The organism is Acinetobacter sp. Tol 5 (assembly GCF_019702905.1).
Lineage (GTDB): Bacteria > Pseudomonadota > Gammaproteobacteria > Pseudomonadales > Moraxellaceae > Acinetobacter > Acinetobacter bereziniae.
On the sequence record NZ_AP024708.1, the window covers coordinates 3400001 to 3515343 of the forward strand.

At 37.9% G+C, this 115343-nt stretch carries 99 protein-coding genes, 16 tRNA genes, 1 other RNA gene, 2 pseudogenes and 1 riboswitch (1 of these 119 cut by a window edge); of the genes and pseudogenes, 66 read left to right on the forward strand and 52 right to left on the reverse strand.

The window, feature by feature from the left end; genetic code table 11:
- Positions 1 to 57: 57 nt before the first annotated feature.
- The 5 genes from TOL5_RS15845 to dsdC form a co-directional block, all read right to left on the reverse strand.
- The gene (locus tag TOL5_RS15845) at positions 58 to 1029 is read right to left on the reverse strand and encodes a FecR domain-containing protein (RefSeq protein WP_058971983.1); all 972 of its coding nucleotides are present in this window, start codon (positions 1027 to 1029) and stop codon (positions 58 to 60) included.
- Position 1030: 1 nt separating this feature from the next.
- Positions 1031 to 1522 (reverse strand): sigma-70 family RNA polymerase sigma factor, encoded by a 492-nt coding sequence (locus tag TOL5_RS15850; protein WP_058971975.1) that lies wholly within the window; start codon positions 1520 to 1522, stop codon positions 1031 to 1033.
- A 436-nt stretch (positions 1523 to 1958) separates the two neighbouring features.
- Positions 1959 to 2765, reverse strand: a complete 807-nt coding sequence (locus tag TOL5_RS15855; protein ID WP_198261619.1) for a hypothetical protein — start codon at positions 2763 to 2765, stop codon at positions 1959 to 1961.
- A 67-nt stretch (positions 2766 to 2832) separates the two neighbouring features.
- Positions 2833 to 5103: a TonB-dependent receptor domain-containing protein gene (locus tag TOL5_RS15860; RefSeq protein WP_151781583.1), complete on the reverse strand. Its 2271-nt coding sequence runs from the start codon at positions 5101 to 5103 to the stop codon at positions 2833 to 2835.
- Between the two features lie 404 nt (positions 5104 to 5507).
- Positions 5508 to 6464 (reverse strand): DNA-binding transcriptional regulator DsdC, encoded by a 957-nt coding sequence (gene dsdC / locus TOL5_RS15865; protein WP_151781558.1) that lies wholly within the window; start codon positions 6462 to 6464, stop codon positions 5508 to 5510.
- A gap of 255 nt (positions 6465 to 6719) precedes the next feature.
- On the opposite strand from dsdC, the gene TOL5_RS22620 reads away from it, so the two are divergent.
- Together TOL5_RS22620 and dsdA are read left to right on the forward strand one after the other, a co-directional pair.
- On the forward strand, positions 6720 to 6845 hold the full coding sequence (locus TOL5_RS22620) for a hypothetical protein (protein WP_260525588.1): 126 nt from the start codon (positions 6720 to 6722) through the stop codon (positions 6843 to 6845).
- A gap of 342 nt (positions 6846 to 7187) precedes the next feature.
- Complete coding sequence (gene dsdA, locus TOL5_RS15870; protein WP_151781559.1) at positions 7188 to 8534, forward strand: D-serine ammonia-lyase; 1347 nt, start codon at positions 7188 to 7190, stop codon at positions 8532 to 8534.
- Positions 8535 to 8860: 326 nt separating this feature from the next.
- Here dsdA and TOL5_RS15875 read toward each other — a convergent pair whose 3' ends face one another.
- From TOL5_RS15875 to TOL5_RS15890, 4 genes are all read right to left on the reverse strand, one after another.
- A complete protein-coding gene (locus tag TOL5_RS15875) occupies positions 8861 to 9727 on the reverse strand; it encodes a metal-dependent hydrolase (RefSeq protein WP_151781560.1) in 867 nt (288 codons plus the stop codon).
- A 1028-nt stretch (positions 9728 to 10755) separates the two neighbouring features.
- A complete protein-coding gene (locus TOL5_RS15880; protein ID WP_151781623.1) occupies positions 10756 to 11712 on the reverse strand; it encodes a 3-hydroxyacyl-CoA dehydrogenase NAD-binding domain-containing protein in 957 nt (318 codons plus the stop codon).
- A gap of 201 nt (positions 11713 to 11913) precedes the next feature.
- Entirely contained in the window at positions 11914 to 12699 is a 786-nt protein-coding gene (locus TOL5_RS15885) for a 3-hydroxybutyrate dehydrogenase (RefSeq protein WP_151781624.1), read from the reverse strand.
- A 34-nt stretch (positions 12700 to 12733) separates the two neighbouring features.
- Positions 12734 to 14158, reverse strand: coding sequence for a GntP family permease (locus TOL5_RS15890; RefSeq protein ID WP_004828569.1), 1425 nt, complete (start codon positions 14156 to 14158; stop codon positions 12734 to 12736).
- A gap of 596 nt (positions 14159 to 14754) precedes the next feature.
- Here TOL5_RS15890 and TOL5_RS15895 point away from each other — a divergent pair.
- The 3 genes from TOL5_RS15895 (at position 14755) to TOL5_RS15905 (ending at position 17130) form a co-directional block, all read left to right on the forward strand.
- A complete protein-coding gene (locus tag TOL5_RS15895; RefSeq protein WP_005030608.1) occupies positions 14755 to 15636 on the forward strand; it encodes a LysR family transcriptional regulator in 882 nt (293 codons plus the stop codon).
- Between the two features lie 142 nt (positions 15637 to 15778).
- A complete protein-coding gene (locus TOL5_RS15900) occupies positions 15779 to 16480 on the forward strand; it encodes a CoA transferase subunit A (protein ID WP_004828567.1) in 702 nt (233 codons plus the stop codon).
- 2 nt (positions 16481 to 16482) lie between these two features.
- Complete coding sequence (locus TOL5_RS15905; protein WP_009586008.1) at positions 16483 to 17130, forward strand: 3-oxoacid CoA-transferase subunit B; 648 nt, start codon at positions 16483 to 16485, stop codon at positions 17128 to 17130.
- Between the two features lie 85 nt (positions 17131 to 17215).
- Here the strand turns inward: TOL5_RS15905 and TOL5_RS15910 are convergent, their stop codons facing one another.
- Positions 17216 to 17839 (reverse strand): glutathione S-transferase family protein, encoded by a 624-nt coding sequence (locus TOL5_RS15910; RefSeq protein ID WP_151781625.1) that lies wholly within the window; start codon positions 17837 to 17839, stop codon positions 17216 to 17218.
- A gap of 405 nt (positions 17840 to 18244) precedes the next feature.
- On the opposite strand from TOL5_RS15910, the gene TOL5_RS15915 reads away from it, so the two are divergent.
- A complete protein-coding gene (locus TOL5_RS15915) occupies positions 18245 to 19504 on the forward strand; it encodes a mechanosensitive ion channel family protein (protein ID WP_009586021.1) in 1260 nt (419 codons plus the stop codon).
- 244 nt (positions 19505 to 19748) lie between these two features.
- On the opposite strand, the gene TOL5_RS15920 is transcribed toward TOL5_RS15915, so the two are convergent.
- A tRNA-Ser gene (locus TOL5_RS15920) sits at positions 19749 to 19838 on the reverse strand.
- A gap of 90 nt (positions 19839 to 19928) precedes the next feature.
- Positions 19929 to 20423: a transcription elongation factor GreB gene (greB, locus tag TOL5_RS15925; protein WP_004828488.1), complete on the reverse strand. Its 495-nt coding sequence runs from the start codon at positions 20421 to 20423 to the stop codon at positions 19929 to 19931.
- 564 nt (positions 20424 to 20987) lie between these two features.
- On the opposite strand from greB, the gene TOL5_RS15930 reads away from it, so the two are divergent.
- A complete protein-coding gene (locus TOL5_RS15930) occupies positions 20988 to 22097 on the forward strand; it encodes a transglycosylase SLT domain-containing protein (protein ID WP_004828487.1) in 1110 nt (369 codons plus the stop codon).
- Positions 22098 to 22255: 158 nt separating this feature from the next.
- Here TOL5_RS15930 and TOL5_RS15935 read toward each other — a convergent pair whose 3' ends face one another.
- Both TOL5_RS15935 and ttcA read right to left on the reverse strand, forming a co-directional pair.
- On the reverse strand, positions 22256 to 22639 hold the full coding sequence (locus tag TOL5_RS15935; protein ID WP_004828485.1) for an SCP2 sterol-binding domain-containing protein: 384 nt from the start codon (positions 22637 to 22639) through the stop codon (positions 22256 to 22258).
- 225 nt (positions 22640 to 22864) lie between these two features.
- Positions 22865 to 23773, reverse strand: coding sequence for a tRNA 2-thiocytidine(32) synthetase TtcA (gene ttcA / locus TOL5_RS15940; protein WP_121774093.1), 909 nt, complete (start codon positions 23771 to 23773; stop codon positions 22865 to 22867).
- A 507-nt stretch (positions 23774 to 24280) separates the two neighbouring features.
- On the opposite strand from ttcA, the gene TOL5_RS15945 reads away from it, so the two are divergent.
- Together TOL5_RS15945 and htpX are read left to right on the forward strand one after the other, a co-directional pair.
- Positions 24281 to 25156 (forward strand): lytic transglycosylase domain-containing protein, encoded by an 876-nt coding sequence (locus TOL5_RS15945; RefSeq protein WP_198114721.1) that lies wholly within the window; start codon positions 24281 to 24283, stop codon positions 25154 to 25156.
- 343 nt (positions 25157 to 25499) lie between these two features.
- Complete coding sequence (htpX, locus tag TOL5_RS15950) at positions 25500 to 26405, forward strand: protease HtpX (protein ID WP_221260504.1); 906 nt, start codon at positions 25500 to 25502, stop codon at positions 26403 to 26405.
- A gap of 122 nt (positions 26406 to 26527) precedes the next feature.
- Here htpX and TOL5_RS15955 read toward each other — a convergent pair whose 3' ends face one another.
- The 3 genes from TOL5_RS15955 to TOL5_RS15965 all read right to left on the reverse strand — a co-directional run bounded on the left by TOL5_RS15955 (position 26528) and on the right by TOL5_RS15965 (position 28709).
- On the reverse strand, positions 26528 to 26881 hold the full coding sequence (locus TOL5_RS15955) for a glyoxalase/bleomycin resistance/extradiol dioxygenase family protein (protein ID WP_005030637.1): 354 nt from the start codon (positions 26879 to 26881) through the stop codon (positions 26528 to 26530).
- A 53-nt stretch (positions 26882 to 26934) separates the two neighbouring features.
- Positions 26935 to 27516 (reverse strand): DUF4112 domain-containing protein, encoded by a 582-nt coding sequence (locus tag TOL5_RS15960; protein WP_005030639.1) that lies wholly within the window; start codon positions 27514 to 27516, stop codon positions 26935 to 26937.
- Between the two features lie 161 nt (positions 27517 to 27677).
- Positions 27678 to 28709, reverse strand: a complete 1032-nt coding sequence (locus tag TOL5_RS15965) for a L,D-transpeptidase family protein (protein WP_151780979.1) — start codon at positions 28707 to 28709, stop codon at positions 27678 to 27680.
- Positions 28710 to 29227: 518 nt separating this feature from the next.
- Here TOL5_RS15965 and pyrC point away from each other — a divergent pair.
- From pyrC to TOL5_RS16010, 9 genes are all read left to right on the forward strand, one after another.
- Positions 29228 to 30262, forward strand: a complete 1035-nt coding sequence (gene pyrC / locus TOL5_RS15970) for a dihydroorotase (RefSeq protein ID WP_004828473.1) — start codon at positions 29228 to 29230, stop codon at positions 30260 to 30262.
- A complete protein-coding gene (gene rnt / locus TOL5_RS15975; protein ID WP_005030644.1) occupies positions 30247 to 30906 on the forward strand; it encodes a ribonuclease T in 660 nt (219 codons plus the stop codon). The genes pyrC and rnt overlap by 16 nt, the downstream gene beginning before the upstream one ends.
- Before the next feature lie 20 nt (positions 30907 to 30926).
- A tRNA-Glu gene (locus tag TOL5_RS15980) sits at positions 30927 to 31002 on the forward strand.
- Between the two features lie 147 nt (positions 31003 to 31149).
- Entirely contained in the window at positions 31150 to 32577 is a 1428-nt protein-coding gene (locus TOL5_RS15985) for an amino acid permease (protein WP_004828469.1), read from the forward strand.
- 334 nt (positions 32578 to 32911) lie between these two features.
- A tRNA-Glu gene (locus TOL5_RS15990) sits at positions 32912 to 32987 on the forward strand.
- Between the two features lie 334 nt (positions 32988 to 33321).
- On the forward strand, positions 33322 to 34752 hold the full coding sequence (locus TOL5_RS15995; RefSeq protein ID WP_004828467.1) for an amino acid permease: 1431 nt from the start codon (positions 33322 to 33324) through the stop codon (positions 34750 to 34752).
- Between the two features lie 130 nt (positions 34753 to 34882).
- Positions 34883 to 35767 carry a hypothetical protein gene (locus tag TOL5_RS16000; protein ID WP_151780978.1) on the forward strand — a complete coding sequence of 295 codons (885 nt, stop codon included), beginning with the start codon at positions 34883 to 34885 and terminating at the stop codon, positions 35765 to 35767.
- Between the two features lie 148 nt (positions 35768 to 35915).
- A tRNA-Glu gene (locus TOL5_RS16005) sits at positions 35916 to 35991 on the forward strand.
- 41 nt (positions 35992 to 36032) lie between these two features.
- Positions 36033 to 36108 (forward strand) — tRNA-Glu (locus TOL5_RS16010).
- Between the two features lie 115 nt (positions 36109 to 36223).
- Here TOL5_RS16010 and TOL5_RS16015 read toward each other — a convergent pair.
- A complete protein-coding gene (locus TOL5_RS16015) occupies positions 36224 to 36817 on the reverse strand; it encodes a YiiX family permuted papain-like enzyme (RefSeq protein WP_151780977.1) in 594 nt (197 codons plus the stop codon).
- 173 nt (positions 36818 to 36990) lie between these two features.
- Positions 36991 to 38244 carry a putative solute-binding protein gene (locus TOL5_RS16020; RefSeq protein WP_005030654.1) on the reverse strand — a complete coding sequence of 418 codons (1254 nt, stop codon included), beginning with the start codon at positions 38242 to 38244 and terminating at the stop codon, positions 36991 to 36993.
- A gap of 401 nt (positions 38245 to 38645) precedes the next feature.
- On the opposite strand from TOL5_RS16020, the gene TOL5_RS16025 reads away from it, so the two are divergent.
- The 3 genes from TOL5_RS16025 to TOL5_RS16035 all read left to right on the forward strand — a co-directional run bounded on the left by TOL5_RS16025 (position 38646) and on the right by TOL5_RS16035 (position 42421).
- On the forward strand, positions 38646 to 39242 hold the full coding sequence (locus TOL5_RS16025) for a 5-formyltetrahydrofolate cyclo-ligase (protein ID WP_121775142.1): 597 nt from the start codon (positions 38646 to 38648) through the stop codon (positions 39240 to 39242).
- Between the two features lie 135 nt (positions 39243 to 39377).
- A complete protein-coding gene (gene lon / locus TOL5_RS16030) occupies positions 39378 to 41807 on the forward strand; it encodes an endopeptidase La (protein WP_005030661.1) in 2430 nt (809 codons plus the stop codon).
- A 236-nt stretch (positions 41808 to 42043) separates the two neighbouring features.
- Positions 42044 to 42421, forward strand: coding sequence for a VOC family protein (locus tag TOL5_RS16035; RefSeq protein ID WP_151780975.1), 378 nt, complete (start codon positions 42044 to 42046; stop codon positions 42419 to 42421).
- 205 nt (positions 42422 to 42626) lie between these two features.
- On the opposite strand, the gene TOL5_RS16040 is transcribed toward TOL5_RS16035, so the two are convergent.
- From TOL5_RS16040 to TOL5_RS16060, 5 genes are all read right to left on the reverse strand, one after another.
- On the reverse strand, positions 42627 to 43055 hold the full coding sequence (locus tag TOL5_RS16040; RefSeq protein ID WP_058971503.1) for a hypothetical protein: 429 nt from the start codon (positions 43053 to 43055) through the stop codon (positions 42627 to 42629).
- A gap of 131 nt (positions 43056 to 43186) precedes the next feature.
- A complete protein-coding gene (gene dapF, locus TOL5_RS16045) occupies positions 43187 to 44032 on the reverse strand; it encodes a diaminopimelate epimerase (RefSeq protein WP_004828445.1) in 846 nt (281 codons plus the stop codon).
- 13 nt (positions 44033 to 44045) lie between these two features.
- Positions 44046 to 45290: a diaminopimelate decarboxylase gene (gene lysA / locus TOL5_RS16050; RefSeq protein ID WP_005030672.1), complete on the reverse strand. Its 1245-nt coding sequence runs from the start codon at positions 45288 to 45290 to the stop codon at positions 44046 to 44048.
- 33 nt (positions 45291 to 45323) lie between these two features.
- Positions 45324 to 45554, reverse strand: a complete 231-nt coding sequence (locus TOL5_RS16055) for a hypothetical protein (RefSeq protein ID WP_151780974.1) — start codon at positions 45552 to 45554, stop codon at positions 45324 to 45326.
- A 146-nt stretch (positions 45555 to 45700) separates the two neighbouring features.
- The gene (locus tag TOL5_RS16060) at positions 45701 to 47104 is read right to left on the reverse strand and encodes an amino acid permease (RefSeq protein WP_005030677.1); all 1404 of its coding nucleotides are present in this window, start codon (positions 47102 to 47104) and stop codon (positions 45701 to 45703) included.
- A 279-nt stretch (positions 47105 to 47383) separates the two neighbouring features.
- On the opposite strand from TOL5_RS16060, the gene radA reads away from it, so the two are divergent.
- The 3 genes from radA (at position 47384) to TOL5_RS16075 (ending at position 50759) form a co-directional block, all read left to right on the forward strand.
- Positions 47384 to 48772: a DNA repair protein RadA gene (radA, locus tag TOL5_RS16065; protein WP_010591196.1), complete on the forward strand. Its 1389-nt coding sequence runs from the start codon at positions 47384 to 47386 to the stop codon at positions 48770 to 48772.
- Between the two features lie 442 nt (positions 48773 to 49214).
- A complete protein-coding gene (locus TOL5_RS16070) occupies positions 49215 to 50210 on the forward strand; it encodes a Tim44 domain-containing protein (protein WP_004828437.1) in 996 nt (331 codons plus the stop codon).
- A gap of 201 nt (positions 50211 to 50411) precedes the next feature.
- Positions 50412 to 50759, forward strand: coding sequence for an EF-hand domain-containing protein (locus tag TOL5_RS16075; protein ID WP_035301228.1), 348 nt, complete (start codon positions 50412 to 50414; stop codon positions 50757 to 50759).
- Positions 50760 to 50884: 125 nt separating this feature from the next.
- On the opposite strand, the gene TOL5_RS16080 is transcribed toward TOL5_RS16075, so the two are convergent.
- On the reverse strand, positions 50885 to 52060 hold the full coding sequence (locus TOL5_RS16080; RefSeq protein ID WP_042086722.1) for a S1C family serine protease: 1176 nt from the start codon (positions 52058 to 52060) through the stop codon (positions 50885 to 50887).
- 172 nt (positions 52061 to 52232) lie between these two features.
- Here TOL5_RS16080 and TOL5_RS16085 point away from each other — a divergent pair, with 172 nt between their 5' ends.
- The 7 genes from TOL5_RS16085 (at position 52233) to TOL5_RS16115 (ending at position 56164) form a co-directional block, all read left to right on the forward strand.
- Positions 52233 to 52991: a Nif3-like dinuclear metal center hexameric protein gene (locus TOL5_RS16085; RefSeq protein ID WP_121775135.1), complete on the forward strand. Its 759-nt coding sequence runs from the start codon at positions 52233 to 52235 to the stop codon at positions 52989 to 52991.
- A 210-nt stretch (positions 52992 to 53201) separates the two neighbouring features.
- A complete protein-coding gene (locus tag TOL5_RS16090) occupies positions 53202 to 53828 on the forward strand; it encodes a superoxide dismutase (protein WP_004828430.1) in 627 nt (208 codons plus the stop codon).
- Between the two features lie 374 nt (positions 53829 to 54202).
- Positions 54203 to 54547 (forward strand): hypothetical protein, encoded by a 345-nt coding sequence (locus TOL5_RS22530; protein WP_227549048.1) that lies wholly within the window; start codon positions 54203 to 54205, stop codon positions 54545 to 54547.
- A 74-nt stretch (positions 54548 to 54621) separates the two neighbouring features.
- Positions 54622 to 54697: transfer RNA gene (locus TOL5_RS16100), tRNA-Asn, on the forward strand.
- A 5-nt stretch (positions 54698 to 54702) separates the two neighbouring features.
- A tRNA-Asn gene (locus tag TOL5_RS16105) sits at positions 54703 to 54778 on the forward strand.
- 797 nt (positions 54779 to 55575) lie between these two features.
- Positions 55576 to 55651: transfer RNA gene (locus TOL5_RS16110), tRNA-Asn, on the forward strand.
- A 63-nt stretch (positions 55652 to 55714) separates the two neighbouring features.
- Positions 55715 to 56164, forward strand: a complete 450-nt coding sequence (locus TOL5_RS16115; RefSeq protein WP_004828425.1) for a DUF2726 domain-containing protein — start codon at positions 55715 to 55717, stop codon at positions 56162 to 56164.
- 16 nt (positions 56165 to 56180) lie between these two features.
- Here TOL5_RS16115 and mgtE read toward each other — a convergent pair whose 3' ends face one another.
- Positions 56181 to 57518 (reverse strand): magnesium transporter, encoded by a 1338-nt coding sequence (mgtE, locus tag TOL5_RS16120; RefSeq protein WP_042086729.1) that lies wholly within the window; start codon positions 57516 to 57518, stop codon positions 56181 to 56183.
- 244 nt (positions 57519 to 57762) lie between these two features.
- A pseudogene (locus tag TOL5_RS16125) lies at positions 57763 to 60156 on the reverse strand (efflux RND transporter permease subunit); the annotation flags it as partial.
- 99 nt (positions 60157 to 60255) lie between these two features.
- Here TOL5_RS16125 and TOL5_RS16130 point away from each other — a divergent pair.
- Positions 60256 to 61407 carry an IS4-like element ISAbe18 family transposase gene (locus TOL5_RS16130; RefSeq protein ID WP_005176703.1) on the forward strand — a complete coding sequence of 384 codons (1152 nt, stop codon included), beginning with the start codon at positions 60256 to 60258 and terminating at the stop codon, positions 61405 to 61407.
- Positions 61408 to 61426: 19 nt separating this feature from the next.
- Here TOL5_RS16130 and TOL5_RS16135 read toward each other — a convergent pair.
- Positions 61427 to 62143, reverse strand: a pseudogene (locus tag TOL5_RS16135) (efflux RND transporter permease subunit); the annotation flags it as partial.
- A 272-nt stretch (positions 62144 to 62415) separates the two neighbouring features.
- On the opposite strand from TOL5_RS16135, the gene TOL5_RS16140 reads away from it, so the two are divergent.
- Both TOL5_RS16140 and TOL5_RS16145 read left to right on the forward strand, forming a co-directional pair.
- The gene (locus TOL5_RS16140) at positions 62416 to 63561 is read left to right on the forward strand and encodes a glycerophosphodiester phosphodiesterase (RefSeq protein WP_121775835.1); all 1146 of its coding nucleotides are present in this window, start codon (positions 62416 to 62418) and stop codon (positions 63559 to 63561) included.
- A gap of 141 nt (positions 63562 to 63702) precedes the next feature.
- Positions 63703 to 64077 (forward strand): diacylglycerol kinase, encoded by a 375-nt coding sequence (locus tag TOL5_RS16145; RefSeq protein WP_005030695.1) that lies wholly within the window; start codon positions 63703 to 63705, stop codon positions 64075 to 64077.
- A gap of 235 nt (positions 64078 to 64312) precedes the next feature.
- On the opposite strand, the gene groL is transcribed toward TOL5_RS16145, so the two are convergent.
- From groL to TOL5_RS16165, 4 genes are all read right to left on the reverse strand, one after another.
- The gene (groL, locus tag TOL5_RS16150) at positions 64313 to 65947 is read right to left on the reverse strand and encodes a chaperonin GroEL (RefSeq protein ID WP_121774095.1); all 1635 of its coding nucleotides are present in this window, start codon (positions 65945 to 65947) and stop codon (positions 64313 to 64315) included.
- Positions 65948 to 66048: 101 nt separating this feature from the next.
- Complete coding sequence (locus TOL5_RS16155; protein WP_004828341.1) at positions 66049 to 66339, reverse strand: co-chaperone GroES; 291 nt, start codon at positions 66337 to 66339, stop codon at positions 66049 to 66051.
- Between the two features lie 207 nt (positions 66340 to 66546).
- On the reverse strand, positions 66547 to 67302 hold the full coding sequence (locus TOL5_RS16160) for a metallophosphoesterase family protein (protein ID WP_005030697.1): 756 nt from the start codon (positions 67300 to 67302) through the stop codon (positions 66547 to 66549).
- Positions 67283 to 68224, reverse strand: a complete 942-nt coding sequence (locus TOL5_RS16165; protein ID WP_151780973.1) for a diacylglycerol/lipid kinase family protein — start codon at positions 68222 to 68224, stop codon at positions 67283 to 67285. The genes TOL5_RS16160 and TOL5_RS16165 overlap by 20 nt, the downstream gene beginning before the upstream one ends.
- A 407-nt stretch (positions 68225 to 68631) precedes the next feature.
- On the opposite strand from TOL5_RS16165, the gene TOL5_RS16170 reads away from it, so the two are divergent.
- The 3 genes from TOL5_RS16170 (at position 68632) to TOL5_RS16180 (ending at position 73464) form a co-directional block, all read left to right on the forward strand.
- Positions 68632 to 70464, forward strand: coding sequence for a phosphoenolpyruvate carboxykinase (GTP) (locus TOL5_RS16170; RefSeq protein WP_004828335.1), 1833 nt, complete (start codon positions 68632 to 68634; stop codon positions 70462 to 70464).
- Positions 70465 to 70750: 286 nt separating this feature from the next.
- Complete coding sequence (locus tag TOL5_RS16175) at positions 70751 to 71629, forward strand: ATP-grasp fold amidoligase family protein (protein WP_004828334.1); 879 nt, start codon at positions 70751 to 70753, stop codon at positions 71627 to 71629.
- 521 nt (positions 71630 to 72150) lie between these two features.
- Positions 72151 to 73464, forward strand: coding sequence for a spinster family MFS transporter (locus TOL5_RS16180; RefSeq protein WP_005030703.1), 1314 nt, complete (start codon positions 72151 to 72153; stop codon positions 73462 to 73464).
- A gap of 150 nt (positions 73465 to 73614) precedes the next feature.
- On the opposite strand, the gene glpD is transcribed toward TOL5_RS16180, so the two are convergent.
- Both glpD and TOL5_RS16190 read right to left on the reverse strand, forming a co-directional pair.
- On the reverse strand, positions 73615 to 75144 hold the full coding sequence (glpD, locus tag TOL5_RS16185; protein WP_042089411.1) for a glycerol-3-phosphate dehydrogenase: 1530 nt from the start codon (positions 75142 to 75144) through the stop codon (positions 73615 to 73617).
- A gap of 140 nt (positions 75145 to 75284) precedes the next feature.
- A complete protein-coding gene (locus TOL5_RS16190) occupies positions 75285 to 76040 on the reverse strand; it encodes a DeoR/GlpR family DNA-binding transcription regulator (protein ID WP_005030709.1) in 756 nt (251 codons plus the stop codon).
- Positions 76041 to 76495: 455 nt separating this feature from the next.
- Between TOL5_RS16190 and TOL5_RS16195 the strand changes: the two genes are divergently transcribed.
- Positions 76496 to 77815: an MFS transporter gene (locus tag TOL5_RS16195; protein ID WP_221260505.1), complete on the forward strand. Its 1320-nt coding sequence runs from the start codon at positions 76496 to 76498 to the stop codon at positions 77813 to 77815.
- 145 nt (positions 77816 to 77960) lie between these two features.
- A complete protein-coding gene (locus TOL5_RS16200) occupies positions 77961 to 78386 on the forward strand; it encodes a hypothetical protein (RefSeq protein WP_046760982.1) in 426 nt (141 codons plus the stop codon).
- Positions 78387 to 78426: 40 nt separating this feature from the next.
- Here TOL5_RS16200 and TOL5_RS16205 read toward each other — a convergent pair whose 3' ends face one another.
- Both TOL5_RS16205 and folD read right to left on the reverse strand, forming a co-directional pair.
- Positions 78427 to 79095 (reverse strand): class I SAM-dependent methyltransferase, encoded by a 669-nt coding sequence (locus tag TOL5_RS16205; protein WP_004828323.1) that lies wholly within the window; start codon positions 79093 to 79095, stop codon positions 78427 to 78429.
- A 223-nt stretch (positions 79096 to 79318) separates the two neighbouring features.
- Positions 79319 to 80167 carry a bifunctional methylenetetrahydrofolate dehydrogenase/methenyltetrahydrofolate cyclohydrolase FolD gene (gene folD / locus TOL5_RS16210; RefSeq protein ID WP_005030715.1) on the reverse strand — a complete coding sequence of 283 codons (849 nt, stop codon included), beginning with the start codon at positions 80165 to 80167 and terminating at the stop codon, positions 79319 to 79321.
- 152 nt (positions 80168 to 80319) lie between these two features.
- Here folD and TOL5_RS16215 point away from each other — a divergent pair.
- From TOL5_RS16215 to TOL5_RS16225, 3 genes are all read left to right on the forward strand, one after another.
- A tRNA-Cys gene (locus tag TOL5_RS16215) sits at positions 80320 to 80393 on the forward strand.
- 10 nt (positions 80394 to 80403) lie between these two features.
- A tRNA-Leu gene (locus TOL5_RS16220) sits at positions 80404 to 80489 on the forward strand.
- 124 nt (positions 80490 to 80613) lie between these two features.
- Positions 80614 to 81345, forward strand: a complete 732-nt coding sequence (locus TOL5_RS16225) for a hypothetical protein (RefSeq protein ID WP_221260506.1) — start codon at positions 80614 to 80616, stop codon at positions 81343 to 81345.
- 59 nt (positions 81346 to 81404) lie between these two features.
- Here the strand turns inward: TOL5_RS16225 and TOL5_RS16230 are convergent, their stop codons facing one another.
- Entirely contained in the window at positions 81405 to 83171 is a 1767-nt protein-coding gene (locus TOL5_RS16230; protein ID WP_121774099.1) for an alkaline phosphatase D family protein, read from the reverse strand.
- A 217-nt stretch (positions 83172 to 83388) separates the two neighbouring features.
- Between TOL5_RS16230 and TOL5_RS16235 the strand changes: the two genes are divergently transcribed.
- Together TOL5_RS16235 and TOL5_RS16240 are read left to right on the forward strand one after the other, a co-directional pair.
- Positions 83389 to 83474: transfer RNA gene (locus TOL5_RS16235), tRNA-Leu, on the forward strand.
- Between the two features lie 207 nt (positions 83475 to 83681).
- Complete coding sequence (locus TOL5_RS16240; protein WP_121774100.1) at positions 83682 to 84638, forward strand: RDD family protein; 957 nt, start codon at positions 83682 to 83684, stop codon at positions 84636 to 84638.
- An 80-nt stretch (positions 84639 to 84718) separates the two neighbouring features.
- On the opposite strand, the gene TOL5_RS16245 is transcribed toward TOL5_RS16240, so the two are convergent.
- The 4 genes from TOL5_RS16245 to coaD form a co-directional block, all read right to left on the reverse strand.
- Positions 84719 to 84795, reverse strand: a tRNA-Met gene (locus tag TOL5_RS16245).
- Between the two features lie 64 nt (positions 84796 to 84859).
- An RNA gene (rnpB, locus tag TOL5_RS16250) (RNase P RNA component class A) lies at positions 84860 to 85237 on the reverse strand.
- A gap of 20 nt (positions 85238 to 85257) precedes the next feature.
- Complete coding sequence (locus TOL5_RS16255) at positions 85258 to 85527, reverse strand: YfhL family 4Fe-4S dicluster ferredoxin (RefSeq protein WP_004828314.1); 270 nt, start codon at positions 85525 to 85527, stop codon at positions 85258 to 85260.
- A 1-nt stretch (position 85528) separates the two neighbouring features.
- The gene (gene coaD, locus TOL5_RS16260; protein ID WP_004828311.1) at positions 85529 to 86020 is read right to left on the reverse strand and encodes a pantetheine-phosphate adenylyltransferase; all 492 of its coding nucleotides are present in this window, start codon (positions 86018 to 86020) and stop codon (positions 85529 to 85531) included.
- 160 nt (positions 86021 to 86180) lie between these two features.
- On the opposite strand from coaD, the gene smpB reads away from it, so the two are divergent.
- Positions 86181 to 86657, forward strand: a complete 477-nt coding sequence (smpB, locus tag TOL5_RS16265) for an SsrA-binding protein SmpB (RefSeq protein WP_004828309.1) — start codon at positions 86181 to 86183, stop codon at positions 86655 to 86657.
- A gap of 41 nt (positions 86658 to 86698) precedes the next feature.
- On the opposite strand, the gene TOL5_RS16270 is transcribed toward smpB, so the two are convergent.
- The 5 genes from TOL5_RS16270 to rluD form a co-directional block, all read right to left on the reverse strand.
- Positions 86699 to 88012, reverse strand: coding sequence for a hypothetical protein (locus tag TOL5_RS16270; protein ID WP_121774101.1), 1314 nt, complete (start codon positions 88010 to 88012; stop codon positions 86699 to 86701).
- 368 nt (positions 88013 to 88380) lie between these two features.
- On the reverse strand, positions 88381 to 89688 hold the full coding sequence (locus TOL5_RS16275; RefSeq protein WP_121774102.1) for a hypothetical protein: 1308 nt from the start codon (positions 89686 to 89688) through the stop codon (positions 88381 to 88383).
- A 159-nt stretch (positions 89689 to 89847) separates the two neighbouring features.
- Positions 89848 to 90399, reverse strand: a complete 552-nt coding sequence (locus TOL5_RS16280) for a flavodoxin family protein (RefSeq protein WP_121774103.1) — start codon at positions 90397 to 90399, stop codon at positions 89848 to 89850.
- A 125-nt stretch (positions 90400 to 90524) separates the two neighbouring features.
- Positions 90525 to 91268, reverse strand: a complete 744-nt coding sequence (pgeF, locus tag TOL5_RS16285) for a peptidoglycan editing factor PgeF (RefSeq protein WP_121774104.1) — start codon at positions 91266 to 91268, stop codon at positions 90525 to 90527.
- Between the two features lie 36 nt (positions 91269 to 91304).
- Complete coding sequence (rluD, locus tag TOL5_RS16290) at positions 91305 to 92357, reverse strand: 23S rRNA pseudouridine(1911/1915/1917) synthase RluD (protein WP_004828287.1); 1053 nt, start codon at positions 92355 to 92357, stop codon at positions 91305 to 91307.
- A 71-nt stretch (positions 92358 to 92428) separates the two neighbouring features.
- On the opposite strand from rluD, the gene TOL5_RS16295 reads away from it, so the two are divergent.
- Both TOL5_RS16295 and TOL5_RS16300 read left to right on the forward strand, forming a co-directional pair.
- Positions 92429 to 93451, forward strand: a complete 1023-nt coding sequence (locus tag TOL5_RS16295; protein WP_004828285.1) for an outer membrane protein assembly factor BamD — start codon at positions 92429 to 92431, stop codon at positions 93449 to 93451.
- A 147-nt stretch (positions 93452 to 93598) separates the two neighbouring features.
- Entirely contained in the window at positions 93599 to 95512 is a 1914-nt protein-coding gene (locus TOL5_RS16300) for a DNA primase (RefSeq protein ID WP_151751468.1), read from the forward strand.
- A 520-nt stretch (positions 95513 to 96032) separates the two neighbouring features.
- Here TOL5_RS16300 and hemA read toward each other — a convergent pair.
- Positions 96033 to 97319: a glutamyl-tRNA reductase gene (hemA, locus tag TOL5_RS16305; RefSeq protein WP_221260507.1), complete on the reverse strand. Its 1287-nt coding sequence runs from the start codon at positions 97317 to 97319 to the stop codon at positions 96033 to 96035.
- Between the two features lie 77 nt (positions 97320 to 97396).
- On the opposite strand from hemA, the gene TOL5_RS16310 reads away from it, so the two are divergent.
- The 11 genes from TOL5_RS16310 to panD all read left to right on the forward strand — a co-directional run bounded on the left by TOL5_RS16310 (position 97397) and on the right by panD (position 103543).
- Positions 97397 to 99109: a hypothetical protein gene (locus tag TOL5_RS16310; RefSeq protein WP_174761270.1), complete on the forward strand. Its 1713-nt coding sequence runs from the start codon at positions 97397 to 97399 to the stop codon at positions 99107 to 99109.
- 8 nt (positions 99110 to 99117) lie between these two features.
- Entirely contained in the window at positions 99118 to 99717 is a 600-nt protein-coding gene (gene lolB, locus TOL5_RS16315; protein ID WP_199957984.1) for a lipoprotein insertase outer membrane protein LolB, read from the forward strand.
- 25 nt (positions 99718 to 99742) lie between these two features.
- On the forward strand, positions 99743 to 100570 hold the full coding sequence (gene ispE / locus TOL5_RS16320; protein ID WP_200025005.1) for a 4-(cytidine 5'-diphospho)-2-C-methyl-D-erythritol kinase: 828 nt from the start codon (positions 99743 to 99745) through the stop codon (positions 100568 to 100570).
- A gap of 4 nt (positions 100571 to 100574) precedes the next feature.
- A tRNA-Gln gene (locus TOL5_RS16325) sits at positions 100575 to 100649 on the forward strand.
- 30 nt (positions 100650 to 100679) lie between these two features.
- A tRNA-Gln gene (locus tag TOL5_RS16330) sits at positions 100680 to 100754 on the forward strand.
- 30 nt (positions 100755 to 100784) lie between these two features.
- A tRNA-Gln gene (locus TOL5_RS16335) sits at positions 100785 to 100859 on the forward strand.
- Between the two features lie 90 nt (positions 100860 to 100949).
- Positions 100950 to 101024 (forward strand) — tRNA-Gln (locus tag TOL5_RS16340).
- A 36-nt stretch (positions 101025 to 101060) separates the two neighbouring features.
- Positions 101061 to 102014: a ribose-phosphate pyrophosphokinase gene (locus TOL5_RS16345; RefSeq protein WP_004828271.1), complete on the forward strand. Its 954-nt coding sequence runs from the start codon at positions 101061 to 101063 to the stop codon at positions 102012 to 102014.
- A 97-nt stretch (positions 102015 to 102111) separates the two neighbouring features.
- Positions 102112 to 102408, forward strand: coding sequence for a 50S ribosomal protein L25 (gene rplY / locus TOL5_RS16350; RefSeq protein ID WP_004828269.1), 297 nt, complete (start codon positions 102112 to 102114; stop codon positions 102406 to 102408).
- Positions 102409 to 102428: 20 nt separating this feature from the next.
- Positions 102429 to 103007, forward strand: coding sequence for an aminoacyl-tRNA hydrolase (gene pth, locus TOL5_RS16355; protein ID WP_221260508.1), 579 nt, complete (start codon positions 102429 to 102431; stop codon positions 103005 to 103007).
- A gap of 155 nt (positions 103008 to 103162) precedes the next feature.
- Entirely contained in the window at positions 103163 to 103543 is a 381-nt protein-coding gene (gene panD / locus TOL5_RS16360; protein ID WP_004722504.1) for an aspartate 1-decarboxylase, read from the forward strand.
- A 58-nt stretch (positions 103544 to 103601) separates the two neighbouring features.
- Here panD and TOL5_RS16365 read toward each other — a convergent pair whose 3' ends face one another.
- On the reverse strand, positions 103602 to 104216 hold the full coding sequence (locus tag TOL5_RS16365; protein ID WP_221260509.1) for a GDYXXLXY domain-containing protein: 615 nt from the start codon (positions 104214 to 104216) through the stop codon (positions 103602 to 103604).
- The gene (locus TOL5_RS16370; RefSeq protein ID WP_221260510.1) at positions 104213 to 106042 is read right to left on the reverse strand and encodes a DUF2157 domain-containing protein; all 1830 of its coding nucleotides are present in this window, start codon (positions 106040 to 106042) and stop codon (positions 104213 to 104215) included. Before TOL5_RS16370 ends, TOL5_RS16365 begins: the two co-directional genes overlap by 4 nt.
- A 172-nt stretch (positions 106043 to 106214) precedes the next feature.
- Positions 106215 to 106373: riboswitch (FMN riboswitch) on the forward strand.
- Between the two features lie 109 nt (positions 106374 to 106482).
- Here TOL5_RS16370 and ribB point away from each other — a divergent pair.
- On the forward strand, positions 106483 to 107142 hold the full coding sequence (gene ribB / locus TOL5_RS16375) for a 3,4-dihydroxy-2-butanone-4-phosphate synthase (RefSeq protein WP_221260511.1): 660 nt from the start codon (positions 106483 to 106485) through the stop codon (positions 107140 to 107142).
- A 116-nt stretch (positions 107143 to 107258) separates the two neighbouring features.
- Here the strand turns inward: ribB and TOL5_RS16380 are convergent, their stop codons facing one another.
- Complete coding sequence (locus TOL5_RS16380; protein ID WP_004828258.1) at positions 107259 to 107741, reverse strand: DUF1289 domain-containing protein; 483 nt, start codon at positions 107739 to 107741, stop codon at positions 107259 to 107261.
- A gap of 232 nt (positions 107742 to 107973) precedes the next feature.
- Between TOL5_RS16380 and TOL5_RS16385 the strand changes: the two genes are divergently transcribed.
- The 4 genes from TOL5_RS16385 to TOL5_RS16400 all read left to right on the forward strand — a co-directional run bounded on the left by TOL5_RS16385 (position 107974) and on the right by TOL5_RS16400 (position 111313).
- Positions 107974 to 108906, forward strand: coding sequence for a rhodanese-related sulfurtransferase (locus tag TOL5_RS16385; RefSeq protein ID WP_058970884.1), 933 nt, complete (start codon positions 107974 to 107976; stop codon positions 108904 to 108906).
- Between the two features lie 242 nt (positions 108907 to 109148).
- Positions 109149 to 109733 carry a DedA family protein gene (locus TOL5_RS16390; RefSeq protein WP_009585586.1) on the forward strand — a complete coding sequence of 195 codons (585 nt, stop codon included), beginning with the start codon at positions 109149 to 109151 and terminating at the stop codon, positions 109731 to 109733.
- A gap of 462 nt (positions 109734 to 110195) precedes the next feature.
- Entirely contained in the window at positions 110196 to 110804 is a 609-nt protein-coding gene (locus TOL5_RS16395; protein WP_221260512.1) for a LysE family translocator, read from the forward strand.
- 239 nt (positions 110805 to 111043) lie between these two features.
- Entirely contained in the window at positions 111044 to 111313 is a 270-nt protein-coding gene (locus TOL5_RS16400) for a DUF4282 domain-containing protein (protein ID WP_005030747.1), read from the forward strand.
- A gap of 146 nt (positions 111314 to 111459) precedes the next feature.
- Here TOL5_RS16400 and TOL5_RS16405 read toward each other — a convergent pair whose 3' ends face one another.
- Positions 111460 to 111984: a YecA family protein gene (locus TOL5_RS16405; protein ID WP_005030750.1), complete on the reverse strand. Its 525-nt coding sequence runs from the start codon at positions 111982 to 111984 to the stop codon at positions 111460 to 111462.
- A 66-nt stretch (positions 111985 to 112050) separates the two neighbouring features.
- A complete protein-coding gene (locus tag TOL5_RS16410) occupies positions 112051 to 112257 on the reverse strand; it encodes a PA3496 family putative envelope integrity protein (RefSeq protein ID WP_004722524.1) in 207 nt (68 codons plus the stop codon).
- A gap of 327 nt (positions 112258 to 112584) precedes the next feature.
- Here TOL5_RS16410 and rpoD point away from each other — a divergent pair, with 327 nt between their 5' ends.
- The 3 genes from rpoD to lipB all read left to right on the forward strand — a co-directional run.
- The gene (gene rpoD, locus TOL5_RS16415; RefSeq protein ID WP_257790587.1) at positions 112585 to 114531 is read left to right on the forward strand and encodes an RNA polymerase sigma factor RpoD; all 1947 of its coding nucleotides are present in this window, start codon (positions 112585 to 112587) and stop codon (positions 114529 to 114531) included.
- 125 nt (positions 114532 to 114656) lie between these two features.
- The gene (locus TOL5_RS16420) at positions 114657 to 114944 is read left to right on the forward strand and encodes a YbeD family protein (RefSeq protein ID WP_005030752.1); all 288 of its coding nucleotides are present in this window, start codon (positions 114657 to 114659) and stop codon (positions 114942 to 114944) included.
- A gap of 170 nt (positions 114945 to 115114) precedes the next feature.
- Positions 115115 to 115343, forward strand: the beginning of a protein-coding gene (lipB, locus tag TOL5_RS16425; RefSeq protein WP_009585580.1) for a lipoyl(octanoyl) transferase LipB. It continues 461 nt past the right edge of the window; only the first 229 of its 690 coding nucleotides appear in the window; it begins with the start codon at positions 115115 to 115117; its stop codon lies beyond the right edge, outside the window.

Genomic DNA, 115343 nt, shown 5'->3' on the forward strand with positions numbered 1-115343 from the left:
TTCGGTGATTTAACTGTATTACCCGTTATGTTTTGAAAAACTGACATTGTTTTTCGATTATTTTTTTGTTTTTTCACGATTCGTTTGAATTCTCAGCAAATGATCACTGAAATACCCTTCAACTTTGACTGGATAACTTAATTCAAGTGCTGTTTTTAAGGTGCTAAAATCGTTTACAGGATATGAACCCGAGACCTTTAAAGATTTTAGATCTGGGTCGATGTCAACATATTGGTACTGATAACGAGCAACTTCTTTCAGCAATTGTTCCAGGGGCATTTCAAAAGCCATCACCATTTGGTTTTTCCAAGCCAAAACGTTTGGATCAAGCTTTTGCACGGTATTAAAATGCTGTTCATCAAAACAAATTTGCTCACCAGCATGCACTGTTTTAGTTTGTTTAGAGCGGTTTAAACTGACTTTGACGGCACTTTCAATGACGCCCAAACAGGTATTATTTTCATTATTCTTTAAATATTGAACATTAAATACAGTGCCCAGCGCCTGTAAATTTGCTGATTCGGTTTCAACAAAGAATGGGCGATAGTGAGCATTTTGTTCTTGGGCAGTGTGGACTTGTATTTCACCATAATGCAAATACAAGCTTCGTTGTTGTGCGGTATAACGCACATCTACTGCGCTTTGAGTATTTAATTGAAGTTGCGTTCCATCTTCAAGTTCAACCTGTTTCTGTTGACCAACAGAGCTACTATAATCTGCCCACCAGTGATACTTATAGTCTGTATTCCAAAGCAACATACTGCCAAACCCGAATAAACCCACAACAATGAATAATTTGCTCATGTTAAATTGAGCTTTTTTATTGGCTTGGACAATCAGCCTTTGTCCATCATCGGGAAAGGTATTGAAGCTGTTTAACAAACGTTCTGCCTTAGACCATGCAGCTTGATGCATTGAACTTTGCATTTTCCATTGCTCAAATTCAGCTTGCTCCGTTTCATTTAATGTGGCTTGTTGAATTTTGATGATCCATTCCGCAGCTTCTTGATAAATTTGCTGATGCTTCATCTCAGCATTCATCCATCAGTGCTAAGCACTGACTCAATACTGCGACTAAATCTCGCATCACTGTACGTGTTGAAACGTTTAAGCGTGTGGCAATTTCTTGTTGGGTGAGACCGTCTAATTGCGACCATACAAATACCTGTTGTTGACGTTCAGGCAGTTGATTAAGTAATTGATTGATCAAGCAAAGAGACTCTATAGCTGACAACTTTTGCTCAGGTGTAATCTCATCAAAGTGTGGACTTGCAGACAGCTCTTCTAAGTAGGCTTTTTCAATTGATTTACGTTGATACCAGTTAATCAATATTCCCTTTGCGACGGTTGTTAAAATTGCACGAGGCTGATCAAAATATAACTCATCTTTGCGTTTTAAAATGCGCACAAAAGTATCATGGGCTAAATCAGCAGCATCTTCACTGTGATTCAAACGACGCTTTAACCATTGATACAACCAAGAATGATGGTGGCGATACAGCTGAGTGATAGGATCAGACATACTTAAAAGAGAATGAGAATTATTATTAATATCTTAACAAAAAAATTAGAAAATAGTGACCCCTGTTGTGATTTTCCCGCCCTTTTTATGTAAAGCATTTTAATGATAGGCTTAAGTTTGCAAAAACTTTGAATTTGTTATTTTGCTCTAAACCACCTGTTGATTTTAGCTCATCTTTAAACAACCTTTTATACCGAATCAATAGAAAAACTTAATGATAGGAAAAACTGAAAACATATGCATAAATGACTCATCAAAAAGAGGTCTAGTCAAACCGGCTAATTATTCATACAAACGATTTTGATATAAATGATTTATATTCAATGATTTTTTTTACTACGCATTAGAAAGCAGGAAAATTTCCATATTCATCAATGACTTGAAATTTTATACAAAATTGCTCAGCCATTCGAAAATGGCTGAGCAAAATAATGACTTATTGACGAATGGATTGATTCAGTTTTTTAGCGAACTGTTGAAGATCAGCATGTTGGATGGTGGTTTTACCTTTACTGATGGCTTGGAATTGTTGCGCTGCGGTTTCCTGCATTTTGAGTTTTCCTGATGCTATGTTTTGGTCAAAGCGTTGCATAAACTCATCAACATATTCTTTCTCAGTCACAATATGATCACCGTTAGCATCGGTGGCAAAATATTGCTTATCTCGAGCAGTCAAATAATCTCCAAGCGTGACATAGTTTTTCCCTTGACCATACTGTGTAATGAATTCTTGTGTATTGCTTGGCATAGGCATCGAAATCGGTAATTTCACTCTAAAACCATCATGAGTTGCATTAGTGTTGTCTGATAATTTTGCATCCTCAGAATTGATCAAACCATCCTGATTTTTGTCAAACTGATTGAAGGTTTTTAGACCCGTTTCTTGAAATTCTTTCAAGGTCAATTTTTGATCTTTGTTGTTATCCAAAATACCGAAACGTACATGCGCCTGTTTTTCAGACATTTCACGACGCTGTTTAAGCAAGGGCTCTAAGCGTGCTTGCTCAAATTGAACAAACTGCTGTTGCGTAACTTTTTTATTTCCCTTAAACAATTCAACATAATCTTGAGGATATTGTTTAATCAAACTTGGAGTCGTTTGGTCTTTGTTGTTGGAGTGATAAAGCATATACAGTGCATATGCCTGCTGGTAAACATCCGCTTGCTCTACTGTTTCAGCAATGGTTGATACGGAACTGGTCATTGCTGTGATCGTTGCAATCAAGAGTGCCAATTTTTTCATGTTTATATCCTTAAATATACGTATTTGCTGGATTAAAAAAAACTTTCTAGCAGGTGATTAAAAAAAATTAATATTTAAATTCAATACTTGCAACGACATTACGACCAGGTTCTGCAGCACGGTCAATGATACTTGCCTGATTTGCGCCGGTAAGCGTACCGACTGCGGCATAGTCCCAATACGTTTTATCAAAGATATTATTGAAGGCGACATTCAACTTGGTGAATTTGTTGACGTTCCAATAAGCGGACAAATCAAAAACGGTGTAACCTGCTACATTTTGATATTTAATATCATCCTGATAAGACGTGACGTCCTTAGTTGCCATTCTTCCGCCAACTGCTGTAGCTGTCATCCCTAATCCAAATACTTTATTCGGATCATCATAAGCAAACGTCAAGCTTCCCTTTTCTGGTTGAACTGAATTCACACCACTTTTGCCGCCATTTTTATTTTTTGCTGAGCCTTTGGTTTTACCCGCAACCAATGCCAAGCTGTAGCCATCAGAGTTTGGAATAAACTGTCCTAAATCAATACGTGTAGACAGTTCACCTCCCCAAATCTGTGCATCAGCTAAATTCTCAGCTCTGTAGTAACCATAAGGATATTGTGGAGTCGTTCCATAGTTGTAATAGTCGATAAAATCTTTGTATTTGGTATAAAACCCTGTCACATCAAATTTGATACCATCAATTGATGTATTTCTTAAACCCAATTCAAATGCATCACTGGTTTCTTTTTTCAAGTTCGAATTACCAATGACGATATAACTCGGATTTCCAGGTGTGGTTTGATACACCCCGCCAATTTCTGTTGGAGATGGGATTCGATTGCCTCTCGAATATTTTAAATAGCTATAATTACTTGGCGTAAATTGATAGCTGGTTGAAAAGCTCGGAGATACATAGTTATAGTCTTTCGCCTGAACATCGCTATAAGACGTGATCTCAGGTCTAAATTCTTGGCGCTCTATACGGACAGCAGGTGTTAAAATTAAATCACGTCCCAGCACATCTAGACTAAACTCATCTGATGCATAAGCAGAGTAACGTTTCAATTCAGAGTTTAAGAGATAACCACCTTGATAAATACTTGAAATGGTTTGACCATTACGTAAGTCAACTTTAGTACTGGCATATTCTTTCTTATCTGCTGCAATACCATATTTTAGCTTTTGATTTTTAAACTCTTTTTTAGCATCTATTTTTAAGCCTGTATTTTTCTCTTTATAAGTTGTTGAAAAATCACGTGCAACTGTTGCACTGTTCATAAAGGCTGTCGCGGTATCGTTATTCGATTCCTGATACCATATTTTGCTATTCAACTGATCGAAAAGCTGGAAATCATTTGGTTTATAGGTATGTAGAATACTGAATTGTGTTCGATCAATATCTTGATGTTGTCTCGCATCACTTTTAAAATTAGAGAATAAGTTTGCAGCAATATCCTTTGTGTCAGTTTTTTTCTTATAATAATCAGCGGTAAAGTTAAGTTGATGTTGGTCGGATAAATTCCACAATAAACGTGTCAACACCGCATCTGAAGTCCAATCTGATGGAAATGCTGGAGTTTTTGAGTTTGGCTTGGTTTCATTCCCTTCACGATGTGCATAGGCAACAAGTGCTTTAACATCATCATTACCTACAGCCCCAGTGACGGATGATAACCACGCTTGGTCCGCAGAACTATAACCTGCTTTTACTGTCCCTGCGACTGTTTTACCATTCACCAAATAATCTTCTGGTGATTTATTTTTAAATGAAACTCGACCACCGATACCATCTGTGGAAACATCAGTTGTGCCTGAAACAATATCTACTGTGGTGAACATTTCTGGCTCAATATAATCTCGACCAGCACCACGTTTACTCATACTTTTTGGTGGTACATAAGTACTCACCGTAGCATCTGCTAAATCAACCCCATCGACATCCAAACCGATTCTGTTCGCATCTATACCACGGATGTTATAACTACTGGTTCCAGTTCCATCAAAAAATGTTCCGCCCCCTCCAACAGAAAATGGCGCATTTACCAAGGGTAAATATTTAACGATACCCGCCATGTCTGTGACGCCCGTTTGATCCATATTTTCTCGATTGATGGATGTCCGACTAACAGGTGCGTCATTTTCATACTGTGCATAAACTGTAATCGTAGCTAAAGAATTATATTGATTATCAGATTTGGATTTTTCTAAACGATGTTCTTCTGCAAAACTGCCTGAACTTGCACCTGCTGCCATCAATGCAAACAAACATAATGATAAATAACGCGGTTTTAACTCCAAACGGTGAGACTGAGCGGTTTGGTAAAGTTCAAAAGGATTTGCATTCATGCGGGAGAAGCCTTTTATTAAAATGATATTGATAATCATTAACCATGTGTATTTTTGCTTTAGCTCATCGTAAAAACTTGAGGTTATACAAATTACAAATAGACACACAACTTAATAAATGAGAATAATAATCAATTAGATTATTATTTACAATATGCATTTTTTATGTTTGAACTTCAAAATAAAGATAAGTCACTCAATTTTTTCACTTTAATCATTCATAAATACTAAACAAAACAACATTTTATTTAAAGTAATTTAAATATAATCACCATAATTTAAACATTAAAAATAACATCAACAGGATGTAAAACCAGCATATTTTTCGGAATTTGGGCAGTATCGCTGATGAATCTAGTATGCAATCACAATAAAATTGCTTGGCGCAAATTCGAATTTTCTGCTCAATGTTCTTTTATTACTCGCTGTTCTTCAATGGGTTGATTGTTTTTCACAAGCTCTAATAGCCAATCACTGAACACTTTGACTTTGGGCAATACATTATTTTTTAACGAAACGAGATAATAATGCTGTTCACATTTCAACTCCATGTTTTGAAATGGCATAATCAGTGCACCATTTTTTAAGTCATTTTCAATTAATTTTTTGCGTCCCATTGCCATCCCTAAATGATTTTTTGCAGCAGTCAATGCAAGGTCAGAACGATCAAAACTTAACTGAGCTAGATGTTCTATAAGAACGCGAAAATGTTGTGCCCAGCTATTCCATTCTTCTGTTCCTGTGCCATTACTCCATGCCTGACAATCATGCAACAATGTACAATCTTTTAACTTCTCTAAGTTATTGTTCAATTTAATCTTTTCAGCATACTCAGGACTGCATACAGGAATAATTGATTCATCCATTAAATATTGATAATTCAGTTGAGTAGAAGGTTGATGATCAAAATACAAGGCAAGATCAATTCCAGTACGCTGAAAATTCACATTTTCATTACCTGTCAAAATTGAAAGTTGAATATGGGGATAACGCTGAATAAAATCAGGCAAATGGGGTAATAACCAACACTGTGCAATTGATGGTCTTGCATAAAGGGTCAAAGCACCAACCAAAGACTGATTTTTTAATGCATTGATTTCACTATTTAATACATCTAGAGAAGACTGTAAAGCATCGAGAATCCGTGTTCCTTCAGGTGTAAGCTTCACTTTACGATGCAATCGTAAAAACAGTTTGATCTCGAGTTCTTTTTCTAACTGGTTTATTTGATGACTCACAGCACTCGGTGTTAAAAACAGTTCTTCTGCTGCCAAAGCAAAAGATTCATGCCGCGCTGCAACTTCGAATGTATAAAGCTTGGAAAGTTGAAAACCCGTTAGATTTTTATGTGCGTTGTTCATGCATTTTCCTTTAGACCTTGAATTAAACTTTTATGCAATAGCTGATTCTGTTTGGTGACCGACATTGATCATAGATCATTGATTTAAAATTAAAATATAGTCAAACCTCCTGATTATTCATATCTGTGATTTGATATTAATCATTTATTCCAAATGAGCTCTATATCGTTTATACGAATTTTTAGAAACTTTGGATGATTCGTATATTTTTCACTTTTGAATCATAGAGGGTCTTGCTATCGTGAGCTGACATGAATGTCGCCATGTAGAGCGGGGATAAATGAGCAAAAACAAAGCACTGCCTTGTTTGCAGCGCAAGAATACGATTCAACGAAAAATGGATTGATCAAGGTGAAGTATCGTCTACGTAAATCGATTTAAAGGTTAGCTATAAAGCGTGGCATTACAAGCTTTATATCATCAAATAAAATATCTATCGCATCTATTTTATTGATCTAGAAATTATATTGGCTCTATGAGTTTTTCAGCAAATTGATTACAAAACATCATCCCATTGTGTTCACTGTTCACATGAATGAGTTTAATGCATAGATCAAATTTCTTCGTTTGACAGATTTTTCAAATTTAACTTCAATAGCCCAATCATCAAAACTTGATCACACAAGCACATGCTACGGAAGTGATTTCGAAGTAAGTGCAAGATAATTGAAAACGATTGACTGATCTATGGCGACTTGCACAGATGATCTCAGGAATATTTTTATGGATGCTCAACATATTCACCAATTGATCACTCAATATCCTATTGTTGCTGATCTCATTTCGTTAAAAGAAACGATATGGTTCAATCCAAATTTTACATCACTTGCAGAGGGTCTGCCTTATGTTGGATTGACTCAAAAAGATATAGATGATGCTAGTGACCGCTTAACTCGTTTTGCCCCATATTTGATGCACGCCTTCCCAGAAACAAAGCCCTCCAAAGGCATTATAGAATCAGAACTGGTAAGCATTGCAAATATGCAACAACGATTAGAACAACATTATGGGCAATCAATACTAGGACAACTCTGGCTAAAGAAAGATAGCCATCTCCCGATCTCGGGTTCGATTAAAGCACGGGGTGGGATTTATGAAGTACTTTATCATGCTGAAAAACTTGCCATTCAAGCAGGGTTATTGACGTATGAAGATGACTATACAAAACTGGCTAGCCCAACATTTAAAACCTTTTTCAGCCAATACAGTATTGCTGTCGGCTCCACAGGAAATCTAGGTCTTTCGATTGGAATCATGAGTGCTCAACTTGGTTTCGATGTGACTGTACATATGTCAGCAGATGCACGCCAATGGAAAAAAGATAAATTACGCGCGCACAATGTGACGGTAATTGAGTATGCTGAAGACTATGGTGTCGCCGTCGAGGAAGGTCGAAAATCAGCGCAGAATAATCCAAATTGTTTTTTCATTGATGATGAAAACTCACAAACACTCTTCTTAGGTTATTCGGTTGCTGGACAACGTTTTAAAAAACAATTAAATGAAAAAAATATTCTTGTCGACCAAGAACATCCGTTATTTGTCTACTTACCCTGTGGTGTAGGTGGAGGTCCGGGTGGTATCGCATTTGGTTTAAAAATGGCATTTGGTGATCATGTGCACTGTTTTTTTGCTGAGCCGACCCATTCACCATGCATGTTGCTTGGTGTCGCGACAGGGTTGCATGATGAAATATCGGTTCAAGCATTAGGCATTGATAATATCACTGCCGCGGATGGTCTTGCGGTTGGACGAGCATCGGGTTTTGTTGGACGTGCCATGCAACGATTGCTGGATGGGTTTTATACATTGAGCGATGAAAGCATGTATCTCTTGTTAGGGCTGCTCAATGATTCTGAACAACTGAAATTGGAACCTTCAGCACTGGCAGGCATGCTTGGACCAATTTTGATCCATCAACAGCAAAACTATGCAACGCTCCATCAGCTTAGTCAAAAACAATTCAAAAATGCCAATCATATTATTTGGGGAACTGGCGGAGGTATGGTTCCTGAAGAAGAGATGGAAAAGTATTTGGCTGAGGCACATGCTTTAAACGATAAAGGATAGTACCACCGTTCTTTATCATTCGATTTGAGCACACAATGTGGGGCATATTCGATCCATGATTTCATTACCGGATATCCCCCCTTTATTATTTTTGAGATTGATTAAACAACTCCTTCATTTACCCGAAGCACTTGAGCATTTATCCAATTACAATAAATACAACTCAAATAAATTCAAGCTCTCCAGCCTCTTTCATTCATATCGTTTTCGCAATTGCATGAGCCAGTTGGAGTTCTTTAAAGAAATGTTTGCATAATTTCTAGACCAGTCATATTGAGCGTATCAATGTATTTATCCGAATGAATAAATTAAGCTAAACCCTCATGCTATTGAATAAATGTAGATTGTTCAGGTGAAATGCCAATCTTTACTTTGCTTTGCGCGACAATTTCAGATTCGTCTGTATCATTCGGATGAAAGTCAAAATGATAATAAGAGAAAAATTGAGGAATAAGCTTTCGATAGGACTGCATTGCAAAACCTGCAAACTTTACCCAAGACTTAATATTCCATAATTGCTTGTCTCTCGACATCAATACCATTTGATAGATATTTGAAAAAGCAGTAATCAGCACTAAACTAAAGGTGAAAATAGCGACTCGAGGAATATAGGCATCTAAACCTTTTCCATATAAATATTCGTACATATCATATGCCACAGCCTTATGTTCAGTTTCTTCTACACTATGCCAAAGCCATAAGTTACGAATTGTGGTGTCTGTCATTAACTCATTGACATTTTTCATCATTTCTACCACAAGAACTGCTGTGTAATGTTCCAAACCAACCGTAACCAATAGATTCCATTTTTTCGGAAAAATCTGCTCTATCGCTTTGAGTATTATCCCAGTCACCTTTTCTAAAGATTCAGGATCTAAACCATATTGTTGAGCGCTGACATGAAAAGCGTGATGTTCTTTAGAATGCATGGCTTCTTGACCAATAAATGCGCCAATATCACGGTCTAATTCTGGATTGCTTTTCACCTTGTCTCTTAATGCACGTACTGAGCGAACAAAATAAGACTCACCTTCTGGAAACAAAGTGGATAGACCTGTGAAGTAATGCGTAAAAGTTGGTTCATTATTACACCAATATTTAGGTATATCCTGAAACTCATAATCCATACGGCGTACTGGAAATGATGCAGGTATTTTTTGCTTTGATTTTTCTATCACTGCTGATGTAGACATGACTCACCTCAAGGATTTATCTAAAAATAACAAGTTCCAAAAAAGAACTTAAAAGTTAAAATAGTGAGCATCTTCTCACCTGTCAATCAGTTGAATGCCTGATCAACAGAGATTGTCCTTAAATGATAGCGCTGTTCCTATAAAGATAAACCGAATAGGGTCAAATGACATTGAGTCAAACATATCGTATTCACAGGCTTAATAGATTCTTCAATATTAAGATTAAAAAAGTGGAATAATATCTGATAAATCACATAAAATTGTTGATCTGTAAATATCATCATCCCCCTGCTTACTGATACAAGTGATTTAATGTCAATCATTCATCCCTAATAAACTTCATGCTTTTTATACAAAATTTTAGCAGCTTTTCTGATGCATTGATTTTGCACTTTTGAATCCTAGATCATCTTTCTATTTTGAGGTGATAGGGATAACGCTCTATTCAATTGGATCTAGGATCATCTATTTAAACTTTAGATGTGAGGCGAGACAATTAAAGTTGAATATCACTCAATAACTGATGTTACGCACTTGATTTAAATTAAGTAGGTGAAAAAGAAAAAGCTAAATTTACACGATGGAGTCTTACATCCAAAGTTTAAATTTATGGAATAGCCTTCGGCTCGAGGTACTTTTGTTTTGGCATGAGGAGCAAAGCTCCGCAAGGGCAACCATCTTGCGCAGCGACATCGCTGCTCACCGCAGAACTCGTTTACTATCGTCAAAATATTCAAAGTTTCGCAGAAACTTTACTTATTAGAAGGAGTCCTGCCTCAAGCAATTGCGGATGACGTTTTCGCGTATCCACATTCTTCTAGCTCCAAAATTTAATTTTAGAGTTACTGCGCAACATCAGTCAATAATATATATATCATTGATTTCATTATTAATAAAAATTATATTTTACTATTGAATTTTTCAACAGATTGAATAGCGAGCTAAAATCATTTCAAAATCAGCATCGCTATTCAGGAGTGAGGCAAAAGCTTTTAAAGATAAATTGTATATTTATTCAACAATAACGATTATGGCAAATCCAATTCAGCTCTCATTTTCAAAGTTTTTAACAATGCCTGATTACGGAGCAATTGCAGATTTTTATTACCGAGACTATTCACAAAGTGCTGAGTCGCATCATTCAGCATATCAATTTTTTCTTCAGTTAATGTATAGGGTTTCATATCAGCCCACCATTCTGACATTGGCTCACCTAAATGATGCATAGCCGCTTTAAATCCTTGTTGGTTTGCCAGTTGCATATTGAGATATGGACCAAAGATTGCCCAACGTAATCCAGGTCCATTGGTGATTGCAGTATCAATATCTTCTGCACTGCACACCCCTTCAGAAACCAAATAAAATGCTTCTCTCCAAATCGCAGACTGTAAGCGGTTCGCAACATGTCCTTTGACTTCCTTTTGGATCAAAATCGGCTTTTTCCCCAATGATTGATAAAACTCAAAAGTATCCTGTATATACTTTGTATGTGTTTTCTCGCCACCAATAATCTCTACAAGCGGTAATAGATGGGGCGGGTTAAAAGGATGTCCCAAAACTATTCGTTCGGGATAAACACAATCTTGTTGAATATCCGATATTTTTAAACCCGATGAACTGGACGCGATTATGGTATCTTCTGGACAATTTTGTGTGAGTTGCACATATAGTTGTTTTTTTAGATCAATTCGTTCTGGACCATTTTCTTGGATAAAGTCAGCATCTTTAACTGCCTCTGCAATATTTTGATAAAACCTTAAATTGTTCAAAAGCCCTGTAATATAACTTTCCGAATCACCCTGTTTGTGTTCTTCTAATTCAAATAGATCAAGTAAGTAGCTTTGAACTCGAGTCGTTAAATTGAGTTCCGCATCGGCGGCTGGATCAAATGCACTGACCTGAAATCCTTTACTCAGATAAAAAGCAGCCCAACTTGCACCAATTACACCCGTACCGATAATGGCAACTTTATTGACGGATTTCATATATACACTTCCTCTTATCCTTGAAAAATGTGGGGAATATCTTGATATTTAATAGTGAAAAATAATGCTTTTATAACGGCAAGACTCACTCGAATTTGTGGAGGAATTCATCCTCCACAAATAATGATGATGAATAAGCAGATCTTTCCGCAGCGATATAAACAGCTAGAAGGGATAATTATGATTGGATGAATATTGACATTATTGCGCTGTATAACCGCCATCCATCACCACAGCTTGCCCCGTGACGCCTGCTGCTTTTTCACTGGCTAGAAAAATTGCATAATCTGCGATTTCTTCAACATTGAGTAAGCGTTTTTGTGGCACCATGGCTAAAATAACGTCCTCAAGTGCGCTTGTTTCACTGACATTACGCGTTTTTGCCAAATCTTTTATTTGACCACGGACCAAGGGTGTATCTACATAACCCGGACATAATGCATTGACAGTAATACCATCTCGTGCAGACTCTAAAGCTGCCACTTTCGTTAAACCAATCACGCCATGTTTCGCGCTGTTATAACCTGCTTTTCCAGCAAAGCCGATTAGACCATTGATCGAAGCCATATTGATAATACGACCATACTTTTGTGCTTTCATGATTGGAAATACATGTTTAATTCCAATAAAAGAACCCACCAACATTACATTTAACAACTTTTGATAAATATCTGTTGGGAACTCTTCGATTGAAGCAACATGCTGAAAACCAGCATTGTTAATCAGAATGTCTAAACGCCCATAGGTCTTTTGCGTTAACTCAATCGCTGCAGCATAAGCATCTTCATTGGAAACATCACAAGGCGCAGATAAAGCGTCATATCCATCCTTTTGTAAAGCAAAAACGGCTTCATTGCATTTATCCGCATTCATATCTGAAATGACGACTTTTGCACCTTCAAGTGCGAACTTTTTAGCGATTTCAAGCCCAATACCACTTGCTGAACCTGTGATAAATGCAACCTTATCTTTGAGAAGTTGACTCATGTTTGACTCCCTGTGTTGCTTCTTCAATATAAACTTAGACAATACCAAACCATGTAAATGCTGCAATCGCAACAAACACCGCAATGGTTTTAATGATCGTAATGGCAAAAATATCTTTATACGATTGTTTATGAGTAAGCCCTGTTACGGCAAGTAAAGTAATGACTGCGCCATTATGAGGTAAGGTGTCCATACCTCCTGAAGCCATTGCGACGATACGATGCATCACCTCAGCAGGAATTCCCATTGCAGCGATTGCGGCATTGTACTGATCAGCCATTGCACTCAACGCAATACTCATACCGCCTGAGGCTGAACCTGTAATCCCTGCTAAAACAGTGGTCGTAACTGCACCATTGACCAATGGATTGGTAAAAGTATGTCCTAAAGCATGACTAATCACTGCAAAACCTGGCAATGCTGCAATGATGGCACCGAAACCATACTCAGATGCAGTGTTCATCACCGCAAGTAAAGAGCCACCAATACTTGCATTGACCCCTTCTTTAAAACTGGTGGATACACGGCGGTAATCAAACATAATGGCGGTCATAATACCCACGATTAACGCTAAACCGACCGCCCAAATCGCCGATGTTTTAGCGACATCCACAGTATAGTTCGCCAGTCCAATTGCATTAAAATCAAAGCCGTTCGGGTACCATTGTTTAATCGCGGTGGATAAATATTTATTCATCACAGCCACCAAAATCAATGGGACAAATGCCATAAATTGGCGTAGTCCAGAACCATTATCCTGTTGTTGAGATTGACTTTCGAATTGTTGTAATTCAGCCTCAGTCAATGTAATACCAGAAGTAAATCCATCACCATTGCGTGCAGCAACACGGCGACGCCATTCCAAATAACTTAAACCGACACCCAAAACAAAAATTGCCCCAATAATTCCTAAAAAAGGTGCGGCATAAATATTGGTTCCGAAAAATGTAGTTGGAATAACATTCTGAATCTGAGGTGTGCCCGGTAAGGCATCCATCGTAAACGAGAAAGCACCTAGTGCAATTGTGCCTGGAATCAAACGTTTTGGAATATTGGCTTGTCTAAACAATTGGTTTGCAAAGGGATAGACTGCAAAAACCACCACAAACAAACTTACACCACTATAGGTGAGAATCGCGCCTAGAAGCACAACGGTCAACATGGCATTTTTGGAGCCAATGAGCTGGACAATGGTTTTGGCAATTGATTCTGCAATACCAGACATTTCAACAACTTTACCGAAAATTGCCCCAAGTAAAAAAACCAGGAAATAATCTTTAATAAAGCCCACCATTTTTGGCATAAACACACCAGAATAAAATGGTAAAACGTTGGCTGGATTGATCAGTAAGACGGCAAATAAGGCACAAATCGGTGCCATGAGAATCACAGAAAATCCTCTGTAGGCGGTATACATCAACAGCCCGAGAGAAAGCAAAATTATACCCAGTTCCCACATATCTTTTACTCCGTCCTTAAAGCATATATGTCTAAATCCACCTTGTTTTTTATTTCAAATCATCACAAGGCAGTCCCATTCATTGATATGAATGAGTTATTCAATAAATAAAAATGGATAGTTAGAAAAATTAATTTCCATCAATACATTGAGCATTTATAAATCATCCAGATTTATAAATTGGAATATCCATATCCAAATTATCAATAAAACTATAATCCAAATTTTTAGGGATATTATTTGAAAATATTTATCAGTTAATATGAAAAGCTCATAAATTGAAGCAGATTTATTTTTGTGTTGACTTAATGGGTACTGATATAAAAAACAAAGTGTTAATTTTCAAGATCATTCATGAAAAAGTAGCCCATTCATTCTTTTACAAATTCAAGATTAGCTTGGTTTATCCATACACAATCAATATTTACTCACATAAAAATTAACTTAAACCATTAATAAAATTGAAATTTTATTAATCCATTGAACTCAGCTGATTGAGTAAACACAATATAATTTAAGTGCTTAAATGATTGGTTATACGATCAAAGATTCTGAGTTTAGCGTATCATAGTGCTAAAGATCAGTGAGGTAGAGTTATGACACTCAAACAATTAAAAGCATTTTTAGTCCTTGCCCGCACATTAAACTATGCCAATGCTGCCAATGAGCTTTGTTTGAGTCAATCCGCTTTAAGTTTAAGTATCAAAAGCTTAGAAGATGAACTTGGCGGAAAACTGTTTAAACGCAATACCCGTCGTGTCGATCTTACTGCGGAAGGAAATGCTTTAATCCCATTTGCCAAAAAGCTTTTAGCCAATTGGGAAGACATGGAAAGAGACGTTAAACAACGTTTTAAGCTGCATCGAGGGACACTCAATATTGCCTCTATGCCTTTCGCAACACATGCTATTTTACCCGCAGTACTCAACGAATTTAACAAGCATCATCCCAATATCAATTTTTCAATCCATGATATTCCCAATGAAAAAATTATTGAAAAAGTACAAGAAGGTATTTTTGAACTTGGTATTTGCTTTGAACCTCAACACAATGATCAATTAATTTTTAAACCCTTCTTCAATGAAGATTTTTTGGCATTGCTTCCTAAAGACCATGTACTCGCCAAACATCAATCAGTAACATGGCAAGAATTATGTTCGTATCCCTTTATAACACTACAAAAACCTTCAATCATTCGACATGTGGTTGAAGAAAAATGTGCTCAGAATGATTTAATTTTGGATTTAAAAATCGAGTGTCATCAAATCAGTTCTCTTTCCCATTTTGTGGCTTTTGGCATGGGTGTCAGTGCAATTCCACGGCATTTTCAAAATTATATCGACAAAGAAAATAACCTATTGATTGAAATTGAAGATGGACAAGTCAATCTTCCTGTAGGCGTGATTTATAAAAAAGACTTTGAACTCTCCAATATCTCCTCTCAATTTATCGAAACCTTGTTGGCATATCAGTTTTAAAGCTTCCTGCAAATCAATAAAATTCAATGTCTTTAACGAAAAATTAATGAGTTTTTCTCATTGAACATTTGAAAGAATCAATTTCTAAAATCATTTATGCAGTGCTAATAATAAAAGCTCTAAAGGACATAGAGTTAAAACGATGAACAAAGTTGTCGCGAGTGCGCATGAAGCTTTAGCTGATGTAGTTGCAAACAATCAGACCTTTGCTGTGGGCGGATTTGGATTATGTGGAATCCCAGAAGCATTAATTGATGCCTTAAAAGAAACGGGCGTAACAGGTTTAACCTGCATTTCAAACAATGCTGGCGTTGATGATTTTGGTCTAGGCAAACTTTTACAAACCAAACAAATTAAAAAAATGATTTCATCCTATGTGGGTGAAAATAAAGAATTTGAACGTCAATATCTGAATGGTGAACTTGAAGTTGAACTGACTCCTCAAGGGACATTGGCGGAAAAATTACGTGCTGGCGGTGCAGGCATTCCTGCATTTTTTACCCAAACAGGTGTAGGTACACTGGTTGCAGAAGGAAAAGAAGTTCGTAATTTTGCTGGCAAAGACTATATCCTTGAACATGCCTTGATTGCAGATATTGCCTTGATAAAAGCTTACAAAGCAGATAAAGCGGGTAATCTGATTTTCCGTAAAACAGCACGCAACTTTAATCCTGAATGCGCCATGGCAGGAAAATTGACCATCGTTGAGGTTGAGGAAATTGTTGAAATTGGTGAACTAGATCCTGATTCAATTCATCTGCCAGGCATCTATGTCAGTCGTATCATCTTGAATGCACAACCTGAAAAACGAATCGAACAATTGACATTGAAAACGGAGGCTTAATCATGGCTTGGACGCGTAATGAAATGGCTGAGCGTGCTGCTCAAGAACTTGAAGATGGTTTTTATGTCAACCTAGGTATCGGATTGCCGACACTGGTTGCAAACTATATTCCTGAGCATATCGATGTCTGGCTACAATCTGAAAATGGTTTATTGGGAATAGATGAATTTCCAACTCAAGAAACTGTAGATGCGGATTTAATCAATGCAGGCAAACAAACCGTCACTGCACGTCAAGGTGCTGCATTTTTCTCTAGTGCTGAATCTTTTGCCATGATCCGTGGTGGTAAAGTGAATATTGCCATATTGGGTTCAATGGAAGTTTCTGAAAAAGGTGATTTAGCTAACTGGATGATTCCTGGTAAGAAAGTCAAAGGAATGGGAGGTGCAATGGATTTGGTTGCTGGTGTTCAAAAAGTTGTGGTTTTGATGGAACACTGTGCCAAAGACGGTAGCCCGAAAATTGTCTCAGAGTGCTCACTGCCACTTACGGGCAGATTGGTTGTCAACCGCATCATCACTGATCTGGGTGTTATGGATATTACGCCACAAGGCGTTAAATTGGTTGAACTGGCTAAAGATGTCAGCTTAGAGCAAATTCAGTCTGCGACAGGTGTAAGCTTGATTACAAGCGAGCTTCAAGCTTCTTGATCAAAAAAAAGAGCTGAAATCATTTTCAGCTCTTTTGCTCTTGTTTCGAACAAGTTAATTCACAATAAGAAAATCTGCTGGCAAACTAGTTTTGACCATTATTGCCCCATTTTAAATAAGCTTCACGCTGACTTAAACGTTCATAATAATTTTGAACATGCGGAAAATCTATTTTTTCAAATGGTGTTAAGTACCAACGCTGTACAGACAAGCCAATCACAATGTCCGCTAAAGAAAAGTTTTGCCCTGTGACATAAGACCCTGTTTTTTCTAATTGTTGATCAAGGATCTGCATATGTTTGCTCCAAGCCTGAATACTTTGCTCTACCCGCTCTAAATCTTGATGTAGAGGTGAATGACGAACCAAATGCATCAGGGCATATGTCCAGCTGTTGTTCAATTCAATCCCGTGCCAATCAATCCACTGATCCACTTCAGCACGTTGTTTGGCATCCAAAGGATAAAGGTGTTGTCCATTATATTGATTGGCTAAATATCGAATGATCGAGTTGGATTGCCACAACACAAAATCCTCATCGATTAAAACAGGAATGGTCGCATTGGGATTCAGCTTTAAAAATGCGGTTTCTTGAGTGGATTGAAAGCCACGCCCCCAATCTTCACGCTCATAAGAAATATTGAGTTCATCACACAGCCAAAGTAATTTTCTGACATTGATTGAATCAGCTCTTCCAAGAATTTTTATCACAAACCATCTCCTATCCAATGCAAATAATATAGCTGAAAATGATGAGAAACATCTGTGTTGAAGATCACATGATCATAAAAATATGATTGAAAAAAATCGTGATATAAATCTTAAAAATAAATATGCAGCAATAAGACTAATTCATTCAACTTATTGTCATCTGAGAATTAAAAAAATGAGATATATAAAGCGTTTTAAAATAAAACTTATCTAAAAACAAATGCTTCATACAGTCAAATTAAAGTGTAAGCATACATCTATAATCAATGGGTCATTGATACTAAATCATGTGATCATTCAATTGAGTAAATAAATGATGCCCAAATGTAGCTAAAAAGTATTTTTATCTAATATTGTCATTCACAAACAATACAATGACCTATCCGAGATTTTGAGGTTGTACTTTTGGATAACTTTGCTTTTTTTAAAAATATTCAGGAATGGTCTGATCAGTATCCGTGGTTAGAAATGCTGACATCATTGTCCATTTTGCTTTTTTTCGCATTTTTAGCAAATTTTATTGCAAAACAAGTCGTTGTTCGGGGTATACGTAAACTCATTTCAAAGATGAAGTTTGCCTATAGTGAAATTTTCTCTGAACACAGTGTGATTCGAAGAGTGGCAAACATTGTCCCAGCGATTGTTATTTTAAATGGGATTAGCACAGTTCCGCATTTGTCTGTAAAAGTTGTCAGTCTAGTGCAAATGGCATCACAAGCATTTATCTTCCTCACGATTGCCCTTGCACTCAGTGAACTTCTCAACGTTTTTAACTTATTTTATCAACGTAATCCAAAGTCACTCAATAAACCTATTAAAGGTTATCTTCAGCTGGTCAAACTGATCGTATTTATCGTCTGTGGTTTACTGGTATTGGGTACATTCCTGAAGAAAGACGTATTTACTCTGCTGGCAGGTTTTGGTGCTATGGCAGCAGTATTGCTATTGGTTTTCCAAAATACCATTCTTTCTTTGGTCGCATCCGTACAAATATCTTCTTATGACATGGTGCGTATTGGTGACTGGATTGAAATGCCTTCACTCAATGCTGATGGTGATGTGATTGACATGTCGCTACATACCATCACTGTGCAAAATTTTGATAAAACCTTTACTACGATTCCGACCAATAAATTGGTGACGGATACTTTTAGAAACTGGCGCGGTATGAAGTTATTGGGTGCAAGACGGATCAAGCGATCTATCTTTATTGACCAAACCAGTATTCACTTCATTACTCAGGAAGAACAACAGAAATTAAAAGCTTTCTTATTGCTGGATCAATATCTGGACAATAAACAATCTGAGCTAGAGACTTTTAATCAGCAGTTTGAAAATCAGTCGATCTATAATCAACGTCGCCTGACCAATATCGGAACCTTTCGGGCTTATGTTGAGTTTTATCTAAAACAACATTCAGGTATTGCAAAAAACCAATCGCTGATCATTCGTCAGTTGCAGCCAACCAGTGAAGGCATACCGCTTGAAATCTACGCATTTGCCAATACAACGGTATGGAATGACTATGAAGCAATTCAATCTGATATTTTTGACCATTTGATGGCAATTATTCCTGAATTTGGCTTAAGAATTTATCAAGCACCTTCTGGTTCTGATTTACGTTCATTAGCCAGCCATTCATCTGCAAATACTTTAGAGCATTGATTAGGAGTGATGGGTCAGGAGCATATCTGCGCCTGAACAATCTGTTTATGTATTGCTCGTACATTCATTCAGCGCTTTATTATGCTGAGCTAAATAAGATACTGCACTGAGTAAATACTTTATCCAGACTCATGTGAATAATTCGTTTATTCACATGATTACCAATTATTTTTTAGGATTTATTTTGAATAAATTTATATGTATAAAAAAAGCCCTTGAAATCACAAGGGCTTTTTTAAATATTTGGCGGAAGCGGTGAGATTCGAACTCACGGAGGACTCACACCCTCGTCGGTTTTCAAGACCGGTGCATTAAACCGCTCTGCCACGCTTCCAATGGCGGCTATCATATAAATAAAAACACGTCTTGGCAAATATTTTTCTATATTTTCACTCTCGAATGTACAAAATAAAATCAAATCCTGTTAATTTGCTGAAATTTCATGCTTTTCATAACGAATTGAGTTGATATACCAAAGCTTTTTTCCTAAAGGTGTCATCACTTCAACTTCATCATCTACCTGTTTAGAGAGCAAAGCTCTTGCCATCGGTGAGTCAATAGAAATATGTTGGGGGTGATGGTCATAAATTTCATCAACACCGACAATCCGCAAAGTTTTCGATTCCCCTTCATCGTTTTCTATCTCGACCCATGCACCAAAATAGACTTTTCCTTCTTGCTCGGGTGCAAAATCTACGATACGTAATTCTTCTAAACGTTTACCTAAGTAGCGCACACGACGATCAATCTTTCTCAGCAGTTGTTTATTGTATTGATAATCCGCATTTTCAGATCGGTCACCTAGACTGGCAGCCCATGTTACCTTTTTAGTTACTTCTGGTCGTTCCTCACGCCAAAGTTGTTGCAGTTCTGCAACCAATAAATCATGTCCCGAACGGGTGATTAAATTAGATTTCATGATTTAAAACCATTTACCATAGATCCGCATTGAGATACATTTTTAAAAAAATATTGAGGTTCGTCTACTGCCAACCCATAAAAATTCTGAATATCGAAACTGATTTTTAGTACAAATATGCTGTACATTTTTACCTTGCTTGAATCCATAAATTAAAAAAAACTCATATAAAATCCTTAACTAAATTTTTATCAGTGACGGTCTAACTTAACTTACATTCGGTATATTTGCTTACAGTTTTTTGATTTTTTATTTCAAAACAATTTCAGCATAAATTCAAAAAAAATTAATACATTTAAATCAATAACTTAAATGTTATTTTCTGATCATTTTTTAAACAAAATTTGACAGATAAAAAAACTGCCGATATTATGCGCACATGTTTTATTAGCTTACTTTTTTAATTTTGTAGTTTTTCTGCAAAATCTTTCAATCCCACATGTCATTTTTTGAATGACGTTCATGACTGCCCACCCTTATTGAATTTACCAACTGTAAGAAGTCTGTAGGTACTTTTGTGCTTATTACTTTTTAGGGCAATAAATTACTTGTAGCGGAGACAACATGCACAGTAGTTCAACCTCTGGGTCGAGGCTTTGCCTTAACTCATTATTTCGTGCTCTTCCAATTAAATGTTTAGTTTTATCCACGGCGTTAATTCCTTTCAGTATTAATGCCAGTAAGAACAATCAATACAATGCTGTAGTTAATTCAAGTAAATTGACTGTAGTCGCTGTTTCCAATCCGAGTATTGTATTTAAGGATGGACAGTATAAACATGGCTTCGGCTATGACTTAGCCCACAATTATGCTGAAAGCTTAAACGTGAAGCTAGAGTTTAAAACAGTGGCAGATAATGCGACTGCACTCAAGATGATCAATCAAGGCAAAGCAAACTTTGCGATTACCACTGCAACGATGCAAAGTATCGAAGCACAAAATCTCACTTCGTTTTCAGCTACATGTGGTGATTTCAATAGTTTAAAAAGCAATGGCTTAAATACCGATATCAATTGGGTCTTTAAGCAAGCTGATGATCCACTCACAGCAACGGCAAGCGGTTTTATTTGTCAAAGTAAACAAAATGGTGCAACCCAACAATTGGCATCATTTTATAATCGCAATGTAGTTAAGAAAGATGATTGGAATACCATTCAACGTGATCTAAGTGCGCGTTTACCGATTTATAAAGCCAGTTTTAAACGTTCTGCACAACAGTATGGTTTAGATTGGCATCTGCTTGCAGCTATTGGTTATCAAGAATCATATTTAAAACCAGACTCTGTTTCTCCCACAGGTGTTCGCGGTTTAATGATGTTGACCAACAATACTGCAAAAGCAATGGGTGTGAGTAACCGCAACGACCCAGTACAAAGTATTCAAGGCGGCGCAAAGTATTTTGATATGATGTTGAATCGATATTCTTACATCCGTACACCTGACCGTCATTGGTATGCATTGGTTGCCTATAATATGGGACCAGGTGCTGTTGAAAGTATCCAAAAACGTATTAAAGCGCAAGGTAAAGATCCGAATGATTGGATGAACCTTTACAATTATTTAACACGCCACCAAAGCAGTAATGGTCGCTATAAACAAGCAGTGCAATATGTCACACGTATTCGTGCATATTTAGAGCACATCAAAACGACACCGCGTTTGCTTGAAATCTAATACAGTTCGTCACTGGGCTGGCTACTGTTTAATATTTAAAACTTTTGTAATACATCAATATCTGATCTAACTATCGTTGAGATTGTTTTTCAATCGACTGAAATGATCAGACAAAAAAAAGCTTACTCATGGAGTAAGCTTTTTTTGTATCAAGAAAATTAAGCAGTTTGCTCTAATACTTTCTTAAACAAATCTTTTTGTTCTTGGCTTGGCTTAGCAGTTTGTAATGCCATTAATTGAGACATATCACCTTGAACTTTGATTTTACCTGTCATGAACGCTTGCATCGCAGCAGCCATATCAAACTCTAGGAACACTTTACGAAGCGTCTCAGCATCCATATTGAGCGTCGTTTTGGCATTTGCAGAACTACCTTTAATGATTTTACCACCATCCAAAGCAAGCTCTGTGTTGCCATCTGCATCTGCAACAACCAAATTAATCGCTAAACCAGAAAGCGCTGGTGGCAAGTTTAAATCACCTGCTTCAGCAGTTAATTTTTCAACATTTGCAAACCAATCATCAGTTAAAAATGCAGGCATGTTCATTCCTCAAATTATTTATTCAATTTATTGTGCTATCTATCCAGACAACATCAGGGTGAAGCAGTTTTGCTTGCCCAATGTTATAGCATGATAATTTCAATTTGGGCTAAAGTTTTTTGTACGGACTGTTCATGTTTTATTGGTTTTATCGTTTTATTTTTTAAAATCAGGCACTCATTTCAATATGAGTACCCGATTTGTTCAAAAAATTGGCAAAAAAGATCAGTCTGCCGCAAAACTCAAATTCACCACATCCAAGCGTTTTTTCATGTCTTCAGTGTCACATTTCATATCAAATTCACGCTCTTCATCCAATTTCTCAAAATCGAACAAATCACGGTCTGCTAATTGTGAAGGCGAAACATTTTGTAATGCACCAAAAATACTGTGTAAACGTTTTGGATATTGTTTGTCCCATTCACGCAGCATGTCATTCAGCATTGCACGTTGTAAATTTTCCTGAGAACCACACAAGTTACATGGAATAATCGGGAATTTACGAATTTCTGCATATTTGATGATGTCTTTTTCTTCAACATATGCCAATGGACGAATCAGAATATTCTTTTTGTCTGAAGACAATAATTTAGGAGGCATGGCTTTTAAGCTGCCACCATGAAATAAATTCAAAAAGAAGGTTGCAATGATGTCATCACGATGATGTCCAAGTGCTACTTTGGTTGCACCAATTTCTTGTGCAAAGCCATAAAGCGAACCACGACGCAAACGTGAACATACAGCACAATAGGTTTTGCCTTCTGGCGTTAAACGTTTAGTGATGCTATACGTGTCTTTTTCCAAAATATAATAAGGAATATTATTTTCTTCCAAATATTTCGGTAATACGTCTTCGGGGAAACCTGGTTGTTTCTGATCTAAATTGACTGCGACAACATCAAAATTGATCGGTGCAATGCGTTTAAATTGCAACAAAATATCCAACAAGGTGTAACTGTCTTTCCCACCAGAAACACAGACCATTACCTTATCGCCTTCCTCAATCATTTTATAGTCACGAATGGCATGACCCACCTGACGGCGAAGTTTTTTCAACAGACGATAATAAGCTGAACTTGTTGGAAGTTCTGGTTTGAAATTAAATCCTTGCTCGGACTCAACTGGCGAGAACATAGACGAGATTGACCCATAAAAAAATACTGGGCAATTTTATCTGATTTGAACGTTAACCGCATCTAAAGATTTTTTTATTTTGCATCAATTTTTATTTGGTCATCTTTCTGACTTATTCTTCGATTTAAAATAGACGGCAAAGTTCATTTTTTATGCAAAGTGCTTATCTTTTGGACTTTTCCACAGTTTTCCACAAAACCTGTGGATAAAATTGTGGATTCTTTGGGGCTTGACATAGATTCCTATCGCAATGATGGGCATTTTCCTTAAATTGATCATTTTTTAACCACTATATTTTTTATATATTTTTCAATAGATTACCTTAGTCAATAGTTATTTTTCAAAAAAAATATAAAATTTTTTTTGCTTAATATGCCAACAAATAGCACTTGCATTTTTTTAATTGTATTGTTAAAACTCAATTCATAGTTTTTCTTGTCCAATAACTTTGATAAACTCCAAAATGAAATTGGGGAAATATATTAATTACTACAAATGAAAAAACGAATGAAAGGTTCTGTGTTGTCGGTTTTAGGGTGTATGAGTATCTTCTCATTGGCACCTGAAACTTTTGCAGGTCAAATTTACTTCTATAAAGATCAAAATGGCACGACCCTACTCACCAACCGAAAAAATAATGATAGTTCCTTACAAAAAATTAAAGTGACCTATTATAAAGACAGTAACATTCACAGTTATAGCAATTGGGGAAGTTCAGAGTCCTCAGTATTGCCCAGTTACAGTAAAAGCCGTAATGCATTTGATAGCATTATTCGTCAAGCCGCTCAAACACATGGCGTCTCCGAAGGTTTAATTAAAGCTGTGATGCATACTGAATCAGGATTTAATTCAAATGCACGCTCTCCTGTAGGTGCGCAAGGTCTGATGCAACTCATGCCTGCAACCGCACGTCGCTTTAACGTGTCTAACTCATTTGATCCACAACAGAATATTTTTGGCGGAGCTAAATATCTAAGTTGGCTACTGAAGCGATTTAATGGTAATACCACATTAGCTTTGGCTGCCTATAATGCAGGAGAAGGTAATGTTGACAAATATGGCGGCATCCCTCCATTTCGTGAAACACAAGACTATGTAAAACGTGTCACCAGTCGTTTAAATAACTTGTATGCTGGCGGTTTGAACCTCTCAACCAATGGTAATGTCAGCACTGGACAAATCATTGCTCAGTCTAATAATGCAAATGATTTAAATAATCCTGATCCTGCACCAACGATCAACAATGCATCGAGCATTCAACCTGTAAAGTATAATACTCGCCCCATTATCATTGCCTCAGATGGGACTTATACTGATGCACCTGCTGGATCCTATTCAACCGCACATGCCAGTGCAACTGCAAGGATCACCATAGGCAATTAGTTTGCTTAAGTCGGTGCTGTTTGTTGGTACATGAGCGACGAGATGATTTAGTAAAATTTATGGCTCAAATGTATAAATCAAGTCGTTAAATTGAACAATTACATTTTCTCAACAAATCATTGAAAGTTATTATGATTTCTCCTATATAGAGAATTTATTTTTATCTGACTCAATTTTTTAGATAAATTTCTGATCGACTATCCCTATATCTGAAATTTTTTACTTTTTCAGCGTATAGGTTTTTTCAATGATTCTTGAATTTTAATCTCCTAAACCTCATATTGGAATTCATGATTTATTCGCATAAATCGTATTATCGATTATTTATAAGAGGATTCTCTCCATGATGCGGATTGGTTTGTTTTTGCTAACCAACCTCGCGGTACTGGTTGTAGCTGGCATTATCCTATCATTATTAGGTGTTGGTAGTTACCACGGCGCTGGCGGTCTTAAATTAGGCAACCTGATGGTCATCTGTTTTGTCTTTGGTATGGTGGGATCTTTAATTTCCCTCTTTATGTCAAAGTGGATGGCGCTGAAAACAACAGGCACTGAATTAATTGATCCGAATGCTCCTCGTAACCAAGCAGAAGTTTGGTTATTACAAGAGGTTGCTCAACTTTCTCAACGTGCTGGTATTAAAATGCCAGATGTTGGTATTTTCCATTCTTATCAATCAAATGCTTTTGCAACGGGTTGGAACAAAAACGATGCGTTAGTATCGGTTTCAACAGGTTTGCTTGAACGAATGAATAAAGATGAATTACGCGCTGTACTTGCCCATGAAATTGGTCACGTTGCCAATGGAGACATGGCCACTTTGTCTCTGATTCAAGGTGTGGTCAACGCATTTGTCATGTTCTTTGCCCGTGTGGTCGGTGACTTTATTGACCGTAACGTGTTTGGTCGTGAAGATGGCGAAGCACCTGGATTGGCTTATTTTGCCATTACCATCGTACTGGATATTGTCTTCGGTATATTGGCATCGGCGATTGTGATGTGGTTCTCACGCTATCGTGAATACCGTGCCGACGAAGCAGGCGCTCAGCTTGCAGGTAAGGAAGCCATGATTTCAGCATTATTACGTTTACAAGCTGAATCTGAAATGCCAGATCAAATGCCAAAAGAAATGAAAGCATTTGCAATTACGGAAGGTAAGGAACAAGGCTTTAGTTTGGCCGCTTTATTCCAAACTCACCCAAGTATCGAACAACGTGTTGCAGCTTTACGTCAATTAAATCTACCTTAATGGTAAATTAATATATTTACTTTCTTATTCTCCCTTAAACAACAAAGCCTCCAATTTGGAGGCTTTGTTGTTTCTGAATAAATCATTATTTGGAATAAATAGATTAAATAAGAAATAGTTCACTAACTCAATTGAATACAGCGAATAAGGCTACCATTTGGGTCAACCACACAAAACATATCAATTTCTTCTAAATATTGAATCTCGCTCATCCGTGCATCTGGATATTGTGTCCAATCCAAAGCGTGCCAAAAATGAAATAAATCTTGCATAACATGCGTTCTTAAACAAGCACTGAACCAGGATGCTTTTGGATCCAATTGAGGATGATGGAAGAACTCTAAAATCAAACTGTCTTTGGTTAAAATCATCCACTGGTCAGACTGATAATCACATTGAAAACCCAAGAATGCATAAAACTTACGAGTATGATCAAAATCAATCGCAGGAAGGTTTGCCGAAATATAATCTTGCATGATCACCTCTGTCAGTGCATCTATGAATGTTCAAATCAGTTTAAGCAGTGCTGTTAGGTTTTATAGCTCTGATACCAATCCCACAACATATTTACACCCAGCCACATGGCAATTGCAATCAATATCAATACCACCAAGCCCAAAATATCAGGGATATGAATCCAAATCCATGCCACAACAGGGTTGCGCCAAAAGGCGGAATGCTGCTGCTTTTGTTCTAATTTTTCATGCAAAAACGGATGAACAACATGGTCATCTGAATGGATCTGATACTCTGCTTGAATATGATCATGCACGATATCTAAAGCTTTACGACTCGGGCGAATAAAAATATCAAACAATGTTCCCGCAATAGGGATACAGCCGACAATACCATCCATGATTGCAAGTTTTAACACACCATTCAACTTGGCTTGGGGTACACCAATCTGCTTGGCTTTATACACCGCATAACAGGTTAAAATAAATCCCGCCACATCACCTGCGATTGGAATGGTACTTAATGCAGCATCAGCTCCCACACCTTGTTTGGTAAAGGGAATACGCACCACTGAATCCATCATATTGGCAAACTTCGCCAAATCACGTTCCAGTTTAATGACTTCTTGAGTAGATAATTTTTTTTCTGTACCCATAAAGATGACGTTCTTCTAACAATAGTTAATTGTTGCATCATAGCCAATCTATACATGATGTTGTGTATATTTTTGATATACAGCAATAAATGGCTAAGAATTAGATAAAAAAGCGACCTATACCCCACGGCATAGATCGCTTTTAAACAACATCTTGGATCTTAATCTAAAAACTTCACCACAGTTCCGGGTTGAACTTTACGCCCCAAGTCGTTGGCATCCCAGTTGGTGAGACGAATACAGCCATGCGATGCCGTCTTCGAGATTAATGATGGATTTGGAGTTCCATGAATTCCAAAGGTCGGTTTGCTTAAGGCAATCCACATATTACCAACGGGACCATTTGGACCAGGTGGCAGAGCCAATTTCTGGCGATTGCTGCCTTGTACAAAGTTTTTCGGGTTATATCCATACACTGGATTTGGTGCAACTTTTACCACTTTATGCGTTCCTTTGGGAGACGGTGTCCCTGACCCGCCAATCGTGGCAGGGAAAGAAGCAATCATTTGATTTAAATGATTATATAAATACAGTTGGCGCGCCGGCTTATGTGCAATAATCAGCGCAACATCTTGAGGTAAGTCATTGCGAACAATTGGAACATTGAGCGTTTCACCAACTTTCTTAAAGTTAGCATGTGGGTTAATTTGCTTTAAGAAATCTTCATCAATATGAAATTTCTCACCGAGCATTTCAGTTACACGGGTATAGTAAAGCCCCGGCATCTTAGCTTGCAGAGCATAATTTCGTGGAATCGATTTTGCATAAGGACCTTTCAGGTCTTGAGCGGTAATTTGATAAGTACCAAATGCCGCAGTTGTTTGATTTTTTAACAAACTGTCCCACGTTAGCTTATCCAGTTCACCACTAATCGGTAACCCTTTAATTTGTTGATAAGCAGCAATGGCTTTTAAGAAATTTTTACCACTCTTAGCATCAATCGGTCCCGGTGATGCATGCAGATTATTTAACATCACTTGCGCGCGCGCATAGGCAGGAAACTGCCCTCGCCCCAGATTGGTTGACCAAGTGGCATTATTGATACTATTTAATGACCAATCTTGTTTTGAATCCGCTTTAATGGCTTCTTGGTTTTTTTCGCTTTTCACATTTTGTTTGGCAAATGTTTGGCTTTGAATACTTAAACCATTCAGACATAGTATACAGATAAGACTTGGCAGAAACTTGCCCATATAAAACTCGCTATCTACTTAATTTTATCATTCATTTCTCTAATAAACCATGTAATATCAGATATATGAAGAATATTAATTGAATACCCTAAATTTCATTTTAATAAAGCTTATTGATCATTTTCACATCAAAAATTTAGAACTTATTTTATAAAGTCAACCGTATATTCATTAACCCTGTTCAAATAATGTGTATTATCAGTTTAGCTTTGTATGACTTCATTATCGTTTTTTAAGTAAAATATGCAATAGCACAGGCTGACTATTTCAGTTTTTAGACCCTCTTTTTGAAAAAGAATTAAAATTAACCAATTGAAAATTTTAACAAAGTTTTGAGGTACAATTTTATTTCATTAGGGTTAGCATTTTATCATGACAGGTCTATGACCAAGATGTGCAAAATATAGACTTTAGATTTGTTTTTAATCATTTAATTTGAATTATTGATTAGAAATAGCTGTTATCATTTTAAACTGTTATAGATTATCATCTCATTTATTTTGTAAGTCAGAATTGCCTTGAATACGATCACATTGCTTCAGCCCGATGACTGGCATGCCCATCTCCGTGATGGTCTTGCTTTAAAGCGTACAGTTCCAGATCTCGCCAAACAATTTTCCCGTGCGATTTGTATGCCGAACTTGGTTCCACCTGTAAAAACTGTAGATGAAGCCAATGCTTATCGCGATCGTATTATGGCACATGTACCTGCAGGTCTAAATTTTGACCCACGTATGGTACTGTATTTTACTGACCATACTTCGCCAGACGAAGTTCGTAAAATCAAAGAATCTCAATATGTAAATGCCATTAAACTTTATCCTGCTGGTGCTACCACCAATTCGGATAATGGCGTAAGCGACATCCGCAAAGTCTATGCAGTGATCGAGCAACTTGAAGAACATCAAGTTCCTTTACTGTTACATGGTGAAGTGACTCATCATCATGTGGATATTTTTGATCGTGAAAAACGCTTTTTAGATGAAGTGCTTTCACCTTTATTAAAGCAATTTCCAAAATTAAAATTAGTTTTAGAACATATTACCACCAGTGAAGCAGCACATTTTGTACTCGAACAAGATCGTAATGTTGCAGCAACCATTACCCCACAACACTTATTATTTAACCGTAATGACATGCTGGTCGGTGGGGTTAAACCGCATTTCTATTGCTTACCGATTTTAAAACGTCAAACGCATCAACAGACATTGTTAGAAGTTGCAACTAGCGGAAATCCTAAGTTTTTCTTGGGTACAGACAGTGCGCCACACTCTAAAAATGCCAAAGAAAATGCATGTGGCTGTGCAGGTTGTTACAGTGCTCCAACTGCAATTGAACTGTATGCACAAGCTTTTGACCAAGTGAACAAAATCGAACGTCTTGAAGGTTTTGCCAGTGTCTTTGGTGCAGACTTCTATGGTTTGCCTCGCAATACAAATACGATTACTCTTGTCAAAGAAGAACAGGTAATCCCTGAAAGTTTAGATTATTTGGATGGTGAACAGATTATTCCACTTTATGCTGGAAAAACCATCCAATGGAGAAAGGTGTGACAACTGAAACATTACCTGTGATTGGACAACGATTTCGTGGCTTTTTACCCGTCGTTGTTGATGTAGAAACAGCAGGTTTTAATGCAGATACTGATGCATTGCTAGAAATAGCATGCATCCCGATTGTGTATGATGCTGAAGGCAAATTTGTTCCTGGTGAAGCACATCATGCACATATCAACCCCTTTGAAGGTGCAAATTTAGATCGTCGTTCATTAGATTTCATTGGTATTGATCCATTTAATCCTATGCGTATGGCGATGGCTGAAGATGAGAAAACAGCACTTAAGCGTATTTTTAAAGCAGTGAATGACGTGCGTCGTCAACAAAATTGCACGCATGCAGTCTTGGTTGGACACAATGCTCATTTTGATTTAGGTTTTTTAAAAGCGGCGATTGCTCGTACAGGAACAAAAAATCAAAATCCATTTCATAGCTTTTCAGTCTTTGATACGGTCACATTGAGTGCAGTGATGTTTGGTCAAACTGTCTTAGCAAAATCATGTATTCAAGCTGGAATTGAATTTGATGGTCGAGAAGCACATTCAGCATTGTATGATACACAGAAGACGGCTGAACTGTTCTGCTATATTTTGAACAAACTCGCTCCTCACTTACTTGACACTTTGATGGCGGATCAATAAGATAGCGCCATCTTCTAAACGACCCTATCGTCTAGAGGCCTAGGACATCGCCCTTTCACGGCGGTAACCGGGGTTCGAATCCCCGTAGGGTCGCCATATTTTCTCTCCTTCGCAATACCATTACTTAATTTTAGTCATTTCAATTTATTTTCTTATACTTTACGCCTAGTTATTTCATTTTATTTTGTGAATTTTCACATTTTAATCTAAAATATTGATTTAGCATTCTCAGTTACATCAAATATGCAATCTCCCGATCAATCGAATCAGCATCTCAATGCTGATGGACAGTCTTTTGTCTTAAAAAGATCCATGACCAAACGACACCTGATTATGTTGTCTCTAGGTGGTGCTATCGGCACAGGTTTATTTTTAAGTTCAGGCGAAGTCATCGCTCAAGCAGGTCCGATTGGTGCTGTGATTTCCTATATCATCGGTGGCTTAATTGCATACATGGTCATGCTATGTTTAGGTGAGTTGGCTGTGAATCAACCCGTAACAGGATCTTTTGGTGCATTTGCTGCCAAAAATATTGGTCCCGGTACAGGTTATATGGTCTCATGGATGTACTGGTTAGGCTGGTCTGCAACATTAGGTACGGAGTTTACTGCCGCTGCGATGCTGATGCAGGAATGGTTTCCAACCACCTCCATTTGGCTATGGACCTTAATCTTCATTATCGCGGTACTGATTTCCAACCTCACTTCTACTCGTTTTTTTGCAGAGTCTGAATTCTGGTTGTCCTTCGTCAAAGTGGCAACGGTTTTGGTCTTCATTCTGTTAGGCTTGGCAGCGATATTTGGTTTAATTCCATTTCATGGCTATGAATCTGCACCTTTATTCAGTAACTTAACCTCGCATGGTTGGCTGCCCAATGGACTATTTCCAATTTTTGCCACCATGCTGATCGTTAACTTTGCATTTAATGGCACAGAAATGATCGGTATCGCAGCAGGCGAAACAGAAAATCCTGAAAAAAATGTACCGAAAGCAATTCATGCTGCCGTCTGGCGTTTGATGATTTTCTTTGTCGGCACCATTATTGTGATTAGCTCATTATTACCTTATCAAGATGCTGGACTTGCCGTACATGGTGAAGGTATCAGTAATAGTCCATTTGTATCGGTATTTAATTTAATCGGTATTCCTTACGCAGAAGACATCATGCGTTTCGTGATTATCACGGCACTCTTGTCTACGGCAAACTCGGGACTCTACGCTGCTTCTCGTATGATGTGGGCTCTCTCAGTTCAAAAACAATTACCACGTATTTTTTCTAAATTGACCAAATCAGGTACGCCTGTGATCGCCATTTTGGTGACCATGATTGGAGGCTTACCCGGGTTATTATCAGAACAGTTCGGTGCTGATGTGATTTTCAAAAACTTATTAGGCGTGGCTGCATTTACCATGGTCATCGTATGGATGAGTATTTGCTGGAGTCAATTTAATTTCCGTCGCAAATGGCTTGCTAGTGGAAAGACCTTAGCTGATTTGAAATTTAAGACACCTTGGTATCCACTTGTACCTATCTTAGGTTTTATCACCTGTACCGCAACAGGCTTAAGTATGGCAGCCGATCCTGAAATGCTTTCAGGCTTTATTGGATGCTTGCTCTTTATGGCGATCTGTTATGTGACCTATTATGGTCTGTATCATCAGAAAAATTAATTCATTCCTGAGCTTATCAAGCACCCATGCTTAAATAGGTGCTTGAAATCAAGCTAAAAGTCAGCATTATTATGCCATCTATGAGATTCAACAATGATGGCTACACCCAGAATTCAATCCATATGATTGTCTATCCATAAATCGTGAATTTTGATTTTTTTTAATTTTAACGTCATCACAATTTTAATCGTCAAAACCAATCCAATACGTTATTGATTAAATTGCATGCTGAAAGAATAATAATTGCTGAAGGATTCACCAGTTAGCATATTTTTCCATAAATCTGTTTTGACAAAAGTACTGTTTATTATTAATATACGCATCACCTCATCACGACCCTATCGTCTAGAGGCCTAGGACATCGCCCTTTCACGGCGGTAACCGGGGTTCGAATCCCCGTAGGGTCGCCATATTCGAGTCTGTTTCTTAGATGAAACTTCTCATAAAAAAGCCTGAGCAATATGACTCAGGTTTTTTTATATCTGTATCGTTTAAATGGTCAAAAACACCGCAATAACTTGGCTATCTTTTTTAGCGTTTTGTTGAACAATTGAGCTTTTCAACGTTAAATTCACACAGATTAAATTAAATATAAACAATTGATTTAAACTAAAAATTAATAAAAAATTAAAATGATAAAAATTTATATTCTGGATTATTGCCGATTAAAACCACTCAGTCATTGCACTATTTCGCAATTGGACTAAAATAGCGCGCTTCTTGTTTTATTTCCATTAGAAGCTTATGCCGTCATCACCAATTCAAAATGATGCTCAAGTATCATCTAATTCCTCGCCACTCAAACGAGCAATGAGTACTCGTCACTTGGTGATGATTTCGCTTGGTGGTGCAATTGGTACAGGGCTTTTTTTGGGATCTGGTGAAGTCATTTCACAAACAGGTCCGATTGGTGCCATCCTCTCTTATATTTTGGGCGGTGTGATTGCATATATGGTGATGCTTTGCTTAGGCGAACTCGCTGTACATATGCCTGAGTCTGGCTCTTTTGGTACTTATGCCCAACGCTATATTGGTCCAGGGACTGGTTATACTGTCACGTGGTTATATTGGCTGACATGGTCAGCAACTCTAGGTACAGAGTTCACCGCAGCCGCTTTATTGATGCAAGAATGGTTTCCACATATTTCGATGTGGTTATGGACACTGATTTTTGCAGCAATTGTGTTTGGCTTAAATATGAGCTCAACCAAATGGTTTGCCGAATCTGAGTTTTGGCTATCACTGGTAAAAGTGATTACCGTCATTGCATTCATTCTTTTTGGTTTGCTGGCGATTTTTGGTCTACTCAATTATCAAGGACACCATGAAGCACCCTTATTTAGCAATTTAACCGCTGAGGGTTGGTTTCCACAAGGCTTATTCCCGATCTTTACCACGATGTTGATTGTTAACTTTGCCTTTTCTGGGACAGAGTTAATTGGTGTTGCTGCAGGAGAAACTGAAGATCCTGCCAAGAATGTACCTAAAGCCATCAATACGGCAATTTGGCGCTTGTTGATTTTCTTTGTCGGTACCATCATTGTGATCAGTGCATTATTGCCACATCAAATGGCAGGACTACACGCTGAGGGCGTAAGTAGTAGTCCTTTCGTTACCGTATTTGATCATATCGGTATTCCTTATGCAGAAGATATCATTCGCTTTGTAATCATCACTGCATTGTTGTCTGCGGCGAATTCAGGACTATTTGCTGCCTCACGTATGATGTGGTCACTGTCAGCAAAAAAACAACTTCCAGCAATATTTTCAAGAGTTAATGCGCGTGGTATCCCTTATATCGCAGTGATTGTAACGATGTTTGGCGCACTGCCGGGCTTACTTTCAGAACAATTTGCACCTGAAACTATTTTTAAAAATCTATTGGGTGTTGCTGCTTTCACAATGGTTGTGGTGTGGATGAGTATTTGTCTAAGCCAATTTAATTTTAGACGCCAATGGTATAAACAGGGTCATAGTAAAGCGGAGTTAGGTTTTGCCGCACCGTTGTTTCCGATCGTACCCATTTTAGGTTTTGTATTCTGCTTAATTACCTGTATTAGTATGGTGTTTGATCCTGAAATGGTGGTCGGTTTTATCTGTTGCTTAATCTTTATTGCTATTTGTTATATCAGTTATGCATTCTTATACAAATCTCAGCATGATTCGCAGTCTTAAATAAAAACCGTTTCTGTTTTTCAAATCAAAAGTGTGGCAATTGCTACACTTTTTGTACATTTGGTCATAGTCAAAAAAGGTTTAAGCTCGTAAATTAAATTTATAAATCTTATGTTTGATCACAACAGCAATGAAAATTATTTTTATTCATGGCATGAATCAACAAAATTATAATGCTGATAATTTGAAACAACATTGGCTTGATATTTTTCAACAGGGTATCAACGAACTTAAACTTGCTATTTCAGCCACAGAACTTGATATCAGCCTCCCCTTTTATGGTGATTTGATCACTAAGCATCAACTCAGCAATCGCTTTGATCTAGATGCTTTCTTACCTAAGTCATGGGTTAATTTCCATTTGCACAAACATAGCGCAACTGCGCCATCGACAGTTTTAAATACAGCGCCAACCATTCCAATCTTGCCTTGCTTTATGCCTGAGCATGAGCTAAAACTGTCAAAACGGCTGTATTTAGCTTCTCAGTTATTCAAAGACAAAGCACTTAAAGAATTTTCTGTCATTTTAAATAACGTTCCTAAACTACATGAAAGTCTGATCCATAAGTTTTTGATCGAAACTTATTTATACTTAGCCAATCCTCAATTCATGGATGAAGTTCACCAAAGGATTTTAGCAAGTTTAGAAGCAGATCAAAGCCATGTTATCGTTGCGCACTCCTTAGGCACCGTGATTGCGTATAACCTTTTGCAACAACTATCACCTCAGTATAAAATCCAACGCTTCATTACTTTAGGCTCTCCCCTAGCATTTAAAGTCATTCAGTCCAAACTTACACCGCCAATCCAAAACCCTACTTGCTTAAATGGAGATTGGCATAATTTTTACTCTCCTGATGATTTCCTCACGGCTTTTCCTCTTGTCAATGCCCCTTTTGACTTTCAACCTGCCATTTTGAATACATCTATTTCAACATTTATTCATTCCCCGCACCAGATTGCAGGCTATTTACAGCATCCTGCTGTGATTAAAAATATTGTAGAAGCCCTTTAAACCCATTTGGCTCGATTTCATTGATACTTTTCATGATTTTTGTGTTATTGCTTTGTTTTTATACATATAAATCAAGTTTTCGCTTTTATTGTAGAAAAAGGTTTGACACATCTCTGTATTCGCCCTAATATACGCCCACCTCTGAAACGACCCTATCGTCTAGAGGCCTAGGACATCGCCCTTTCACGGCGGTAACCGGGGTTCGAATCCCCGTAGGGTCGCCATTAATTTGATGGTTTTGTTTCAAGGTCTGCCTCAATTTATTGACCCTATCGTCTAGAGGCCTAGGACATCGCCCTTTCACGGCGGTAACCGGGGTTCGAATCCCCGTAGGGTCGCCATATTCGAGATTGTTTTTGCAATAAAACATCTCATAAAAAACCTGAGCATCATGACTCAGGTTTTTTATTGTCTGACTTTTTATATCTCTTTATTTTTGCCAACATCCCAATGTTATCAAACATCAATCAATTGCTTTGAATTAAAAAGTGCACTGGGTGCAATTACCATTTCATTCAATGGAATATGTTGACCATATCTTTGTTTCATCAAGGCTTTGACACGTGGATGACTAAGATCAAAGCTGGTTAGCTTGTCCAATGGTGCTAGTTCTATTGCTAAAGCTTTTTTATACGCTTTCCAGACCAGCTCTGAACAATAGATTGCATTGTCTGACCACTCAAAATAAACATCATAGGGTTTGTTTAAATAAGTTTCTGCTTGCTGAACTAGTTTTTGTTGTTGCGCAACCGTAAGTTGAGTTCGATAACGCTTGACGCTATAGCTTTGATTTACCCCACGGTTAATCCATTGTTGGAGTGGTGTATACTTCACAGGCTGAATCGCTTCCAAAACCCAAGTCTGTCCATTTTTTAACACAATCATCCCCATATGGCTGTATGGTGAATGTGTAGCTTGCTGAATTACAAGACTTTGAGCTGATTTAGAGGTATGAAAGATCACATCCTTTGTTTGATATGTTGTGGTATAACCAAAAATGGGATAAAACAAGATCAATAGCCATAAAAATTTCAATCGATTTAACTGCATCTTTTTCAATATTATTTTTAAAACATCATGTCGTGAATTTAACAAAGATAATTAGCTTTGCAAAATCCATATGATCCTAGCCAATAATAAACAAAGGCAAAATAAATACTTATTTTGCCTTTGTTAATCTATAACACTGGTTTTATCTCTATGTATAGATGAAGCTCACTGCTCTATTCATCATTCAATGCGCATTCAAAACTACTTGGTGTTTGTCCACAACGGACTTTTTTCAAAATTTTCATCATTGCAGGATCATAGTAACCTTCTTTGGTCATCTGAATACGTGCTTCACGCATAATCTTGATATAGCCTGGCTTGTCTGCTTCACGAATATCAAACCAATATTTGTCAGGTACTTCTCTTTCGATTTTATCAACAAACTCAAACGCTGGGCTGAGTTGCTTGGAAATCATTTCTCGTGCAATTGGTCCCATTCCAGCAGGGAATTTATTACGATGCATGATCAATGTTCCTGTCACTTGAATGAGTGGAAACTTGATAATACCGCCGACCACATTCCCATTTTTATCAGTCATGCCCTTTTTTAACTCTAAAGGCTTAAACAACAATGCAGGACCAGCCATAATATCAACTTCTTTATTATTAAACTTGCCCCCCACTGTTAATAAATCCACTGAAACAGGTTGCGCACCCACATTTTGTACCAGTTTTTTCTGCGTTCCATCAAAATTCATGACTGCAACTTTTTTACCTGCCGCCTTAGATAAAGTATCAATACGACGGTCATTGACCATGATGTACGCAGCACCCAAAGGCACGATTCCGACGACCTCATAATCACGATTGACCATTTTTGCATCATACTCAGGTCGCGCAAGTAACTGAATCACGGTGGTCAATTGCTTGTAATTTTGCACAGCACCAATTGCATCAATACTGCCGACGAAAGGATTAAATTGTCTCGCTCGAATATTACTGATGCCTGCACCATCACAGCGTTTACTTCTAAAATCTTCAGTTAATACACGTTCATCGGTATAGACACGTAAATTAATATCTGTGGATGCTGTTTTCTTGAGTTTTGGATAATTTAAGTCAATATGCATCGACAATTTGGTTGGGCGTGTGATCTTCATATCCACACCAAATTCTTTGGCGATTTGGGTAATTCGTGGTAGTTCACTGATATAACTGGTGGCTTGTTCAAAAGCCTCACTATTCGCTCCATCTGGTGAAAATACACAGAGCGTGACGGTTTTAGGAATTTGTTGCCAAACTTTAGGATCATTCATCAAGGTTTTAATTTTATTTTTTGAATGTGCTGAAAGTTCCAGATTTAATTTAGGTGCTACAGGTGGCGCAGCATAAGACAGCACAGACAAACTACTGGTCAATGCAAATATAGTTGCCTTAACCCATGGTCGTGACGGCATTCTTCGATGTGTATTCAGGTTATCTTGCATCACTTTGTCCTATTTATATTCTTGTTGATCCATCATCACTCACGTGAATTCTTATTCAGCCTAATAGAAGTCTGAAACTTTTCAATTGACTGTGCAAAATCCAACATTTGTCAAAAAAGATAGTTTATTGATCTCTGTCCAAACGGCTATTTTAAGTTGATGTTTATCAGATAATTAGCAAGATTAGATCGATTTGTCCATTTATCGAAAAACTTGATAGGAGTTAAAATATCTCCTCATCTAGCGTTTGTCATAGCGCTTGTCATAATCAGCAACAACAATTTTAAACAAAAAATACGACAATTTTTTAATCTAAGATCAATCGAAACTGTAATTTTCTCAATCCTGTTGTGATTCAATTCGTTGTATACTGTTTATAGTTTGGAGTTAAACTTGACAGCATGAATCAAAATTCACAACTGCGCAAAATCATCAGTCAGCAACGACGCAAGTTGAATTCACAGCAACAAAAAATGATCGAATTGCGTTGCTTAAAGCAATGTTTAAAGCATCCGAAATTTTTAAACGCGCAGAAAATTGGACTGTATTTAGATGCTTTTGGAGAAGTAAAAACCAAACGTCTGATTGAATATTGCTTTGCTCAAGGTAAAAAAGTTTATTTACCCATGATCTGTAATATGAATAATCACTTGGTTTGGGTCAAAATTTCCTACCAGCAATATCAAAATAAACGCTTTTCATTACATCGTTTAGGCATGTTAGAACCCATGGCAAGCCGTGGAAAGCATGTTTCGACACTAGATGTTGTGATCATGCCATTATTGGCTTGTGATATAAAAGGAACACGAATGGGCATGGGAGGTGGTTTTTATGATCGAACGCTTGCTTCCGCTTTTCAACAGCCCCATCGACTAGGTTTAGCACATGATTTTCAGTTTCTACATACTGAATTAGCAAGAAATTCGTGGGATCAATCCCTTGATAGCTTGATTACACCAATAAAAACTTACTATTTCAAACGTCAGATAGGTCAATAAATTCCTTTAGGCTTGTTTGAAAATCAAATACTTGCGTTTTTTTAACTTTTTTATTAAGTAAAGCCCTTGTAATTTTTGAAATACACATCACTATAAAAAACATGGCAACACCGTTGTCACTCATTAGGAGTGCCCATGTCTGAAATTATTATGAATCAAGAAAACTTAGAGCCACAGGTTCCAAGTGTATTACCGCTGTTAGCGTTGCGTGACGTGGTGGTTTATCCACACATGCAAATTGCGCTATTTGTGGGTCGTGAAAAATCGATCAATGCAGTTGATGTGGCTCGTAACAGTGACAATTTAGTATTTGTAGTTGCGCAAAAAGATTCGCTTACAGAAGAAATTGATCACGACAACCTATATCAATATGGTACTGTCGCTAAGATTGTACAAGTTGTAAACCATGAAAATGATGAAAACTGCATCAAAGTGCTCATTGAAGGTTTACACCGTTCTAAGCTGGTTGAGATCATCGACAATGATGAATATTTATCGGCAGAACATGCGTTAAGTCCAATGACTGTATCGATAGACAACGCTACCCAAACAACACGTGTGGATGAATTACGTGCACTGTTTTCACAGTATGCAGAAGCAAAATTACGTAATGCACGTGAGTTGATTGCAGCAGCCAACAAAATTGACGATTTACTGCAACTATTATTCTTTGTTGCAACACGTGTACCTTTGAATATTGATGTCAAACAAAAATTCTTAGAACACGATGAGTTTGAGGCACATTTACAAGAACTCATGACTTATTTGTTACAACAGTCTGAAGAACAACAGATTGAACAAACTTTGCATGACTCTGTAAAACGTCAAATGGAAAAAAACCAACGTGAATACTTCCTCAATGAAAAGATGAAGGTCATTCAACGTGAACTTTCCGACATGAATGGCGGTGCGGAAGATGATGTTGCTGAAATTGAAAAACGTTTAGCAGAAGCTGATTTACCTGAACATGTACGTAAAAAAGCTGAAAATGAGTTCCGTAAACTCAAAGCGATGCAACCTGCGTCAAGCGAAGCTGCTGTGGTACGTAATTATATCGAGGCAATTTTAGATACGCCTTGGAATAAAGCCAGCAAAGTTAGCATTAACTTGGCAAAAGCTCAGGAAATCTTGGACACAGACCACTACGGTTTGGATGAAGTCAAAGAACGTATTGTTGAATACCTTGCTGTTCAGTCACGCGTGAAAAAACTTCGTGGTCCAATCCTATGCTTAGTCGGACCTCCAGGTGTGGGTAAAACCTCTCTTGGTGAATCCATTGCTAAAGCAACTGGACGTGAATTCGTTCGTATGGCACTTGGTGGCGTCCGTGATGAAGCAGAAATTCGTGGTCATCGTCGTACTTATATCGGTGCGATGCCAGGTAAAATTGTGCAGTCTTTAACCAAAGTCGGTGTTAAGAACCCATTGTTCTTACTCGATGAGATTGACAAAATGGCACAGGATTATCGTGGTGATCCAGCATCTGCATTACTTGAAGTACTTGATCCATCACAGAACAGCAAATTTAATGATCATTATCTAGATCTTGACTTAGATTTGTCAGAAGTGATGTTCATCTGTACTGCCAACAGCATGAATATTCCTGAGGCGTTATTAGACCGTATGGAAGTGATTCGTTTACCGGGCTATACCGAAGACGAAAAAGTCAATATTGCGGATCGTTATCTTGTTCCTAAAGCGATTAAGAACAATGGATTACGTCCTAAAGAATTGACTGTTCATGAAGAAGCGATTCGAGACATCGTGCGTCGTTATACACGTGAAGCTGGGGTGCGTAGCCTAGAGCGTGAAGTTTCAAAAATTGCGCGTAAAGTGGTGAAAGAGTCTGTAAGCAAGAAAGCCAAGAACTTGCATATCGATGTCACTGCTGAAAACTTACCTGAATATTTAGGTGTGCATAAGTTTGATTACGGCATGGCTGAAGAAGAAGCTCAAGTTGGTCGTGTAAATGGCTTGGCTTGGACTTCTGTTGGCGGTGAGTTGTTAACCATTGAGGTTGCGGCAGTCAAAGGTAAAGGTAAATTCATTACGACGGGTTCACTCGGTGATGTGATGAAAGAGTCGATTACAGCTGCAATGACTGTGGTTCGTACACGTGCAGATGAATTAGGTATTGAAGCTTCTCGTTTTGAAGAAACCGATGTACACGTTCACTTGCCTGAAGGTGCAACACCGAAAGATGGTCCTTCTGCAGGTTTAGCTTTAACAACTGCGTTGGTTTCAGCATTTACAGGTATTGCAATTCGTCCTGATATTGCCATGACGGGTGAAACCAGCTTAGGCGGTCGTGCAATGCGTATTGGTGGCTTAAAAGAGAAACTTTTAGCGGCACATCGTGGTGGTGTTAAACTGGTGTTTATCCCACAAGAAAACGTACGTGACTTGGCTGAAATCCCTCAAAATGTGAAAGATGGTTTAGAGATTAAAGCAGTGAAAAGTATCGATGAGATCCTTCCACTTGCTTTGGTTGAACAACCAACACCATTGGTCAAAGCACCAATCGTGAAAGCGGTAGATGAAGGCAAAAAAGCTGCGCGTCATTAATATAATGATGTTCAACAATTCAGAAAAGAGAATGCTTCGGCATTCTCTTTTTTATGGCTGTGAATAAAAAACAAACCTGCTTACAAAATACAGCTGTACAACATTCAAGTTTGTCATAAGCTAATCACAATAAAGTCTAAAAATAATATTTGCTGGCTGAGCTAAAGTTTATCTACTCAAGCAAACTGCCAACGAATGGTCTAATACATATAACAGTAAAACAAAAGGACACCATCATGCCAAATCCAGTCTGTTGGTTTGAAATCTATGTTGATGATATGGAACGAGCCAAATTATTTTATCAAACTGTATTGGGAACAGAACTCAGTTTATTGAGCGACCCGACTGATGCAAATACCCAAATGTGGGCTTTTCCATCCGACATGAACCAGTATGGTTCCACTGGAACCTTGGTAAAAATGCAAGGTGTGAGTGCAGGTGGAAACAGTACGATTATCTATTTCAGTAGTGAAGACTGTGCGATCGAAGAAGCTCGTGTTGAAGCTGCGGGAGGACAAATTCATCAAACAAAAATGTCAATCGGACCGCATGGACATATCGTTTTAGCTGTAGATACCGAAGGTAATATATTTGGATTTCATTCAATGAATTAACTGAATAGTTTTAGAACATTGAAACTTTTAGAATTTACACTTATATTGGTTGAAAAACAACCAATCATCCTCATATATACATTAAGCAAATATGCGTGCTGTAGTGTGGTTGCTTAATGTTGATTTGATCTCCAGACAAATCAACATTAAAACACAGTCCTACCCATTTCGGACTGTGTTTTTTTATGGATCACTTTTAGCAAACTTATGGGCGGTTTTGCTTCCATTGCTGATATTTCTGACTGATTACTGCAGCAATTAAATCATAGTTTTCCCAAGTGTCTTCTACTGCATAAGTTTCTGTTAAGCCTTTTGAATAAACCAAGGTTTCATCATAATCTTTAAAATATTGATGACTTTCATAATAAACTTGCGTAAATTCAAAACCTTCTTCATTCAAATCTTCTTCCCAGAATTTTTCATCACACATATCTGTCAAAAACTGTAATCCAGTCATTTGACGAGTACGCACTTGTTCTAATTCAGTTTCACTTTCTTCTTGATGAAACTCACCTTCTAAATAATGATTGATCATCCATGCCAAATACATGCCGATATGCGTTCCACCATTTTTGTAGGGAAATCCAGCTTGTTCAGCGGATTCAGCATGCCAATCTATCCGGTCTATTGCCATGGTTTATTTTCCTATTTGATTGTGATTATTTGCTTTGAATTTTAATAAATATCAGCGCTGTAGTTATTGATGAAAACCTGCTGACCAAATTTAAAAAGCCCTGACATCAATTCAGGGCTAAAGGTATATGCTTAACTTTGAAAATAGCGTAAATCCAAACGACCTTCGTAAACAGTAGCCGTTGGACCAGTCATCCACACCACATCACCTTCTTTCCATTCAATTTGCAATTTACCGCCTGCCAATTCAATTTCCACATTGTTGGCAAGCAAACCACGACGCATACCTGACACAGCTGCTGCACATGCACCTGTCCCACATGCCATGGTTTCACCTACACCACGTTCAAAGACACGTAAGCGCGCATGTTTCTCATCTACAATTTGCATAAAACCTGCATTGACCCGTTGTGGAAAACGTTCATGAGACTCTACTTGTGGACCGATATGCGCAACATCTGCAGTTAAAACATCAGTAACGATGGTCACTGCATGCGGATTACCCATATTGACCACATCAATGGTCAGTGACTGATTATCTGCCAAAGCGATGTCATACAAAGCATCTGGCTCTTCAGCAATAAATGGAATCTCTTGCGGTAAAAATTTCGGATAGCCCATATTGACACGAACCCAACCATTTTCACCCAACTCTGGTTCGACAATGCCTGCACTGGTCTGCACTTTAAAGCGCTTCTTATTGGTCAATTGACGCTCGTAAACAAAACGAGCAAAGCAACGCACCCCATTACCGCACTGCTCTACTTCAGAACCATCTGCATTAAAAATACGATATTTAAAGTCAACATTAGGAAAATCTGGTGGTTCAACAATGAGAAGTTGATCAAAACCAATGCCAAAATGACGATCAGCCAAACGACGGATCGTCATCGCATCAAAAAAGGCACGTTGGCTAATCAAATCAACCACCATGAAGTCATTGCCCAGACCATGCATTTTGGTAAATTCTAATAACATCTAAAATTACTCCTTAAGGCAACAAACGTTCATTTTCCCAAAGTGATTCAATACTTTCTCGTTTACGAATCACATGAGATTGCTCACCATCCACCATCACTTCTGCAGCACGACCACGACTGTTATAGTTTGAACTCATAACAAAACCGTATGCACCAGCACCCAAAACAGCAAGATGGTCATTTTCTTTAAGCGCAAGTTCACGCGCTTTACCTAAGAAATCACCTGTTTCACAAATAGCGCCGACAATATCCCAAGTTTTGTTTTCAACATCAGTGCGTGACTTAACTGGCTGAATATCCATCCAAGCCTCATACAGGGATGGGCGAATTAAATCATTCATGGCTGCATCGATAATTGCAAAGTTACGGTGCTGAGTTGGTTTAAGCAAATCAACTTTAGTCAGTAAAACGCCAGCATTTGCTGAAATACTCCGCCCTGGTTCCATATATACTTTTAAACCCAGTTTTTCTAAAGCTGGACGCATAGACTCAGCATATTCAACAACACTTGGTGGCGTTTCATCTTTATAAGTCACGCCTAAACCGCCACCGATATCGATATGCTGTAAATGAATGCCGAGCGTTTTAAGCTGTTCGATCATCATCATAATACGATCAAGCGCATCCACAAAAGGCTGAGTTTCAGTCAATTGCGAACCAATGTGACAATCAATTCCAACCACATCTAAATTTGGCAAAGACGCTGCATATTGATAGGTTTCAAAAACCACATCAGAAGGAATACCAAATTTATTTTCTTTCAACCCTGTTGAAATATAAGGATGGGTTTTGGCATCAACATCTGGATTGACTCGTAGAGAAATAGGTGCTTTTTGACCTAAACGTGCCGCAACATTTTGAATACGATCAAGTTCAGCATGTGATTCCACGTTGAAACATGCAATACCCACTTCCAACGCTTTTTGTATATCTTCTTCTTGTTTGCCTAGACCAGAAAACACGATTTTTGATGGATCACCACCTGCCGCAAGTACCCGTGCAAGTTCACCACCTGTGACAATATCAAAACCACAACCCAGTTTTGCCAATACATTCAATACTGCAAGATTAGAGTTAGACTTCACCGCAAAACAAATTTGATGATCGATAAAGCTAAAGGCTTTATCCATATCTAAATAATGCTTTTCAAATGTCGCTTTTGAATAGACATAAAGTGGTGTGCCATATTGCATAGCAAGCTGATCTAAAGAACATTGCTCTGCATGCAATACCCCATCAATGCGGGAAAAACTCATGAATGTATCCTTTCAATGAAAGTTTAAATAGGTTTAATTTGAAGTCACTTGTGATGCTGGTACAAACTGATCTGCGGGAACAGCCTGATCCACTGCTTTTTTCTCAGTCTGAACAGATTTACTGTCATTCTTTGAATACAACAAGTATTTGGCACGCTTGTCATAATCAGGGCTATTGGCTAACTGTAAATTACCAGATTGACCACAGCCTACTAAAACGGCACCACTTAAAACTAAACCGATGCTACAAATTGCTAAACGCATCTGCTCACCTATTTCCAAAATTTTTGTCAGTATACCTTGATTCTAAAATATAGACCAAAATAACAGGCGCTCAAGCTTAAAATGAGAATAAAAAAAACGCCAGTACATTACTGGCGTTTTCTTATGAGTATCTTTGAAATAGCTAATTACTGTTTTTTCTTATAAAAACAGAAATAGCCAATCGCAAGGATAATTAACCAAATTGGGCTGACCATCAATGATTTCAAAGTATCTGGCTCTAAAGCGAGGATACCAATTGTTCCAATGAAGAAAATAATCACCACATAGCAAGTCAGAGGTCCACCCGGCAATTTAAATACGGATTTTGCATGAAGTTCTGGACGTGTTTTGTAATACACCAAGTAACTCCACAGGATAATAATCCATACGAGAATGAATAAAATCGTTGAAAGTGTCGTTGCTAAAGTGAACGCTTCAACTGTATTTGGTACGAAATACTGTAATGCAGCACCCCCCAGCAAACACACACCAGAGAAATATAAAGCGTTGGCTGGAACAGCACGGCGATTGAGCAAACCAAATGCTTTTGGACCTTGATCTTCACGAGAAAGTCCAAACAACATACGACTGGTTGAAAACACACCACTATTCATTGAAGACATAACTGATGACAGTACCACCAAGTTCATGATGATCGCTGCTGCTGCAATACCCGCTTGACTAAATAAGTTTACAAATGGGCTGACTTTAGGGTCAATTTGATCCCAAGGTGTCACAGACATGACGATAACCAAAGCCAAGACGTAGAAGAAAATAATACGAATTGGAATCGAGTTGACTGCTTTAGGTAAATTCTTTTCAGGATCTTTAGTTTCAGCAGCTGTCGTTCCTACAAGCTCTACCCCAACAAAGGCAAAAATTGCAATCTGGAAACCCGCTAAAAAGCCTTCAAACCCTTTAGGGAACATGCCTCCGTGATCCCATAAATGAGTAAAGGATGCGACTTGACCTGTAGCAGCTGAAGTAAAGCCCGTAAAAATCATCCAGAGTCCAACTAAAATCAGTACCACGATGGCAATGATCTTAATCAACGCAAACCAGAATTCGAGTTCACCAAACAGTTTTACAGTAACGAGGTTCAATCCCATAATAAAGAAAATGGCAGCAACACTGATCATCGCGCCTTCGGTTGGTGTAAATGCCACGCCGTTATTAAAGAACTGTAAATAGTAGATAATGGCAGATAAATCTGCGATACCGATGGTGATCCAACACAACCAATACGTCCATCCTACAAAATAACCTGCCCAAGGACCGATTAAATCTGTTGAAAAGTCGATAAATGACTTGTATTGCAAGTTTGATAGTAGCAATTCCCCCAGCGCACGCATGACGAAAAACACCATCAAACCAATGATCATGTAGATAAATAATATTGAAGGTCCTGCAAGACTAATTGTCTTCCCTGACCCCATGAATAATCCTGTCCCAATCGCACCACCAATTGCAATTAATTGAAGATGGCGATTTGATAAACTTCTAGATAGTTCACCTGTTTCCGCAGAAGAACTGAGGTTTTCATTTGACATTGTTATATTCTTCTCTCAGATTTGTTTTACAAAAGTAGCTTAAAACAAAAAAAATAAAAAAGCCTTTTTCAATAGATACGCCTAATTATCTAGGATTTTCCATCTTTTAGCTTATTAAATAGTCAATAGACTATTCCTTACCTTTCTTATTTTTACCGTTCCTTCATTTTGCAGTTTACGTGCCAAAATTGTTTTTGGCGAGATGTTGTGCAAAAAATTGTATTTCAATGTCGCTATTGGTACATTCAGCACATCATTGAAAAGGTATATGCACTCAAAATGGGCAAAGTCAAAACTGTTTATCGTTGTGAACAATGTGGTACAGACCATCCAAAATGGGCAGGTCAATGTTCAGACTGTGGTGAATGGAATTCTCTGACTGAAGTCCGTATTGAACCTGTGGTATCACATCGAGCAAAACCGATGGGAGGGGGATATGCTGGACAAGCAGCCAATGTAACACTGTTAAATCAAATCACTGTTTCCAATGAAACGCGTTTAGGAACAGGAATTGGAGAATTTGATCGAGTACTCGGTGGCGGGTTGGTTACGGGTTCTGTGGTATTGATCGGTGGTGATCCGGGTATTGGTAAATCAACGATTCTTCTGCAAACAGCAACCCACATGGCTGCAGCGAACAGCTCTGCACTTTATGTCACAGGTGAAGAATCACTTTCTCAAGTCGCCTTACGTGCGAACCGTCTGGATTTAGCCACAGATAAATTACAGGTCATGGCTGAAACCTGTGTTGAAAGAATCTGTGACACCTTGGCACAATTGCGTCCGGCTGTTGCCATACTAGATTCTATCCAAACCTTATATACCGAAACCTTACAGTCTGCACCCGGTGGCGTATCACAAATTCGTGAATCAGCTGCACTTTTAACTCGTTTTGCAAAAAATAGTGGTACCGCCCTATTCATTGTTGGTCATGTCACCAAAGAAGGTTCACTCGCCGGACCGCGAGTTCTCGAACATATGGTCGACTGCGTATTGTACTTTGAAGGACAGTCAGATTCTCGCTACCGTATGATTCGCGCAGTGAAAAACCGTTTTGGTGCGGTTAACGAATTGGGCGTATTTGGTATGACAGATAAAGGCTTAAAAGAAGTTGCAAACCCATCTGCTATTTTTCTAAGCCGTTATGATGAAGCCATCCCAGGTTCTGTGGTCATGATCAGTCGTGAAGGTACACGACCCTTGTTGGTCGAAGTTCAAGCATTGGTTGATGATGCACATGGACAACCGCGTCGAGTCGCACTCGGTCTAGAACAAAACCGTTTAAACATGCTACTTGCCGTTATGCATCGTCATGGTGGTGTGCAAACTTCAGGGCAAGATGTCTACGTCAATGTTGTGGGTGGATTAAAGATTACTGAAACAGGTTCAGATTTGGCGGTCCTGTTGGCTTGCGCATCCAGTCTACGTTCTAAAGCATTGCCTCAACAATTGGCTGTTTTTGGCGAGGTGGGGCTATCTGGAGAAATACGCCCTGTTCCCAATGGACAAGAACGTCTTAAAGAAGCCATTAAACACGGTTTCAAGTACATCATTGTACCAAGAGGCAATGCTCCACAAAAACCAATTGCAGGCGTACAGGTGATTGCTGTTGCTCGTTTACATGAGGCACTTACTGAGGCGATGCAATTGAGTGACGAAGTCGCTTGAGATCGGCAAGTACGCTGTGTTGCTAAGTCAGTTGATATTGTTGCATATCAAAGGCACTGACTGTTGACTCTAAAAATACTTGGATTGAGAAAAAATGTGCAGCTGTTTGTTTTAACGATCAGTTGCACGGTTAAACTCACTGCACGATGAGAATCAAGATACAGAATTGATCAGGCTGAATGCTTTTGAATTGAACAATTCCACCGATATGATAAAACATCTTTAAATCAAGACTTTTCAATTATTTCAATGCATTAGAAAAAACAAGTTCCAATCCATCAAACCATCAATATATTCGTTATGATTATGTGAATATATGCACAAATAAATCTCAAAAACATTGAAATTCTAGTCAAAAGACTGCATAAATACAGATATGAAAAGCAAAGCCTCATAATCTTGCTTTCATACTCATAAACATATTTTTAAATAGGTACATTCAATGGAAGTTCGACAGCGCGGCTTGATCGCAGGTATTTTAATGGCAACTTTGGCTGTAGCACCTTTAGCCGAAGCAAAACGTGCGGGTGGTGGTAAAAGCCATGGCATGAGCCGTTCTTCGAGTTCAAGTCAGTCTTATTCTCAACCTCGACAAGTTACGCCTGCTCAACAACCAATGCCAGCTCAAGCGGGTCAGCAAAAGTCAGGCTCTGGTGTCGGTAAAATGGTTGCTGCTGGTGTGGCTGGTGCGGCAGTGGGTGCAATTGCTGCCAATGCAATGGCTGACAACAACAATGGGAATTCACAAGCTCAGACCAATGATGCTGAATTAGCCAAACAACAAGCAGCTCAGCAAGAAGAGAAAAAAGGTGGAATCCCGAGCTGGATTTGGTTGATCTTGATCGCGGGTGCTGCATTCTTCTTGTTCCGTAAATTCGGCGCTAAAAAAAAATTAGCGGGCAATAATCCTTATGCACCAAATACGTCAGGTCCTACATCTGCGCCATTTGGTCAAAATAACACAGCACGTAATTCAGACAATACCAATATTTTTGGTCAGTCTGTGAATGGTGGTGCTGCGCCTCAAGCGCCTTTTGGTGCAGCATCAATGCAAAGTGGCAATCAGCTTCCAGATGGTACTGAACCTGCAGCTTTCTTACGTGTAGCACGCCAACGTTTTAATCATATTCAATCGATGAACTCTGTTAGTAACATTGCAGAAATTCAACGCTACTTAACACCTGATCTTTATCAGTCTATGTATAACGATATCATGGCGAACCAAGATCAAGATGTTGCTGAGTTTTCGAACTTAAATGCATTGGTGGTCGATAGTGCAACTGAAAATGGTCAATATGTGGTAAGTGTTCGTTTTACTGGTACAGTCAGTGAAGATTTAAATAGTCTGCCTGCACCATTCTCTGAAGTATGGCACTTTGTAAAACCTGCGGGTTCTAACCAAGATTGGTTAGTGGCAGGTATCCAACAAGAAAGCTAATCAAATCGGTAATGTTTAGTTCATCAAAACCAGCGCTTAGGCGCTGGTTTTTGTTTATCTTCGCCAAATAAAAGAGACCCAAACCAGTGCCAATGATCTCTGTCATAGCCATTAGTATCAGAAAATCATGATTATTAAATTGCTTTGAAAAGTTGAATGATATATTTATATTTCATATAACCATGTAAATAGAGTAGAACAATGAATAAAATAATATATGCAACGCTCATGACTCTCAGTACATTGAGCACTGCAAGCTTTGGTTGTGAACCTGCTTCCATGGATTGGGAGGGATTTTATAAAACTTATGATTCAAATAAAAATAATACCTTTGAACTCAATGAGTTTTTAAAAGTTACAGACTTTGCCCCATACCCTTGGCCAGATGACCGACAGTTTCAAGGCAAAGATAAAAACACTAAACTATTTAAATATCTAGATGAAAACAATGACGGAAAACTTACAGAAGACGAATTTGTCAAAATTTATACCTTATTCCCAAATCCTTGTGCCAATTGGCCTCACAAGCCGAAATGGAAGTTTTGGTAAAGCTCAATGTGATCAACATGCCATAAATTGGCTTTAGTGAAAAAACTTGTTTTTATTGCACTATTTTGATCACCTTGAGAACATAAAAAAAAGCCCTGAAATATCAGAGCTTTTATGCATTAAAATTAACGTTTTGGAAGTGGAATAAATTGTGAGTCATTATTCACAACTTTTCGTTCACCCACTTTAACTATTAAATTCACTTTTTGATCGCCACGTACAACTTCCACTTGAATTTCAGTATTTGGTGCTTGTAAAGCGACATAATTAATCAAATGTGAAGTCGATGTAATGTCTTCATTATTGACTTTCACAATACGGTCACCGACTTTAATTCCTGCTTCTGCCGCTGGACCTCGTTTCAATACATCGGCAACAACTACACCAGGTTGACGAGGTTGTAACACATCTTCTTGTGTCGGTGGAACTAAACTAATCCCCATCCAGCCACGAATCACTCGACCATCTTTTAAAATCGAATTGAGTATTTGCTGGCAAATTTTTGCAGGGATTGCAAAACCAATGCCTAAAGATCCACCTGACTGTGAGAAAATTGCAGTATTTACACCAATCAAATTCCCTGCAACATCAATCAATGCGCCACCAGAGTTACCTGGATTAATCGCTGCATCTGTTTGAATAAAATCTTCATAAGTATTGATTCCAAGATCAGAACGCCCCGTTGCAGAGATAATCCCTTGAGTCACAGTTTGCCCCACCCCAAATGGATTACCAATTGCCAAGACAACATCACCCACCTCATTACCACTCAATTTAAACGGCAATACAGGTAAATCTTTTAAACCAATTTTAATGACTGCCAAATCTGTATCTGGATCTGTTCCAATCACAGTTGCTTCGGCACGGCGTCCATCTTGCAAGGCAACAACAATTTGATCTGCTTGCGCAATCACATGGTTATTCGTCAAAATGTAGCCATCCGGACGGACAATCACCCCAGACCCCAAGCTATTTTCATTCTGGTTTTGATTCTGTTCAGGAATCTGATTACCAAAAAACTCTCGAAATGCAGGATCATTAAGCAATGGATGATTCTGTTTTACTTTTTGAGTGGTAAAAATATTGACTACTGCAGGCGCTGCAACTTTAACAGCAGCGCTGTACGACACCACACCACCTGTTCTAGACGTATTAACCAACGGCTCTACTTTCTCCGCTGGCATCTTTACGCCATCCGCTGCAATCGGTGCTTTGGGTTGTTGAAGTTTCTGCCATACGACAAAACAAATAATTACCAGTATTAGTAAAACCCAAGGGAGCCAAGTAAATGAACGCCGCACGTTTTTATTCCTCTAAGAATTTTTTAATTCGTTGATGCAAAAGCAATTTGTATATTGTAAAGCAATTCAATAAAGAAACATAAAAAATACAAAGAGTTTTGTTCAGCTTTAGTTACAGTTTAAAATGTGTTTTGATATTCTTCAATTACTCTATTTTCATAAAAGGTTATTCATGGCTTTACTTAAAGATATTATTCTGTGGTGTGATCAAACCTTAAAGTCACATGAATTTAAAGACTACGCGCCTAACGGTTTACAAATTGAAGGAAAATCTGAAGTAAAGAAAATTCTTTGTGCAGTTACAGCTTCACAAGATGCAATTGATGCCGCCATTGAAAAAAAAGCGGACCTGTTATTGGTCCATCATGGATATTTCTGGAAAGGTGAACCTTACCCAATTACAGGGATGCGAGGAAAACGCATCAAAAGTCTCATCCAAAATGATATTTCTCTTGTCGGCTATCATTTGCCCTTAGACTCACATCCAACATTGGGCAATAATGCGATGATTGCTCAAATATTAGGTTTGGACAATATTGAAGCTTTGGACCCTCATGAACGCAATCCGATTGGCAATATCGGTTATTTAAAAAATCCGCTCTCACCTGAAACGTTTAAACAACTTCTCACGACAAAATTAGGTTTTGATACGATTCACCTTGATGCAGCAAAAACCCAGATTCAAAAAGTAGGTTTTTGCACTGGAGGTGCGCAGGATTATATTGCAAAAGCCGCAGCGATGGACTGTGATGCCTATATCTCAGGTGAAGTCAGTGAACGTACTTTCTATGAAGCCAAAGAATTGAATGTTCACTACTATGCATGTGGTCATCATGCAACTGAACGTTATGGCGTGCAAGAATTAGCCAAAGCGATTACAGAACAGTTCAATATTGAATCTGAATACTTTGAGTTAAATAATCCAATTTAACCTCAATAAAAGTATCATTTCATTATTTTTTAAAAATGACTTGATACTTTTTCAAGAAAATCTTCACTGTCTTTTTTAATTGTCTATATACGTATTAAATCGAAATAAATTGTGTATTGTTATTTAACATCATGCCCTATTGCGCGAAGAATCTATTACAATAAAGCCACTTAAATGTTAAAACCCAGCTCAATGCAAGGAATTTAAAACATGACAACCATTACTTTACCTGCTCTACCATACGGCTACGAAGATCTTGCGCCGCACATCAGCAAAGAAACTTTAGAATACCATCACGACAAGCACCACAATACTTATGTTGTCAACTTAAACAACTTAATCGCGGGTACTGATCTTGAAGGTAAAACTTTAGAAGAGATCATTGTTGCTGTTGCTGGCGATGCATCTAAAGCAGGTGTATTCAACAATGCTGCTCAAGTTTGGAACCACACTTTCTACTGGAACTGTATGGCTAAAAACGGTGGTGGTAAAGCAACAGGCGCTTTAGCAGCTAAAATTGATGAAGCTTTCGGTTCTTACGAAAAATTTGCTGAAGAGTTTGCAGCTGCCGCAACAACTCAATTCGGTTCAGGTTGGGCATGGCTCGTTGCTGACAAAGTAAACGGTGAGCTTTCTATTCTTAAAACCTCAAATGCAGATACTCCACTTGCTCATGGCAAAGTTGCGGTATTAACAATTGATGTTTGGGAACATGCTTATTACATCGACTTCCGTAATGCTCGTCCAAAATACATTTCAACTTTCTTAGAAAGCTTAGTGAACTGGGACTATGCAAATGCAAAATATGCTGGTCAAGCAGCTGGTGTTGAAAAATAAGATTGAATAATTTTATTTTGCCAAAAAGCCATTCTGATTAGAATGGCTTTTTTATGTCATTCTATTTTTATATTTTCATGATTAATACGACATACACAATAAAAGCAGATCCAATAAAAATCATTGCTGGCTATGTCATTCTGACTACGCTACAGATTCCTTGTTATCTATATATCGCGCATTCAGACTATATCACCTTTACTTTTATTTTCGTGCTGCTGTTGTGGCTGTTTATTTTATTATTTGAACTTGTTGCACTGTATCTACTGATCAAATATGGAAGACCCCAGCTGTGTTTTCACAGTGATTTTTGTCAAATTCAAATGCCTGCAATCAACATAACTGTGGACTATGAAAAAATTTCCGTATTAAGCATGCGTAAAATACAGCAAGAACATCGCGGTTTTTCCTTTGGAATGTGTTATGAACTTGAATTAAGTTTGAGTAATCAAATCATGCAGCAACATGCTTTGAGAAAAAAACCTTATCCTGTCAAAAACTTATTCTTGTCTTCCAACTTTCTTTTTAAAAATAACCAAATCTTAGAAATTGCGATTATTTTTAGTGCATTAGCTCGAAAGAAAGCTTCCAAACGGATTGAAAGTATTCTACAGCTACAACAACATCCCCAAGCATACGAAAGCTTAATCTCTGAAAAAGATTTAGAAAACTTTAAAAATAATCAATATATATACAAATTATTTAAATTCGGACAATAAAAAAACATTTAAGATGCTTTTGGTATAATTTCACTTGACCACTTTGGCTTTCATCCATAAAATGCGCATCAGATTCTCCAATAGCTCAGTCGGTAGAGCGACGGACTGTTAATCCGCAGGTCCCTGGTTCGAGCCCAGGTTGGAGAGCCATCTATTCTTCCATAGCTCAGTCGGTAGAGCGACGGACTGTTAATCCGCAGGTCCCTGGTTCGAGCCCAGGTGGAAGAGCCAGATTCTAAAAAGCCCACTCATGATGAAGTGGGCTTTTTTATGCTTAAAATTAGATGTTACTTCAAAGACAAATCCTACATATAACCTGAGTTCGATAAAAATCCTTGATGAAAGATGATACATCCAAACCGCCTGATTATTCATACAAGTGATTTGGATGATTCATTTATTTTGTACTTTTCAATCATAGATGGTCTTGCTATCGTGAGGCGACATGGATGTCGCCATGTTGAGCGGGGGTATGAGGATGTACCCCTCGCTCAACGAAAGATTTTTGTCACTTTTCATCTCTGAAAAGTGAGGCATCCCTACGCAAAACAATTTAAACTTTAGAAGTAAAGCGTGGCAGTGCAAGCTTTAGATCATCAAACAATCTATTGATCGCTTTCATTTTATTGATCAAGAGAAATGAAACGCTATTGATGGTTGCGCTTGCGGAGCTCCGCTCCTCATTCTAAAATTGGATGAAAAGGTAGCAAAAATCCATAGAGATTTATTATTTTTCAATGAGTTGAAGATTTAATTACATCGAACTCAGGTTACATATAAATAAAACGTAAAGCAGTGCTGACAAATAGATTGCAAAAAATCAAGCCTGCTCAAAGATGGTTTGATTCATCTACAGTTGAAGTCAAACACTGACGCGAATGAAGTCAAATAAAGTTTTAAACAAATCTATGAATTTCTTTATTTTTATTTAAAATGATCAAATATTTAGCAAATAATGCATTTTTATGATGAATTTAACAATTTTTCCTTGACCCATCTGCATTTCCTTCCTAAAATGCGTTCCAGATTCTCCAATAGCTCAGTCGGTAGAGCGACGGACTGTTAATCCGCAGGTCCCTGGTTCGAGCCCAGGTTGGAGAGCCAAATTCTAAAAACCCACTCAGATTTGAGTGGGTTTTTTCTTGCCTATCGCATACTGTTTGATTTATGTCATTTGATTCTTATCAGGCTTTATTTTTATTTATCGGCTGTATTGCAACAATTGCTTTGCTGATTGCCTGCTTTGGTCGCTATTTATTTCAACGCCAACATTATTATGCAAAGCGTGTGATTACACCGTTTGAACAGAAAATGTTTTTGCGCTTGAATGAGACTTTTCCCCAATACCATGTACTTGCACAAGTTGCTTTTAGTGCCTTAATTGACTGTGATCAATTCAAGTTACGTTCCAAATTCAATCGTAAAGTCACTGACTTTGTACTGCTTAATCCACAACTTGAAGTGATTGCAATTATTGAACTTGATGATCCGAGTCATATTGGTAAAGAACATATTGATGCACAACGGGATGCCATGCTGATACAAGCGGGTTATCAAGTATTTCGCTATACCGAAATCCCAAGCAGCCGAGAACTGAAAAAAGATATCGCCAATTAAAATACTCGGAAAATACTTATAAAATAATCGAAGCAATGCATAAATAAACAATCACTCCAGTTGCATCACAGATTGAGGTCACCAAAGGTGCCGAGGCGCTTGCTGGATCTAGCTTTAAACGATTCAAGATGAACGGTAAACTCATACCAATTAAGCATCCCATCAATACAATGCCCATCATACTCAGTGCGAGGACCAAAGCGACCATTGCATCCCCTCTAAAATAGCCAAGGATGGAGACTGCAATCGCCATTGTTCCACCCAAACATAATCCAACTAAACTCTCTCGTCCAATCAGATATAACCAATCTTTTAAATGAACATCCCCAGTTGCCAAAGCTCGAACCATCAAGGTTGCAGATTGAGAGCCAGCATTTCCCCCACTTCCGACAAGCAAAGGCAAAAAGAACACCAAAACAATATTCTTGGCAATGATATCTTCAAAATGTGCGATACCAAAGCCAGACAATAAGCTGCCAAATACCAAAATGACCAACCAAAACACACGTTTCTTATAAAGATAATGAATCGGTGCTGTTTTAATGCTCATTTTAGGAGAAGAAGTGACAGCACTGGATTTTAAAAAGTCTTCTGTCGCCTCTTCAGTCGCAATATCCATTGCATCATCATAGGTCACAATACCCACTAAACGTTGCTGCTGATCGACAATAGGAAGTGCAATAAAATCATAATAATGCAATTTTTCAGCAATACTTTCTTGGTCTTCGTTTACATCCCCCATGATCAAGTCTGTACGCATAACATCCGTAATATTTTGATTAGGATCAGCCAAAATCATCTCACGTAAAGAAGCCACACCCAAAAGTTTATGATCTGGATCTACAACATAGATGAGATAGACTGTTTCACGATTTTTCGCGATCTTTCTGATTTGTTCAATCGCTTGGGTAATATTCAGTTTTGGTGACACTGCCACATAATCTGAACTCATGATTGCCCCAGCAGATTCTTCTGGATATTTGGCTAGATGTTGAATCTGCTGCTGGATTTCAGGGCTAAGTTCAGTATAGATAGACTGTTGTAATGAATAAGGTAAATATTTAAATAAATCCGTCTGATCATCTGAATGCATCTGCGAAAGAACTTGAATCAGGTTCTGCTTTGGCAAATGTTCAGCAATTTTAAGCTGTTGATCTAATGATAAAAATTCAAGAATATAAGCAGCATTGGGCAGATGCTCTACCAATGTCACCTGCTCACTTAAGGATAAATCACTCAACAATTTTGCTATATCAGCGTCATTGATTTGATCAAAATGTTGTTCAATAACATCAAATTGGTGGTTTTGAATAGCTTTTTCTATTTTTGAAATTAATTCTAAAGAAAATTGCATAAGAAAATCCAAAGTTGATCACGCTTTTGCACAAATACTGGACTGTAATGCTAGGAAAATAAAGCGCTTTTTTGTTGTTAAAATTACTTTCTAGTTTGAACAAAATATATTTTAGTTTGACTATTTATCAAGTGACGTCTAGATCATACACAGACTTGGTTTAACCTCGTCTGCGCATACTCGTGAATACATTGATTTACAAGCGCAGAGTTCTAGAACATAGCTCAATTTTAAAATCATGCTTTTAAGATTCAGTTGATACTTTAGACTTAAAAATGCTTCGAATCAGCACATACATAAATGGGATAAACAGCAACACCAAAACTGTTCCAAAGATCACACCACCCAGTACACTTACGCCAATTTCTTGGCGGCTTGCAGCGCCTGCACCGAAAGCAAGCACTAAAGGGATTACCCCAGCACCAAATGCCAATGAAGTCATCAAAATTGGACGTAAACGTAGTCCTGCACCTTCGAGTGCTGCTGCAACCGCTGTTTTGCCTTTTTCTTGCGCCAATGCTGCAAATTCGACGATGAGAATGGCATTTTTACACGACAGACCAATTGTCGTCAGCAAAGCGATCTGAAAGTAAATGTCATTAGGGAACCCTGCCAATTGACTAAAAATAATATTTCCTCCAATCCCTAAAGGAATCGCAGCAATCACAGCCGTTGGAATAGACCAGCTTTCATATAATGCAGCCAAACATAGAAAAATGAATCCAATTGAGATTAAGTACAGTAACCATGCTTGGCTACTGGATTTCTGTTCTTCAAATGATAAACCACTCCAAGCGACATCAATACCCTGTTGTTGGCTAATCAACTTCTGAATATCATTCATTGCCTGACCAGAACTGGTATGCGGCGCGGTATTGGCTTCCATTTGCAAGGCTGTATAGCCTTGGAAGCGGTTCACGACATCAGGTCCACCTTCCCAAGCAATGGTCGAAAAATTACTGAATGGAATCATTTGATTTTGTGCATTACGAACAGTCCATACCTCTAAATCTTCAGGTTTTGAGCGGAACTCAGCATCACCCTGCATCATGACACGTTTAATACGACCACGATCTATAAAGTCATTCACATAAGAACCACCCCATGCAGCTGACAAGGTACTATTAATCGCTGTTTGACTTAAACCATTTGCCAATGCCCGTTTTTGATCAATATGAATTTTTAACTTGGATTTGTCTGGATTTGACTTCTTATCTAAATTTTCAAAAGTTAGGAATTGTTTCGCTTGAGTTTGTAAAACATTAAACTGCTGATCAAGGTATTTCCGCCCTTGACCATTCACATCCTGAATCCAAAACTCTAAACTATCACTATCACCCAAACCATTGACAGAAGCAGGCAAACTCACTGTAATCCGAGCATTTGGATTCTTGTTAAAATACTTTACTGCACGCTCACGAATCGCTTGTGCAGAATTTTCTGAACCAGAACGATCATCCCAATGTTTGAGCGCAACGAAACCTGTACCTAGGTTTTGTCCTGTACCAGAGAAATTACGACCATAACGAATCAGAACAATATCGACATTTTGCTTTTCTTTTTCCAAAAAGTATTTGCGTATATTTTCACCAACCACCTGACTACTCGACATCGGTGCACCATCTGCTAAACGGAACTGTACACTGAGCATTCCTTGGTCTTCACTTGGAATAAAGCTGGTGGGTAAAGCGCGATAAAAAAGTGCAAAAACGACAGTTAAACCGAAAAATAATGTCAAAATCACCCATTTTAAATTCAAAGTTTTTTGAATAAGTTTGATATAACGCTGTTTTAAGTTTTCAAGTTTGGTGTTAAACCAAGTTGCCCAACGCATAGGTTGAGGATTAGGTTTTAAAATAATTGCACATAATGCAGGTGTCAGTACCAATGCAACCACCAATGACAATGCCATTGCTGCAACCAATGTGATTGAAAACTGCCGGTAAATTACACCAGTCGACCCAGTAAAAAATGCCATTGGAATAAATACAGCAGTCAATACGACTGTGATCCCAATCAAAGCACCGGTCATTTCTTGCATTGATTCAATAGAAGCTTGCTTTGCGGTTAAGCCCTGTTCATGCATCAAGCGCTCTACATTTTCAACGACAACGATGGCATCATCCACCAGCAAGCCGATTGCCAACACTAAAGCAAACAAGGTCAGTGTATTAATACTCATTCCCAGTGCAAACAGTACTGCAAACGTCCCTAAAATAACGATCGGTACGGTAATGGTTGGAATGAGTGTGGCACGCCAACTTTGTAGGAAAATAAACATCACCAAAACAACCAAAACGATCGCTTCAAACAATGTTTTAACAACTTCTTTTATCGACTCTTGAACAAACGGTGTGTTATCTCGTGGATAAACAATCTTATAACCTTGTGGGAGCTTTTCAGAAATCTTGGCTAATTCTGCTTTAATCAATGCCGATGTCGCTAAGGCGTTGGCACCCGAAGATAAAGAGATGCCCATCCCTGATGATGGATAGCCATTGATGGTATTAAATGATTGATAGTTTTCTGCACCCAATTCAACGCGTGCAACATCTTTCAAATAAACATAGCTTCCATCAGTATTGGATTTCACAATAATATTTTTAAATTCTTCTACAGTTCTTAAACGAGAGCCTGCGGCACTGCTGTCCCATAGTTTGCTTTAAATAAAAAAACCTGAGTCCTAACAGTTAAAATATGAGTGCAAACAAACACTTTAACGACCAGGATTCAGGTTTTGTCACATCAGAATACCGTATTTCATGAGCTAATTAAACCTGTTGTGCGACAGGATTTTGAACAACTTGCTAAAGTACACCATGTTGGACAGAAATTTAGAGCGGCTTCCCGGTGGGATCAGTTTATTGCCATATTGATGTCTCAATTCTCTTGTAGGCAAAGTCTGAGAGATATTCAATCCAATTTGGAGTGCCAACAGGAAAAGCTGAGTCATCTCGGAGCAAAGTCTATTCCCCGAAGCACGCTGGCACGAATCAATGAGCAGCAGCCTGCTGCCTTGTATCAACAGCTATTTTACAAGTTGCTTAAATACTATGAACACTCAAAAGTAGCTCATAAATTTCGCTTTAAGAATCCCTTGTATTCCTTGGATGCCAGTCATATTGACCTGTCGCTTTCTTTATGTGAATGGGCCAAAGTTCACGACTCAAAAGCCAGCATGAAACTCAGTATAGGATTGAATCACAGCAATGATATTCCTGAGTTTGTTGCAGTTGAAAATGGCAAAGAAAATGACATGGTACAAGGCCGCAAATTCCAGTTTCCTGCTGGCAGCATTGTAGTTTTTGATAAAGGCTATGTCGATTACCAATGGTATGCAAATCTGACTGCTCAAAACATTGGATTTGTCACACGTTTTAGGCCTAAATCTGTGTATCAGGTGATCCAGCAACATCCAGTGCTTGAATCCAAAGGTATTCTAAAAGATGAAACCATTCAGCTGAATAGCGCACATGCCCTAAAAAGAAAAGCCCCAGTGTTAAGAAGAATTGAATATAGAGATCAGCAAAGTGGCAAGCACTTTAGCTTTCTCAGCAATAACTTTCATTTAGCCGCCTCCACCATTGCGGCGATTTATAAAGATCGTTGGAAAGTTGAGCTGTTCTTTAAGGCGATTAAGCAGAATCTCAAATTAAAAGCGTTTCTAGGCCGCAGCAGGAACGCAATTCAGACACAAATCTGGATTGCGATGATCGCCTATTTATTGGTGAGTTTCGCTCGACATTTAGGAAAAACAGGTTGGACAGTTCAACGTTTACTCAGAATAATTCAAGTGAATTTGTTTGAAAGAAGAACTTTAAAAGCTTTATTTTCACCCGATAAAATACCCATAAAACAAGAGGAAGCTCAAATGAGCTTCCTCTTGTGAAAAATTGTGGGACAGCAATGGAGCCTGCGGTCACTTTTGCATTTAAATATTGATCTGAAGCAACGGGCAAATCGCCAACACCACCTGCAGCAACCTGTGTATTCTGAGCTTCAATTGCGCTACGAATATCGCTTGGCATCAGCTGATACTGTCGCAGTAAATTTGGATTAAGCCAGTTTCGCATTGCGTATTGCGAACCGAATACATCCACTTCTCCAACGCCTTCTATACGAGACAATTCTTGTTCTATATGCGTGGAAAGATAATCTCCTAATTCAATATTATTGCTTTTACCAGTTTCATCATACAAACCCACCACCATAAATGTATCGCCCAGTGATTTATTCACTGTTACACCTTGACGTTGCACAACATCTGGTAATCTGTTCAGCACCCCATTAATACTGTTTTGTACTTGAACCTGGGCAGTATCTGGATCAGTCCCATTTTCAAAGCTAATACTGATTCGAGCACGTCCAGACGAATCACTGCTTGAACTGAAATATAAAAGGTGATCAATACCTTTAATTTGCTGCTCTAAAACCTGTGTGACACTTTCTTCAACAGTTTCAGCGTCTGCACCAGTATAAGTTGTTGACACTGTAATCCGTGGTGGAGCAATATCTGGATAACGCTCAATCGGCAAATTAAGAACCGAAAAAACGCCTAAAGCCATAACGATAATCGCAAGGACACAGGCAAAAATAGGACGTTTAATAAAAAATTTAGAGAGCATTAGTTTTGCTTCAGTGCCAAATGATTGTGGTTAAGATCGTGCTGAACATTAAATTCCGTTTATATTGATATTCTGTGACTTAGATCGAAAACTCAAGAAAAAATAACAGAAATCCGAATGATCAGCTTGAATATGAAGAAACTGTGGAGATCACCTAATCGTATACAGTCCATCGCCATAAATAATTGCTTCAATCCCCTGTTTATTTCATCACTATGTCAATTTAACCACATAAACTGTAATCGATTTCTACACAATAATTTGAGTGAAAAATGAATAAAAAAGTATGGCTGATCAGCAGCAGCATGATATTTTTAACTGCTTGCAATGATGATAAAACAAATATTGTTACAACACCTGATTATAAAGAGCCTAAGATTATTATTGTTGGGCATCGCGGCGCAAGTGCTTTACGTCCAGAACACACACTTGAAAGTTATCAAAAAGCGATTGACGATGGTGCAGATTTTATTGAACCTGATCTCGTCTCAACCAAAGATGGTATTTTAGTCGCACGTCATGAAAATGAAATTGGCGGTACCACCAATGTCAGCACCTTGGCTCAATTTGCAGATCGCAAAAAAACTAAAATTATTGATGGGGTCTCTTTAACAGGTTGGTTTACTGAAGACTTCAATGCAAGTGAATTAAATTTGATTAAAGCACGTGAAAGAATTCCAGCATTACGCCCAAACAATACGCAATATAATGATCAATTTAATATTCCTACCCTTGAACAGATTATCGAACTTGCAGAAAAAAACTACAAAAAAACAGGAAAAATTATTGGCTTGTATATCGAAACCAAACATCCAACTTATTTTCAAAAGCTCAATTTAAGTATGGAAGATCCTGTATTGAAAACTTTAGCGAAATATCAATACACACGCGAAATTGCCCCAATTTATTTACAATCTTTTGAAGTCAGTAATCTCAAATACTTTAAAGAACAATTAACACTTTACAAGACATTAAAGCATGCCAAAATTATTCAGCTCTATGATGACAAAAAAGCAAGCCCAGCAGATTATGTTGCGCAAGGCCTGAAAACAACTTATGGCGATATGGCAACAGCACAAGGTTTAAAAACAGTCTCAACCTATGCCGATGGCGTAGGTCCATGGAAACCTTATATCTTTAATGATAGCTATACTGCACCATCTTCTTTTGTTGCAGATGCGCATGCAGTTAACTTAAAAGTGCATCCTTATACTTTCCGACCTGAAAATAACTTTTTGGCAGCAAATTTAAAATGTAGTAGCGCAGAAGCAGATGCTGCAAAACGTTGTGAAACAGGTGCCAACAAAGAATATGAAATGTATTTTAAAGCTGGAGTTGATGGACTATTTACAGATGACCCTGGTTTGGGACGTAAAGCACTAGATGCCTACAGGAAAGAAAATCCTATTCTAAAATAACACTTTAAGATTCAACTAAAATAAAGCAATCGCTTCAATCGCTTGCTTTATTTTTTCTAAACTGAGCATTTTTTGCTTAAAATTAATACCCATTTAAGTTTAAAATAATACACTTGTTCAAAAATATAGCAGCTTTGATTTATGAGTGATTATTCTCCATTTAAGGGTACAACAGGTTTTAAACGCATTCTTAATGCTACGGGTTATTCTTTAGCGGGTTTTAAAGCTGCTTATCAAAATGAAGCTGCTTTTCGTCAGATCGTTTGGATTAATCTAATATTAATCCCAATTACGTTTTTTCTTAATGTGAGCTCAGTTGAACAAGCCTTGATGATTGGGGTATGTTTACTGGCAATCATTGTAGAATTGTTTAATTCAGCACTTGAAGCTGTGGTTGACCGAGTATCTTTAGAACGCCACCCGCTTTCCAAGAATGCAAAAGACATGGGAAGTGCGGCTCAATTTGTAGCGCAATCCATTATTTTCTTTACTTGGGTGATTATTCTTTTTAGGTAATTTTTAAACCTTTATATAAAAATAAAGCATTCTCGATATGTATGTTTGATCAACACCCAAATACCATTATTGATTTAAGCAGACAACTAAACTCTACTATTTTTATAAATCATCAGTATCTATTTTTATTTCACCAATAAATTCAAACCTCATTCTCATTCAAAACCTCACCCTGATCATAAAAAAATCCCCGCACAATGGCGGGGATTTTTTTATGATCTGAGATCAGAATGATTTACATCATTCCGCCCATACCACCCATTCCGCCCATATCAGGCATAGCAGGTTTATCTTCAGGAATATCTGTGATCATACATTCAGTTGTTAACATTAAACCAGCAACAGAAGCAGCATGTTCAAGTGCAGAACGTGTTACTTTTGCAGGATCAAGGATACCCATTTCTAACATGTCGCCATATTGTGAAGTCGCAGCATTGTAACCAAAGTTACCTTCACCATTTTTCACAGCATTGATCACAACCGAAGGCTCATCACCTGCGTTAGAAACGATTTGACGAAGTGGTGCTTCAATCGCACGACGAAGGATATTTACACCTACAGTTTGGTCATCATTTGCACCAACAACACCGTCTAGCGCTTTAGCAGCACGGACAAGCGCAACACCACCACCTGCAACAACACCTTCTTCAACCGCAGCACGAGTTGCATGAAGTGCATCGTCTACACGGTCTTTTTTCTCTTTCATTTCAACTTCTGTTGCAGCACCGATTTTGATTACAGCAACACCGCCTGCTAATTTAGCAACACGCTCTTGTAGTTTCTCTTTATCGTATTCAGAAGTTGATTCTTCGATTTGTGCACGGATTTGAGTAACACGTTCAGCAATTTGATTTGCATCACCAGCACCGTCTACGATCACTGTATTTTCTTTAGATACTGTGATTTTGTGCGCAGTACCTAAATCTTGAAGAGAAGCTTGCTCTAACGACATACCCACTTCTTCAGAAATTACAGTAGCGCCAGTCAAGATCGCAATATCTTGAAGCATTGCTTTACGACGGTCACCAAAACCAGGTGCTTTAACAGCACACACTTTGATGATGCCACGCATGTTGTTCACAACAAGTGTTGCAAGTGCTTCACCTTCAACATCTTCAGCAATGATAAGAAGTGGCTTACCTGTTTTCGCAACAGCTTCTAAAACTGTAATCAATTCACGGATGTTGCTGATTTTTTTATCAACAAGAAGGATGAATGGATTTTCGAGTTCAGCTGTCAAAGTATCTTGTTTGTTTGCAAAATACGGGCTGATATAACCACGGTCAAATTGCATACCTTCTACAACGTCAAGTGCGTCTTCGAATCCTGAACCTTCTTCAACTGTGATTACGCCTTCTTTACCAACACGCTCCATCGCCTGTGCAATTAATTTACCCACAGTTTCGTCAGAGTTTGCAGAAATCGAACCAACTTGTTCAATCGCTTTGGTATCAGAAGCTGGTTTAGCCGTTGCTTTGATATTTTCAACAACAGCTTTAACAGCAAGATCAATACCGCGTTTTAAATCCATTGGGTTCATACCTGCAGTTACAGATTTGATCCCTTCATTTAAAATTGCTTGAGCAAGTACAGTTGCTGTTGTAGTACCATCACCCGCGATATCATTGGTTTTTGAAGAAACTTCACGAACCAATTGCGCACCCATGTTTTCGAATTTGTCTTTCAACGAAATTTCTTTTGCAACAGTTACACCATCTTTGGTGATGTGTGGTGAACCAAAAGAACGATCAATAACAACGTTACGACCTTTAGGACCTAAAGTTACTTTAACTGCATCTGCAAGTACATTTACGCCCGCAATCATTTTTGAACGAGCTGAATCACCAAATTTTACGTCTTTAGCTGACATGCTTAACTCCAATAATCTTTATTCTTTAACCATCTAATTTAAAAGTGGATGAGGCATATTGTTTTTAATTGATCAAAAACAACACACCATCTCGGTCTGAATTAACCTTCAAGTACCGCTAAAATGTCAGATTCTTTCATAATTAAAAGTTCTTCACCGCTTACTTTTACAGTTGTACCTGCATAAGTACCGAACAATACTTTATCACCAACTTTAACGTCTAATGCACGCACACCATTGTCAGTGATTTGACCATTTCCTACAGCAATGATTTCACCTTGTGCTGGTTTTTCAGCTGCAGAACCTGGAAGTAAAATACCGCCAGCAGTTTTTGTTTCCTCTTCAACACGACGAATAACTACGCGATCATGTAATGGACGAATGTTGCTCATATAAAACTCCATAGACATCGTCTAAATGTCATTGATTACTCAGGGAAGATGACTTCTTATTCCTAGGTCATCGACAAAATATTTGTATGTCACATTTGTGGGGATGGAAATAAACGCTTCAAGGGGAAAATTAAAAAAAATTTATCTAATTTGTATTTTTTTTATTCGTTCACGTCAGATTGTCAAAAAATTCAACCGATTTTTTCATTATTGAGCAATAAATTCTTGTAATTGTTCATCAAAAAAATAGTGTTGAAATGTACCGTTTTCATGAATCACATTAAAACTATTTGGGATTTTTTTATGCAAACGACGAGACACAGCAGTACCTGCATGCACTTCATATACAGGATGAGATAAATTTAAAGTAAATGCTTGATTTAAATCATAGACTGCAACGAGATGTAAATGACCGTGCAATAAAGCATAGAGCTGATGCTGCCCCCATTCCTTGATTGCAAATTGTCCTAAAGCCGGACAATCTTTTAAATGATGATCTTCATTCGAAGTATAAAAAGGTTGATGACTGACAATAATTTTTAATTTATTGTCTGGCGCATCCATCAACAATTGATTGACACTTTCTATCTGTTCAAATGAGATATGCCCGCGTGTATGATAGCGACGGCGAATACTATTCATACCAATCAAATAAAAATGCTGAGTCAACAATGTCCGCTCTAAACTGCCAAAAAATAATTGATACAGACCAAAAGGTCGAAATGCCCTGTTCCATACATGATAAAGCGGAATATCATGATTACCTGGGACAACAAAATATGGTGTTTTTAAAGATTCTAAAAATTGCTTACACGCATAAAACTCTTTAAATTTAGCACGTTGAGTCAGATCTCCACTCACCACTACAACTTCTGGTTGATGCTGTGCACAAAACCGCTGAATCGCCTGTATACATGCTTGACGCTCTGTTCCAAAATGCAGATCAGATAGATGTAGCAGCATGCGCAGGTACCATAATATTTAAAGCATTTTTCTCTACATGTAAGTTCAAAGGTGTATCCATTGACACAATTTCTCCATCAATCGCAACCGTTAGTTTAGGCTTTTTCGAATACACAATCACTTTATCTGCACCAAAGCTATACACATCTGATGCTTTTTCTAATTTTCCTCGAATGGTCTGAAATAGTGTTTTAAATAAAGTGACCTTATCCCCTTTTGCGATCACTACCCCTGCGATCTCACCTACTTCAGCACATTTGGAAATTCGTAAATTTAATTCTTTAAGTTGTAGTTGATTATTTCCAAAAAAGATTAAAGGCGTTTTGACTGGATATTTTTGTCCATCCACCTTAATTTCGAGTTTGAGTTCTTTGCGGTCTCGAATCAGTACATCCAAGCCTGAAGTATATGCATTTAAAGCAAAACGTCCAAAACGCCGATTGTAATCCTCTCTTTTTTTGATGAATAACGGATACAAACCTAAACTGGCATTGTTTAAATAAATTTGATCATTGATACATGCGATGTGGGATGCACGTGGTTCTCCTGTCGCAATAACATGAGCTGCCTCAAGCAGATTCAATGGAATATTCAAGGCACGTGCTACATAATTAAATGTGCCTAATGGCAAAATACCCATCGGAATATTTTGATGAAGCATTTGCGATGCAACAGCATTCAACGTACCATCACCACCTGCCGCAACAATAACCCCGGGTTTTGAATATTGTGCATGTCGTTGATAGATTTTTTTCATTAAGGTCTGAATATCGCCTTCTGTACTGATATCAAAAACCTGTATTTCAAAACCATGTGTGGTCCAGATGGTCATGAGTTTTTCGTAAACCTCATCTTTGTGATTTGCATGAAAACCTGATTTTTCATTGTAAATCATCGAAAGAGGCTTTAAATCTGTATCCATAAGTTTGATTATTGTGAAGTATTTGCTCTAATTTCGTCGATTTTCTAAGCAAATAAAAGCACCTTTATGTAAAATTCGAATTATACCCATTTATTAAATCAATAATAATTTTTTACAGCTTCTTATTTTCAAGTTATTGTTAATTATTATTATTTACAATAAAAATATTACTCATTGCTTTATTAAATAGTGTTAAATATCAACCAATAATTCCGCTTAAACACTAAAAATCAATCACTTACACCACCCCTTGGGTTAAGCATCTTTTAAGCCTTTAGTCTTATTTTTTTTATGAATATATGTTTTAATACGTCCACTTTTTTTCTTACTTAAATTTGAATGTTGTACCACTTCATTCAGGTTGTTATTTGTACACAAAATTGTACATATTTTAGATAGGCCTCACCATGACCCAAGTGAACGCACCAGAATTCGTTCGTCATCCTAAGCTCATTGCCTGGGTTGAAGAAATTGCTAAATTGACTAAACCTGCAAAAATTGAATGGTGTGACGGAAGCGAAGAAGAGAATCAACGTTATATCGACTTGATGATCGCTAACGGCACTATGCAAGCATTGAACCAAGAAAAACATCCTGGTTCTTATTTAGCGAATTCTGATCCGTCTGACGTAGCTCGTGTTGAAGGTCGTACATTCATCTGTTCTGAAAAACAAGAAGATGCTGGTGCGACTAACAACTGGGAAGCTCCTGCTGAAATGCGTGCTCGTCTTAACGGTTTGTTTGATGGCGCAATGAAAGGCCGCACAATGTATGTGGTTCCATTCTCAATGGGTCCATTAGGTTCTCACATTGCACACATCGGTATTGAAATTACTGATTCTCCTTATGTTGCTGTAAGTATGCGTAAAATGGCTCGTATGGGTAAAGCTGTTTATGACGTACTTGGCACAGATGGTGACTTTATTCCTTGCGTACATACAGTAGGTGCGCCTCTTGCAGAAGGTCAAAAAGATGTTGCTTGGCCTTGCAACCCAGAAAAATACATCGTGCATTATCCAGAAACACGTGAAATCTGGTCTTATGGTTCAGGTTACGGCGGTAATGCATTATTAGGTAAAAAATGTCTTGCTTTACGTATCGCATCTTCTATGGGTCGTCAACAAGGTTGGTTAGCTGAACATATGCTTATCCTTGGTGTGACAAATCCTCAAGGTGAAAAACACTATATCGCAGCAGCGTTCCCTTCTGCATGTGGTAAAACCAACTTTGCGATGCTTATTCCACCAGCAGGTTATGAAGGTTGGAAGATTGAAACTGTAGGTGATGATATTGCTTGGATTAAACCAGGTGAAGATGGTCGCTTATATGCAATCAACCCAGAAGCTGGTTTCTTTGGTGTAGCACCAGGAACAAATACCAAAACCAATCCAAACTGTATGGCAACACTTCACAAAGATGTGATTTATACCAACGTTGCGGTGACTGACAATGGCGAAGTTTGGTGGGAAGGCTTAACAAAAGAAGCACCTGCAAACTTAACCAACTGGAAAGGTCAACCACATGTTGCTGGTGAAAAAGCAGCTCATCCAAATGCACGTTTCACTGTAGCAGCGGGTCAATGCCCTTCTATTGATGCTGATTGGGAAAATCCAGCTGGTGTTCCAATCTCTGCATTCATCTTCGGTGGACGTCGTGCGGATACAGTACCTTTAATCTCAGAAGCATTCGACTGGGTAGATGGTGTATATAAAGCAGCAACAATGGGTTCTGAAACAACTGCTGCGGCAGTAGGTCAACAAGGTGTTGTTCGCCGTGATCCATTTGCGATGTTGCCATTTGCTGGTTACAACATGGCGGATTACTTCGCTCATTGGTTAGAACTGGGTGAAGAAGTAGGTGCAAAAGCAAAAGCTGCTGGCAACAAATTACCAGGTATTTACAACGTAAACTGGTTCCGTCGTGATGCTGAAGGCAACTTTGTATGGCCTGGTTTCGGTCAAAACATGCGTGTGCTTGAGTGGATCATTGACCGTTGTGAAGGTCGTGCAGATGCAGTTGAAACACCGATTGGCTTAGTTCCAACATTTGAGCAATTGAACTGGACAGGTTCTGACTTTACTAAAGCGCAATTTGATCTTGTAACATCTCAAGATAAAGATCAATGGATCAAAGAGATTGAAAGTCATACTGAATTGTTTAACAAGTTAGGTGACCGTTTACCTGCAGCACTTAAAAATCGTCAAAACGAGCTTTTAGAGGCTGTAAAAAAATCAGCTTAATTTAAATTAAGCATTCAAGAGACCGCTTTCGAGCGGTCTTTTTGCATTCAATCTATAATCATTGTGATGGATTAAAGGATTCAAGTAGTATGCTCTTTTAATTTCGAGTCACTATCGCATGCAACTCAAAAACAATTTAAACGGAATAACCGATTAAAATAAAGGCATTTGTATTCTAAATGTAATATTTTGCGTTAAATCCACAATATGATATTTTTGCAATACAAAAAATCCATATTTCCTCTATAATTAAAAAATTCATTTCTTTATTTTTTTATTCTTTCCCATGATTGAAAATATTATCTATACAGCGAAAGTCATTAGAACTAAATTTGTCTCTGACAAGAAATACCTTACAAAAAGATTTATTAATAAATTAGGTTACACACCTGACTTTGATAAACCGGAAAGTTTTAATGAAAAAGTAACTGCGCGCATGATCTATGAAAGAGCGCCTCTGCATACAAAACTGGCTGACAAGTTGACAGTGAGAGAAATTATTTCAGATAAAATTTGTTGCTCACATTTTGTACCTTTACTTGGTGTATACAAATGCTTTAGCGAAATTGAGTTTAATAAACTCCCATCTAAATTTGTTTTAAAGTGCAATCATGATAGCGGTAGCGCAATCGTGTGCCATGATAAAAGTCAATTTGATATTAAAAATGCAGAACTAAAATTAAAGCATCATTTAAAACAAAATATGTATTTTAAAAAAAGAGAATGGCATTATAAAAATATTACACCGTTGATTCTGGCTGAAGAGTTTGTTGAATTATGGACAGATCCAAATAGCCAGTTAACGATTACCACCAGTCGAGTACATTGTTTCGAAGGTCAACCCAGATATATTGAAGTCGATGTTCAAGATAGTCAAGGCATTGATTATTCAAATATTTATGATACCGATTGGGTCCTACAACCCTTTACAGTTGACTTAAAGAATAATAGCCCCTTAGGCTTAGCTCAACCGAAAAGTTTAAGCAAAATGCTGCAACTTTCTCAAGACCTTTGCTTTAAACATGGTTATAGTCGTATCGACTTTTTATTGGCTGGAGATGATGTTTTTTTCAGTGAAATCACGTTGACACCAAATGCAGGACGGATGGTGATTACACCAAGTGAATGGGATTTCAAGTTAGGCGCCCTCTGGAAAAGTTATTGATTTTTTTATTAAAAAATATAGTGAATCAATCCAGCAAGTAAAAGAGTTTAACGTTGACTTGTTGGATTGTTTTTTTGGGTTTCCTCAATGGAAAGTGAACAATAAAAACCATGAGTTTTCCGCTTCATTTGTAATCACAAGCTTTTTCACTTCACATTAATATTTTTATAAATGATAGTGTTATAAATAAAAATACATAAACTTAAATGTATAGTATTAAAAAATATTGCTGCCATATGATGCGTATATCCAAATAAGACACAGACTTATTTATTTGTTTTAATTCCTATACAAATATCATAAATCTAATAACTATCCTTTTCTTTATTTGGTTATTTATCTAAAAAAACCACAATCAATTTAATTTCACTTGCATTTAATAAATATATTATATAGATTTTCTAAACAATATGAACAATAAGTGATGGTTAAAAAAATTCCATCAATCGTAAAACAATACTTCTAAATCGGATCAAGTCGGATCGCTTGATCTTCCAAAAATAAACAAAGGAGTTGTTACCGTGAATAGCTTAATCCACAACAAATGGAAGATTTTGATTCTGTTGTTTCTAGCCAATACGATGAATTTTTTTGATCGTACAATTCCAGCCGTGGTCATTGAATCAATCAGATTAGAATATAGTCTAAATGACAAACAATTAGGAATGCTTGCTGCTGCATTTTCCTTAGTCTATGCCATTGCTGGCTTATATTTTGGAAAACTTGCAGACCGCAACTCAAGAAAAAAAATTATCGGTATAGGTTTAATCGCATGGAGTGGCTTTACCGCCATGAATGCACTTGCATGGAGTTATATCTCTTTTTTCATGGCTCGTGTAGGTGTTGGTGTCGGTGAGGCAAGTTATGCACCTGCTGCGAACTCTTTAATTGGAGATTTATTTCCACCTCAGCATCGCGCCAAAGCAATAGGTATTTTTATGCTCGGCTTACCAGTGGGAATGGTACTCGCTTTCTTCACCGTTGGTGGGATTGCACAAGCATTTAACAGTTGGCGTGCACCTTTTATCGTTGCGGCTGTACCTGGTCTGATCTTAGCCATCTGTTTTTTCTTTATTCGAGAACCTGCACGAGGCGCAGCAGAAGCTGAAAACTATCAAGCCAAAACTTCAAAGCAAAACAGTTTAGGAAGCCTTTTAAAAATCAAAACGCTACGTTGGATTATTCTTTCTGGCATTATGCAAAATCTTGCGATTGCTGCTGGCATCGCATTTCTAGTGCCGTTGTTCCTACGTTATTTTGGTTTAACCTTAATCCAAGGCTCATTACTTGCAGGATGTATTATCGGGATAACAGGTTTAATCGGCTTAACACTTGGCGGTGTCATTGCAGACAAGATTTATCAAAAATCTAAAAAGGGTCGTTTATTGTTCGGAGCACTGTGTTTATTGATCTCGGCGATTATGATTGGATTAAGTCTAATGCTGAAAAGCCAAGCTGTGGTTTTATTTACAGTATTGTCTTGTCTCGGTTGGCTTGCAATGTACAACTATTACACAACCGTCTACCCTGCTATTCAAGAAGTTGTTGAACCCAATCAAAGAGCAATGGCTTTTGGTTTATGTCTTGCGATCATGTATGTATTAGGCGGCGCATTTGGTCCACTTCTGGTTGGTGCACTTTCTGATCATTATGCAAATGCCGCAATGACTGTATCAGGTGCAACAGGGATTACGGATCAATTCCGTGCCATCGGTTTACACAAAGCCATGATTATTATTCCAATCACCTTATTACTGAGTGCCGTATTCATTTATATGAGTGCACAAACATTTATGAAAGATGCGCTTACATTGCAGCAGCCAAATGAATCATAAAACACAATGTTCAAGATGAAAGGATTCAGTATTTGAAGTTGGATGGTTATGGTTTGAGGTTTAAAGTTTAATTTTTAAACCTCAATATTCAAATTGAATCTACAAAATACAATAAAGCCAATGCTTGATTCATTGGCTTTATAAATTGCATTATGCAACATCTTTTTGCAATCGACGTTCATGTAACTCAAGCAAGTAGGCATCCAAAAGATCAATGTCATCCTGTTTAAATTCAAGATATAACTTGCTACGGCGACTCAATATATCCTGACTCGTGATTGCCCATTCCTGATCGACTAAATAATCCACTTCTTGCGCATAAAGCCCATGTCCAAAACTTTGTCCAAGCTCATGCACTGAGGAGGAATAATTTAAAAACTTCCATACATAAGTGCCATAAGCATGTGCCCAGCGACTTGCTGTTTCCAAATCAATGCCTTTGATTTTAGTCTGGATCTCCAAGATTAAATCTTCTACTGAGACCAAGTTTTCTGCACCAGGTAATAAAGCATGTGCGGTCCAAGATTGTTGCATTTCAGGGAAAAACTTTTTCAGTTGCTCAAGTGCTGATTCAGCAAGCTTGCGATATGTCGTCAACTTGCCACCAAAAACCGACAATAAAGGTGCTTCACCTGAATGTTGTTGAGAAAGTGCTAAAGTATAATCACGCGTGATTGCTGCTGGGTTATCAGATTCATCATCACACAATGGGCGCACACCTGAAAAAGTGCTGACAATATCATTTTGGCTCAGTTGTGTCTTAAAATGGTCATTGGATACTTTTAAAAGATAATCAATTTCTTGTTGAGTGATTTCAACTTGATTAGGGTCATCATGATATTCACGATCTGTGGTTCCAATCATGGTGTATTGGTTTAAATAAGGGATCGCAAAAACGATTCGCTGATCGTCATTTTGCATAATATAGGCTTTATCACCTGCATAAATTTTTGGCACAATGATATGGCTCCCTTGAACCAAACGAATGCCATAAGGTGATTTTAATTTCAAATCCTGTTGGATAAATTGTGCCACCCAAGGACCTGCAGCATTGACCAATACTTTGGCTTGAACTTGATATATCCCTTGTTCATTTTCAAGTTGGATTGTCCACACAGCATTTTCACGTTGCGCAGCAATACAACGTGTTTGACTAACAATCTTTGCACCCTTTTCCCGTGCCTGCATTGCATTGAGAATCACCAAACGAGAATCATCAACAGCACAATCGGAGTATTCAAAACCACGAGTAATATCTTTATTTAATGGGCTGGTTTCAGGGTTGAATTGGACTAAATTTGATCCTGGCAGTTTTTCTCGTTTGCCCAAATGATCATAAAAAAATAAACCCGTACGGATTAGCCAAGCTGGTCTAAGGTGCGGTTGATGAGGCATGATAAAACGCATTGGACGAATAATATGTGGGGCTTTCGCCAGTAAAACTTCACGCTCTGCCAAAGCTTCACGAACCAAGCGAAATTCCTTATGTTCTAAATAACGTAAACCACCATGAATCAATTTACTACTGGCGGATGAGGTATGACTTGCCAAATCATCTTTTTCACAAAGCAAGACCGATAAACCACGCCCAACTGCATCATTGGCAATTCCAACACCATTAATTCCACCTCCAATCACCACGATGTCATAACAAGTTTGTGGTTCGTTCATTTGCATCATAACATCACCTTTTGATTGAAGAGTTTTAACATATTTTCGTTTATTTTCATTTAAGAAAATAATAGAGACTTTTTTGATCAATGTCTATTCGATAATCAATAGATTTGCAACTGACATTTAAGCTCGTCATTGAATAAAGCCTAAACCACAATCAAATTCACTTCTGCCGCATTGATTTGTTGAATATAAGCTTCAGCAGGCTGTTGATTGGTAAAAAGACGATCAATTTCTCGAAGATGCCCCATGCGCATCATTGCATGACGACCAAATTTACTATCATCTACAGCTAAAAAAATCTGTCGAGCACCCGCAATAATTTCTTGAGAGACTGAAACTTCCTGGAAATCAAAATCCAATAACGTCCCGTCTGCATCAATTCCACTGATGCCAATCACGGCATAATCCACTTTGAATTGTTTAAAAAATTCAGATGTCGCCTGCCCAATGACCCCGCCATCGGGGCGAACTTTGCCACTGGCAATAAGCACTTCAAAATCTTCTTTTACACTTAGAATTTTGGCAACATTTAGATTATTGGTAATAATTTTAAGCCCTCGATGTTGCAATAAAGCGACAGCAATTGCTTCTGTCGTTGTCCCGATATTGATAAATAAAGAAGCATAATCTGGAATAGCTTTTGCCACAGCAACTGCAATACGCTGTTTTGCCTCTGCGTTATGGCTCATGCGTGTACTGTATTCAGTATTGGTCACACTTGAGTCTATCGCAGCACCGCCATGATAACGTCGCAACAATCCAGCATCAGCCAACTGATTAATATCTCTGCGTACAGTTTGCGGTGTCACTGTAAATATCTGCGCAATTTCTTCAATACTGATATATCCCCGTTGTTTAACTAGTTCCAAAATTTGCTGTTGTCGAATCATGAAGTTCATAAATGCAAACCTTATTGTTTTATTTTCGAAAATGAACATTTAAATACATACATAACATAAGTTCTTGTTATTCAGCTAGCTTTGAATCTTAATTCTCAATACTGATCGTTTTTTTATTTGAGTACTTTTTACACATTTGACTCATTTCCACCCAACACTTTATCTGTACTAAAAACAGCCACCCATTAAACTATTTAAAATTAAATAATTGTTTTAAAAAAATTATTCTTTATTTTAGCCATTCTTAAATAATTATTGATCCTGAACATAAAAAAGGCATACGACCAAAGTCTAATAAGGGCAACCTTCATTCTTGCGTATAACGAGCTGTGTAATGATTTGTATCTCTCCGCAGTACTGATTGAAATTCTCTCTTTTTGATTTTTCTGTTTAGATTTTCACCCCAAATGAACCCTAAACAGGCTATGTTTTGCATATTCTTTTGGAGAATTGCCTTGTCCAATTCATCACCTCAGGTTGCTCCTTCGCAACTTGATAGAAAAACTCGTTTCAAATCTATACTTGGTGGCTCAGCTGGTAACCTAGTTGAATGGTATGACTGGTATGTCTATGCCGCATTTACGCTCTACTTTGCACCAGTGTTCTTTCCAGAAGGTAATGAAACAGTCAAGCTTCTCCAAGCTGCTGCTGTTTTTGCTTTAGGTTTTTTAATGCGCCCGATTGGCGCTTGGATTATGGGAATTTATGCCGATCGTAAAGGTCGTAAAGCTGGTTTAACGCTTTCTGTATCCTTGATGTGTGTCGGTTCTTTAATTATCGCTTGTGCACCGTCTTATGATTCTGTCGGTATGCTTGCTCCAGCGCTTCTACTCTTTGCTCGTCTCTTACAGGGCTTAAGTGTCGGTGGTGAATATGGTTCAAGTGCGACATATTTAACTGAAATGGCAGGAAAGAATCATCGCGGTTTCTTCTCTAGTTTCCAATATGTCACCTTGATTTCAGGGCAGTTGTTGGCACTTTGTGTATTGATTATCCTCCAACATACACTTTCAGAAGATGGCTTGCATGCATGGGGATGGCGTATTCCATTCTTTATCGGCGCTTTGTTAGCCATTGTTGTATTCTGGATTCGTCGTGGCTTAGTTGAAACAGAATCAGCTAAACAAGCGCAAGAACATGCCAAAAATGGTGGTGAAAAATCGGGGGCTTTGGCTTTATTTACCAAATACCCTAAACAAGCATTCACAGTGATTATGTTGACCGCAGGTGGAACGCTAGCATTCAACACATTTACCACCTATTTGCAAAAATATTTGGTCAATACCTCTGGCTTTGAAAAGACCACAGCAACAGAAATTACCACGGCAGCGATCTTTGTCTTCATGTTGATTCAACCTGCTGTTGGCGCACTTTCAGATAAAATTGGTCGTAAACCGATTATGATCACCTTTGGTGTTTTAGGTGTTCTATTTACCATCCCTATTTTCAATGGGCTTGGTTCAACCACAGACCCTAAAACTGCATTTTTCTTATGTATGAGTGGCATGGTGATTGTAACTGGCTATACTGCAATTAATGCGGTAGTTAAAGCAGAACTGTTCCCTGCTCACATTCGCGCTCTGGGTGTTGCGTTACCATACGCTTTAGCAAATACAATCTTTGGTGGTACAGCTGAATTAGTGGCATTAAGTTTTAAAAATGCAGGTCACGAAAACTATTTCTTCTACTACATCACGTTTATGATTGGTCTATCTTTAATTACTTATATCTTTATGAAAGATACTAAGAAAAATAGCTTAATCACAGATGATTAATCAAAATCCAAAAGTAGCTTAGATGGGTTAAAACAGCTTTCTTATGAAAATTAGAAAGCTGTTTTGATTTGAACAATTCAATCATCGAGAAAATCACAAAGCTATGGCATACTAAAAATAATTCAAAAAGCTGGGACTTTAAAAGATGAAAATAATCACCTGTGCAGGTTTAGGATTAATGGTTTTAGCTTTATCGGCGTGCCAAACAACACCGCGTCAATATAATGGGATGACAGGCTACCAAATCGAAAGTCAGTCAAACAATAGCGCAACATTGGCATATACACTTTCTGGTCGCGCTGACCGTGATTTAGATGCCAGTAAATTACAACGTGCATGTCAAAAAGTTTTAGGTGCAAATAAAACCTATAAAATTTCTGTGCTTAGTATCAATGAAATCATCAACCCGCAAACTGCACAAAATCAAGCCGGTGTTCAACTTGGGCATAGTCGAACCTCTTTTGGACTTTCAAATACTCCTAATCTAAACAACAGTGAGGATTATGCAACGCGTCAAGCACTTGAAACTCGTCCAAGCACCTTGCATGTTGTACGTTATACCTGTTCTTAATACACCCAATCATAATAAATTTTCAAAAAATAAGACGCTTTTATAGCGTCTTATAAAAACTCACATTTCGAAACTCTTTGGCTTCATCTAAATCAGGCCATGTTGTTGCACTTCGTTCATCCAATTTTTGATAATTCGGATGACTAAAGTTTTTGACCCGACTGTCCGCCACCCATACTTCAGGGGCAAACTTTAAAAATTCATCTAAGAAAAAGCGATTAGATTGATCATATAAAACATCTGCGGCGAGCAATACATCCACCTGTTCTGCTTTATATAAATCATCCAGATATTCCAGCTCTACCTCGTTTAGTGCAGCATTTTCACGACAAGCATCTAAACTCACTTGGTCAATGTCACAACAAATCACACGCTTGGCACCAGCTAATTTGGCAGCAATCGCGACCACACCTGACCCAGCGCCAAAATCGAGAACCACCTTATCTTTAACATGATGTGGCTCAGCCAATAACCATTGTGCCATCGCCAAACCAGATGCCCAACAAAAGATCCAATAAGGCGTGTCATTCCAAATACGACGAATCACTTCATCATCTAAACGATCAGTCGGAAAAACCGGTGGAATCAACCACAATGAAATCGGAGTCTCAGGTAACTGCTGAGCGAGTAGCTGGCATTGAGGAATCACCTCATGCAAGGCTTTGAGTAAATGTGATGGGGCTTTAGGAAATTGTAAAGTACAACTCATAAATGTATAACCAAAATGATTATTCTAATACTTCGCAAATACACTAAGGTTGTTGACGCTTATATACTTCGATAATTTGCTGTTATTGCAGATCGCATCATATTGAATACATGATTGTCACAAAGTCTATTATTAAAGCAACTTTTACCAAAACAAAAATGACATTTTCGAGAAGCCTTCACCATCTATAAACGATGGTGAAGGCTTTACTCTCAATATTTGATTAAGCTAACGCTTTTTCTGCTGCTTCTACAGTTTGACGAATCAATGTAGTAATCGTCATAGGTCCTACACCACCTGGAACTGGCGTATATGCTGAAGCAACTTCTTCAATTCCAACCAATTGAATATCACCAACACCACCACCTTCACGAGGATGGAAACCTGCATCTACCACAACAGCACCTTGTTTGATCCAGTCTTTTTGAATCAACTCTGCTTTACCTACTGCACCCACAACGATATCCGCTTGTTTGATTAATTCAGCAAGGTTTTGGGTACGTGAATGACAGATTGTCACTGTAGCATTGGCTTGAAGTAACATCATTGCCATCGGCTTGCCTAAAATTGCTGAACGTCCAACCACTACAGCATGCTTACCGGCAATCTCAATCTTATTTTCTTTAAGAATGGTCATGATGCCCGCAGGAGTTGCAGAACCATATGCTGCTTCACCCATTGCCATACGACCAAAACCAAGACACGTCACACCATCAACATCTTTTTCTAAAGAGATCGCATCAAAACAAGCACGTTCGTCAATCTGTTCAGGTACAGGATGCTGCAACAAAATACCATGTACATCAGGATTGGCATTTAATTTTTCGATTTCAGCCAATAATTGTTCAGTCGTGGTTTCTTTGCCTAACTCAACTTTCAAAGAATCCATACCTACACGACGACATGCATTTCCTTTCATACGAACATAAGTCGCAGATGCGCCATCATCACCCACTAAAATAGTCGCTAAAATTGGGGTACGACCTGTTTTTGCCTTTAAAGCTTCAACACGAGTCAACAAGTCTGCTTCAATTTGTTTCGCTAATGCGCGACCATCCAATACCAATGCCACGGCACATCTCCAAAGTAGATATGAATCAATTTTGCAAATAATACATGATTATTTAGACAATTTTCTTTCGTATGCTGAATTTATGTGCATATGCATGAAATATAGTATTGTTTTTTTTTCAAAGGTTGCTAATATGTGCATCACCAAGACATGGCGGGGTGGCAGAGTGGTCATGCAGCGGACTGCAACTCCGTGTACGCCGGTTCGATTCCGACCTCCGCCTCCAATCTTGTAAAGCCCGAGTGGTGAAATCGGTAGACACAGGGGATTTAAAATCCCCCGCCCACAAAGCGTGCCAGTTCGAGTCTGGCCTCGGGCACCATTTTAATCAACATTAAAATGGTGTAATAAAAAACCCAGCGATAAGCTGGTTTTTTTATGTCTAAAATTTTATATTAGCTTTTTATGTTAATCTCTAAATTGCAGTTTAAATAAGTGAAGCCTATATGATTCAAAACAAGCAAGTTTCCTTCTATTTAAATCAGTTACAACAACAATATCCAAAAGCATTTAAATACAATTTTTTATTTTATAGCCAAATTAAAACCAAAGGGCTTTTAGATGAAGCCAAGGAGTTTATTCCTTGGATTTTATCAATCATGATTTTTTGCAGTATTTACTTCAGCTTAGGTCATTATATTTCAATTCATTTTGTTCAATTTGATGCTTTTCAAACCAATGCCATCGCAGCCTTGGCGGTTATGTTATTTTTTATGTTGATTGTTCCCATTATTATCAACCAAATCAAACACAGCTCTACCCATCTTTATCAGCAACTTAACAATACGCCATTTAAACTTGCCGCATTGATTATTCTACAAGCACTGAACCTATATTTTATTGAAAGTACACTTTTACAAGGTTTGCTATTTTTCTTTGCGATGAGCTTTGGTTTTGTGAAGTTTTATAAAGAAAATCTATTTCGAGACAGCACCAAAGATACTGAATTTTATCAATTACAACAAATTCGGAGAACTTGCTTTTGGGCTTATAAGCAAGCCAAAAAAGCCAGATTTAAAATGAGATTTTATAATAAAAATTCGGAGCAATATCAGTTTCAGCAGCAGCAACTTACCCAATACTTAGAATTGCATTTACAGTTATTAAAGTATGAAAATGAAATGTGCAAAACATATAAATATGAAGATTTAGATGCCTATATGGACAGCATGATGTAATTTATTTTCATAAAAAACCGAGTCAATATGATGAACTCGGTTTTTTTATACTTGAAAATTTATGCGCTTTTTTGAATGCTTTTCACATCAATCAAATTGTTATTTAACACCACTTGATGCCCACGAGTAGCATCCACAGTATATGTATTTTCCTTAATGGTACTCACAAAAATCCAATCTGCTTGAACCTGTTGCGCGGTAAAACTCACTTTCAAATAACCACGTTGATTTAAGTTGGTATAATTCAATTCATCAATCAGTGTGGTAAACGCCATTTCAAATTGCTGTAACTGCGCTAAAGGAATACTGAGGTACTTTTCCATTCCTGGTGAAGACACAGAGCTAGTTGCCAATTCAACCCCAACAAAATCACCTGTTTGTGTATGCAAGTCCGCAGACCAAGCATTATGTGTATCCCCTGCCAAAACAACGACTTTCTTATTCAGTGCTTTTAGTGTTCCATATAAAATTTCACGCTCAGCATAGTATCCATCCCACGCATCGAGATTATATGGAGCTACCGTCGTCACACGTGCTTTTTCTGTAGCTGTTAAAGATGGATCACCCGCTTTTAAACGAAGTTTTAAGGTCACTAATTCAGTAATCTGTTGATTCATTTTTACCAATGTCTCTGGAGTAACATTACCACTGGTAATTGCAGCCAATGAAAGCAGTAATTCAGCTGGAATTAGCATTTTTGCCATCAAGACTTGCTGACCTAATACATTCCATGTCGCTGTAGATTGTGCCAGTTTTTTCTGTAACCAGTCTCGTTGTGTATACCCCATCAACGTACGAGAAGTACTGATCAAATCTGACTGAAACTTGGCAATATCCAACCCAGAAGCCGTCATATAATCCGCATAATCCAATTGCTTATCACGAGCCAAGATACGTGTATCCAACATCGTCAATTGCACCAATGAACCAAAGTCAAATTGACGATAAATATTCAAATGATCTGTTTGATTCACAGGTCGAATTGGCATCCATTCAAAATACGCCTGTAATGCCGCTAACTTGCGATCAGAAAAGCTCCCTTCATTGGCTTGATGATTTTCAGCACCCGCTTTCCATGCATCATTGGCTAACTCATGGTCATCCCAAATCACAATAAAAGGATGACGTGCATGTGCAGCTTGTAAATCAGTATCCTTATGATAAAGCGCATAACGTTTGCGATAGTCGTCCAATTTGATAATTTCTTTATCATTGTCCGCAGGAAGCGTACGTCCTAATTTAGCCGCATCTTCAGTTGCATAGCCATCTTTGCCATATTCATAAATATAATCACCAAGATGGATAATCGCATCGACATCTTGTTTTGCCATTTCTCGATAAACATAGAAATATCCCGCTGGATAATTCGAACACGAACATACTGCAAATTGAACAGCATTGGTCGTTTCTGGTAATGTTTTGGTACGACCGACGGGTGAAATCACTGAACCGAATTTAAAACGATAATAGTAAGTTTGCCCAGACTTCAACTTATCAGCATCAACTTTAACCGTAAAATCTTGTGCTTGTGTTGTTTGTACTTTCCCTGTGTTGATGATTTGTACAAATTTTTCGTCTGTCGCAATTTCCCAAACAACTTCAATACGTAAAGTAGTATCTTGGGGAGTTACACGTGTCCATAAAATCACACGGTCCTTAAGCGGATCACCACTCGCCACCCCATGTAAAAATTCAACTTTAGTGGCTGACGTTGTTGAATCATTATTGTCGCTACCACAAGCTGTCAAAGAAACTGGTATAGATAGTGCCCCAAAACTGGCTAATGACTTTTGAATAAGTTCACGGCGTGAAATTGAGCTTGGCATTGAAATCGATTTCCTCTAAGTTTTTTTATCTCATCACTTTAATCAGGAAATATTTCACTTTAATCTCAAGTTAATGAAAAATTCATGACAATAAAATCAATATATTGGCTTAAAATGCTTTATTTTCAGCCATAAACATCCGAGTTGATTGAAAAGAAAGCAAATCGTGCTAAATACGCTTGCCAAGAGAAAAACTGTCCTTTATTATTGCGCACATGCCCGAGTGGTGAAATCGGTAGACACAGGGGATTTAAAATCCCCCGCCCACAAAGCGTGCCAGTTCGAGTCTGGCCTCGGGCACCATTTTAAATTGATATTAAAATGGTGCAATTAAAGAACCCAGCAACTGCTGGTTTTTTTATGCCAAAAATTTAATCTCTTTAAATCATTAAATTTAAAATTAACATCTATTTCAAAATATCAAATACATCATTTTTAATATCTCACTTAAATATTTGATGATATTGATATTTACTTAATACATTCATAAATTCAATTTAATTAAAAACTATGACTGAAATTCAAAATCCAGTAAAAACGATTGCTCCAATATTTCCTCGACTTTTTGCATTTATCATCGACTGTTTGATTGTCGGTGTTGCATGTTTGGTAATGGGGAAAGTGCTATATCCCTATTTTGAAAACTCTCCATTTATTTTTCAATGTCTTGGCACTTTGCTATGTTTGTTTTATTTCTCTGCTTTTAACAGTTCAATTGGAGATGGTAAAACGATTGGAAAAATACTCTGTAAAATTCGTGTAAAAGACTTTACAGGTGCTTCAATTTCACCAACCCACGCTTTAATTCGATCAAGCATTTTCATTATTCCATTTTGCTTTATCGGTTATTTACAATCCTTTGCACATCCGCCCCTTACACTTATTTTAATCATCGCCTTTTTTCAAAGTATTGTTTTTGCATGTTTCTACTTGGCAGTTTTTAATGGAAACAGCCAACAATCCCTTCATGATGTACTGACACGTACACAAATTCTCAGAAATACACAATCCAATATGTCTCATCAGGCAATATGGAAAGTGCATTATTACATTCTCACTTTGATCACAATGATCATTTTTTCAATCAATGTCTGGCATTATGTTCAAAATCAAAATTCAACAACTCATGATTTGACTTCAATCCCTGATGATATTCAAAATATTCAGATCGAAAATCGTTATTCTTTTATTGGCGAAACTGAATCAACAAATCAAGTTCTCATTTTAAATGTTAGTCAACCTGCTTATCTTGATCAGGTTGATACTGCTGAAACATTAATTCAAAAGCTTCAACAAGACAGCAATATTTTAGCCCAATATAAAATCAATCAAGTGCAATTTAATTTTTCCTATCAATTCGGTTTAGCAAAATTATCAAAAGCAACCATTTATGATTATAAAAAGACTGCCACAACGACTCAGCTCACCCATATCGGTGAGAATACATCCGTGAAGCTTGGTTTTTAAAAGAGCTTTTAAATGGTTTTAAGATGCATGATTGAAAGATAAAAAAAAGACCACGTTTTTGGAAACGTGGTCTATAAAAATGGTGGCTATGACGGGACTTGAACCTGTGACCCCCGCATTATGAGTGCGGTGCTCTAACCAACTGAGCTACATAGCCTAAAACTGTGCGCGCATTATCTGCTGTAACTCACGTTACGTCAAGTAATAATTGCAATAAAATTCATTGAAGTGAGCCGATAAGCCGGGTTCTGTCTAGAACGATCATTCCTCTAGGCGCACAATCACTCATACGCTCAAGCGACCTACCCGGATCCAGCATGGGCCATGCCTATAGGATCCCTATTTGGTCTTGCTTCCGGTGGGGTTTACCATGCCATGAACTGTTACCAGTCATGCGGTGCGCTCTTACCGCACCCTTTCACCCTTACCTTCCATTTCTCCGAAAAGAAACGTTATTGAAGGCGGTCTACTCTCTGCTGCACTTTCCGTCGGTTTACACCGCCCAGGCGTTACCTGGCACCTTGCCCGATGAAGCCCGGACTTTCCTCCCCTGCTTCAATCACGGAGATCTCCACAGCAGCGATCGTCTGGCTCACTTCGGGGCGTATGCTAACAAATTTTACTGGGAATTGCTTGCGCTTTTTTGAGCAATTAAACTTTTATACTTCTCCATCAAGTCTTCTTGGCTTTCTACATGATTTGGATCAAGAGGAATACAATCTACTGGACAGAAAAGTGCACACTGCGGCTCATCAAAATGCCCCACACATTCTGTACAGAGGTTTGGATGGATTTCATAAATCTCCTCCCCCATAAAAATGGCTTCATTGGGGCATACCGGTTCACATACATCACAATTGATGCATTCATCAGTGATTATTAAAGACACATTACCAACCTTGTTGATGTTTACGGTGAAAAGCTTCGACCACACATTGTGGCACAAATTTAGCGACATCACCTTTTAATCGCGCAATTTCCCGAACCATCGTTGAAGAAATAAATGAAAATTGCTCTGAAGGTGTTAAAAATACTGTTTCAAAATCATGATCCAATTGACGATTCATATTGGCAAGCTGAAATTCATATTCAAAATCTGACACAGCTCTTAATCCACGTAAAACAGCAGTCGCATTTTGCTCACGGGCAAAATTTACCAATAAGCCATCAAAGCCAACAAACTCAACATTAGGTAGATGTTTGAGTGATATTTTCGCTAACTCTACACGCTCTTCTAAACTGAATACTGGATTTTTATGATGTCCAATCGCAATTGCAACGACGACTTCATCAAACATCCGTGAAGCGCGGGCAACCAAATCCACATGGCCATTGGTAATTGGATCAAAAGTTCCTGGATAGATGACACGAGTTTTAGACATCCATTTGTACTCAAGTTTGTTATGTAGAGCTATAGTTTAACAAAAACTTAAATCTTAGCGAATAACCTCTGCGCATTTAGCCTTTGCTTTAATTGTGAAATGACTTCACCTCAAGCCAAGTTTAAGGCAGAATAAGGCTATTCTTGGAATTATTTGTATTATGTCGAAAAATATTGTCGTAAAAAAAAATAATGGCGGGACGATTGCACAAAATAAACGTGCGCGTCACGATTATTTTATTGAAGAAAAATTTGAAGCTGGGCTTTCGTTGCAAGGCTGGGAAGTAAAGTCATTACGTGCTGGACGTATGACCATTACAGAAAGCTATATTACCTTTAAAAATAATGAAGCGTTTCTGTTCGGCGCTCAGATTCAACCTTTGTTATCTGCATCAACACATGTAGTACCTGAAGCAACACGTACGCGCAAGCTACTGCTCTCCCGCCGTGAATTAGAAAAGTTAATGGGTGCAGTCAATCAAAAGGGCTATACGTGTGTACCATTGGCATGTTACTGGAAAGGTCACTTGGCAAAACTAGAGATTGCTTTAGTAAAAGGTAAACAGTTACATGACAAACGTGCTACGGAAAAAGACCGTGATTGGCAACGAGATAAAGCTCGAATTATGCACAAATAAGAATAACCTCCGAATGGAGGTTTTTCTTTTAGAAAGAATGCTCAACAGAACTTTAATGAACCATAGCAGTTAGGTGCGAAATCTTGGTTAACTAACTTCAAATTAGCTAAATCCATATTTACTTTAGCATCCTGCAAAGGTACATCATTTAGGTTAAAAGTTCCTGTAAGACAAGAAAGCGCAAGAAAACCACACTCAATGGGCTTTTTCTGTAAATAGCTACTGACATAAGGAATAACTTGCTTAACCACTGCATCAGTGACTTCTACACGTTGACTAGGTGATACATCACCAATATCAATCGCGTCTTCAAAAGCCATCCACCAGCCTTTCTGTGCAGCAACCTCAGCATTTGGCCACCAAACCTTTTGGGACTGTAATGAAAGTGAAAATGGATTATCTAATTTTAATTTATGTATTAAGCCTAAACTTTGATCAACATTCACACTAACATTTAAATTAGAGATATTTCCATTAACAGTACCACCCAAAGGGATAGGTAAGGCTCCCCATAGTTTTGCTTCTGCATTAATCTTTCCACCGAGCGGAATATTATCAATCACAGCTGTACCTGTTAAATTTACACTGGTCATCCTGTTTCCGCTGATCGTTTGACCTTTGATATATAATTTCCCGCTTCCTTCCCCAAGATTTAAAGAATAATCATTTGAGGTAAAGTCTGCTGTGATAAAACCCGTTGAGCTTTTCGCTTTACCTATAATTGATAATCCTAAATTGGAATAATTTACCCCTGTTCTTGCACCAGTATAAGCCGTACCTGTTGCATCTTTAATTTTCATAAAACCACTTAAACTGTTTATTCCATTTGGTGTTTCTGAGTTTTCTGATCCTAATGTTAATAATCCCAAAGCTTTTTCTGCACTTAAACGTAGACCTACAACTTCTCTAGTTGATGCTGCGTCTGGATTCTTAATTGCAAACTCTAAAAAAGGATTGGTTAATTTTGCACTTGAGCCAGCTCTCCCTTCGCGGGTATCTGCCACGCCTGAAAGACTAAGATTATCAATATCAATATCGCATCCACCTGCACCATTGATACCACCACAACCAAGTTGTAATTTTTTAATATTGGCATTGAGCTCAAGTTCAGCTTCAAGCCCAAGCTTATAAAATCCTATGCCCTGCCCTTGCATTTTATTGGCACTGTCTGTTGGAGCAATATAACCTAAACTCATCAAGGCTTGACCTCGAACTTTTGAAAGCTCAGTATCATTTAACTCGACCAAACCCTTCGATTGAGGCAAATTAGCAAAACTATCAATCGAAATAAAAAATCCACCACAAATTAAAATCATCTTACTGATTTTAATTAACTTTACTACAATAACTTCCATATCACCTGCTCATATTTTTATTATTGGTCAAAAATATAGGAAAATGATCAATAACAAAATAGCCGATCAGGACAAATATTTTGTCTAATTTAACAATAGTCTTTTTCACCTAAATAAGATAATGTTTTTTAATATTTTTTATATAAATTTATTTTGTTAATTTATTTAAATAACAATGAAATACATATTTTATTTTGGATAATTTTTTATCAACCTATCAAGTATTTTATAAAAAATCATTACAGAGTTTGTATTCCTGACATGAAAACTTTCCTAGTTGTGGAATGATGAATAATTTTATTGGGAGATCAAAAGAGGTTAAGTTTGCAACAAAGTCTCTTAAATAGCATTTTGTCGTTAAAAGGAATTTAACAGAATTTTAATGAGCCATAACAGTTAGGAGCGAAATTTTGAGTTGCTAATGGTAAGTCCTTAATTGGAAAAAATAATGGTCTTGATGATGATAAATTTACCTCACCAATATTTAAACCAGCAATTAAACATGAGCCTAAAGGACAGCTAGGTGGTCTATTGGTCAAATAATTACTAATATTTGGAACAACTTGTTTAAGAATATCATTTGTTACATTAATAGGATTTTTAGGAATAATTTTGCCAATATCAATTTCGTCCTCTATGGCTAACCACCATCCTCGATTAGCAGCATATTCCGCACCAGGCCAGTGGACTTGGCTTGATTGTAGTGATAATGAAAATGGATTATTTAATGGTAGTTTATGGATATATCCCAAATTTTCATCAATATCTAAGTCAGCTTTTAAACCTGATATGTAACCATTAGCATTGATATTCAAAGGGACCCATGAAATTAGTGGAAGTTTTACGCTTGCAGCAATATTCCCACCAAAATTTAAATTATCAATAATCGCAGTTCCTGTTAACTTTGCAGAGGTTAAGCGTGTTCCTGTTAATGTTTTACTATTTATGAATAAATTTGCACTAGTGGATTGTAATTGTAGGTTATAGCTATTTGTATCAAAGTTTGGTTGGATTAAAGAACCCAAAAGTTGAATTTTACCGTTAATTAACATTCCAGTATCATTAAATGTCATAGGTCGTGCAGCAGTAATCCCTGTTCCAGTTGTAGCTTTAATTTTCAAAGCTCCACTCAGACGATTAATACCATTTGGTAAGTCTGAATTTTCATTACCAGCAGTTAATAGACCCAACACTTTTTCAGCACTAAGACGTAAACCAACAATTTCTCTGGTTGAGGATGTATTAGGATTCTTTATTGCAAATTCTAAAAATGGATTGGTCAGTTTCGCACTAGATCCTACTCGCCCCAAACGTGTATCTGAAATTCCAGAAAGACTGAGATTATCAATATCAATATCACAACCACCTGCACCATTCACACCACCACAGCCAAGTTGTAATTTTTTTATATTTGCATTCAGCTCAAGTTCAGCTTCTAGCCCTAATTTATAAAAACCTACACCTTGTCCACGCATCTTATTAATTGAGTCATTCGGAGCAATATAGCTCAAACTCATAAGTGACTGCCCTTGAACCTCAGACAACTCTGAGTCATTTAACTGAATTAAAGATGTGATTTTTTCATTTTCGGCAAAACAATTCATTGATAAAACTATTGCACTTGAGATTAAAACTATTCTTGTCCTTTGAATTGTTTTTTGAGCATTGATATCCATATCATCCACACATGTTTTTATTTTTCTAATCAAACATAGTGCAATGAAGCATAAAAATATTAGCTTACAACGACAAATTACTTATCATTTTGCGACAATGATCGCATTAATTTAAACAAAAAATAAATATTAGACGTTTTACCTAATTTTCTAGTTAGATTAGCTAAATTTATTTAATAATAGTGCAAGATACTCACCAAACCACAAGGCTGTTTGTAAATCACCAGATGGCGGTGTTAAGTCAACAGGTGCATTGTCTGATTGCGTCATTAAACCCAAATAACCCGCCATACGGTTTAAATCTGTGGGCTTGATTCCTGTTGGCATTAAAGGCAAACCAGACCAAAGCATGCCATGTTGCATCGCAAAGATATTAATCTGCTGTAATACGGATAATTTATCTCCGCTTAAACCACCTGAGTTAGTAAATGCGGCAGCGAGCTTCCCTTGCCAATCACGATTTTTCCAACGCTTAGAGGTTGAGTCCATAAACATTTTAAATGGACCTGTTACACTGCCCATATAAGTAGGTGAACCAAATACAATTGCATCGGCTTGGTCCAAAATATCCCAATCTATATGCTCAATATCCATTTTATGGACAGTCACTCCAACCTTCTCGATGCCCTGCGCAATATAGCTCGCGACTTTAGCAGTATGACCAAAAGGGCTATGATAAACAATCGCGATAGATTTAGCAGATAAAGACATATCAATTGAAAACAAACAAATTTAGTCAAGTTTAACATCAATTCATTTTTAAACAATTCTTGTCAAGTGTTAAAAGTACTTTTACTCAATCTATAAAATTTCGAGCAATATCTCAAAATATAGATTTAGTTCTGCATAAATACAAAAGTTGCCATACGACCTGTTTTAGGGTGACGGCGGTAGGAGTAAAAGTCCTCGGACTGACGATAAGTACACTGATCACCACCCGTGACAATTTTAACACCCTGCTGTTTAAGGATATAACGTGCAATCGCATACAAGTCTGCATAGTATTTACCGTCTTGTTCACCCGCAATAAAAGCTGTTTCCAATTCAGCATATTGAGTACAAAAAGCAGTTTTTACTTCCTGACCAATTTCAAAACAAGATTGACTAATTGCAGCCCCTAGCCATGCCCATGCAGGTTGAGATGTCATTTCTGAAATGGTATTTTCAATAATTCCACCTGCTAAACCTCTCCAACCTGCATGTAAATTAGCAACTTCAGTACCATCTGCATTTCCCAAAACCACAGGTAAACAATCCGCAGTCATCATCATCAAGGCATGACCTTGTGTTTGCGTTACCAACCCATCCCCCACTAAGGCATTAAATGTAATTTCTTCATTGATGGTGTGACAAATCGTGCTATGTGTTTGTGTCATCCATGTAATCTTATTGACACCATGTACAGCAAACTCATCCAATAAAATCATCCGATGTTGCTGTACACGCCGTGGATCATCATCCACATGCAATGCTAAATTGAAACCTCCCAACTCTGGCTGTACAGATGGTAAAGCCATTGGATGTTGTATATGTGTTTGACCAACATAGACACCTTGAGGTAATCCCTGAACAAATTGCATGTGACTCTCCATTAACCATCAATTATTTTAAATAAATTAATACGCTTTATTTTCAGAACGCAAAACTTCAACCAAGTTGGTAAAATCTTCAGGCCAAGGCGCTTCAAACATCATTTCCTCTTGAGTACGTGGATGAATAAGCCCTAATTTAGATGCATGTAGAGCTTGACGTTTAAAGTTACGCAAAGTGCTACTTAACTTTTCCGAAGCCCCAGCAGGTACTTTAACGCGACTCACATAAACAGGATCACCAACCAATGGATAACCAATATAAGTAAAGTGAATACGAATCTGATGTGTACGCCCCGTCTCTAATTGCGCCTGTACACGAGTAAAATGCTGAAAACGTTCCTTAACATTATAATGCGTCACAGCATCACGACCGCCAGGTAAGATCGCCATTTTGACACGATCAACAGGATGTCGTTTGATCGGTTCATCAATGGTTCCACCTGCTATGATATGACCATAACAAACTAAGTCATAAACACGATAGACTGATTTTTTAGCCAATTGTTTACTTAACGAAAATTGTGCTTCTAAGTTTTTAGCAACAACCAATAAGCCACTGGTATCTTTATCGATACGATGTACTAAACCTGCGCGAGATAATTCCGAAGATTTAGGATAATGGTAGAGTAAAGCATTGACCAATGTACCATTCGGATTACCCGCGCCAGGATGTACAACCATACCCACAGGTTTATTGATCACCATAATATCGTCATCTTCATAAACGATATTTAAAGCAATATTCTCAGGCTGCGCAGTTGTTTGAGTTTCGAGTTCAACATTGAGACTTAACTGTTCATTGCCTTCACATTTATACTTAGGCTTGACCGTGTTACCATTTACCAACAAATGACCGTCTTTCATCCACTGCTTAAGTTTTTCACGAGAAAACTCGCTCCAAACAAGTGCAGCAACTTGGTCGATACGTTGCCCTAAATAGCTTTCATCCAGTTGAAATTGCAACGATAAACGTGTTGCAGTTGGCGCAGAATTATGATTATCTGCATCCTCAGAATCTTCAAGTAAATTGAAATCATTTTCTGAGAAATTAGAATTAGAAGAGTGTGCTGAAGTCATTTGCTCATTCGGACAAAAGTGGTTTAATAGCGCAATTGTAGCCTATTGCCCGTATCAACAGAGGAATTTTTATGTCGCTACCACGTTATAAAGTCACAATGCTTGCTTTAACTGTAGGCTTAGCAACTGTATTTGTAGGTTGTAGCAGCAATCCCAAGAAGGAGGTTGTCGATACAGGTCCAAAATCAAATGAGCAGACTTATTACAATAATGCGATAAAATCACTAGACCGCGGGCAATACGGTGATGCTGCAAAAGCGTTGGAAGCTATGGATACATACTTCCCAACGGGACAATATGCACAGCAAGCTCAACTTGAACTGCTTTATACCAAGTTTAAGCAAAAAGATTATGAAGGTACAATCGCACTGGCAGATCGTTTCATTCGCTTAAATCCTCAGCACCCAAATTTAGACTACGCTTATTATGTCCGTGGTGTGGCAAACATGGAGCAAAATTATGACAGTTTGCTTCGTTATACTTCGTTGAAACAAGCACATCGTGATGTAGGTTATTTAAAAATCGCTTATCAAAACTTTGTAGATTTGATTCGTCGTTATCCATCAAGCCAATATTCGGTTGATGCTGCACAACGTATGAAGTATATCGGTCAAGAATTGGCTGAAAGTGAGATGAATACTGCCCGTTTCAATCTTAAACGTAAGGCTTATTTGGCTGCAATTGAACGCTCGCAATGGGTCATTGAACATTATCCACAAACCCCACAAATTCCTGAAGCTTTAGCAACGATGGCTTATGGCTATGACAAACTGGGCGACAAAGATACTGCACAACAATACAAAGACGTGCTTAAGCTGAACTATCCAAACCTTGTTAAATCAAATGGTGAAGTGAATATTCGTGCTGCACGCAAAGAAGGCAGTTGGTGGAACCGTGCGACCCTTGGTATTTTAGGTCGTGGTGAAAAAGCAGAAGTATCAAAAGATACAAATACTGAAACATCTTCAAACTCAGAACAGCAGTCGAGCTTATTGAATAAAGTTAGCTTTGGCTTGCTTGATCGTCCAAATCGTGAAGTTTCAAAAGAACCTGCTCGTGCAGATGAAAGCCTTTATGACGGTCAACGCAAATAAGGTGTGTTAAGAAATATCATCTTTGATATGACTTCACCGCGACAATTCAAGACGGGTTTTTACCCGTCTTTTTTATTCATGGATATTTTTAAGGTTAAAACTGCGTTAAACTTTAAATGACTTCAAACGATATATGACTTAAATTTTATGGCTATTCCTCAGCACACAATAGATCAAATTTTAGATCGTACCGATATTGTCGATCTGATTGGTCAACGTGTGAAATTGAAAAAAACAGGTCGTACCTATTCAGGTTGCTGCCCTTTTCATCAGGAAAAGTCTCCTTCTTTTCATGTATATCGTGATAAACAGTACTATCATTGCTTCGGTTGCCAGGCAAATGGTAATGCCATTCGTTTTCTTATGGATATTGATAATCGAAACTTTATCGATGTCATGAAAGAGCTTTCTAGCCAAGCTGGAATCGAACTCCCTAAAGATAATCAAGACAATAAAAAACTTTCTTATAAACGCGAAACTGTAAAACCACAAGTTAAGCCTCAAGCCCAAACGCAAGAGGATAAAAATACAGCGTCAAAAACACAGGAACAAAATACCGAAGCTACTCCTTCTTTTGAGATTGACCCTTTTGAAGCGTTTAGCCAATATCCTGATCCAGAGCATTTTGATCCTACACAATTTGATCAAGCAGGATTTGTACAACCACCTCAAGACGGGAATCTTTACGACCTGCTCGAAAATATTGCTCAATTTTATGAACGTCAGTTACCACATAGTAAAGTTGCACAGAACTACTTCAGACATCGCGGTTTAAGCACCGAGACGATTCAATATTGGCGTTTGGGTTATGCACCTGAAGATTGGCAACATCTTGAAAAAGCATTTCCTCAAGATATTGAAGGTCTAAAATTATTAGGACTGATTCGTACCAGTGATAGTGGACGTGACTTTGACTTACTTCGTGATCGAGTAATATTTCCTATCCGAGACAGTAAAGGTCGAGTCGTTGGTTTTGGTGGTCGTGCGTTAAATGACGAAATCAAACCCAAATATATTAACTCTCCTGACTCTGAAGTCTTCCATAAAAATCAACTGCTGTATGGGTTATATGAAGGACGTAAAGATCGTGCCCAAAACTGGCTCATGGTTGAAGGCTATATGGATGTTATTGCTTTACAGCAAAATGGGATCTCGGGAGCAACTGCAACACTGGGTACGGCGAGTAATGCAGACCATTTAAGCATTTTATTTAAACAGAACAATCAAATTACGATCGCCTTTGATGGTGATGCCGCAGGTCAAAAGGCTGCTCGACGAACTTTAGAAATTGCTTTGCCTTTATTGAATGATGGGCGTGAACTTAAATTTTTTGTGCTTCCTAAAGAACATGATCCTGACTCTTTGATTCGTAAAGAAGGCTTAGAGACTTTTCAACGGATCTGGCAACAGTCACCGCTATTATCAGACTTTGTCTTTGCCCTATTAAGCCAAAATTATGATGTCACCACCCCTGAGGGTAAAAGTCAGGTCATGGCAGAACTGAATCAATTGACTGAATTATTGCCAAAACAAGGTTCATATCGTTATCTGTTAAGACAGTTTTTTAAAGAAAAGTTAGGTTTTAATCGTAAATGGCAACCACAAGTCAGCTTGGATGCATCACTCTCATTTAATATTCGCACCAAAGATGAGGATTTTGCAGTGGCGATTTTAATGCAACATCCATTTTTATATATTCACTTTGAAGTGTTGCGTGCATTTATTCAACCAGATGAGTTGTTAGCAAAAGTGCTCGCTGTATTTGATCGTATTTTTGATGATTTACCCGATGATCAAGAACTAGCGACCTATTATATTTTAGGTGCTTGCAGTGCATATCACTTAGAGTTGTCTGAAATTATGCAACGAACCAATATCCAAGCTTTAACCGAAGCTCCAGAAATGGCGGATAAATTGGCATCGGACTACTCTCTTGCATTACAAGAAAAGTACTTAAAGCAAAAACTTAAAGCACCAGCCTCATTAAGTGAATCTCGTAATTTACGCAAACAACTCAATGAATTAACCAAGCAAATTAGTTTAAAGTTAGTTCATAGTTAATGTTTTATAAACTCTTCATTGATCATATCAATTATTTTGTAATACAAAAAATTCATGTGACTGTTCGCCTCTTCCATTGAGGAATCATAAGGTTTATAAACATTTAGATATATACGTTCTTGAAAGTTTTCATCACTAAAAAACTCATTTGTTGAATACAGAGAATTTGTTTGTGAATTTAAACTTTCGATCATAAGCGCATCCCATATTCGTGCTGAATAGTCTAAATAAAAACAGTAGAGTTTAGGTTTTTGAAGATCCTTATAACATTGATCAACAGAATCAATAACCTCCAAAATTCCTCCCTGAGTATAGATGTTATGTAGATCATGGATTGCTTGTTTCAATAGCATGTCACTATCTTTTACAGGCTTTGCGAAACATTCAATTGAGATAAGCAATAATATGAATAAATATAAAGTCTTAAGCATTTTAATTTCTGTATTCTAATTTGATAACACGAGTATATGAACAATATTTGTTGAAGCAAAAAGCTTCACTACATTACTTTCTTAAATCATTACTTTGCTTTAGGTTTTCGTTCTTGCTCAAAAATATCCTGAATATTTTCTTTCATCCATTCAAAATGTGATGGATCTTCATCCTGAGCTGCTTGACGCAGTAGAATTGAGGCAGGATGTAACAGTTTTTGGGTTAAGCGGTGGGCAAAATCTTCTAATACATGTTGGGTATCTTCACCTGCTTGAATACGCTCTAGTGCATATGCAAGTTCTGCTTGACGTTGCTCTTCGCCATGCTCGCGGAATTGCTGAATCGTACTACCAGCATCTTTGACTTTCTGGTGTGTAACCAATTGAGTGACCAGTTGATTGACCATCACCTCTGCTTCAACCGCAGCTTGGCGACGTTGAGCGAGATTTTCATCAATCACACTCTGTAAATCATCCACACCATACAGATACACACCATCCAAACTTTCAACTTTCGGATCTATATCACGAGGAACAGCTAAATCGACCATAAGCATCTGTTGATAACGTCGTTTTTTTAATGCCGCTTTTACATCAGTATAAGCAATCACTTGATGTAAGCTCCCAGTACAACTTGAAATCACATCGGCACGATAAAGTTGTGTTGCAAGCTCATCAAAAGGGATGATTTCTACTTCAACACGATGGGCAATTTCTTGTGCTAACTTTTCTGCACGTTCACGACTTCGATTACAAATGAGAATTTTTGCCACACCCATTTCAGCCAAATGCTTAGCAACCAAACTATTCATTTCACCTGCAGCAACCACCATCACTGTCAGTTTTTCAGGTTTGCTAAATACCTGTAAAGCAAGCTGTGCAACAGCATAACCCATCGATACGGCATGACTTCCCACAGCAGTTTCAGAGCGAACACGTTTTGCTGCATAAAAAGCATATTCAAAAATTTGATTGAGATTTTGTGAAACGATTTCTGCATTTTTAGCAATCGATAGTGCGGATTTGACCTGCCCAAGAATCTGAGGCTCACCCAACATAAGAGAATCTAAGCCACTTGCAACACGCATCAAATGTGAAACAGCATCTGTATTTTCATAACGATATACATGATTTGACAATTGCTTTACATCAATACCATTGGTTTGGGCGAGCCAATTTAATACCATATCGGCATTTTCAGCCATGGCGTAGACTTCAGTGCGGTTACATGTTGAGACCACCACCATATCATTCAAATTTTGGCAGTGGCTTTGCTCCGTCAGCAAATCTTTTAATCGTTCTGGATTAAAAGCGATCTGCTCACGAAGCTCAACAGAGGCAGTTTGATGGTTGACACCCAATGCAAAGAAAGACATATCAGATCATCATTTCGCTAAATTTATGCTATTGTGCAATAACGGTGTCATAAAAAGCATACTTGGATTCGGAAAACTTGCGTCAAATAAACAACCGCTTAAGCGGCATGACAATTAAGCAATATTCTACCACATTCTTACTGGTTGGTAGCATGGCTTCTAGTGCTCATATTAGAGCATCTGGAGAATTTTATCATGCAAAATATAATACAAATGCATTAAAACAAAGCATCATTGCTGAATTTTCACTGGCATATAATGATACAGCAACTGCTTTGCACAATTATACGGTGTTGGCAATTCGCAGTAATTCCACCACCATTAAACAACGTGCGCTCAATGTAGCTATTGAGCAAAATGATTTAAAAGCAGCATTAGATATTGCAACACATTGGGTTGTACAAGAACCTGAAGATGTTCCTGCAAAATTTTATTTGGCACATATTGCACTCAAATCACATGAGTATGAACTGGCTGCTGAAACGCTCGACAGTATTCTTACAATCGATCCAAACGCGGATTTAGAAAAAATTCTAGAAGGAATTGCCCCTGAGTCTGAAGTTGACCGTCAAAATCTACTCAGCACACTGAGAGCAAGCAAAGAAAAAAATAACCCTTCCGTGTTAATCTTAATTGCTGGCTTAGAAGCGCAAAGTGACGAGATTGAACAAGCCCTTAAAACAGTCAATAAGGCATTGAAAAAACGCCCGAAAGTGACTGGTTTTATTCTTATGAAAGCCAATCTACTGGAGGCATTAGGCAATCAGGAAGAAACCTTAAAATGGTATAATCGTAGTAGTCGCAAAAATAAATATAACTATGACATTCGATTGGCAGAAGTTAAATATTTGATTAAAACCCATCAATCTGAACTGGCATTAGATAAATTAGAAACCATCATTCAAACATGGCCAGATGCTGAAGAAGCTTTGTTTATTGCAGGTTTAACAGCAATTGATTTAAAAAAATTTGATCAAGCTGAACAGTATTTGGTGGAATTACGTTATTCCTCGCGCTATCAAAATGAAGCTTATTTTTATTTAGCAGTTAATGCTGAGCGTAAGCAAAATGATGAAACGGCAAAAGCCTATTATCGTTTAGTAGATGGAAATTTATATACGGTTTCACGTCGTAATCTCGTCTCGATTTTTGAAAGACAAAATAAAATGAATGATGCGCTACGCTTTTTAACTCAGGAACGTGTAAATTATCCGCAACATGCAAGTTTCTTATATCAAGCGCAAGCTGAAATTTTAAAACGTATGGGCAATAAAAAAGCAGCTTTAAGTTTGCTTAATGAAGCTGTCAAGAATCTGCCCGACGACCCCGAAATTTTATACTCTGAAATTTTATTGCTAGACCCTTTTGAAAATCGCGATATTCTGGACAAAGCACTTAAACAGCTATTGAATTTAGAACCCAATAATCCAGCTTATCTAAATGCTTATGCTTATACTTTGGCTTTGCAAAATCGACGTCTAGACGAAGCACGTCGCTATGCTGAACATGCTTTAGAATATGCACCCGATCAAGCATCTATCTTAGATACTCTGGGCTATATTACCTTTTTGCAGAATGATTTTGATGCAGCCTCTAATATTCTCTCTAAAGCTTATAGTTTGAGTCATAGTATTAATATTGGGATTCGTTATGCGAAGTCTTTGTATATGCAAGGTGCATTGCCACAATTTAATGAAGTGTTACAACAACTCAAACAAAATCATCCAAATGATCCTCAATTAAATCAATTAGATTCACTAATATTACCGCAACATATTAAAAAGAGTTAATCGCCTATATGCGTCACATTCAGCAGATCATCTTCGCCCTTACTGCAACAGCAACGCTTGCTTTTACTGGGTGTCAGCAAGTCGTTAAGCCTGCCCCAACCACACCAACACAGGTACCTACAGATGGTTCAACTCAAAAGCCATCAAATCAATTCAATTTAGAGGGAAAAATTGGGGTAAAAACTCCAAAACAATCTGGCAGTGCTTTCTATACATGGTCGCAAAACCAACAAGATTTCAATATTCAGCTCAATGGTATCTTAGGTATTGGTAAAACCATTATTGAAGGAAAATCAGGTGAAGTGACTTTAAACAGTTCTAAGACTGGGTTAATTTCAGCTGAAAGCCCAGAAGAACTGCTTGAAAAAGCCACTGGTTGGGTCGCTCCCATCACGCATATTGTTGACTGGGTACAGGGCTATCCTGCCACTGAAAATGCACAAGTTGCGCATGACTCAGTACAACGTATTACTCAAATTGTTGAAGATGGTTGGACAGTAGATTTTAGTTATAATCATCAGGCGACTTTACCCAACAAACTAATTTTAAAGCAACAACTTGAATCAGGTCAGGAAAACCGTATTACAATGGTGATTCAAAACCGTTAAATCTCAACATCAGGCAATCAAATCTATGCTTCGTGTTCCCTCACCTGCAAAATTGAATCTGTTTTTGCATATTACTGGTCGCCGTGAAAATGGTTATCACGAGTTGCAAAGTATTTTTCAGCTCATTGATTTATATGACTGGCTAGAATTTAGCCAAACAGATTCCGATCAAATCGTGATTGAGGGATTGGATAGTGTCGATCTGCAACACAATCTGATCTACAAAGCTACACAAATGCTGCTTCCTTATGCGAAACACGCAAGTGGCTTAAGTATTCGTATTGAAAAAAATATTCCAATGGGTGCTGGCTTAGGTGGTGGCTCATCAAATGCGGCAACTACATTGATCGTGGTCAATCAATTGTGGCAATGTGGGTTAAATACTGAACAACTGGCAGCATTTGGCGTTAAATTGGGTGCAGATGTTCCTATCTTTGTGCATGGTCGTAATGCTTGGGCAGAAGGTATTGGTGAACACTTAACATTCATAGACTTAGATCAAAAACAATACATTGTGTTAAAACCTGATTGTTTTATCAGCACTCAACGACTTTTTTCGCAAAAAACATTGACAAGAGATACGAAGCCTACTAAATTTTGCGCCTATCAGCTAAAGCCATCTGATTTCAGAAATAGCTTTGAGCCATTGGCAAGAAGTTTATACCCTGAAGTTGATGAAGCAATGCAGTATTTAGATCAGTTCGGTACAGCAAAGCTTACAGGTACAGGTGCTTGTGTTTTTGTTGAAGTCACTGAACAAATGAAGATTGATGATATTTTAAATCATTCACCCTGCAAAGCCTTTTTGGTCAACAGTTTGAATGAATCACCACTCATTCATTTTAAAGTGTAATGATAGGGGCGTCGCCAAGTGGTAAGGCACCGGGTTTTGATCTCGGCATCCGTTGGTTCGAATCCAGCCGCCCCTGCCATCATTTTTCACCTGTAGATCGTTGTATTTTAGGGGCGTCGCCAAGTGGTAAGGCACCGGGTTTTGATCTCGGCATCCGTTGGTTCGAATCCAGCCGCCCCTGCCATCATTTTTCACCTGTAGATCGTTGTATTTTAGGGGCGTCGCCAAGTGGTAAGGCACCGGGTTTTGATCTCGGCATCCGTTGGTTCGAATCCAGCCGCCCCTGCCATTTTCTCAAAAAAGACAGAACATGGTATTTGCATTTAATGTTGATTTACCTTGACAGAAACATGCAAAAACACTAAAATTCTGCCGCATTAGGGGCGTCGCCAAGTGGTAAGGCACCGGGTTTTGATCTCGGCATCCGTTGGTTCGAATCCAGCCGCCCCTGCCATCTAATTTCAAATCTGCCAACCGCCAAGGGTGCTTCATGCCCAATCTTGTCGTTTTTAGTGGAACTGCGCATCCACAATTCGCCCAAAAAGTCGTTAGCCATCTGCACATTCCTCTTGGAGCTGCTGCTGTAGGTAAATTTTCTGATGGTGAAATCACTGTCGAAATTACTGAAAATGTGCGTGGTAAAGACGTATTTATCGTACAGCCCACTTGTGCCCCTACCAATGATAACCTTATGGAAATCCTGGTAATGGCTGATGCATTGCGTCGTGCAAGTGCTGGTCGTATTACTGCTGTAATTCCTTACTTTGGTTATGCTCGTCAAGACCGTCGTCCACGTTCAACTCGTGTTCCAATTACAGCAAAAGTTGTCGCAGATATGCTGACGACTGTTGGTATTGACCGTGTTGTCATGATCGATTTGCATGCTGACCAAATCCAAGGCTTCTTCGATATTCCTGTAGATAACATCTACGGTACACCTGCTTTACTTGCTGACTTGCGTCAACAACAGCATCATAACCTGATGGTGGTTTCACCTGACGTTGGTGGTGTTGTGCGTGCACGTGCTGTTGCAAAGCAAATGGGTGATATTGATCTTGCAATCATCGATAAACGTCGTCAAAAAGCCAATGAATCACAAGTGATGCATTTGATTGGTGATGTACGTGATCGTGACTGTGTTATCGTGGATGACATGGTGGATACAGCTGGTACATTGTGTAAAGCTGCCGATGCATTAAAAACTTTTGGTGCACGTAAAGTGGTTGCTTATGCAACACACCCTGTACTTTCAGGTAAAGCACTTGAAAATTTAAGCAAATCTGTGATTGATGAATTGGTTGTTACTGACACAATTCCACTTTCAGAAGAAGCATTAAAACTTGGTAAGATTCGCCAAGTTTCAGTAGCAAGTATGGTTGCTGAAACAATTCGTCGTATTAACAACGAAGAATCTATTAGCGCAATGTTTGATTCTTATCTATAATAGCGCAAAATTTTCAAAGCCCTGCCCTTAGGTGGGGCTTTCTATCACTGGACTGGTCGAAAGTTCAGTCAATTAAACTCAATGAGGAAATGTCATCATGGCAAACTTCGTATTAAATGCAGTAGCACGTGAAGAAGCAGTTCAAGGGAAAGGTTCGAGCCGCCGCCTTCGTCTTCAAAACAAAGTTCCAGCAATCATCTACGGTGGTGCTGCTGAACCTGTAGCAGTAACTTTAGAACTTCGTGAGCTTGTTAAAGTTTTAGAAAACAATGCTTTCTTTGAAGAAGTTGTTGAAATCAACATCGATGGTAAAGTTGAAAGCGTTAAAATCCAAGCGTTACAACGTCACCCATCTAAAAACACTCCTATGCACGCTGACTTCAAACGCGCATAAGTGTTTAATGGTGTAAATGAGTGAGTAAACTTTCACTGATTGTTGGTTTGGGTAATCCAGGTTCTGAATATGCCCAAACCCGCCATAATGCAGGCTTCTGGTTTGTTGAACGCCTTGCAGAGCAATATGGCATAACTTTAAAAACTGATTCAAAATACAAAGGAATCAGTGGTCGCGGCAATATAGAAGGACAAGATGTTCGTCTGTTACTGCCAACAACATTTATGAACCTTTCTGGTCAAAGCGTTGTTCCTTTCGCAAAATTCTATCAAATTAAACCAGAAGAAATTCTCATCGCCCACGACGAACTGGATATGGATCCAGGTGTAATTCGTTTAAAAACTGGCGGCGGACATGGTGGTCACAATGGTCTACGTGACATTGTTCCACATATCAGTTCTAATTTTCATCGTCTTCGTATAGGTATTGGTCATCCTGGCGCAAAAGAAAAAGTATCAGGACATGTACTTGGCAAAGCACCAAGTAGTGAACAGACTCTGATGGACGATGCTATACATCATGCTTTAGCGAGAACGAAATTATTGGTCAATGGTGAGATACAGCAAGCAATGAATCAAATCAATGCTTATAAACCATAATTCGAAGCTCAATTTTTACATTCCTTGTTCAACAATTTTTCTTGCTATGATTCATTTTTAAGAGCAAAATGCGCTTTCAAATGTATCCCCCCTATTGAAAATTGTTGATCCATCGCAAGATAACAATCGTAAGGGCAACTCTGGAGACGCGCATCATGCTATCTCGTTTATTAAAAGCAAAAATCCATCGTTGTGTTGTAACACAAGCAGAACTACATTATGAAGGCTCTTGTGCAATCGACGGTATTCTCTTGGATTTGGCTGGTATTCGTGAATATGAAGAAATTCATATGTGGAACGTGACCAATGGTAAACGTTTTACAACTTATGCGATTCGTGGTGAAGAAGGCTCAGGCATTATTTCTGTCAATGGTGGTGCTGCACTTCAAGCTGATGTGGGTGATTTAATGATTATTGCAACCTTTGGTGACTTTACCAACGCTGAAGCAGATGCGCATAAACCTCGCCTTGTTTATGCAAACCCAGATAATACGGTGAATCACACAGCAAACTGTATTCCTGTTCAAGTTGCTTAAGCAACAGCAGAGCATTAAGAACCCGCACAATGATGCGGGTTTTTGTTGCCCAACCAACTTATGACGCTTTATTTGCTGAACTAAATCCATCTCGCCAATGTTGTTTATTTTCGCAGTCCAAATCTTGTAACTGCGCTCCTCTTAGAGATGCAAGGATTGTATTACCCTGTTGATCAACTTTAAATTCAGCATACTGCGCAGCTTGATAACATTGTCCTAAACCTTCAGCGAACAAGAAACTTTTTGATGCTGGATATAATGATGTATATCGATTATCTGAGTTTTTTAATATTAACCGAGTAGTTTTTACATTTTTCGGCGGATCAAAATAAGTATGAATCACTCGACGCTGTTGATCTAATTCTACAAAGGTCAAAACCGAAGAGTTATTTTTTATACGTTCATCATAATAATGCCCTGAAAACACCTGACCGACTGTCTCAGTAGTTTCATTAGCAGGTTTTGTAGGATGAAGTCTTGTGTCCTGAGGCACTAAATAAAGCTGATAGCGAAGTGCCATGTAATCCCCTTGAATAAAGGAACGTGGATCTACAGGCTGTAAACGAACATAGATACTCTGACTATTCTTCAAATGCTGTTCATTCTTAAAAATAATTCCCAGAAAGAGAACTATGCTCATTAAAGCAAGACAAAGAGGAATGATTTTTTTCATGTATTTCCCCTCTCTACTGATTGGAACTTATGTAACACCCAAGTCAATGTCAACAACAATAATCCTGAGCTAAAAATACTTAGACTTTTAAGCAGGAAGCTGACATTTAAAGCGTAGTAAATAAACCATAAGGTCAAAGCCAAAGTGACCAAAGCTAATCCGTAGACGATCTTATCGTGCTGTGACATTGCCCATGAAAGTATCGCCATACAGATAAAAATTTCAAAATAACCATAAAATATCAATACTGCAGCAAAAGCCAACAATATGACTTGAGCAACCACGCTAAATTGATTGCGAATCCGCAACGTCATAAACAAAGCCAACCATAAAATAGGTAAGCCCAAATTCAGGATAGGAAGATATTTGATTTTTTCTAATTCATATTGCCCAAATAGTGTATAGAAGCCTAAAGATGACAGAATAATCAGTAAATTAGCCAAAGCTAAACTTCGTTGGTATTGACTAGGTTGAACACGCTGTACCCAAATCATTGCCAAATAAAATCCATAACTCAATAAGGTCAAATATGAAAAATTTTCAATGAAACGATGTACGCCAAATAGCGTGCTTAAATCCCAGATCAGTGCAATACCAGATAAGTACAAAACAAAAATTTGAATAAAAATAAAAAACCAATGGCTGCGAATAAAATAACTGAGAGACAGCATAACCAGCTGAATAAAGAAAATAGGAAAGAATTGATCTGTTAATTCAAAGCTATGGAAAATTACAGCATTTTGCCCCGCAATCCATATACAATATGCAAACTGTCTTAAAAATAAAGCGTGTTTATTTTTTAAAATAAAGGCAGCCAGCACCACAAAAACGGCTCCCATAATTAAGGAAAAATTACCCCAAAAAGTCAGCATCAATGATGCCAATACAATACCTGCAATCCATGCGCCTACAGCGATCGGAATGTTATTAAATCTGTTTTGAGGAATAAACTTAATCAATAAAACAGTAATCAGTGCAAACCATGCAAAAACCAGTAATGCGATTAAAAATAAACCGAGCACCTCTGATTCTCGAAAAAAGCCATTCATCCACTTGAAAATCACCAGTGTAAAAGTAATCCCCAAACCAACGGCTGAAAGTACACTACACAGTTGATCTTTTTTTCGATAAAAATAAATAAATGCAACAGAAAGCAGAAAAAAAGACGAAATCAAATAGGCGATTTTGACGTTTAATAAGGTAAAAATCATAGCTGTGGCATATGCTAACTCACCATCACCATATAAAAATAAACCCATATGCCAAATCGAAAGAATGCTAAACCCTAAGATAAAGAGATAACGTAAGTTTTGATAATAACGAAGACAAAAATAAAACTGAAACAATAAAAGAAGATTTAAACTAAATATGAATGTGACAGGATATTCATCAGCCCAAAATGTTTGTTTAAAAAACAAAAATAAAGTGAGTTGGCTAGTGATACACAGTAAGGTAAAAATACCAATATTGTGACGATATAACCAAGGAAGCAATAAAATAGACCAGATCAAAAACAGTAAATAACTGTCCGCTCCCGTTTGGTAAATTTGACCGATGACCGCCAAACTTAAACCGATCATTAAGCCACTAATCGCATGTAAACATTGCACTAAATAATCATGTCGAACAAAGAACAGACTTGAGCATGCACTCAACAATAATAAGACTTGCGGAATTGCCAACTGTAAAGCTTGTGGCAACATAAACCAATTCGCTGCGGTTAAATACAAAATACTGACAGCAATGAGCGTAAACCCCAAAACCTGCAAATGTTGAACGAAATGATCATTCCGCCATGAATATATATCTTGCTGTATATTCATCAATGCACTCCCCCCTACTTATTGTTTGTTGTTTATGAATATCACTATGAAGATAGATACTGTTGAATAATGTATAAATTTGATTATTTTCTATAGCAAATATTGTTCTAACCATAGTACTCATCATTCTAAAAAAAAGCATCCATTCCAAGAAAAACTGGCTATAATGACTTTACATCGCTTCAGGGCGGGGTGTAATTCCCCACCGGTGGTAAATTGGACTGATTTTTAATCATGAACCAACAGCCCACGAGCCTATCACTTGAAATCAGTGATTCGCAGATTTGGTGAAATACCAAAGCCGACGGTATAGTCCGGATGAAAGAAGACGACGTCACAGCTTAAAAATTTCAATATTCGTTATTGGAAAATGTTTTGTAACGCCACTATTTCAAATGTCCTGAAATGTTCAACCGTATTTTCACTTTTACGAGAGCGTTTCAATGTCTAGTTTAATTCAACCTGAAATTTTCTTTTCTGCATTATCTCCAGCAGAACAACGTATCCAGCAAGCTTTAGAAGATATGCGCCAAGGCAAACCTGTTTTAGTCATGGACGATTTTGATCGTGAAAACGAAGCTGATCTAATTATTGCTGCGGAAACACTCAATGTTGAAACCATGGCGCGTATGATTCGTGATGGTTCTGGTATTGTCTGTTTGACACTTACCGATGAACTCGCTGACCATCTTGAATTACCGCCTATGGTACAAGACAATTCGAGTCAATTTAAAACAGCATTTACCGTGACCATTGAAGCTGCCCAAGGGGTTACAACAGGCGTTTCAGCAAAAGATCGTACCACTACGATTCATGCTGCTATTAAAACTGGTGCTGTAGCAAGTGACTTAAACCGTCCTGGTCATGTTTTCCCATTACGTGGTCGTGCTGGTGGCGTATTAACACGTCGTGGTCATACAGAGGGTTCAATTGATTTGGCTCGTATGGCAGGTTTAAAACCAGCGGGTGTGCTTTGTGAAATCACCAATCCTGATGGAACAATGGCAGCTGGTATTCAAGTGCTTGCTTATGCGCAGACACACCATTTAACCGTCATTACCATCGAAGAATTGGTGCAGTACCGCCTCAAACACAATATTTAAAAATCTAGTTCACAATTTAGATTGTGGTGCTTCATAATAAAATCCCAATTCAAATGGTTGAATTGGGATTTTTTGTCGCTTTAATTTATTTTAAAAATATGTATTTTTGTTAAGATCTAAACATCTTCCAAATGCAAAATACTCTGTCGAATACCATCTGCGCGTAACCATGCAAAATCATAACTTGCTGTTGCCAAAGCCAAAACACGACGCTCAAACTCATCCCATAAAGGTTTCACTTGTTTCGACTGAATCCCCAAACCACTTTCTTCTGCCAAATGCTTATTTTTTTCACAAAGTTTTAAGGCATGATAAAGCTTGCGACCTTTTGATGCCGAATCCAGTACACGAATACGCTTGCCTTGAATAAAGCCTTCTATATGTCTTAAATCTGCAAGTGGAAGCATTGGAACCAAAATTTGATCTAACTGCGCATCTAAGCGTTTCCAAACCGCCAAACGTTGATCTGAATTATAAGTGTTCCATTGAATGACTTCGTGATTAAAACGGCGACAGCCACGACACACAGAATCACCAAATACCGTTGAGCAACGACCAGCGCATGGTGTTAAAGTTGGTATTCGACGCTCATTACTCAAAATAGACTCCTTACATCCACAAAACCACACGGATTTTTAGCATAAAATATCATTTCGCAATACTATATATTGTATATAAATTATTTTAAAGCACTAGATTTAGTATAAAAAACCATATTTTTCTCATGGAATAAAAAAGCACTACAAACACTAGGGTTTTCTCGCATATTCTTGCAAATCACGTTAAAATAGCCGCCTTTAATTTTGTCCTATTTTATATTTGGAGTACTCCATGAACGCTACTGTAGAACAGCTTGCACCTGTAGAACAGCAAGCGACCTCTGGTTGGGTTGTTGCCGCACTTTATCAATTCAAAGAAGTTCAAGATCCTGCTGATCTTCAAAAACGTCTCTTAGACTTGGTAAAAACAATCAACCTTTGTGGTACTCTTATTGTAGCGAATGAAGGAATCAACGGAACAGTGGCAGGTGATCGCCAAGCAATTGATACGATTCATCAATTCTTGTTAGATCAAGGCTTCAGCACAATGGAATACAAAGAATCTCATAGTGCCGAAAAACCGTTCCGAAAAATGAAAATTAAACTTAAAAAAGAAATTGTAACACTCGGCGTTGAAGTCAAACCACGTGATCTGGTAGGTCACTATTTAGACCCTAAAGAATGGAACGAACTGATTGCTCGTGATGACGTCATCTTAATTGATACACGCAATGATTACGAGTACAAAGCAGGTACATTCAAAGGTGCCATAGATCCAAAGACAGAGACTTTCCGAGAGTTTCCAGACTATGTAAAAAAAGAGTTAGAACAGCATAAAGACAAAAAAATTGCGATGTTCTGTACAGGTGGTATTCGTTGTGAAAAATCGACTTCTTTACTTTTACAAGAAGGTTTTAACGAGGTATATCATCTTAAAGGCGGTATTTTAAAATATCTTGAAGAAACCCCTGCTGATGAAAGCATGTGGGAAGGTGAATGCTTCGTATTTGATGGACGTACTGCGGTCACACATGGCATGCAAGAAGGTGAAAATATTAAATGTCACGCTTGCGGTTGGCCATTGATTCCAGAAGAAGTTGCTCTTCCAAGTTATGAACATGGTGTTTCTTGTAAATATTGTATTGATAAAACAACCGAGCAACAAAAAGAAGGTTTCCGTATGCGCCAATCTCAAATTGTTGCGGCAAAGCGCAAACGCCTTTAATTCTACAGATCCTATAAAAAGCCGTAGTTCATCCACTACGGCTTTTTACTGTAATACCCATTGCATGCTCAATATCAGATTCAAAATTAATAAAACAAAGAATTTTTCTAAAGTGTTTAGTCATTCAATCAAAACGTTTTAAAGCACAACAAATCCCTACTATATTTTCTAAAATGTACACAATACTATGTTGATAACTGCCTATTTTTATATACAAAATGACTGATTGGATTATTGCGATCATGGAGCAATTGGGTTACTTCGGTATTGCTCTGCTCATGTTTTTAGACAATGTTTTCCCCCCTATTCCCTCTGAAATTATTATGCCATCTGCAGGCTTTACCGCATCTCAAGGACAATTGCTGTTATCGGGTGTAATTATTGCAGGAAGTATAGGCTCACTTGTTGCAGCAGCATTGTTGTACTGGGTTGGGCGTAAGATTCCCAACCAAAAAATTTTTGAATGGGTAGATCGCTACGGAAAATATCTTTTTATCAAAACAGAAGATGTTAAAAAAGCTTTAGATTGGTTTGAGAAATATGGTCACAATGTGGTCTTTTTTGGGCGAATGATTCCAGCTGTACGCTCTTTGATTAGTATTCCAGCAGGAATGAGTCATATGCCCTTTTGGAAATTTATGCTGTATAGCAGCTTAGGAACAGTCATCTGGACCAGCTTTCTTGCCGCAGTCGGCTATTACTTTGGAAACAATACTGCATTAATGCAAAAAATTTTCAGTCAAGTGAGCTATGTCATTATTTTCATCGTCTTTATTTTCATTGCTTATTGGGTGTATCGAAGATTCAAAAAAGCCAAGTCAATGTAATCAAAAGCATCCCCCTGAAAATTTTAAAGCTGAAAGCTGATGGATAGGTGATCACAAAGCTGCTTCCCGTCCATTTAATTACATGAGATCATCGAGTTTTCAATTTTGAAAATATACAACAGCCACTAAAAATAAAATTCATCCCCCCCTTTATTCATTATCGAATGTCATAAAACAGTCGAATTCAAAGTTAAAATAAAATTTCTATATTTCCTGCTAAAAATTTTCCGCACTTCACTCTGTCTCATCATATTTATGCATATGATTTACTCATTTGATCTCAAGATTTATAGCAACAACAAAGATAAATTTAGCAATTGGTAAATAAACTTGAAGAAATTCAACCACTCTTAAATATATTCCAAAAACTCATGTATACCCAAAAAATATTCTCGATTTATTTTATATCAAATATATGAAAAATATACACAATAATTTATTTTTAAAAAAAGGAATGCATGAGTGAATGAAATGATTGCTGTCATCTTAATCACTTGTTTGGCTGTCATTAGCCCAGGTGCTGACTTTGCCATTGTGACCCGTAATAGTTATCTATATGGTCGTCAAATTGGACTCAGTACAGCATTGGGAATTGCAGGCGGTGTGTGGATACATGTGGCTTATAGTCTGCTTGGACTCGGTTTTTTAAAAAACCATATGCCTTATCTCCTACAAACGATTCAATATGTTGGCGCAGGTTATTTGATTTACTTGGGATACAAAACGTTCACCCAAAACAAAGTACAGTTAAATGAAAATGGTGTGGGTATCACTGCTTGGCAAGCATTTCGACATGGTTTTTTAACCAATAGTCTGAACCCCAAAACAACCCTATTTGTCGTCAGTTTATTTGCGCAATTGATTACTACAGCTGGGAATTCCACACTAAAATTAGTGTCATACGGCGCTTTCATTTCAATCAGCCATTTTATTTGGTTCGCACTCATTGCACTATTTTGCGCACATCCCACAATCCGCAATAAAATTTTAGACCATGAAATCGTCATTAATCGAGTGATTGGAGTCTTGTTGTTTATTCTAGGATGCGGTCTGTTATTTGCCAAATTCTAAATTGATAATTGTATAAAGCCTTTCTTATTCATCACCATGAATTGTCTGTAGAAATACATATTTTATAGATAATAAAATTTTCAAAATGATGATCGGAATTGGCTTTTAGACCAGTACGCTTTATCTTCAAGATTGATTATGTAATAAATCTCATTTAAAATTTTTGAGTGCAAATTTTAATCACTTACAACCCCATGCACATATATCACTAAATGAAGAATATAACAGGTACTTAATACATGAATAACTTACTGACACTCAATGACATGCTTACCCCTAAAATTGTCACTGTTTTATATTGGCTCGGATTAATCGGTGTCGTGATTGCTGCTTTAACCACATTGTTTGGGTTTGGTTATGGCGCATACTCAGGATTCTTTAGTCGCTTGTTCTCTGCCATATTGATTATTGTGTTTGGTGGCTTGGCTGTTCGAGTTTACTCAGAACTGCTGATTGTGATTTTCAAAATTCATGAAAATTTAAAGAAAATTGCAGATCGCCAACCTTAATATCAAAATAGGATGTAAATAAGAAAATATTATTCAGATTTATATGATCAAGATCAAGCCTCTTGGTATTGGTGTTGTTATCGCAGATAGCAAAACAAAAAAAAGCCTGCTTTCACTGGAGAAAGCAGGCTTTTTATCTGAGTCGATTAGTTTGGTGTATGGTACATCAAGTAAATTTCATTCAGATTTTCAGGAATTTCTTCGGCGATCTCATCCATCAATTGACCATTACGGCGGAATGATTCCATTTGAGGATCTTCATCATCTACACCACTAAACACCATCATTGGCAGTGTTAGATCTACAATTTGCTCTTCATATTCTGGTGCAAACCAAGCATCTTCATTCAGGAACATTGCGTCTACGAAACCAACACTCCAATCTCCTAAACTAGACTCTACGTCTGCTTCTTCAATTTCAAAAGGAAACTCAATTCCTTCTTCGTTGGCTAAGTTCTGACGAATCGCTTCAAGCCATGCTTTGATTTGTGCAATAATTTCAGCAGGAACTTTCTTTTGATTGTTATCAAACAACTCATCTAGCCATTGATCAAAACGAGGACCAACTGCAGTTGCACATAAGAAACCATGAGTCGCTGCGAAATCTAGACCAAATTCATTTTGGTCACCATCTAGATAATCGCTCAGTAGGTCTAAATCTAAAGCACTCATTTTGTTTCCAATAAACTTTGATCAGCTTTAAGCATAGCATTTTCCAAGGCTATGCCCAATGAATTTTTAATCTTCATCATCAAAATCATCGTCGTCATCAATGTCATAATCAAAATCTTTTAAATCTTTCTCTAAACGACGCTGTGCAAGTAAATCATCGATCAAACGTCGCTTTTCTAAAGATTCTTTGGCGCTAATTTTGCTTGATGACTCATCAAAACTAACATCATCATCACCGTAGTTATCATCTAGTTCAAAATCTGTAGAAGACACTAAAACTACCTCATAATGAAAAAAAGTGAATGGGTCTAGGCGCTATTTATCTGTCTTCAGAAAACTTGTCAAGTTTTTTTTATTTTTTTTGTATTTATAGACCAAATTAGGCTTTTTTTAAGCCCTATTTTATGTAATGATATAATCCACCCTGCGTCTTGTTGTTTTTCGATAAATTTGAACAAAAAACGCACGGGATGATCTTGAAAATAACAATTTCAGCCCCACCTAATTGATTGAATTTGAATTCTAAATATTCTATCAGACCGTTTTAACTGGTTTTCTGATGGGATAGCTGAGCTATTCACATCTATAAATTAACAGATTGTGCTATTATGCACGGTTTTTCACTGCCACAGATTCAACGAGAAGAGAGTAAAGATGAGCGAAATGCATTCCCCTACTTCACAAGTAGCGGCTCTTATTAGCCGAGGCAAAGAACAAGGTTACTTAACCTACGCTGAGGTTAACGATCATCTCCCAGACTCAATCACAGAAAGCGAACAGATTGAAGACATTATTCAAATGCTTCAAGACGTGGGTATTCCTGTACACGAACGCGCACCAGAAACTGATGATGCAATGTTTGATGGGAATAGCGAAGCTGGCGATGAAGTTGCAGAAGAAGAAGCTGCTGCTGTACTTGCCTCTGTAGAAAATGAACCTGGTCGTACCACTGACCCTGTACGTATGTATATGCGTGAAATGGGTACTGTTGAACTTCTTACACGTGAAGGCGAGATTAGTATCGCTAAACGTATTGAAGAAGGTATTCGTGACGTTTTACATTCAATCGCTTACTGGCCAAATGCTGTAGAAGTTGTACTACAAGAATACAAAGATTATGAAGCTGGTGAACGTCGCCTTGCTGATATTCTTTCAGGTTATTTAGACCCTGAAACAGATGAAGCAATTCCTGAAGTATTAGAAGACGAATCAGAAGATTTAGATGAAGATGAAACTAGTTCATCAACTAAACCTGCCAAAGACGTTAAATTGGATGATGATGACGAAGATGAAGAGTCAGAAAGTGATGATGATTCTGAAGGTGAGTCTGGTCCAGATCCTGAAATCGCTAAAGTTCGTTTCGATGAATTAGAAGCGGTTTGGAATGCAGCGAAAGAAACGATTGCTCAACATGGTCGCAACAGCGCTCAAGGTGTTGAAGCCATGGAAGCGCTTGCAACTGTATTTATGATGTTCAAATTCACTCCACGTTTGTTTGACATTATTTCTGAAATGATTCGTGGTACACACGAGCAAATTCGTACTTCTGAACGTGAAGTGATGCGTTATGCAGTTCGTCGTGGACGTATGGACCGTACGCAATTCCGTACATCATTCCCAGGTCAAGAATCAAATCCAGCATGGTTGGACGAGCAGATTGCTAAAGCACCAGCGGAGATGAAAGGCTATTTAGAGAAAGTTCGCCCAGATGTATTGGCATTTCAACAAAAAATTGCAGACATCGAAAAAGAACTTAATCTAAACGTGAAAGAAATTAAAGATATTTCTAAACGTATGGCGATTGGTGAAGCGAAAGCTCGTCGTGCCAAAAAAGAAATGGTGGAAGCAAACTTACGTTTGGTAATTTCGATTGCGAAAAAATATACCAACCGTGGTCTACAATTCCTCGACTTGATTCAAGAAGGTAATATTGGCTTGATGAAAGCAGTAGACAAATTTGAATATCGTCGTGGTTATAAATTCTCGACCTATGCAACTTGGTGGATTCGTCAGGCGATTACCCGTTCTATTGCTGACCAAGCACGTACAATTCGTATTCCAGTCCACATGATCGAAACAATTAACAAGATCAACCGCGTATCTCGTCAATTGCTTCAAGAAATGGGACGTGAACCAACACCTGAAGAATTGGGTGAACGTTTAGAGATGGACGAAGTTAAAGTTCGTAAAGTGCTCAAAATCGCCAAAGAACCGATTTCTATGGAAACGCCGATTGGTGATGATGAAGATTCGCATCTTGGAGATTTCATTGAAGACAGCAACATCACCTCACCTGTTGATGCTGCAACTTCAGAAGGCTTAAAAGAAGCAACACGTGAAGTGCTTGAAAACTTGACTGAACGTGAAGCCAAAGTGTTGAAAATGCGTTTTGGTATTGATATGCCAACAGACCATACTTTGGAAGAAGTTGGTAAACAATTTGATGTGACACGTGAACGTATCCGTCAGATTGAAGCAAAAGCATTACGTAAACTTCGTCATCCTTCACGTTCTGAGCATTTGCGTTCATTCCTTGAAAATGACTAATTTCCATGCTTAATCTATGAATACTTTTGGGACTTGAAAATTAATCGAGTAACCTCATTAAGTATTTAAGAGAAACACAATGCCTGCACTGTTGCAGGCATTGTTGATAAATTAGAGGTGAAAAAATGTTAGACCGCACTCCATCTCGCGAATTACAAGAACATCTTTGGGTTTTTCCAATGGATTACCCAATCAAATTGATTGGTAATGCGGGTGAAGAATTACGTGGTGCTGTCGTCGAAATTTTGGTTAAACATTTTCCAGAGTTTGATGAAACAACGCTAGTTGTACAACCATCACGTACAGGTAAATATCATTCAATTACTGCTCAATTGCGTTTTGATGAGCTTGAACAAGTTCATGCATTATATGCTGACCTTGCAGCTTGCGAACATATTCGTACAGCATTGTAATTTTGCAATAAATAAGGAACACGCCTATATGGCGTGTTTTTTTATGCCAGCTCAGCCCCACCTCAATCTTAATTACCCTGTTATTTTTAAACCGATAACAACTGTTTTCACCTTTAGTCATCAATTTCCTTATAATTAACCAACTCCCCTATTTTCAAGGACACATGATAGTGAGTGATGCTGTTCTAAAACCCAAACTGATTATTCGCCAATATCAAGATTTGACATCCTACTCAAATCGTTTTCAAGAAATGAAATCTTTTACTGAGCAACGTGATGAACATTCACCTGATCAGCTTTGGATTCTACAACATCCTGATGTACTCACTCAGGGACAAGCGGGTAAACCAGAACACATCTTAATGCATACCGATATTCCAGTGGTGCAATCTGATCGTG

Bases quoted from the DNA above. Each gene is read 5' to 3' on its own strand.
- ribB (WP_221260511.1), top strand. From the start codon at position 106,483: ATGTCTAGTTTAATTCAACCTGAAATTTTCTTTTCTGCATTATCTCCA.
- TOL5_RS16230 (WP_121774099.1), bottom strand. From the start codon at position 83,171: ATGCCAAGCTCAATTTCACGCCGTGAACTTATTCAAAAGTCATTAGCC.
- lolB (WP_199957984.1), top strand. From the start codon at position 99,118: ATGCGTCACATTCAGCAGATCATCTTCGCCCTTACTGCAACAGCAACG.
- TOL5_RS16155 (WP_004828341.1), bottom strand. From the start codon at position 66,339: ATGAGCAACATTCGTCCATTACATGATCGCGTAGTTATTCGTCGTGTT.
- TOL5_RS16385 (WP_058970884.1), top strand. From the start codon at position 107,974: ATGAACGCTACTGTAGAACAGCTTGCACCTGTAGAACAGCAAGCGACC.
- rnt (WP_005030644.1), top strand. From the start codon at position 30,247: ATGGAGAAAGGTGTGACAACTGAAACATTACCTGTGATTGGACAACGA.
- TOL5_RS16175 (WP_004828334.1), top strand. From the start codon at position 70,751: ATGATTGAAAATATTATCTATACAGCGAAAGTCATTAGAACTAAATTT.
- TOL5_RS15875 (WP_151781560.1), bottom strand. From the start codon at position 9,727: ATGTCTACATCAGCAGTGATAGAAAAATCAAAGCAAAAAATACCTGCA.
- greB (WP_004828488.1), bottom strand. From the start codon at position 20,423: ATGAAATCTAATTTAATCACCCGTTCGGGACATGATTTATTGGTTGCA.
- TOL5_RS16070 (WP_004828437.1), top strand. From the start codon at position 49,215: ATGGAAGTTCGACAGCGCGGCTTGATCGCAGGTATTTTAATGGCAACT.
- TOL5_RS16200 (WP_046760982.1), top strand. From the start codon at position 77,961: ATGAAAATAATCACCTGTGCAGGTTTAGGATTAATGGTTTTAGCTTTA.
- TOL5_RS16300 (WP_151751468.1), top strand. From the start codon at position 93,599: ATGGCTATTCCTCAGCACACAATAGATCAAATTTTAGATCGTACCGAT.
- TOL5_RS15890 (WP_004828569.1), bottom strand. From the start codon at position 14,158: ATGTGGGAACTGGGTATAATTTTGCTTTCTCTCGGGCTGTTGATGTAT.
- TOL5_RS16085 (WP_121775135.1), top strand. From the start codon at position 52,233: ATGGCTTTACTTAAAGATATTATTCTGTGGTGTGATCAAACCTTAAAG.
- TOL5_RS15905 (WP_009586008.1), top strand. From the start codon at position 16,483: ATGGCTTGGACGCGTAATGAAATGGCTGAGCGTGCTGCTCAAGAACTT.
- TOL5_RS16280 (WP_121774103.1), bottom strand. From the start codon at position 90,399: ATGTCTTTATCTGCTAAATCTATCGCGATTGTTTATCATAGCCCTTTT.
- lon (WP_005030661.1), top strand. From the start codon at position 39,378: ATGTCTGAAATTATTATGAATCAAGAAAACTTAGAGCCACAGGTTCCA.
- TOL5_RS16060 (WP_005030677.1), bottom strand. From the start codon at position 47,104: ATGTCAAATGAAAACCTCAGTTCTTCTGCGGAAACAGGTGAACTATCT.
- TOL5_RS16190 (WP_005030709.1), bottom strand. From the start codon at position 76,040: ATGAACTTCATGATTCGACAACAGCAAATTTTGGAACTAGTTAAACAA.
- TOL5_RS16240 (WP_121774100.1), top strand. From the start codon at position 83,682: ATGACTGAAATTCAAAATCCAGTAAAAACGATTGCTCCAATATTTCCT.
- TOL5_RS15955 (WP_005030637.1), bottom strand. From the start codon at position 26,881: ATGCAAGATTATATTTCGGCAAACCTTCCTGCGATTGATTTTGATCAT.
- TOL5_RS16165 (WP_151780973.1), bottom strand. From the start codon at position 68,224: ATGGATACAGATTTAAAGCCTCTTTCGATGATTTACAATGAAAAATCA.
- glpD (WP_042089411.1), bottom strand. From the start codon at position 75,144: ATGATGCAAATGAACGAACCACAAACTTGTTATGACATCGTGGTGATT.
- groL (WP_121774095.1), bottom strand. From the start codon at position 65,947: ATGTCAGCTAAAGACGTAAAATTTGGTGATTCAGCTCGTTCAAAAATG.
- TOL5_RS16390 (WP_009585586.1), top strand. From the start codon at position 109,149: ATGGAGCAATTGGGTTACTTCGGTATTGCTCTGCTCATGTTTTTAGAC.
- TOL5_RS15845 (WP_058971983.1), bottom strand. From the start codon at position 1,029: ATGAAGCATCAGCAAATTTATCAAGAAGCTGCGGAATGGATCATCAAA.
- TOL5_RS16090 (WP_004828430.1), top strand. From the start codon at position 53,202: ATGACAACCATTACTTTACCTGCTCTACCATACGGCTACGAAGATCTT.
- TOL5_RS15935 (WP_004828485.1), bottom strand. From the start codon at position 22,639: ATGCCTGCATTTTTAACTGATGATTGGTTTGCAAATGTTGAAAAATTA.
- TOL5_RS22530 (WP_227549048.1), top strand. From the start codon at position 54,203: ATGCGTAAAATACAGCAAGAACATCGCGGTTTTTCCTTTGGAATGTGT.
- TOL5_RS16420 (WP_005030752.1), top strand. From the start codon at position 114,657: ATGTTAGACCGCACTCCATCTCGCGAATTACAAGAACATCTTTGGGTT.
- TOL5_RS15960 (WP_005030639.1), bottom strand. From the start codon at position 27,516: ATGGGTACAGAAAAAAAATTATCTACTCAAGAAGTCATTAAACTGGAA.
- TOL5_RS16400 (WP_005030747.1), top strand. From the start codon at position 111,044: ATGAATAACTTACTGACACTCAATGACATGCTTACCCCTAAAATTGTC.
- TOL5_RS15880 (WP_151781623.1), bottom strand. From the start codon at position 11,712: ATGAAATCCGTCAATAAAGTTGCCATTATCGGTACGGGTGTAATTGGT.
- TOL5_RS15945 (WP_198114721.1), top strand. From the start codon at position 24,281: ATGAAAGGTTCTGTGTTGTCGGTTTTAGGGTGTATGAGTATCTTCTCA.
- TOL5_RS16345 (WP_004828271.1), top strand. From the start codon at position 101,061: ATGCCCAATCTTGTCGTTTTTAGTGGAACTGCGCATCCACAATTCGCC.
- panD (WP_004722504.1), top strand. From the start codon at position 103,163: ATGCTATCTCGTTTATTAAAAGCAAAAATCCATCGTTGTGTTGTAACA.
- TOL5_RS15995 (WP_004828467.1), top strand. From the start codon at position 33,322: ATGCCGTCATCACCAATTCAAAATGATGCTCAAGTATCATCTAATTCC.
- TOL5_RS15965 (WP_151780979.1), bottom strand. From the start codon at position 28,709: ATGGGCAAGTTTCTGCCAAGTCTTATCTGTATACTATGTCTGAATGGT.
- TOL5_RS15855 (WP_198261619.1), bottom strand. From the start codon at position 2,765: ATGAAAAAATTGGCACTCTTGATTGCAACGATCACAGCAATGACCAGT.
- TOL5_RS16055 (WP_151780974.1), bottom strand. From the start codon at position 45,554: ATGCGTTTAGCAATTTGTAGCATCGGTTTAGTTTTAAGTGGTGCCGTT.
- dsdC (WP_151781558.1), bottom strand. From the start codon at position 6,464: ATGAACAACGCACATAAAAATCTAACGGGTTTTCAACTTTCCAAGCTT.
- TOL5_RS16225 (WP_221260506.1), top strand. From the start codon at position 80,614: ATGATTCAAAACAAGCAAGTTTCCTTCTATTTAAATCAGTTACAACAA.
- TOL5_RS15900 (WP_004828567.1), top strand. From the start codon at position 15,779: ATGAACAAAGTTGTCGCGAGTGCGCATGAAGCTTTAGCTGATGTAGTT.
- TOL5_RS16405 (WP_005030750.1), bottom strand. From the start codon at position 111,984: ATGAGTGCTTTAGATTTAGACCTACTGAGCGATTATCTAGATGGTGAC.
- TOL5_RS15860 (WP_151781583.1), bottom strand. From the start codon at position 5,103: ATGAATGCAAATCCTTTTGAACTTTACCAAACCGCTCAGTCTCACCGT.
- htpX (WP_221260504.1), top strand. From the start codon at position 25,500: ATGATGCGGATTGGTTTGTTTTTGCTAACCAACCTCGCGGTACTGGTT.
- TOL5_RS16170 (WP_004828335.1), top strand. From the start codon at position 68,632: ATGACCCAAGTGAACGCACCAGAATTCGTTCGTCATCCTAAGCTCATT.
- TOL5_RS16075 (WP_035301228.1), top strand. From the start codon at position 50,412: ATGAATAAAATAATATATGCAACGCTCATGACTCTCAGTACATTGAGC.
- hemA (WP_221260507.1), bottom strand. From the start codon at position 97,319: ATGTCTTTCTTTGCATTGGGTGTCAACCATCAAACTGCCTCTGTTGAG.
- TOL5_RS22620 (WP_260525588.1), top strand. From the start codon at position 6,720: ATGTCGCCATGTAGAGCGGGGATAAATGAGCAAAAACAAAGCACTGCC.
- mgtE (WP_042086729.1), bottom strand. From the start codon at position 57,518: ATGCAATTTTCTTTAGAATTAATTTCAAAAATAGAAAAAGCTATTCAA.
- TOL5_RS16035 (WP_151780975.1), top strand. From the start codon at position 42,044: ATGCCAAATCCAGTCTGTTGGTTTGAAATCTATGTTGATGATATGGAA.
- smpB (WP_004828309.1), top strand. From the start codon at position 86,181: ATGTCGAAAAATATTGTCGTAAAAAAAAATAATGGCGGGACGATTGCA.
- dsdA (WP_151781559.1), top strand. From the start codon at position 7,188: ATGGATGCTCAACATATTCACCAATTGATCACTCAATATCCTATTGTT.
- TOL5_RS15895 (WP_005030608.1), top strand. From the start codon at position 14,755: ATGACACTCAAACAATTAAAAGCATTTTTAGTCCTTGCCCGCACATTA.
- TOL5_RS16040 (WP_058971503.1), bottom strand. From the start codon at position 43,055: ATGGCAATAGACCGGATAGATTGGCATGCTGAATCCGCTGAACAAGCT.
- TOL5_RS16145 (WP_005030695.1), top strand. From the start codon at position 63,703: ATGAGTGATTATTCTCCATTTAAGGGTACAACAGGTTTTAAACGCATT.
- lysA (WP_005030672.1), bottom strand. From the start codon at position 45,290: ATGAGTTTTTCCCGCATTGATGGGGTATTGCATGCAGAGCAATGTTCT.
- TOL5_RS16140 (WP_121775835.1), top strand. From the start codon at position 62,416: ATGAATAAAAAAGTATGGCTGATCAGCAGCAGCATGATATTTTTAACT.
- TOL5_RS16205 (WP_004828323.1), bottom strand. From the start codon at position 79,095: ATGAGTTGTACTTTACAATTTCCTAAAGCCCCATCACATTTACTCAAA.
- coaD (WP_004828311.1), bottom strand. From the start codon at position 86,020: ATGTCTAAAACTCGTGTCATCTATCCAGGAACTTTTGATCCAATTACC.
- dapF (WP_004828445.1), bottom strand. From the start codon at position 44,032: ATGTTATTAGAATTTACCAAAATGCATGGTCTGGGCAATGACTTCATG.
- ispE (WP_200025005.1), top strand. From the start codon at position 99,743: ATGCTTCGTGTTCCCTCACCTGCAAAATTGAATCTGTTTTTGCATATT.
- TOL5_RS16295 (WP_004828285.1), top strand. From the start codon at position 92,429: ATGTCGCTACCACGTTATAAAGTCACAATGCTTGCTTTAACTGTAGGC.
- radA (WP_010591196.1), top strand. From the start codon at position 47,384: ATGGGCAAAGTCAAAACTGTTTATCGTTGTGAACAATGTGGTACAGAC.
- TOL5_RS16365 (WP_221260509.1), bottom strand. From the start codon at position 104,216: ATGAAAAAAATCATTCCTCTTTGTCTTGCTTTAATGAGCATAGTTCTC.
- TOL5_RS15930 (WP_004828487.1), top strand. From the start codon at position 20,988: ATGCACAGTAGTTCAACCTCTGGGTCGAGGCTTTGCCTTAACTCATTA.
- TOL5_RS16160 (WP_005030697.1), bottom strand. From the start codon at position 67,302: ATGCTGCTACATCTATCTGATCTGCATTTTGGAACAGAGCGTCAAGCA.
- TOL5_RS16270 (WP_121774101.1), bottom strand. From the start codon at position 88,012: ATGGAAGTTATTGTAGTAAAGTTAATTAAAATCAGTAAGATGATTTTA.
- TOL5_RS15850 (WP_058971975.1), bottom strand. From the start codon at position 1,522: ATGTCTGATCCTATCACTCAGCTGTATCGCCACCATCATTCTTGGTTG.
- TOL5_RS15985 (WP_004828469.1), top strand. From the start codon at position 31,150: ATGCAATCTCCCGATCAATCGAATCAGCATCTCAATGCTGATGGACAG.
- TOL5_RS16020 (WP_005030654.1), bottom strand. From the start codon at position 38,244: ATGCAAGATAACCTGAATACACATCGAAGAATGCCGTCACGACCATGG.
- rluD (WP_004828287.1), bottom strand. From the start codon at position 92,357: ATGACTTCAGCACACTCTTCTAATTCTAATTTCTCAGAAAATGATTTC.
- TOL5_RS16000 (WP_151780978.1), top strand. From the start codon at position 34,883: ATGAAAATTATTTTTATTCATGGCATGAATCAACAAAATTATAATGCT.
- rplY (WP_004828269.1), top strand. From the start codon at position 102,112: ATGGCAAACTTCGTATTAAATGCAGTAGCACGTGAAGAAGCAGTTCAA.
- ttcA (WP_121774093.1), bottom strand. From the start codon at position 23,773: ATGTTCTCGCCAGTTGAGTCCGAGCAAGGATTTAATTTCAAACCAGAA.
- TOL5_RS16115 (WP_004828425.1), top strand. From the start codon at position 55,715: ATGTCATTTGATTCTTATCAGGCTTTATTTTTATTTATCGGCTGTATT.
- pgeF (WP_121774104.1), bottom strand. From the start codon at position 91,268: ATGCAATTTGTTCAGGGATTACCTCAAGGTGTCTATGTTGGTCAAACA.
- TOL5_RS16275 (WP_121774102.1), bottom strand. From the start codon at position 89,688: ATGGATATCAATGCTCAAAAAACAATTCAAAGGACAAGAATAGTTTTA.
- TOL5_RS16025 (WP_121775142.1), top strand. From the start codon at position 38,646: ATGAATCAAAATTCACAACTGCGCAAAATCATCAGTCAGCAACGACGC.
- TOL5_RS16015 (WP_151780977.1), bottom strand. From the start codon at position 36,817: ATGCAGTTAAATCGATTGAAATTTTTATGGCTATTGATCTTGTTTTAT.
- TOL5_RS15885 (WP_151781624.1), bottom strand. From the start codon at position 12,699: ATGAGTCAACTTCTCAAAGATAAGGTTGCATTTATCACAGGTTCAGCA.